This is a genomic window from Roseofilum sp. KMC-1 (assembly GCF_057802075.1).
This window is the reverse complement of the sequence record NZ_CM173605.1, coordinates 4,258,980-4,374,322: the sequence shown is the minus strand read 5'-3', so window position 1 is coordinate 4,374,322 and position 115,343 is coordinate 4,258,980. Positions and strand designations below refer to the sequence as shown.

The 115,343-nt window shown below is 44.9% G+C and carries 109 protein-coding genes and 1 tRNA gene (2 of these 110 cut by a window edge); 76 read left to right on the top strand and 34 right to left on the bottom strand.

Features of this window, described 5'->3' with window-relative positions; all coding sequences use genetic code 11:
* Positions 1-217 carry the 3' portion of a branched-chain amino acid ABC transporter substrate-binding protein gene (locus tag AC3FZD_RS20125; protein WP_488737727.1) on the top strand. The gene continues 1,040 nt to the left of window position 1, outside the view, so only the last 217 of its 1,257 coding nucleotides appear in the window; its start codon lies beyond the left edge, outside the window; its stop codon occupies positions 215-217.
* A gap of 49 nt (positions 218-266) precedes the next feature.
* Positions 267-3,296 (top strand): ATP-binding protein, encoded by a 3,030-nt coding sequence (locus AC3FZD_RS20120; RefSeq protein ID WP_488737726.1) that lies wholly within the window; start codon positions 267-269, stop codon positions 3,294-3,296.
* A 40-nt stretch (positions 3,297-3,336) separates the two neighbouring features.
* Here AC3FZD_RS20120 and tadA read toward each other — a convergent pair whose 3' ends face one another.
* Positions 3,337-3,819, bottom strand: a complete 483-nt coding sequence (tadA, locus tag AC3FZD_RS20115; protein ID WP_488737725.1) for a tRNA adenosine(34) deaminase TadA — start codon at positions 3,817-3,819, stop codon at positions 3,337-3,339.
* Positions 3,820-3,834: 15 nt separating this feature from the next.
* Positions 3,835-4,140, bottom strand: coding sequence for a glutaredoxin 3 (gene grxC / locus AC3FZD_RS20110; RefSeq protein ID WP_488740398.1), 306 nt, complete (start codon positions 4,138-4,140; stop codon positions 3,835-3,837).
* 118 nt (positions 4,141-4,258) lie between these two features.
* Here grxC and AC3FZD_RS20105 point away from each other — a divergent pair, with 118 nt between their 5' ends.
* Positions 4,259-5,725, top strand: coding sequence for a DASH family cryptochrome (locus AC3FZD_RS20105; RefSeq protein ID WP_488737724.1), 1,467 nt, complete (start codon positions 4,259-4,261; stop codon positions 5,723-5,725).
* 82 nt (positions 5,726-5,807) lie between these two features.
* Here the strand turns inward: AC3FZD_RS20105 and sppA are convergent, their stop codons facing one another.
* From sppA to AC3FZD_RS20080, 5 genes are all read right to left on the bottom strand, one after another.
* Positions 5,808-7,628 carry a signal peptide peptidase SppA gene (gene sppA, locus AC3FZD_RS20100; protein ID WP_488737723.1) on the bottom strand — a complete coding sequence of 607 codons (1,821 nt, stop codon included), beginning with the start codon at positions 7,626-7,628 and terminating at the stop codon, positions 5,808-5,810.
* Positions 7,629-7,676: 48 nt separating this feature from the next.
* A complete protein-coding gene (fni, locus tag AC3FZD_RS20095; RefSeq protein ID WP_488737722.1) occupies positions 7,677-8,726 on the bottom strand; it encodes a type 2 isopentenyl-diphosphate Delta-isomerase in 1,050 nt (349 codons plus the stop codon).
* A 131-nt stretch (positions 8,727-8,857) separates the two neighbouring features.
* Positions 8,858-9,400 carry a bifunctional pyr operon transcriptional regulator/uracil phosphoribosyltransferase PyrR gene (pyrR, locus tag AC3FZD_RS20090; protein ID WP_488737721.1) on the bottom strand — a complete coding sequence of 181 codons (543 nt, stop codon included), beginning with the start codon at positions 9,398-9,400 and terminating at the stop codon, positions 8,858-8,860.
* A 103-nt stretch (positions 9,401-9,503) separates the two neighbouring features.
* Positions 9,504-10,481, bottom strand: a complete 978-nt coding sequence (gene cbiB, locus AC3FZD_RS20085; RefSeq protein WP_488737720.1) for an adenosylcobinamide-phosphate synthase CbiB — start codon at positions 10,479-10,481, stop codon at positions 9,504-9,506.
* A gap of 11 nt (positions 10,482-10,492) precedes the next feature.
* Positions 10,493-10,936 carry an Rrf2 family transcriptional regulator gene (locus AC3FZD_RS20080; protein ID WP_488737719.1) on the bottom strand — a complete coding sequence of 148 codons (444 nt, stop codon included), beginning with the start codon at positions 10,934-10,936 and terminating at the stop codon, positions 10,493-10,495.
* A gap of 229 nt (positions 10,937-11,165) precedes the next feature.
* Between AC3FZD_RS20080 and AC3FZD_RS20075 the strand changes: the two genes are divergently transcribed.
* Both AC3FZD_RS20075 and AC3FZD_RS20070 read left to right on the top strand, forming a co-directional pair.
* Positions 11,166-11,558 carry an AbrB family transcriptional regulator gene (locus AC3FZD_RS20075; RefSeq protein ID WP_488737718.1) on the top strand — a complete coding sequence of 131 codons (393 nt, stop codon included), beginning with the start codon at positions 11,166-11,168 and terminating at the stop codon, positions 11,556-11,558.
* Between the two features lie 205 nt (positions 11,559-11,763).
* Positions 11,764-12,174 carry a hypothetical protein gene (locus tag AC3FZD_RS20070; protein ID WP_488737717.1) on the top strand — a complete coding sequence of 137 codons (411 nt, stop codon included), beginning with the start codon at positions 11,764-11,766 and terminating at the stop codon, positions 12,172-12,174.
* Positions 12,175-12,176: 2 nt separating this feature from the next.
* Here AC3FZD_RS20070 and AC3FZD_RS20065 read toward each other — a convergent pair whose 3' ends face one another.
* Positions 12,177-13,823: an ArnT family glycosyltransferase gene (locus AC3FZD_RS20065; protein WP_488737716.1), complete on the bottom strand. Its 1,647-nt coding sequence runs from the start codon at positions 13,821-13,823 to the stop codon at positions 12,177-12,179.
* Between the two features lie 127 nt (positions 13,824-13,950).
* On the opposite strand from AC3FZD_RS20065, the gene AC3FZD_RS20060 reads away from it, so the two are divergent.
* A complete protein-coding gene (locus AC3FZD_RS20060) occupies positions 13,951-14,325 on the top strand; it encodes a hypothetical protein (protein WP_488737715.1) in 375 nt (124 codons plus the stop codon).
* Here AC3FZD_RS20060 and AC3FZD_RS20055 read toward each other — a convergent pair.
* Together AC3FZD_RS20055 and AC3FZD_RS20050 are read right to left on the bottom strand one after the other, a co-directional pair.
* The gene (locus tag AC3FZD_RS20055) at positions 14,300-14,842 is read right to left on the bottom strand and encodes a hypothetical protein (protein ID WP_488737714.1); all 543 of its coding nucleotides are present in this window, start codon (positions 14,840-14,842) and stop codon (positions 14,300-14,302) included. The two genes, AC3FZD_RS20060 and AC3FZD_RS20055, sit on opposite strands and share 26 nt — an antisense overlap.
* Before the next feature lie 2 nt (positions 14,843-14,844).
* Positions 14,845-15,621, bottom strand: a complete 777-nt coding sequence (locus tag AC3FZD_RS20050; RefSeq protein WP_488737713.1) for a hypothetical protein — start codon at positions 15,619-15,621, stop codon at positions 14,845-14,847.
* A gap of 256 nt (positions 15,622-15,877) precedes the next feature.
* Here AC3FZD_RS20050 and AC3FZD_RS20045 point away from each other — a divergent pair, with 256 nt between their 5' ends.
* The 6 genes from AC3FZD_RS20045 to AC3FZD_RS20020 all read left to right on the top strand — a co-directional run bounded on the left by AC3FZD_RS20045 (position 15,878) and on the right by AC3FZD_RS20020 (position 25,625).
* Complete coding sequence (locus AC3FZD_RS20045) at positions 15,878-16,681, top strand: tetratricopeptide repeat protein (protein ID WP_488737712.1); 804 nt, start codon at positions 15,878-15,880, stop codon at positions 16,679-16,681.
* Between the two features lie 204 nt (positions 16,682-16,885).
* Positions 16,886-17,122, top strand: a complete 237-nt coding sequence (gene rpmB / locus AC3FZD_RS20040) for a 50S ribosomal protein L28 (RefSeq protein WP_488737711.1) — start codon at positions 16,886-16,888, stop codon at positions 17,120-17,122.
* 466 nt (positions 17,123-17,588) lie between these two features.
* Complete coding sequence (gene hpsA, locus AC3FZD_RS20035; protein ID WP_488737710.1) at positions 17,589-22,817, top strand: hormogonium polysaccharide biosynthesis protein HpsA; 5,229 nt, start codon at positions 17,589-17,591, stop codon at positions 22,815-22,817.
* 36 nt (positions 22,818-22,853) lie between these two features.
* The gene (hpsB, locus tag AC3FZD_RS20030) at positions 22,854-23,666 is read left to right on the top strand and encodes a hormogonium polysaccharide secretion pseudopilin HpsB (RefSeq protein ID WP_488737709.1); all 813 of its coding nucleotides are present in this window, start codon (positions 22,854-22,856) and stop codon (positions 23,664-23,666) included.
* A gap of 60 nt (positions 23,667-23,726) precedes the next feature.
* Positions 23,727-24,893 (top strand): hormogonium polysaccharide secretion pseudopilin HpsC, encoded by a 1,167-nt coding sequence (gene hpsC / locus AC3FZD_RS20025; protein WP_488737708.1) that lies wholly within the window; start codon positions 23,727-23,729, stop codon positions 24,891-24,893.
* 15 nt (positions 24,894-24,908) lie between these two features.
* Positions 24,909-25,625 carry a prepilin-type N-terminal cleavage/methylation domain-containing protein gene (locus AC3FZD_RS20020; RefSeq protein WP_488737707.1) on the top strand — a complete coding sequence of 239 codons (717 nt, stop codon included), beginning with the start codon at positions 24,909-24,911 and terminating at the stop codon, positions 25,623-25,625.
* 94 nt (positions 25,626-25,719) lie between these two features.
* Here the strand turns inward: AC3FZD_RS20020 and mdh are convergent, their stop codons facing one another.
* The 3 genes from mdh to AC3FZD_RS20005 all read right to left on the bottom strand — a co-directional run bounded on the left by mdh (position 25,720) and on the right by AC3FZD_RS20005 (position 27,975).
* The gene (gene mdh, locus AC3FZD_RS20015) at positions 25,720-26,682 is read right to left on the bottom strand and encodes a malate dehydrogenase (protein WP_488737706.1); all 963 of its coding nucleotides are present in this window, start codon (positions 26,680-26,682) and stop codon (positions 25,720-25,722) included.
* Between the two features lie 20 nt (positions 26,683-26,702).
* Positions 26,703-26,924, bottom strand: coding sequence for an NAD(P)H-quinone oxidoreductase subunit O (locus AC3FZD_RS20010; protein ID WP_488737705.1), 222 nt, complete (start codon positions 26,922-26,924; stop codon positions 26,703-26,705).
* Between the two features lie 268 nt (positions 26,925-27,192).
* Complete coding sequence (locus AC3FZD_RS20005; RefSeq protein WP_488737704.1) at positions 27,193-27,975, bottom strand: DALR anticodon-binding domain-containing protein; 783 nt, start codon at positions 27,973-27,975, stop codon at positions 27,193-27,195.
* 178 nt (positions 27,976-28,153) lie between these two features.
* Here AC3FZD_RS20005 and AC3FZD_RS20000 point away from each other — a divergent pair, with 178 nt between their 5' ends.
* From AC3FZD_RS20000 to AC3FZD_RS19970, 7 genes are read left to right on the top strand one after another with little or no spacing between them, the layout of a single operon-like run.
* Entirely contained in the window at positions 28,154-28,489 is a 336-nt protein-coding gene (locus AC3FZD_RS20000) for a cation:proton antiporter subunit C (RefSeq protein WP_488737703.1), read from the top strand.
* A complete protein-coding gene (locus tag AC3FZD_RS19995; RefSeq protein ID WP_488737702.1) occupies positions 28,486-29,925 on the top strand; it encodes a cation:proton antiporter in 1,440 nt (479 codons plus the stop codon). The genes AC3FZD_RS20000 and AC3FZD_RS19995 overlap by 4 nt, the downstream gene beginning before the upstream one ends.
* Positions 29,922-30,311: a cation:proton antiporter gene (locus AC3FZD_RS19990; protein WP_488737701.1), complete on the top strand. Its 390-nt coding sequence runs from the start codon at positions 29,922-29,924 to the stop codon at positions 30,309-30,311. Before AC3FZD_RS19995 ends, AC3FZD_RS19990 begins: the two co-directional genes overlap by 4 nt.
* A complete protein-coding gene (locus AC3FZD_RS19985; protein ID WP_488737700.1) occupies positions 30,308-30,559 on the top strand; it encodes a hypothetical protein in 252 nt (83 codons plus the stop codon). The genes AC3FZD_RS19990 and AC3FZD_RS19985 overlap by 4 nt, the downstream gene beginning before the upstream one ends.
* Positions 30,556-30,834 carry a monovalent cation/H(+) antiporter subunit G gene (locus AC3FZD_RS19980; protein WP_488737699.1) on the top strand — a complete coding sequence of 93 codons (279 nt, stop codon included), beginning with the start codon at positions 30,556-30,558 and terminating at the stop codon, positions 30,832-30,834. Before AC3FZD_RS19985 ends, AC3FZD_RS19980 begins: the two co-directional genes overlap by 4 nt.
* On the top strand, positions 30,821-31,381 hold the full coding sequence (locus AC3FZD_RS19975; RefSeq protein WP_488737698.1) for a DUF4040 domain-containing protein: 561 nt from the start codon (positions 30,821-30,823) through the stop codon (positions 31,379-31,381). The genes AC3FZD_RS19980 and AC3FZD_RS19975 overlap by 14 nt, the downstream gene beginning before the upstream one ends.
* Positions 31,378-32,040: a Na(+)/H(+) antiporter subunit B gene (locus AC3FZD_RS19970; protein WP_488737697.1), complete on the top strand. Its 663-nt coding sequence runs from the start codon at positions 31,378-31,380 to the stop codon at positions 32,038-32,040. The genes AC3FZD_RS19975 and AC3FZD_RS19970 overlap by 4 nt, the downstream gene beginning before the upstream one ends.
* Positions 32,041-32,051: 11 nt before the next feature.
* On the opposite strand, the gene AC3FZD_RS19965 is transcribed toward AC3FZD_RS19970, so the two are convergent.
* Positions 32,052-32,483 carry a hypothetical protein gene (locus AC3FZD_RS19965; RefSeq protein ID WP_488737696.1) on the bottom strand — a complete coding sequence of 144 codons (432 nt, stop codon included), beginning with the start codon at positions 32,481-32,483 and terminating at the stop codon, positions 32,052-32,054.
* Between the two features lie 197 nt (positions 32,484-32,680).
* Here AC3FZD_RS19965 and AC3FZD_RS19960 point away from each other — a divergent pair, with 197 nt between their 5' ends.
* The 14 genes from AC3FZD_RS19960 to AC3FZD_RS19895 all read left to right on the top strand — a co-directional run bounded on the left by AC3FZD_RS19960 (position 32,681) and on the right by AC3FZD_RS19895 (position 51,002).
* Positions 32,681-33,187 carry a DUF4112 domain-containing protein gene (locus AC3FZD_RS19960; RefSeq protein ID WP_488737695.1) on the top strand — a complete coding sequence of 169 codons (507 nt, stop codon included), beginning with the start codon at positions 32,681-32,683 and terminating at the stop codon, positions 33,185-33,187.
* Positions 33,188-33,234: 47 nt separating this feature from the next.
* Complete coding sequence (locus AC3FZD_RS19955; RefSeq protein WP_488737694.1) at positions 33,235-33,825, top strand: pseudouridine synthase; 591 nt, start codon at positions 33,235-33,237, stop codon at positions 33,823-33,825.
* A gap of 235 nt (positions 33,826-34,060) precedes the next feature.
* Positions 34,061-34,426, top strand: a complete 366-nt coding sequence (locus tag AC3FZD_RS19950; RefSeq protein ID WP_488737693.1) for a response regulator — start codon at positions 34,061-34,063, stop codon at positions 34,424-34,426.
* Positions 34,427-34,517: 91 nt separating this feature from the next.
* Positions 34,518-36,626: a chemotaxis protein CheA gene (locus AC3FZD_RS19945; RefSeq protein WP_488737692.1), complete on the top strand. Its 2,109-nt coding sequence runs from the start codon at positions 34,518-34,520 to the stop codon at positions 36,624-36,626.
* Positions 36,627-36,694: 68 nt separating this feature from the next.
* Positions 36,695-37,201 carry a chemotaxis protein CheW gene (locus AC3FZD_RS19940; RefSeq protein ID WP_488737691.1) on the top strand — a complete coding sequence of 169 codons (507 nt, stop codon included), beginning with the start codon at positions 36,695-36,697 and terminating at the stop codon, positions 37,199-37,201.
* A gap of 100 nt (positions 37,202-37,301) precedes the next feature.
* A complete protein-coding gene (locus AC3FZD_RS19935) occupies positions 37,302-39,296 on the top strand; it encodes a methyl-accepting chemotaxis protein (RefSeq protein WP_488737690.1) in 1,995 nt (664 codons plus the stop codon).
* Between the two features lie 3 nt (positions 39,297-39,299).
* Entirely contained in the window at positions 39,300-42,506 is a 3,207-nt protein-coding gene (locus tag AC3FZD_RS19930; RefSeq protein WP_488737689.1) for a HEAT repeat domain-containing protein, read from the top strand.
* 90 nt (positions 42,507-42,596) lie between these two features.
* Complete coding sequence (locus tag AC3FZD_RS19925) at positions 42,597-43,451, top strand: CheR family methyltransferase (RefSeq protein ID WP_488737688.1); 855 nt, start codon at positions 42,597-42,599, stop codon at positions 43,449-43,451.
* A 16-nt stretch (positions 43,452-43,467) separates the two neighbouring features.
* Positions 43,468-44,553: a protein-glutamate methylesterase/protein-glutamine glutaminase gene (locus AC3FZD_RS19920; RefSeq protein WP_488737687.1), complete on the top strand. Its 1,086-nt coding sequence runs from the start codon at positions 43,468-43,470 to the stop codon at positions 44,551-44,553.
* A gap of 68 nt (positions 44,554-44,621) precedes the next feature.
* Positions 44,622-45,248, top strand: coding sequence for a chemotaxis protein CheC (locus AC3FZD_RS19915; RefSeq protein WP_488737686.1), 627 nt, complete (start codon positions 44,622-44,624; stop codon positions 45,246-45,248).
* Between the two features lie 498 nt (positions 45,249-45,746).
* The gene (locus AC3FZD_RS19910; RefSeq protein ID WP_488737685.1) at positions 45,747-49,877 is read left to right on the top strand and encodes a magnesium chelatase subunit H; all 4,131 of its coding nucleotides are present in this window, start codon (positions 45,747-45,749) and stop codon (positions 49,875-49,877) included.
* Between the two features lie 144 nt (positions 49,878-50,021).
* Positions 50,022-50,231 carry a hypothetical protein gene (locus tag AC3FZD_RS19905; protein ID WP_488737684.1) on the top strand — a complete coding sequence of 70 codons (210 nt, stop codon included), beginning with the start codon at positions 50,022-50,024 and terminating at the stop codon, positions 50,229-50,231.
* Positions 50,232-50,301: 70 nt separating this feature from the next.
* Positions 50,302-50,520 (top strand): type II toxin-antitoxin system VapB family antitoxin, encoded by a 219-nt coding sequence (gene vapB, locus AC3FZD_RS19900; protein WP_488737683.1) that lies wholly within the window; start codon positions 50,302-50,304, stop codon positions 50,518-50,520.
* Complete coding sequence (locus AC3FZD_RS19895) at positions 50,520-51,002, top strand: type II toxin-antitoxin system VapC family toxin (RefSeq protein ID WP_488737682.1); 483 nt, start codon at positions 50,520-50,522, stop codon at positions 51,000-51,002. The genes vapB and AC3FZD_RS19895 overlap by 1 nt, the downstream gene beginning before the upstream one ends.
* Positions 51,003-51,169: 167 nt before the next feature.
* Here the strand turns inward: AC3FZD_RS19895 and AC3FZD_RS19890 are convergent, their stop codons facing one another.
* The 7 genes from AC3FZD_RS19890 to AC3FZD_RS19860 form a co-directional block, all read right to left on the bottom strand.
* Positions 51,170-51,640 carry a PIN domain-containing protein gene (locus tag AC3FZD_RS19890; RefSeq protein WP_488737681.1) on the bottom strand — a complete coding sequence of 157 codons (471 nt, stop codon included), beginning with the start codon at positions 51,638-51,640 and terminating at the stop codon, positions 51,170-51,172.
* On the bottom strand, positions 51,624-51,893 hold the full coding sequence (locus tag AC3FZD_RS19885) for a UPF0175 family protein (protein ID WP_488740397.1): 270 nt from the start codon (positions 51,891-51,893) through the stop codon (positions 51,624-51,626). Before AC3FZD_RS19885 ends, AC3FZD_RS19890 begins: the two co-directional genes overlap by 17 nt.
* A gap of 109 nt (positions 51,894-52,002) precedes the next feature.
* Positions 52,003-52,146, bottom strand: coding sequence for a high light inducible protein (locus tag AC3FZD_RS19880; protein WP_488737680.1), 144 nt, complete (start codon positions 52,144-52,146; stop codon positions 52,003-52,005).
* Between the two features lie 79 nt (positions 52,147-52,225).
* A complete protein-coding gene (locus AC3FZD_RS19875) occupies positions 52,226-53,131 on the bottom strand; it encodes an alpha/beta fold hydrolase (RefSeq protein ID WP_488737679.1) in 906 nt (301 codons plus the stop codon).
* Positions 53,132-53,231: 100 nt separating this feature from the next.
* Positions 53,232-54,374: a DUF819 family protein gene (locus AC3FZD_RS19870; protein WP_488737678.1), complete on the bottom strand. Its 1,143-nt coding sequence runs from the start codon at positions 54,372-54,374 to the stop codon at positions 53,232-53,234.
* A gap of 12 nt (positions 54,375-54,386) precedes the next feature.
* On the bottom strand, positions 54,387-55,439 hold the full coding sequence (locus AC3FZD_RS19865) for an N-acetyltransferase DgcN family protein (RefSeq protein WP_488737677.1): 1,053 nt from the start codon (positions 55,437-55,439) through the stop codon (positions 54,387-54,389).
* A complete protein-coding gene (locus tag AC3FZD_RS19860) occupies positions 55,429-56,484 on the bottom strand; it encodes a dipeptide epimerase (RefSeq protein ID WP_488737676.1) in 1,056 nt (351 codons plus the stop codon). The genes AC3FZD_RS19865 and AC3FZD_RS19860 overlap by 11 nt, the downstream gene beginning before the upstream one ends.
* A gap of 176 nt (positions 56,485-56,660) precedes the next feature.
* Here AC3FZD_RS19860 and AC3FZD_RS19855 point away from each other — a divergent pair, with 176 nt between their 5' ends.
* The 30 genes from AC3FZD_RS19855 to AC3FZD_RS19710 all read left to right on the top strand — a co-directional run bounded on the left by AC3FZD_RS19855 (position 56,661) and on the right by AC3FZD_RS19710 (position 86,738).
* On the top strand, positions 56,661-57,491 hold the full coding sequence (locus tag AC3FZD_RS19855; RefSeq protein ID WP_488737675.1) for an ABC transporter permease: 831 nt from the start codon (positions 56,661-56,663) through the stop codon (positions 57,489-57,491).
* Positions 57,492-57,512: 21 nt separating this feature from the next.
* On the top strand, positions 57,513-58,832 hold the full coding sequence (locus AC3FZD_RS19850; protein WP_488737674.1) for an ABC transporter ATP-binding protein: 1,320 nt from the start codon (positions 57,513-57,515) through the stop codon (positions 58,830-58,832).
* A 4-nt stretch (positions 58,833-58,836) separates the two neighbouring features.
* On the top strand, positions 58,837-59,604 hold the full coding sequence (rfbF, locus tag AC3FZD_RS19845) for a glucose-1-phosphate cytidylyltransferase (RefSeq protein ID WP_488737673.1): 768 nt from the start codon (positions 58,837-58,839) through the stop codon (positions 59,602-59,604).
* Positions 59,605-59,612: 8 nt separating this feature from the next.
* Positions 59,613-60,593 (top strand): GDP-mannose 4,6-dehydratase, encoded by a 981-nt coding sequence (locus AC3FZD_RS19840; protein WP_488740396.1) that lies wholly within the window; start codon positions 59,613-59,615, stop codon positions 60,591-60,593.
* Complete coding sequence (gene rfbH, locus AC3FZD_RS19835; RefSeq protein ID WP_488737672.1) at positions 60,590-61,921, top strand: lipopolysaccharide biosynthesis protein RfbH; 1,332 nt, start codon at positions 60,590-60,592, stop codon at positions 61,919-61,921. The genes AC3FZD_RS19840 and rfbH overlap by 4 nt, the downstream gene beginning before the upstream one ends.
* A gap of 6 nt (positions 61,922-61,927) precedes the next feature.
* Positions 61,928-62,494, top strand: a complete 567-nt coding sequence (gene rfbC / locus AC3FZD_RS19830; RefSeq protein ID WP_488737671.1) for a dTDP-4-dehydrorhamnose 3,5-epimerase — start codon at positions 61,928-61,930, stop codon at positions 62,492-62,494.
* Positions 62,487-63,395, top strand: coding sequence for an NAD-dependent epimerase/dehydratase family protein (locus AC3FZD_RS19825; protein WP_488737670.1), 909 nt, complete (start codon positions 62,487-62,489; stop codon positions 63,393-63,395). Before rfbC ends, AC3FZD_RS19825 begins: the two co-directional genes overlap by 8 nt.
* Positions 63,392-64,462 carry a glycosyltransferase family 2 protein gene (locus AC3FZD_RS19820; RefSeq protein ID WP_488737669.1) on the top strand — a complete coding sequence of 357 codons (1,071 nt, stop codon included), beginning with the start codon at positions 63,392-63,394 and terminating at the stop codon, positions 64,460-64,462. The genes AC3FZD_RS19825 and AC3FZD_RS19820 overlap by 4 nt, the downstream gene beginning before the upstream one ends.
* 7 nt (positions 64,463-64,469) lie before the next feature.
* Complete coding sequence (locus tag AC3FZD_RS19815) at positions 64,470-65,543, top strand: glycosyltransferase family protein (RefSeq protein ID WP_488737668.1); 1,074 nt, start codon at positions 64,470-64,472, stop codon at positions 65,541-65,543.
* A 70-nt stretch (positions 65,544-65,613) separates the two neighbouring features.
* Positions 65,614-66,672 carry a glycosyltransferase family 2 protein gene (locus AC3FZD_RS19810; RefSeq protein ID WP_488737667.1) on the top strand — a complete coding sequence of 353 codons (1,059 nt, stop codon included), beginning with the start codon at positions 65,614-65,616 and terminating at the stop codon, positions 66,670-66,672.
* A gap of 29 nt (positions 66,673-66,701) precedes the next feature.
* Positions 66,702-67,667: an FkbM family methyltransferase gene (locus tag AC3FZD_RS19805; protein WP_488737666.1), complete on the top strand. Its 966-nt coding sequence runs from the start codon at positions 66,702-66,704 to the stop codon at positions 67,665-67,667.
* The gene (locus tag AC3FZD_RS19800; protein ID WP_488737665.1) at positions 67,664-68,551 is read left to right on the top strand and encodes a hypothetical protein; all 888 of its coding nucleotides are present in this window, start codon (positions 67,664-67,666) and stop codon (positions 68,549-68,551) included. The genes AC3FZD_RS19805 and AC3FZD_RS19800 overlap by 4 nt, the downstream gene beginning before the upstream one ends.
* A gap of 29 nt (positions 68,552-68,580) precedes the next feature.
* On the top strand, positions 68,581-69,105 hold the full coding sequence (locus tag AC3FZD_RS19795; protein WP_488737664.1) for a class I SAM-dependent methyltransferase: 525 nt from the start codon (positions 68,581-68,583) through the stop codon (positions 69,103-69,105).
* A gap of 14 nt (positions 69,106-69,119) precedes the next feature.
* Complete coding sequence (locus AC3FZD_RS19790) at positions 69,120-70,229, top strand: glycosyltransferase family 4 protein (RefSeq protein WP_488737663.1); 1,110 nt, start codon at positions 69,120-69,122, stop codon at positions 70,227-70,229.
* A 195-nt stretch (positions 70,230-70,424) separates the two neighbouring features.
* A complete protein-coding gene (locus AC3FZD_RS19785; protein ID WP_488737662.1) occupies positions 70,425-71,237 on the top strand; it encodes a hypothetical protein in 813 nt (270 codons plus the stop codon).
* 3 nt (positions 71,238-71,240) lie between these two features.
* Complete coding sequence (locus tag AC3FZD_RS19780; protein ID WP_488737661.1) at positions 71,241-72,416, top strand: glycosyltransferase family 4 protein; 1,176 nt, start codon at positions 71,241-71,243, stop codon at positions 72,414-72,416.
* Between the two features lie 50 nt (positions 72,417-72,466).
* A complete protein-coding gene (locus AC3FZD_RS19775; RefSeq protein ID WP_488737660.1) occupies positions 72,467-73,111 on the top strand; it encodes a class I SAM-dependent methyltransferase in 645 nt (214 codons plus the stop codon).
* A gap of 13 nt (positions 73,112-73,124) precedes the next feature.
* Positions 73,125-74,081: a glycosyltransferase gene (locus AC3FZD_RS19770; protein WP_488737659.1), complete on the top strand. Its 957-nt coding sequence runs from the start codon at positions 73,125-73,127 to the stop codon at positions 74,079-74,081.
* 3 nt (positions 74,082-74,084) lie between these two features.
* Positions 74,085-75,083, top strand: a complete 999-nt coding sequence (locus AC3FZD_RS19765; protein ID WP_488737658.1) for a glycosyltransferase family 2 protein — start codon at positions 74,085-74,087, stop codon at positions 75,081-75,083.
* 65 nt (positions 75,084-75,148) lie between these two features.
* On the top strand, positions 75,149-76,057 hold the full coding sequence (locus tag AC3FZD_RS19760; protein ID WP_488737657.1) for a class I SAM-dependent methyltransferase: 909 nt from the start codon (positions 75,149-75,151) through the stop codon (positions 76,055-76,057).
* A 4-nt stretch (positions 76,058-76,061) separates the two neighbouring features.
* Positions 76,062-77,180 carry a glycosyltransferase family 4 protein gene (locus AC3FZD_RS19755; protein ID WP_488737656.1) on the top strand — a complete coding sequence of 373 codons (1,119 nt, stop codon included), beginning with the start codon at positions 76,062-76,064 and terminating at the stop codon, positions 77,178-77,180.
* A 13-nt stretch (positions 77,181-77,193) separates the two neighbouring features.
* Positions 77,194-78,081, top strand: a complete 888-nt coding sequence (locus AC3FZD_RS19750; RefSeq protein ID WP_488737655.1) for an FkbM family methyltransferase — start codon at positions 77,194-77,196, stop codon at positions 78,079-78,081.
* A gap of 47 nt (positions 78,082-78,128) precedes the next feature.
* Positions 78,129-79,337, top strand: a complete 1,209-nt coding sequence (locus tag AC3FZD_RS19745; RefSeq protein WP_488737654.1) for a glycosyltransferase — start codon at positions 78,129-78,131, stop codon at positions 79,335-79,337.
* Positions 79,338-79,401: 64 nt separating this feature from the next.
* Positions 79,402-79,839 carry a hypothetical protein gene (locus AC3FZD_RS19740; protein WP_488737653.1) on the top strand — a complete coding sequence of 146 codons (438 nt, stop codon included), beginning with the start codon at positions 79,402-79,404 and terminating at the stop codon, positions 79,837-79,839.
* Complete coding sequence (locus AC3FZD_RS19735; protein ID WP_488737652.1) at positions 79,833-81,494, top strand: hypothetical protein; 1,662 nt, start codon at positions 79,833-79,835, stop codon at positions 81,492-81,494. The genes AC3FZD_RS19740 and AC3FZD_RS19735 overlap by 7 nt, the downstream gene beginning before the upstream one ends.
* Complete coding sequence (locus AC3FZD_RS19730; RefSeq protein WP_488737651.1) at positions 81,454-82,743, top strand: glycosyltransferase family 4 protein; 1,290 nt, start codon at positions 81,454-81,456, stop codon at positions 82,741-82,743. The genes AC3FZD_RS19735 and AC3FZD_RS19730 overlap by 41 nt, the downstream gene beginning before the upstream one ends.
* A gap of 84 nt (positions 82,744-82,827) precedes the next feature.
* Positions 82,828-83,523: a class I SAM-dependent methyltransferase gene (locus tag AC3FZD_RS19725; RefSeq protein WP_488737650.1), complete on the top strand. Its 696-nt coding sequence runs from the start codon at positions 82,828-82,830 to the stop codon at positions 83,521-83,523.
* Between the two features lie 153 nt (positions 83,524-83,676).
* Positions 83,677-84,354: a class I SAM-dependent methyltransferase gene (locus AC3FZD_RS19720; protein ID WP_488737649.1), complete on the top strand. Its 678-nt coding sequence runs from the start codon at positions 83,677-83,679 to the stop codon at positions 84,352-84,354.
* The gene (locus AC3FZD_RS19715) at positions 84,355-85,518 is read left to right on the top strand and encodes a glycosyltransferase (RefSeq protein WP_488737648.1); all 1,164 of its coding nucleotides are present in this window, start codon (positions 84,355-84,357) and stop codon (positions 85,516-85,518) included.
* A complete protein-coding gene (locus tag AC3FZD_RS19710; RefSeq protein ID WP_488737647.1) occupies positions 85,515-86,738 on the top strand; it encodes a glycosyltransferase in 1,224 nt (407 codons plus the stop codon). The genes AC3FZD_RS19715 and AC3FZD_RS19710 overlap by 4 nt, the downstream gene beginning before the upstream one ends.
* 75 nt (positions 86,739-86,813) lie before the next feature.
* Here AC3FZD_RS19710 and AC3FZD_RS19705 read toward each other — a convergent pair.
* From AC3FZD_RS19705 to AC3FZD_RS19670, 8 genes are all read right to left on the bottom strand, one after another.
* Positions 86,814-86,895 (bottom strand) — tRNA-Leu (locus tag AC3FZD_RS19705).
* Positions 86,874-87,749, bottom strand: a complete 876-nt coding sequence (locus AC3FZD_RS19700; RefSeq protein ID WP_488737646.1) for a M48 family metallopeptidase — start codon at positions 87,747-87,749, stop codon at positions 86,874-86,876. The genes AC3FZD_RS19705 and AC3FZD_RS19700 overlap by 22 nt, the downstream gene beginning before the upstream one ends.
* A gap of 227 nt (positions 87,750-87,976) precedes the next feature.
* Entirely contained in the window at positions 87,977-88,168 is a 192-nt protein-coding gene (locus AC3FZD_RS19695; RefSeq protein ID WP_271937459.1) for a DUF2949 domain-containing protein, read from the bottom strand.
* A 463-nt stretch (positions 88,169-88,631) separates the two neighbouring features.
* Positions 88,632-89,123: a DUF192 domain-containing protein gene (locus tag AC3FZD_RS19690; protein ID WP_488737645.1), complete on the bottom strand. Its 492-nt coding sequence runs from the start codon at positions 89,121-89,123 to the stop codon at positions 88,632-88,634.
* 169 nt (positions 89,124-89,292) lie between these two features.
* The gene (gene nblR, locus AC3FZD_RS19685) at positions 89,293-89,988 is read right to left on the bottom strand and encodes a response regulator transcription factor NblR (RefSeq protein ID WP_488737644.1); all 696 of its coding nucleotides are present in this window, start codon (positions 89,986-89,988) and stop codon (positions 89,293-89,295) included.
* Between the two features lie 45 nt (positions 89,989-90,033).
* On the bottom strand, positions 90,034-90,855 hold the full coding sequence (locus AC3FZD_RS19680; protein ID WP_488737643.1) for a CPBP family intramembrane glutamic endopeptidase: 822 nt from the start codon (positions 90,853-90,855) through the stop codon (positions 90,034-90,036).
* Positions 90,856-90,868: 13 nt separating this feature from the next.
* Positions 90,869-91,150, bottom strand: a complete 282-nt coding sequence (clpS, locus tag AC3FZD_RS19675; protein ID WP_488737642.1) for an ATP-dependent Clp protease adapter ClpS — start codon at positions 91,148-91,150, stop codon at positions 90,869-90,871.
* A 258-nt stretch (positions 91,151-91,408) separates the two neighbouring features.
* Positions 91,409-91,972, bottom strand: coding sequence for a Uma2 family endonuclease (locus tag AC3FZD_RS19670; protein ID WP_488737641.1), 564 nt, complete (start codon positions 91,970-91,972; stop codon positions 91,409-91,411).
* Between the two features lie 171 nt (positions 91,973-92,143).
* On the opposite strand from AC3FZD_RS19670, the gene AC3FZD_RS19665 reads away from it, so the two are divergent.
* Entirely contained in the window at positions 92,144-92,524 is a 381-nt protein-coding gene (locus AC3FZD_RS19665; RefSeq protein WP_488737640.1) for a hypothetical protein, read from the top strand.
* Here AC3FZD_RS19665 and AC3FZD_RS19660 read toward each other — a convergent pair.
* Entirely contained in the window at positions 92,521-92,715 is a 195-nt protein-coding gene (locus AC3FZD_RS19660; protein ID WP_283762142.1) for a hypothetical protein, read from the bottom strand. The two genes, AC3FZD_RS19665 and AC3FZD_RS19660, sit on opposite strands and share 4 nt — an antisense overlap.
* 269 nt (positions 92,716-92,984) lie before the next feature.
* On the opposite strand from AC3FZD_RS19660, the gene AC3FZD_RS19655 reads away from it, so the two are divergent.
* Complete coding sequence (locus AC3FZD_RS19655) at positions 92,985-95,582, top strand: TIGR03960 family B12-binding radical SAM protein (protein ID WP_488737639.1); 2,598 nt, start codon at positions 92,985-92,987, stop codon at positions 95,580-95,582.
* 89 nt (positions 95,583-95,671) lie between these two features.
* On the opposite strand, the gene AC3FZD_RS19650 is transcribed toward AC3FZD_RS19655, so the two are convergent.
* Positions 95,672-95,830, bottom strand: coding sequence for a hypothetical protein (locus tag AC3FZD_RS19650; protein ID WP_488737638.1), 159 nt, complete (start codon positions 95,828-95,830; stop codon positions 95,672-95,674).
* Positions 95,831-96,128: 298 nt separating this feature from the next.
* On the opposite strand from AC3FZD_RS19650, the gene AC3FZD_RS19645 reads away from it, so the two are divergent.
* The 3 genes from AC3FZD_RS19645 (at position 96,129) to rne (ending at position 103,126) form a co-directional block, all read left to right on the top strand.
* Positions 96,129-97,010, top strand: a complete 882-nt coding sequence (locus tag AC3FZD_RS19645) for a hypothetical protein (protein ID WP_488737637.1) — start codon at positions 96,129-96,131, stop codon at positions 97,008-97,010.
* Positions 97,011-97,196: 186 nt separating this feature from the next.
* Positions 97,197-100,661, top strand: coding sequence for a CHAT domain-containing protein (locus tag AC3FZD_RS19640; RefSeq protein WP_488737636.1), 3,465 nt, complete (start codon positions 97,197-97,199; stop codon positions 100,659-100,661).
* A 374-nt stretch (positions 100,662-101,035) separates the two neighbouring features.
* Positions 101,036-103,126 (top strand): ribonuclease E, encoded by a 2,091-nt coding sequence (rne, locus tag AC3FZD_RS19635; RefSeq protein ID WP_488737635.1) that lies wholly within the window; start codon positions 101,036-101,038, stop codon positions 103,124-103,126.
* 93 nt (positions 103,127-103,219) lie between these two features.
* Here rne and AC3FZD_RS19630 read toward each other — a convergent pair whose 3' ends face one another.
* Positions 103,220-103,861 (bottom strand): tetratricopeptide repeat protein, encoded by a 642-nt coding sequence (locus AC3FZD_RS19630; RefSeq protein ID WP_488737634.1) that lies wholly within the window; start codon positions 103,859-103,861, stop codon positions 103,220-103,222.
* Between the two features lie 210 nt (positions 103,862-104,071).
* Here AC3FZD_RS19630 and hpsJ-B point away from each other — a divergent pair, with 210 nt between their 5' ends.
* The 8 genes from hpsJ-B to ftsY all read left to right on the top strand — a co-directional run bounded on the left by hpsJ-B (position 104,072) and on the right by ftsY (position 113,896).
* Positions 104,072-104,872 carry a hormogonium polysaccharide biosynthesis protein HpsJ gene (hpsJ-B, locus tag AC3FZD_RS19625; RefSeq protein WP_488737633.1) on the top strand — a complete coding sequence of 267 codons (801 nt, stop codon included), beginning with the start codon at positions 104,072-104,074 and terminating at the stop codon, positions 104,870-104,872.
* Positions 104,873-104,977: 105 nt separating this feature from the next.
* Positions 104,978-105,895, top strand: coding sequence for a glycosyltransferase family 2 protein (locus AC3FZD_RS19620; RefSeq protein ID WP_488737632.1), 918 nt, complete (start codon positions 104,978-104,980; stop codon positions 105,893-105,895).
* A gap of 222 nt (positions 105,896-106,117) precedes the next feature.
* Positions 106,118-106,882: a DUF502 domain-containing protein gene (locus AC3FZD_RS19615; protein WP_488737631.1), complete on the top strand. Its 765-nt coding sequence runs from the start codon at positions 106,118-106,120 to the stop codon at positions 106,880-106,882.
* A gap of 33 nt (positions 106,883-106,915) precedes the next feature.
* On the top strand, positions 106,916-107,548 hold the full coding sequence (gene nusB, locus AC3FZD_RS19610) for a transcription antitermination factor NusB (RefSeq protein WP_488737630.1): 633 nt from the start codon (positions 106,916-106,918) through the stop codon (positions 107,546-107,548).
* 162 nt (positions 107,549-107,710) lie between these two features.
* On the top strand, positions 107,711-108,466 hold the full coding sequence (locus AC3FZD_RS19605; RefSeq protein WP_488737629.1) for a biliverdin-producing heme oxygenase: 756 nt from the start codon (positions 107,711-107,713) through the stop codon (positions 108,464-108,466).
* Positions 108,467-108,634: 168 nt separating this feature from the next.
* Positions 108,635-110,029, top strand: coding sequence for an oxygen-independent coproporphyrinogen III oxidase (gene hemN, locus AC3FZD_RS19600; protein WP_488737628.1), 1,395 nt, complete (start codon positions 108,635-108,637; stop codon positions 110,027-110,029).
* 38 nt (positions 110,030-110,067) lie between these two features.
* Positions 110,068-112,341 (top strand): magnesium-protoporphyrin IX monomethyl ester anaerobic oxidative cyclase, encoded by a 2,274-nt coding sequence (gene bchE / locus AC3FZD_RS19595; protein ID WP_488737627.1) that lies wholly within the window; start codon positions 110,068-110,070, stop codon positions 112,339-112,341.
* 100 nt (positions 112,342-112,441) lie between these two features.
* Positions 112,442-113,896, top strand: a complete 1,455-nt coding sequence (gene ftsY, locus AC3FZD_RS19590) for a signal recognition particle-docking protein FtsY (protein ID WP_488737626.1) — start codon at positions 112,442-112,444, stop codon at positions 113,894-113,896.
* A 12-nt stretch (positions 113,897-113,908) separates the two neighbouring features.
* Here the strand turns inward: ftsY and AC3FZD_RS19585 are convergent, their stop codons facing one another.
* Positions 113,909-114,496, bottom strand: coding sequence for a Uma2 family endonuclease (locus AC3FZD_RS19585; protein WP_488737625.1), 588 nt, complete (start codon positions 114,494-114,496; stop codon positions 113,909-113,911).
* Positions 114,497-114,540: 44 nt separating this feature from the next.
* A protein-coding gene (locus AC3FZD_RS19580; protein ID WP_488737624.1) for a hypothetical protein crosses the window boundary here: on the bottom strand, positions 114,541-115,343 show its 3' portion. The gene runs 160 nt beyond the window's last position; the window shows 803 of its 963 coding nt (coding positions 161-963); the start codon falls outside the window, past its right edge; its stop codon occupies positions 114,541-114,543.

The following is a 115,343-nucleotide window of genomic DNA, read 5'->3' as shown; positions in this document are numbered from 1 at the left end:
GCGATCGCCCAATGGTACACTGCAAATTGGCCGTCAAGCCCTGCGAGATGCTTTGTACAATACCTCTAATTTCCCCGGAGTTACAGGATCTTTGAGTTGTAATCAATTTGGGGATTGTGCCTCTGGTCACTTTAGCATCCTGCAATTCAACGATCCGGCTGCTGGTTTAGAGGGGTTGAATGCCAATCGAGTCTATCTCCATCAACCAAATCCCTAAAATGCACTGTTGATTCTGTTACCATTCATCGTTTCCGTCCGAATATGATATGATACCGGCGATCGTCGCTCAACTTAGAAAACTCCAACACTGGTGGAATCGATTAAGTATTACCACTAAGTTCTCCACAGGCTTTGGGGGATTGTTTGGATTAATTATCTTTGTTTCTATCAATAGTTATATTGCCTTGAAAATTGTTCAAGGTCAAGCCGAAAAAGACATTTCTATCAGCGTAGAGCTTCAGCGATTAGTTCTAGAGATGGATCGAAATCTACAGGAAGCTCGTACCCATCAACGGGATTTTTTCTTGCGTTATCCAGAAATCGGCTTTAGCCAAGCTAAAGAAACTTATGCCCAAGAAGCGGTGGATAATATTAATGAAGTGGTTCGCTTAACCACTGAGTTTAAACAAATCATTGAACAACCCCAAGTCAGTGATTCCTTAAAAAAAACCAATGTAGATTTGAGTTTGTTTGTCTCTTCAGCCGAACGCTATGAAACGACCTTTATTGAAGCTGTTGAATTAGTGACACAACTAGCCCAAGAAAAGAATGGACTCAAAGACCAATTAGATAATTGGGGGAGTGAAGGAAAAAAAGCCATTCAATCCCTAGATCTCCAATGGCGGGAACAATATCAAGCCTTACGTCTGGCAGAAAAAGAGTATTTGATTACTCGCCAGCGTCCCCATATGCAGTCAGCCTTTAACATCTTACTTGAATTAGAGAAAAAAATAGTAGAAGACTCGACTTTTAAACCGGAAGAAAAGACAAAACTATTCAATATTCTAGAATCCTATAAAAAAACAGCCGAACAAATATTAATAGTCGATGCTTCAATTCAATCTCGATTCCGCGATTTTGACTTGCAGGCTAAAAACATCGATCGAATTTCTAATGACCTCATTGCCTTGAGTAATAAAGAAGTCATTAAGGCAGAAGAACGAGTAGAAAAAGCCAGCTACTTAATATATTTAATCTTAATTTTATCGGCCCTGTTTGGGTTATTGTTTATAGCCATCATTGCCCGATTATTTCAAAAAACAATTACGCAAAAAATAATCCAACTCACCCAAGGTGTTAATCAGATTAAACAAGGTTCTCTTGACCATCGTTTACCCATAGAATCGGAAGATGAATTAGGAGAATTAGCAGAAGGGTTTAATCAAATGGCGACTCAACTGCAAGCCTTAGTCCATAATTTAGAACAACAAGTCGCAGAACAAACAGTAGCGATTCGCAAAAGTGAATCCCTGCTTAACGAAACCCAAAAAATTGGTCAATTAGGAGGATGGGAATTTGATTCTCAGACTCAAGAGTTAGTTTGGACTCAAGAAGTGTATTATATTCATGAACTTGAAGCAGATTATGTCCCGACTTTGGAGGGCATGTTATCCTTTTTTGAGGGGGAGTATAGAGAACACTTACAAACAGCCATGAATGAGGCGACGCATAACTTAGCTGAATTTGATTTAGAACTGCCTTTAATGCGTCATTCGGGGGATTTAATTTGGGTTCGTTTAATTGGTCAACCCTTTCAAGAACCCGATCGAGGGGTTAAACTTAAAGGGACATTACAAAATATTAGTGACCGCAAAGAAATTGAAATTGCTCTGCAAAAAGCCAAACAAGCGGCTGATAGTGCCAACCAAGCCAAAACTGAATTTTTGTCTAGCATGAGTCATGAACTTCGCACACCCTTGAATGGTATCCTCGGCTATACTCAGATTTTAAAACGCTCTAAAACTTTGGAAGCAGAAGACCGCAAAGGGGTAGAAGTTATTCATGAGTGTGGTTCCCATTTACTCACTCTAATTAATGATATTCTCGATATGGCTAAAATTGAATCGAGAAAAATAGAGTTGTATGACGAACCTTTAAATTTGAGCTATTTTCTGGATGGGGTAAGTTCAATTTGTAAAATCAAAGCGCATCAAAAAGGGTTAGGATTTAGAAGTATTTACGATCCTCGGTTACCGAAAACGATTATTGTGGATCAAAAACGCTTACGGCAAGTTTTAATTAATTTGATTGGTAATGCGATTAAGTTCACAGATGCTGGAGAAATTACTTTTAAGGTTGATTTTGTAGATTGGATATCTAGATCTGATAAAACCTATACTAAAATTCATTTTGAGGTGAAAGATACAGGAATTGGAATTACCCCAGAACAACTAGAGAAAATATTTTCCCCCTTTGAGCAAGTTGGGGAGAAAGCACGCATGTCTGAAGGTACAGGTTTGGGATTAGCGATTAGTCAAAATATTGTTAAACTAATGGGAGGTGCGCTAAATGTTTCTAGTGTTCCTAATCAAGGGAGTTGCTTTTTCTTTGAAATTCAGTGTTTATTAGGTGAAGAAGCCCTATCTTCACCCTTGCCTGTTTTGGAAAATAGCATTGCTGGATATCTGGGAGAACAGCAAACAATTTTAGTGATTGATGACCGTTGGGAGCATCGCTCTTTAATCGTTAATTTGCTCAAGTCTTTAGGATTTCGGGTGATGGAAGCAACCGATGGTAAGGAAGGACTCAAGGAAGCGGAAAAAGTGACACCGGATTTAATTATTACTGATATGTTTATGCCGGTGATGGATGGCTTGGAATTGACTCAAGTTATCCGACATTTGGAGGATTTAAAACAAGTTCCGATTATTATCTCTAGTGCCAGTATTCCGGGTTTGGATTCGGAATATAGACCGCAGATTGATTGTGATGATTTTATTCCAAAACCGATTGATACAGAAGTTTTACTGGCTAGTTTGAAAAAACATTTGAATCTCACTTGGGTCTATGCAGACGATCGGGATTTAGATCATCTGGATTATCCTCTGGATCAATCGAAAAATAGTCATGTAGTGCCGATGAAGTTTCCGCCAAAATCAGAGCTACAAAATCTCTATCGATCGGCAAGAATCGGTGATATTGAAGATATGGAAAATGAGGTGAAGCGCTTAGGTCAACTCCATGCGGATTATTACTCTTTTGTAAGTTATACGTCTCAGCTATTAGATGAGTTTGCGATCGAAGAAATTAGGGTTTTGTTAGAAGATTTTTTCCAAAAGGTCGAAAATTCGGCTTAATCGAATGTCAGGAATATAGCCCCATTCCTCCATTCCCCCACTACAGCGATCTTCGTTGAGCAAACCAGGATTGTAACTGTTGGCGACAGGGGGATTCCAGAATTCCTGATAATACTTGAAGATGGTGGTTAGAAGCAGCGCTATCGGGCAGATTTAAAACGGTGCGAATGGCTCCGGTTTTGGGGTCATCGATTCCATAAACGAGCTGCTGTAAACGAGCATGGATAATGGCTCCGGCGCACATGGGGCAAGGTTCAAGGGTGACATAGAGAGTGCAGCCTTCTAAGTGCCAGGAGTTGAGGCGATCGCAGGCTGCACGAATTGCCCGGATCTCAGCATGGGCTGTGGGATCGCGATCTTTTTCTTTGTGGTTTGTGCCTTCTGCGAGTAATTGTCCTTGGCGATCGGTAATGACTGCCCCCACAGGGATTTCTCCTGCTTCCCCTGCGCTTTGGGCTAACTCAAGAGCGCGAGTCATCCAATGGCGATGATGTTGATAGAGGGGATGGGTTAAGGAGGACATGGGGTTTGAGTCGGGTTATTGGGTGAGTAGGGGATTGAGTTGTCCTTGTTGCTCTAGAGCATATAAATCATCACAACCTCCGATGTGGCGATCGTTAATAAAAATTTGGGGAACCGATCGCCGTCCTTTAGCCCGTTCTGCCATCTGGCTTCGAGCCACTTCATCACCATCAATTTTGTATTCGGTATAAGAAACCCCTTTGCGCCATAGTAATAATTTGGCTCGGATACAGAAGGGGCAAGTTTGCCAAGTGTAAATTTCAACTTTCGCCTTAATCTGTTCTGAAGGACGACCCAACCAGGAATTGAGAAAATCGAGCATAGGGTAGAAACATTCCATCACGATACTGCCTTTCATTTTAATCAAGCCTTGCTCCTTTTATGGCAAACTGAAGAAAAGCCTGCTCAATCAACCGATCCATCCCCTAGGCAGTAGACTGATGAGCCAAAAACCGATCCTTCTTTGGTATCGTAACGATCTGCGATCGCACGATCATGAACCCCTAAACCAAGCCCTGAAAACTGGCGCTGTAGTCATTCCAGTATATTGTTTTGACTCTCGTTGGTTAGATAACACCCATTTTGGCTTTCCCAAGATGGGTGTTTTTCGCGCTCAATTTCTCCTGGAAAGCGTCAGTAACCTGCGCCAAACCTTAAGAGATCTAGGCAGCGATTTGATGATCCGTCAGGGGTTACCGGAAAAAGTGATTGCTGAGTTAGCCATAACTCTAAACGCCAGTGCTGTCTACTATCATCAAGAAGTGACTGCTGAAGAAAAGTTAGTTGAAACCAAACTTCGCCAAGCCTTAAGCCAGCATCAGATTAGCATCCATGGTTTTTGGGGGTCTACATTGTATCATGTGGAAGATTTACCTTGGGCGATCGCCGACCTTCCCGAAGTATTTACCCCCTATCGTCAAGCCATCGAAAAACGCTCTCCAGTTCGCGCTACTTTTCCCACTCCCAATAGACTTCCCACCTTACCCAATCTCGATCCAGGACCATTACCCACCCTAAAAGAATGGGGACTCGAACACCCCCGATCCGATCCGCGAGCCGTTTTATTTTTCAGGGGTGGAGAAAAAGCAGGACTACAACGGATAGAAGATTATATTTGGCAGGGAAATCATTTACAACATTATAAACAAACTCGCAATCAAATGTTAGGGGCAGATGGTTCATCTAAGTTTTCACCTTGGTTAACTTTCGGTTGTCTCTCCCCCCGTTTCATTTATCAAGAAGTTCAAAAATATGAATCAGAACGGATCAAAAATGAGTCCACTTATTGGCTCATTTTTGAACTCCTCTGGCGCGATTATTTTCGCTTCATCTGTGCCAAACATGGAAATAAAATATTTGATGCTTCTGGACTGCAAGGATTGTCCTTTCCTTGGAAACAAGATTGGCAGCAATTTGAACGCTGGCAACAGGGAAATACGGGATTTCCTTTAGTCGATGCCAATATGAGAGAATTAGCGGCTACTGGATTTATGTCTAATCGAGGTCGGCAAAATGTGGCTAGTTTTCTGACGAAAAATTTAGGGATGGATTGGCGCATGGGGGCAGAATGGTTTGAATCTTGTTTAATTGATTACGATCCCTGTAGTAATTGGGGAAACTGGAATTATGTGGCGGGAGTAGGGAACGATCGCCGTGGCTTTCGCTACTTTAATATTGCTAAACAATCCCAAGATTATGACCCAAAAGGACAATATGTCAAGCATTGGTTACCGGAATTAGCTAAAGTTCCTCCGACTAAAATTCATCAACCTTGGAAGTTGTTAGCTGTGGAGCAAAAACGCTTTGGCGTTCAGATGGGTGTAGATTACCCTTTACCAATGGTGGATTTAAGCGAATCAGTACAAATGAATCGTCATATTTATAGCGCTTCAGGTGGTAATCCGTAAGTCAGTTTTTGTGTTCCTTGGTGGCTTTTGGGCTTGATGAGGTTAACTCAGATGGAGCGATACCACACGAAGTGCTGATGAATCACTCAATTTCCAAATAAAAGGGCATTCGAGTATACATCCCTAAAGGATCGTTCAGGGTTATTAAATCATCTACTTCAGCTTTAAATTTCTGCACTTCCTCCATCAGCCAATCTGAAGCTTCTGGAGTATGGCGAATGCCAATTAATTGCTCAATTAATCTCTCTTCTAAACTGCGGGTTTGGGGATATTCTTCTAGCTGCCAATCTTCTCCTAATTGGGCCTTTTCTGCGGCTTGGGCGATCGCCTGTTGCAACCCTCCCAATTCATCCACTAAGTTAATCCCTTTTGCATCTTTGCCTGACCAGACGCGACCTTGGGCGATTTGATTGACTTGTTCTACCGTTAAATTACGGGATTGGGCTACTTTTTGCAGAAATTGCTGATAAATTTGATTGACATTGCGTTGATATAAACTCAATTCAGCCGGAGAGCGAGGGCGGGCGCTGCTGCCCAAATCGGCATAGGCTCCGGTTTTCACCACATCCCAAGTAATGCCATTTTGATTGGCGATTTGTTGAAGATTGGGTAAAATTCCAAACACGCCGATGGAACCAGTAATGGTACTGGGTTCTGCTAAAATACGATCGCTGGCTGTGGCAATCCAATAGCCCCCAGAAGCGGCATAATTGCCCATGGAGATAATCACCGGCTTATTCGCGGCTCGGATTAACTCTAATTCCCGCCGAATCACTTCGGAAGCAGTGGCACTGCCTCCCGGACTATTAATCCGTAAAACGATCGCTTTCACCCGATCATCTAAACGCAAATCTCGCAAAATGGACGCATAGCGATCGCCTCCAATCTCATTTTCTCCCACCCGTCCTTGACCATCAACAATCGAGCCTTCCGCATACACCAAAGCCACTTTTTGCTCCGACGTGCGATCGACTGCCCCCTCAATTTCCCTGGGAACACTCGCATAGGTGGGGAAACTAATTTTCCGAAAACTTTCCGCGTCTTCCTTACTCTCCGTTAACGTTTTCAGATCCTCAATCACCTGATCCTCAAACCAAATCTCATCCACAAAACCATTCTCTTGGGCATCATTAGCAAATAATATCCCACTCCTATTGGAAAGGGCCTGAATTTGGGCCGCATCGATCGGGCGATCGCCACTAATCTGTTCTCGAAAATCCGCCCAAATCGTATCAAGCAGCGCCTGGATTTGCTGGCGATTTTCTGGGGATAACTGGGTTGAAATAAACGGTTCTACCGCCGATTTATATTTTCCTGCTCGGATCACCTGAACCCCAACCCCATACTTTTGCAGCGCTCCCCCTAAAAACATCACCTCCGAACTTAACCCATTTAACTCCAGATTCCCCATCGGATGAACGATCACCCGGTTAGCCACCGAAGCCAAATAATACTCCTTTTTAGTCCAACTCAAATCGTAGGCAATAATGGGTTTTCCTGCTTCCCGAAACCGTTTCAGCGCCGCCCGAATTTCCCGTAAATTGCTCCAACCAACTCCTACTTCTGTATCTGTCCCTTGCAAATATAAGCCCACAATCCGCTCATCGGCGATCGCACCCTCCACCGTATCCAGAAATTGCCGCAGCGTAATCGTCTGTTTCGTTGTCCCCGAAAGCGCCTCATTAATCGCCGTTGTCGTCGTTGAACTCGGTTCCGTATCATTAATTCGCAACCCCAAATCCAACACCAAAACCGATCGATCCTTCACCTGGGGAGTTGTATCTTTTGCCGCCAAGCTCGCCAGCAACACAATAAATCCCCCCATCCCCAGAACACCCAACAACACCACACCGATCAACGTTCCGAGGATACTGGCAAACGTATATTTGAGGAATTGACGCATAATTCGAGACTCAATAGAGGGCAAGACAACCACAAGCATATCGCTCGATCATGACATTTTTTGTAAACTCTGGGCGTATTTTAGGGAACTCAGATCGCCATGACCCGTACAGAATAGCACCGTTTTCAGTTCCGCAATCAACACCTCAGCCAATTCTCTTAACGCCTCTTCCCCTTGCTCGGCCGCTTGCAGAAAGGGCCAAGCCAAGCCAACCAGATCGGCTCCCAAGGCAATCGCCTTGGCCCCATCTAAACCCGTCCTCAAGCCACCCGAAGCAATCAAGGGTATGGAGCGATTCATCTGCCGAATCTGCACCAAACACTCAGCCGTCGGCATCCCCCAATCGCCAAACGTTTGCCCCAAACGGCGCTGTAGCGGATTTTCCGCCCGCTTGCTCTCCACCTTCGCCCAAGATGTTCCCCCCGCACCCGCCACATCAATCGCCTGTACCCCTGCATCAAGCAACCGTTGAGCGCAACGAGCAGAAATCCCATTGCCTACCTCTTTAGCAATCACCGGTACAGACAACTTCTCGCAAACCTGGGCAATTTTCGGCAGCAATCCCTTAAAATTCTTATCCCCACGAGTTTGAATACATTCTTGCAACGGATTCAAATGTAAAATCAGGGCATCCGCTTCTAAGAGATCTACCACCCGTTGACACTGCTCCACCCCATAGCCATAGTTAAATTGCACTGCCCCCAAGTTCGCCAATAACAGGATATCTGGGGCTACTTTCCGCACATTAAAGGTATCCGCCACATCCGGTTTTTCCACTGCCACCCGTTGCGACCCCACCCCCATCGCCAAACCATACTCCTGAGCCAAAGCAGCCAAGCGGAAATTCACCCGTTTTGCTTGCTCGGTTCCCCCCGTCATTGAAGAGATCAAAAAGGGAGACCCCAAAGATTTGCCCAGAAACGAGGTCTGCACCTGGAGTTGGTCATAATCCCAATCCGGTACACAATCATGGATGAACCGATACTGCTCGAATCCAGAAGTCGTGCGTCGGAATTGCACATCATCTTCCAGACAGATCCGCAGATGATCGGCTTTACGAGTTTCGATATCCGTAGGAGCAGAAGGAGAAGTAACCATAAAGTTCAATTGGGGGCATTATACAGAGTCAGTTTATCCTTTTTGTCGGCCCATGGAAACGCTATAGATCTCCTCTGCATAGTAGGATTGTGGCGATCGACATCGAAACCGGAGCTTTTTTCGCCCCTAGTTTACAGAACAAAGCGCTGCAACTCCACAGCATCCCGGCCATCCACCTCTTTTAAATAAACCTTCACCTGCTCCTCCCTAGAAGTCGGTAACTGTTTCCCCGTAAAATCCGGGTGAATCGGTAACTCTCGATGGCCCCTATCCACCAACACCACCAACCAAATTTCTGCCGGTCTCCCATAATCACTCACCGCATTCAGGGCTGCTCGAATCGTTCGCCCCTTATAGATCACATCATCCACTAAAACCACCGTTTTACCCGATAAATCTAGGGGAATTTCCGTTTTAGCTGGCGTTCTCACCCCAATTTGATCTAAGTCATCCCGATAAAACGTCACATCCAATGCACCTACCGCAATCGAGGTCTGTTCCAACAACAGGATTTGTTCAGCAATTAAATGGGCTAAAGGCACTCCGCGAGTGTGGATACCCAATAACACCAGTTGGGACAATTCCCCCGATTTTTCAATAATTTGGCAGGCTAACCGGGTTAAGGTTCGACGAATTTCGTCAGCATCCAGAATTTCAACAATTTGAGCTGTCATGATTGCACCGCCAGAGGAAAGAATGGGGGGAAGTTGGGTTAGAGGGATGTTTTGATTATCAAGGATCTGTCTGAAAAAAGCCAGGAGCATCAACGCCCTAATCCTAGAGTTGGAATAAGAGTAATCCTAAAGCAATCCCTAGTCCTAACCAGACTAAAAAACAGGAGCGGGTTAGGGTTAGGGCTTGGTGGATCGAACTGGAGCTAATGGGGTAGATTGGATCGCCTAAAGGGGGTTTAATTTTGATCGTTCCTCGATAGGTATTGACTCCCCCTAATTGAACCCCTAAAATGGCCGCATAGACACATTCACTCCATCCAGAATTGGGGCTAGGGTCATGCACTGCATCCCGTTGACATAGGGCCCAAACTTTTTTAAATTGACCGGATAATAGGCCCAGGGTGATAACAGTTAAGCGACAGGGCAGCCAGGTGAGCAAGTCTTCCAATTTGGCACTAAACCAACCTATATATAAGTAGGGGAGTTCTCGATAGCCAATCATGGAATCTAAGGTACTGGCGGCTTTATAGCCCATGGCCAGAGGAACAGCCCCTAAACCGGGAATTAAACTGCCTAAAATAGCATAGAATAGGGGCGCTGTCACACCATCAATGGCATTTTCAGCAATCGTTTCTAGGACGGCCCGGAGAATTTCTGCTTCATCAAGGGTTTGGGTATCTCGGCCCACATACAAACTCAGCTTTTGGCGAGCTGTGTCGAGATCTCCTGCTTGTAGAGGTTTGAGAACATCTAAGGCAGCATTGTGTAAGCTTCTTCCGGCAAAACAACTGGCTAAAAGTATGCTTTCGATCGCCATTCCTAGGAGCGGATGGACAGGGGTAGCTAGTCGGATGATTCTATCACTAACTAGGGCAGCCAGGCCTATAACTGTAAGACCTAAGATAACTCCTGCCCACCGTTGGCTCTGGGGAGAGTGGCAGCATTTGAGGATAAACCCTGTACCCAGGCCGATCGATTTTCCCATGAGTTGAACCGGATGGGGCCAATCCCAAGGATCGCCGATGATATAATCGAGAATTGAGGCGATTGCTAATGGGATCTGGGGCCAGAAGAAGAGCATAAGTTTTTGAACTAAACCACAAAATTACTGGCTTCTCCTTGGTTCGCTTGCCAACTGCGAGCATCAAAGTACAGATCTTGTAGGGAAATAGTATACAGGGATTCTTTAAGTTTTTGATGGAGGCGATTCCATAAACTATAGGTTACCCAGTCTTCTACTTGATTGCTATGGGGAGGAGAATCAGCTAGAGAGGGTAAGCTTTCACCGACAGCTTCCAGAATTTGCCCCAGAGAAATATGGGCCGGTTTATGGGCTAAACCATAGCCTCCTTGGGCCCCTCGAACGGAATAAACTAGACCGGCTTCTCGCAGTTGGATTAGGAGTTTTTCTAAATAGGCCGCGGAGATATCTTGACGAGTGGCGATCGCCTGCACAGATGATGGGCCATAGCCCGGTTGTAACGTTAAATCTAAGAGAGCCTTAACACTGTAATGGCCACGGGTTGTCAACTTCATCGTCAGGGCAATCTATCAGGGATATTAGGTGGCTTATGACCTTGATGGAATCACTTACTATCCCTCAGTTAGGATGGGGTGGCTAAAGGTCACGATTTTATTTTGACATGGGTTAACTTTGGTTCGGGGTGTTGTAATATATTGTTACTAGCCGGTGGAAAGAAAACCCGTTTTTTTTTCGGCAAATATCAGTTAAACTGAAAACAGTTCTAAGTTGAGTCGTTAAGTGATGAGTAAAAAAGAAAAAATGAAGCCTCTAGTCGGTCAAGAGTTAGTCACCAAGGTTAAAGAGCTAGAAAACCTGAGCAAAGAGGAGAAAGCAAAAGAATGTGGCTACTGTACCTTCACTAAGAGTGGGGTAGAGCGGGTGAATATGATGAAATTCCTGAATGCATTGATCGATGCAGAAGGGATTGAGCTGGATGGGAAAAACTCATCTAATGGGCGGGGTGGACGCAGTGCCAGCTATCGAATTAGTGTTCAATCCAATGGGAACTTACTCATTGGTGCAGCTTACACCAAGCAGATGTCCCTTAAACCGGGTGATGAGTTTGAAATTTCTTTAGGTCGTAAACATATTCATCTCAAGCAAATTGGAGGAGAAGATAGCGCCTCAGAATAGACCTTTGCGCCTCGTTCCGGATCGACCAATGGGCAATTACACATCCTGAATCCACGCCCGTGAATTCGGGTTCAAGGGAGAAATACAGGAAAAAGACTCCAGAACACAGCTAATCTGGAGACCGCTTCAAAAGAGTAAGGATTCTTAACCTGATTTCTCCCTAGGCCTGGGGTAGAATAAAAAGGGTTTTCAACGCATAAGTGCAATGAATGCAGATACATTTAATTTTGAGAGTCACTCCCCGACTTGTCCCGTCTGTCATCGAGTCCAGGTCTTACCTTTAGGACAGTTCAAGAGTGGATTGTATATCTGTCCCCATTGTCATCAACGATTAGTGGTGACCAAGAGTGGCCATTATGTGCGCGATCCATTTATATTGAAACCCTTTATTTCCAGTCAATTACTGCGCCGCCAAAGTCATCCCTTGGCTAGGGTAATCAGAGATTTTGGCAGCGCTACCCCTCCCTATTGGATGACGGTGATGGTTAGTATTGTTCTGTTTAGTTTTGCCCTAGCTGGTATGGAACGGCTGAAACCGCTAGAGAATCCCATACCCCATTGGATGGAAGAGGGAAGCGAGATAATGCGATCGCTACATCAGGAATTAGAACTTTAATTCTAAAGAGAAACTCCTGAAAGTTTGGTCACTAATGTCCAGCCTTCTGCCTCTCCTAACCGTTGCACTTGTTGGGGAAATCTGGCTTCGAGTGCTTCTAATCCTTGTTGATCCAACAGGAGATAGGGTTGGGGATATTGAGACCAAGCTTGCAGAATTTGGTCGAAGTGAGCCGGAATGAGGCGGCGATCGCTATAAAAATCCAGAGAAGGACGGCCATAGGGATAATTCGTCATAATGGGTTGTTGAATAGGAGTATGGGTAATGAGGATTGCAGCCACAGGTTTAACGGCAAATCCTTCCTGAAGCTCCCAAACCCAAACCGGGGAAGTCATCAAGAGCAGCAAAGAGACATAAGATCCCCATGCCAAAATACCAATAAACTGATAATCGCGCTGTTGGCATAAAAGGCTAACGACGGTGAAGGTAACGGCAATGGAAGCAAAAAGTGCTGGAATCATCCAACTGGAAAACCGTTGGGCAACCATAACATATAGGGTAGCGCCCCAAGCTCCTACTGCTAAAGTGTAAAAACTCCAGGTTAAGGTTTTAATGAACTGCTTTTTTAATCGGGGCATACCTTCAGAATAAGCTCGCCAAATTTCCGTTAGTTGCGCTCCACCGGCTAAAGCTAAGGCGGGATATAAAGGGAGAACATACCAAGGTAATTTGGTACTCATCATAGAGATGGCTGTAAAATAAACTCCTGCCCAGACTAAAACCAATTTTCCCCAACTTAAGCTGCGATGTTGCCAGGCTAATCTTAGACCGGGAATAAATATCAATAACCAGGGAAGGGATAGCTTGAGAATTTCCAGTAGATAATACCATGGGGGGCCAGAACGGTTTTCTACGGACTGCCAAATGCGACTCAAGGACTGATGAACTAATCCGGTTTCTAAAAAGGGATTGCCATAATGGATTAGTTGTAGGCTATACCAAAGGGTAACGGGAATTAGGCCAAAGATAATGCCTAGCCATAGATAAGTGGACTTGAGTAAACGGGGAGTATCCCAGGCTAAAAAAAGGAGGGCGATCGCCCCCAACAAGAGGGCTAAAATACTTTTAGTTAAAGCAATTAAACCTAACCCTAAGCCTAAACCCAGACTATAGCGGAGATTTCGCCGTCCCTTCAGCGTAAATAGCATCATCAGCAGCAAAAAACATAAAACCGGCCCATCTAGCATGGCTAATCGGCCATGGCGAACTACGGGTAATAAGGTTAAATAGATCAGGGTGGAAAAAAGGGCGGGGAGTCGTTGGCGAAATAATTCTAAACTGAGACTATAAAATAGGGGAACGGCGATCGCACTCAGCAGTGCCGAAGGTAAACGAGTGGCCCATTCACTGACTCCTACGGATTGATACATTAGGGCAATCAACCAATGGACTAGGGGCGGTTTATTAAAATAGGGTAATCCGGATAAGGTGGGAAATAACCAACCTTGCCAACTGGGAGAGCGGCTGATATTGCGGGCAACTTGGGCGATGGTTCCTTCATCCCAATCTCTTAAGGGTACTCCTCCTAAATTAATCATAAATAGTATGAGAGCAGCGACCAGGAATCCCAGAGCTACGAAGCGATCGATCCGGCGCTCAACTGTCAGTAAACGGTTGGGGGAGTGAAGAGAAGAAAAATCACGGGTCATGGAAGATAAAGTAGGGGGATCTCTTCGAGAGGAAACTGCTATAGTATACCCTTTGAGGAGAAAGATTTTCTGTTGTGCAAGCAAGTCGTTTACCTATTCCCTATTTCCTCAATTGGAGGTTGAGTCCATGGTTAAACAAGTGCATCGAGTGGAACGCCATTCTGGAGGTCGAGGGGCAAAAATTGCCGCTACTGCGATCATTTGGCCCTGTGCGGTGGCGATGTTAGCGATTTGTATTCCGATTGTAAAAGTGGTGAAAAGCGAGTTTGTTCCTCTAGTGGTTATTTTGGGGGCTAGTGGTAGTACGGCTTTAGTTTGGTTTAGTCCGGCGATCGCCTCTGGAAAGCAGGAAAATGAATGGGATGGCTCCTCTGAAATTATCGATCCTGAACAGATGACTTTGGTCAAAACCGTTGATTCTGAAGAGGTGCGTTCCGAAAGTTGGAGTAATGTATCGCCATCGAATCAGGAAAGTATTACCCCCATTTTGCCTCTTTGGTAGGTTTGGCGCAAAGGGCTATAAATTCACAGGCGGTCATTTTTTGCCATAAAGTCTGGCCGTAGATTTGACCATAACCGATGGCTCGATCTGGCGATCGCCATAATTCCCAGTGATCCACTGCTGGATCGGCATAAAATCCGCCATTACCTGTTCCCAAAAGACTAGAACTACAATGGGTGAAATAATCATGGCTGAGGCGATAAATGGGAAACGGCCCAGTTAATACTACTCCCCAGGCATCGAGAGCAATTAGGGCTTGAATCTGACCTCCGGCTTGATGCCAAAGCCAACTGGCGGCGATCGCCCCTACCCCTCCAGCACTGTAGCTAATTACTGTAATTTGATGACTGCATTCTCTGGGATTTCCCCAAGCTGCCACCCACTCCTGAAATACCCTGTAGCCGTCAATGGGAAAAGCGGTAGATCTGACCTTTGCTATGGGCAGATCCACCACTTCTAGAAACTCATCGGTTAAGGAAGGCGGATGAAATCCTGGACAAATGGCGATCGCTACCACCTTTAAGACTCTGGGGTAGACTGTCGCCGATCCATCGGATGGGGAAGCCTAATCTGGGGACGCGGCGATCCAGAACTGGGCAAAATCGGTTTAGGTGTGCCCACACTTCGGGGCTTAAAATAAGCTCCTCTTCGCGGACGGCCCATAGGCCGCGGCGATCGGGATCTGGGGTCTCTGGGCACGGGTGCGATACATAGAGCCTCTTGAATCACCAACTCCGATCCCTCTCTCACCACATGAAATTCCCAAAAATGGTGTAGTGCTTTACCGATTAAAGAGCCTTTCAGGGTGAGCTTAAACGATCGCGGTTTTTCCCCTTTTTTGCGCGGTGCTTGATTAATTCTAACTTTCACTTCTCCCGTTTCTGAAGCATGAAATATCACTTCCCCACGAATGGAAAAATAATTATCACCCATTAAGGGATGTAGATTGCGATCGGCAAATTCAGGTGAATCGAGGGTTTCCGGTTCCCAGACTCCCAAAATCTGGGTATGCAAATTTTCCTCTTTTTCACGGGTACGAGGATAAACCACCCAGAGATGTTCTACTTCTAAATCTAAGTGTTTTTTGAGCAAACTCATCATCCGGCCGAGTAAAACCGCATCAATTTCTGTACCATCTGAAGCCACTAGCGTCCCTTGGGTTAAATGATCTCCAGCATAATACCGGCCTCGAATTAAACCAATGGCTCGATATTGTAAGGGTTCAGAGGGAGCAGGAATCGGTTGAAATGCCTGCTCTGAGGATAAGGGAGAAGATGCAGAAGTAGGAGAAAACATGCTCGATCAAGGGGTGAGGGCTGGATAGGAGATAGATCTTTTCACTTAAGAAGCCCAGCATAAAGCTGAGGGAGATCTTTAGGAAAAGCCTATTATAGCAAGGGTTGGATTTCCCATTGCTCTATGCAAGCCCTGACCCACTAAATCCGCACTATTTCCATATTCCCCCATTCCCCCATTCCCCCACTCCCCCACTCCCCCACTCCCCTATTCCCCCATTCCCCTACAATGGCTAGAAGAGTTCGAGGGATTTGGTGTGACGATTAAGCGTAGTAGTTGGGTAATCAATGCCATTTTGATTTTAGCTGTGGTCGCCTTGTTGGGGGTTTCTACTATTCCTCCCCTAACCGAAGCCTTCCGCGCTTCCACTGCGGTCAATTCTAATGCTTCCCCTATGCCAGCAGTGGAGTCTCGACAGGCAAAATTAGAAGCTCAGGAACGAGGGTATCAGTTGGTTTTGGAGCGGGAACCGGATAATCAAAGTGTGTTGCGGGGATTGTTGGATGTGCGCTTAGAATTACGGGATATTAAAGGGGCGATCGCCCCTTTAGAAAAGTTAGTCCAACTTAACCCCCAAGATCTTCAGTATCGCATCCTCTTAGCAGAAGCCAAGAATTACACCGGAGAACCCGACAGTGCCGCACAGATCTATCGCCAAATCTTAACGGAAAAACCCGGAGAAATGAGCGCTCTGCAAGCATTGGTTGACCTACAACTCAGACAACAAAATCCCCAAGCGGCGATCGGGGTATTAGAAGAAACCCTCAAAAAAGCACCCCAAGCTAATCAACTCAAAGCCGGAACCATCGATACTGCCTCGGTTAAACTCCTGTTAGGGCGCGTGTATGCTGACTTAGAACGCTATGAAGAGGCGATCGCCGTCTACGATCAAGCCATAGAAGACAATAAAACTGACTTTCGTCCCCTGTTGGGAAAGGCGATCGTCCTCCAACGTCAAGGCAAACCCGACCAAGCCAAACCCCTCTTCGCCAGCGCCACCACCCTCGCGCCCCCCGAATACAAAGACGAAATCGATCGCCTCATGAACCAGGAAGAATAGGGGAATGGGGGAATAGGGGAATGGGGGAATAGGGGAATGGGGGAATAGGGGAATAGGGGAATAGGGGAATAGGGGAATGGGGGAATGGAGGGAGTGCGAGCATCTTGCTCGCTTGTTGACCAATTCCCCATCACCCATTACCCATTACCCATTACCAGCGCGTAGCGCTACAATAAGGGATTGCAGCAAAAAAAGAGGTAACCCATGTCCCGTATCTGTCAACTCACCCAGAAAAAAGCTAACAACGGCTTCGCCATCTCCCACTCCCACAGACGCACCAAAAAACGCCAAGAAGTTAACCTTCAGAGCAAGCGCGTCTGGTGGTCTGAAGGCAACCGTTGGGTTAGACTCAAACTCTCCACCAAAGCCATCAAAACCCTAGAGACCAAAGGACTCCAAGCCATGGCTAAAGAAGCCGGAATCGACCTCAACCAATATTAATTCAGTCGAACCTATAGGGGTTTGGTCTCCAAACCCCCCCAAATAACTCATCTTAACAACAGACCAAAAACCCTGTAGGGGCGGGTTTTCCCCAAATATAGGACACCCAACATCAACCCTGTATGTCGCGCAGCGAAACCCGCCCCCCACCGCTATTAATTTCTACCTATTAATTTCTCCTTCTCCCTTGGGTAAGCTAAACCTAGGGTAGTAGCTTGCCATTCCCAAGGCAAATCGGACATCAACGGTGAATTCACAGTTGATGGTTACCGCAAAAATTTGTTAAGACAGAGAGGAGAATCCCTAAATACCGATTCTCGATCCTTCTTAACCCAACCGAGTAGTCCGAGCATCTTGCTCTCTACCCCCTCGCGAGAATCTCCCATTCTTCTCAAATTTCAACCGCCCTAGTGGCGACCCAAATCGGGGCTTATATCGCATCTCTTCCACATCCAGGACAGCTTCTATGTCTATCCAACGCCTACTCAGACCCATCCGGAATAGTTTCCTCAACCTAGGACGAACCCTAAGTCGATTGCTCTCCCATTTCCTCCGACGAGGACTAGGGGGGCTTTTCCGAGTCGGACAGGGGCGACAAGCGGGGTTTGTCCTCCCCACCGTCACTATGGTGATGCTGGTGGTATCGTTGCTCACCCTTGCTATGTTGTTGCGCTCCACAGACCGAGGCAAAAATGCTCAAAATTTCCGGGTAAATGAAGCGACGTTAAATGCTGCTGTTCCTGCCTTAGAGCGGGCAAAGGCGAAGATAGATAAGCTCTTTAGTGACCCTGCTTTGGCAGGACGGGGTACGCCCTCTGATGATGCTCTTCTAGAGGTTTTTGCAGGTAGCATTGATACTACTTATACTTTTGGTGATGAAACTCCCTTAGTCCTCGTTTCTAATGCAGATAAGGATACTAAAATTGGGGTAGAAGACACAGAAGATCAGGATAAGAAAGATGGCAAAATCAGCAGAGAGAGGCCAGAATCTTTAGTGACGGCGTGGAAATTTCCTGTAGATACCAACAATAATGGGAAATTCGATACCTTTACCCTCTATGCTATTTACCTCGCCAACAGTCCTGGAGAAGAGGAGCGCCCCCGGTATCCCCTAGAAGCCCGTACTTCCCCCATGAGTGAAGGGCAGAAACCCTCGCGCTGTCAGACCAGCGTGGTGACTTCTGCTAGTAAGGTGGGAACGAGTGGCTGGCTGAAAATTGATAATAAACTGAAGAAAAGTATTAATGTTTATGCCGCTAACGTCCCCATTACTAGCCTTAACGATACTAGTGGAACGAAAGTTTTAGATGAGAAGCTCTACGAAGAATTCCAAGGAGCCGGTGGATTTTCTGCCATTGAATATCAGCAAGACAGGAGTCGCATTCCCCTCGCTAACAATGCTGTTGTCTATGAAGATGACTTAGAAATCCTCCCTGGTGCAGGATTACAACTCAATGGACGAGTTTTTAGTAATGGTAGTTTATTGATTGGAGATCGGGGAGAAACCGTGCGTCTCTGGCTAGTCAGTAGCCCTGATTCTTGTTTTTATGAAGAAGAAATCAGTAAGGTTTTAGTGGGAGGAAACTTGGCGAACGGACAAGTCAATGAGGATGATGATAATAAAAATGCTTTGATCGATCTCTTTAAAGGGAAAGGGGAAGACCCAGAAGAGAAAGAAGCCCTTGGGAAGAATGAGAAAAGTATTACGGCGAAAGGAGGTCAGGCTGTTGCCAGTAATACCTTTGCTTATCAGGAGCGGATTGATTACATGGTGAAGGCTGCCGTTCTCCTGGGAGACTGGGACGACAATGACAAAAAGGGAGAGGAGTTTAAAATTACTAAATTCCCTCCAGCTATTCCTCAAGGGGTAATTAATAGTATTGAAGGCAAAATGCAAGCCAATGCTGACCTGGTATTTGAGGAGGTTCGCGATCAAGAACTAGAGGTGTATTTCAGACAGCGGACTCGTCGTGTTCCCTATGGAGAAGTGGGTGCGGGTGGATTGGCTTGGTTTGTCAATACAACTAATCTTGATCCGATAAATACAATAGATAAAGCTAAAGCTGAAAAATTCTTTGAGATGGATCGGACAGGGGAACCAGATACTACTGGACTCAATCCCCTGCGTCCCCCCAACCGTTGGATGTATCCTGTCGATCCAGATGATAATGTAAGCACTTACATGAAACCGAAAAGTGGCACGGGGTTGGTGCTAGATGTGGGTAATCCGAAAGCCTCCGATCCTACCCTTCGCAATGGTAAGGAGCATTTAGTCGGAGATCGAGTTTTAATTGGGAACAACTTACCAGAATATGTCTATAACCGCCAGACTCAGGAGTTTACCAAAAACGGGGAACAAGATCTGCAAAAGAAAGATAATAAGTGGTTTACGCTGGATGGGAAGAAAACTACCAATAATATCCGCGCTCGGACTTCTCAGGTAACCACGCTCACGGAACTGGGCGCAACGGATAGAGATGGTTTCTGGGAACTTGCGGCCGCTAAAAAACCCCAAGATCCGAAAATTGATACGGTAGGGGGTTTGCGAGTCGTCACTGGGGTAGGGTTGTATTTGCCGCAAGACAAATCCACCCCAGCTCTTTCTTCACCAACTCCTGATCCTGAGAATTGGCCTCTCACTCACACCGCTTGGCCCGACTGGATGCCCATGCCCAAAGGGAATGAAAAAATCTACGACGAGGTAGGGCAACCAATAGGAGGAACCAGTGGCACAAGCAAACACCCCTACTTGCAGATGCGAGCAACGGCTGTTTATCACTATGACAAAGACCCTTCGAGTGATAAGGGTGACCCCTACGATCCCAATGACCCCATTGACCCCAGTGGAGAACATTATCAAGAACCCATTGCTTGTGTGAGCAGTTATTACGATCCCACCAATCCTGAAAGTGGTAATGCTGGTTCAGGCTCGGCAACCTCTAATGTTCCTGACAAAGCAGGAAAGAGTGACAATGGCGTAGTCTACGCCTGGCCAAAAGATAAGTGGAGTGAGTATGGTCTATACCTGGAATACCAAGCTAAACTCAGATTCCCCAATGGGAATTGGGTTAACCCCATTCTTCATGAACTAGATGGTGGAAAAATGCCGGGTACTACAGCTTGGACAACGGGAGGAGTACGATCAGGACAAAAATTAACCCTATCTGAGAAAACAGCCATTGATACTGCCTTTTGTGCTGTTAGTATACTTAAGGGAGCAACAGAAGATACTAGCAATGTAGTTCCGAAGGGCACTATCTATGAAACTGCTTTCTTAGATGCACGGGAAATCAAGGCGATTGAAGCTGATGATGATAAGAAATTTGAGAGCAATTATGATTTGCCCATTGAGCGGCGGCAACCTCTAGAAATCCGGGCAACTGTTCTGGATTTAGGCAAGATGGCTGATACTAAATTTGGGTCTGCTACGCCGACGCAAGAGTATCTGTTCCCCAATAGTGGCATTATCTATGCTACCCGCGAGGATGCTGTACCGGATAATAGCGTGCAGGGTAATAAGGCTTTGAGTTCTAAGGATAGCGTCCTCGATCCCTATCGCCGTCCCAATGCCATTATGCTGGTCAATGGTCAAGACTTGAGTCGGGAAACAGATTATCGGCTGGAGGAGCGCGGGTTGATTTTGGCGACGAATTTGCCGGTGTATATCAAAGGCAATTTCAACGAGCATAAGCAGGGTGAATTTACCACGGGAACTCATCTAGACTATAGCCGAACGGCAGATAAGCTTAACCCGAATTTTGCCTGTCGTAAAGGCCAGTTTCCTACCTGTACGGATGGTGAATCTTGGCGGCCCGCTACGGTGATTGCTGATGCGGTTACCCTGCTCTCTAGTAATTTCCAAGAGGGGTTCCGCTCGGATGGTGATTATGATTTACGGATGAACTGGGATGCTCCGGCGAAGTGGTGGAAAAATCCGTCAGATACAGCGTATGAGTTTAAGGTTGTTTCTCCTTCTCCAGTTGGATTTGATGCTAATCGTGATGGAAAAATTGATATCACAAAAGCGAGTGAAGCCTCACCCATGGATCTGAAAGCAACGCCTCCTAAGTATGCAATGGATCTGAATTTAGATGGCGATACTGCTGACGAAGTAGAAGAAACAAAAATCTCGCCAACAACGGTAGCTCGTGCCATACGGCGGTTGAATGGGTTCTTTGATAATAACTTTGTCACTAGCCGCGAATTCAAAGATGATGACTTTTCAAAAGAGTACAAGGACGATGACTACAAAAAGAGTTTCAAGAACAGAGAAGTAACATCAACAGTTCCCCTACCCCCATACCAAAGTTCCTACTTCAACAACTTCGTCACCCCCATTCAGCGCCGGGTAAACTTTCCAGAGTATGTGATGGAGATTTGCGAAAAACTCCCCGTCTCCGCCTGCGGCCCGGATGATTGGGAGATAGATCCTCCGCTACTGAACGTTGGGACAACTAAGAAAGGAGAACTTAAATACGGGACAACCGCTACTCCTGCTACTGATCAACGATTTCCTCGTCGGGTTGCTTTCCTTCGGAAGCAAGATGGCACGCTGATTTTAACGAACAACAACACTCCAATTGCCATAGGAATTAATAGTGATAAAGTAGCATTGTATTCTCATGCGTGTGTTAATGTTCCTGGAGAAGTTAAGGCTAAGTATTTTGGATCTATACAACTACAACCACAGAGTGGGAGTGGGTGTCCTTCACCAAGTCCTTCGCCAAGTCCTTCGCCAAGTCCTTCGCCAAGTCCTTCGCCAAGTCCTTCGCCAAGTCCTCCACCAACTTCTGTAACTGTATCCATTGGATTTCCCACATCAGTCCCCAACGCCCTGTGGTTCAAAACCACTAGCGGTACAACAAACCCACCTTCAGGTGATTACTATGGGTTCGGTAGTAGTGCGAAGGGGTTATTCTACCTCAACTCACTCACGGGAACTATCCCTGGGGAACAACCCCTCCTTGTGCCCGTGCTGCAACTGCAAGTGACGAGCCGTACTCCCCAAGATACAAGTGACTTCCCTAACAATATTGCTAAAGAGGGATTGCCTAACAACCGTAACGTTAGAATCTCTAACTGGATGCAACACGCCACAACTTCAGCCGACTTTAACTTGGTAATGACCGCCGGGGATACTCCGGGAAGACCTCAAGATCAAAATGGCGGTTTGGGTAACTATCCGCGCTTCCTGGAAAGTTGGCGGAAAGAGGGCGATAAGGATAATAACCCAACCAATATGCTGGGTTCCTTTATTCAGCTTGCTCGAAGTGCTTATGGGGATGCGCCTTTTGCGACTTTGATGGATGAGAAATATGGTGGGATTGCTCCGAATTCTAAACGTGATAATCCTGCTGGGGAGTTTGGTTATATCCAAGGCTATCAAACAACTAATGGCGAGGGTCTGGTTCCCTACTACGCTCCTCCTGCGCGTAACTGGGGATTCGATGTGGCGTTGCTCACTCAGCAACCTGACTTATTCTCCCAACAGTTCACCATGCCGCCCACAGCAGATCCCAATGAGTTCTTCCGGCAAGTAAACCGGGATGATGACTGGGTGCAAACCTTGCTCTGTGCGGCTCAAGCTAAGGATACGGTGGGAGGGTTTGACAATGCTACTTCTGCCTATGGCAAGGATTACAAATATGCCATTCCCAAGGATCAAATGCCGGGTACTTGTCCTTTTAGTCCTTAATATATGCCTCTGGAGTTTGCGCGAGGAAAACCTACTATGTCTACTCAAAAGCTGAAACCTACCCTATCTTCTGATGCCGGATTCACATTGATTGAATCTCTGGTAGCAATTGTAATTCTCAGTATCATGCTGGTGGGGGTTGCACCATTAATTGTCTTATCTACCGCGACTCGCGTCCAAGCGCGTCGGGTAGAGCAAGCAACGGAAGCCGCCAGAACCTATCTTGACGGGGTGCGCTCTGGGGTGATTTTTCCACCCAATGTAGTTTTCCAATTAGATGAAGTGGATGAGGCAAACAATAACAAGTTTGTTTCCAAACGTGATATTTTTTCCAGGGTGCAGCCCCCTGCGGGTAGCGCCCTCGCCAGCAGTTGCAAGCCCCCTACGACTGCCCCGACAGCTCTAAAAGCTGAAAACTATCCCTACTGCAATAATCCCAAAGAACCGGCTGATGCGCCCACGAGTTCGGCAGCCGGGAGTTCAGCCGTTAGCCTGTATTGTATAGATCGCGACGGCGATCCTGGGTGTACTCGCGGCAGTAATGCGGATTTAATTGTGCAGGCTTATCGCAGTTCAACAGTCAATGCGGCTGAGTTGACGAAGACAATCAAACTTAAAAATGATGTTTCTGAGGATGATGGCATGAGAAATGGCTATCTCTTAGGGATTCGGGTGTATCGGGCGGATGCGTTTAGCGATACTACAGCCCTGAAAGCCAACAGCGTCCAGAAAGCCTACGGAGCCACCTGGGATAAAAAAGCTCCCCTCGTGGAGATGGTAACGGAGATTTCCGGGACAGGGGATGGGACATTCGATTCTTTGTGTCAGCGTGTGGGGGGATGTCAGTAAATGGGTTTTGAAAGATAAATTGAAAAGACGATAGAAACGGCGAACATCAGGTGAATAGCCATGCGAGATTTTATTCAACGACTTTTATCTTATACCTGTAAATTAGGGCGTAATTCTTCTGGTCAATTAGGTTCTAAATTCGGTGCTGCCCGTGGGTTTACATTAATTGAATTGCTAGTCGCTCTGGTGGTAGCTTCGATTATGATTAGTAGCCTCTTGGGGTTTATGGTGGACATTCTGGGCAAAGACCGCAAGGAGCAGGCGAAAACTACGACAGAACAGGAGATTCAAGCCGCTCTCAGCTATATCGCCAGAGATTTGGAGCAAGCGGTCTATATTTATGATGCAGAAGGATTAGAAAAGATTACCAATAAATATAGTACGACAGAGGGTTCCGGTGGGAGTCAACTGCGTGCAAGTGCAAATCAAGTCCCTGTCTTGGTGTTTTGGAAACGGAAGATTTTAAGGGCAGACCAAGAATTGCCACTCAGTAATAACAAAACGGAATCAGTGGGCTGTCTGGTAAAAGTCAAAGACTTAAAAGGAAAAGAAGAATGTAATAACCAGGATTATCCTGTCTATTCGCTCGTTGCTTATTATCTGATGAAGGATGCCACTTGCGATCCTAATTCAACTTGGTCTTGTGCTGCCCAAATTGGTCGCTTTGAGATTCATGATGGCATTCGGGATACTGATGGTAAGGTAGCTGATGGGCAACGTAAAGAAGGAAGTGATGAGGTAGATTATGATTTGCTTCCTAGTGATGGATTTAATCCGTTTATCTTGGATAAGGCAGTTGAAGAGGCGATGAACAAATGGACTAAGCATACTGAAGGCTATGAAGATAATGTTCAAGTGCTAATGGACTATGTAGACCAAACAACAGTTGCCGATGGTGCAAAACCCACTCATAAAAAACAAGCAGATTGTCAGTCGAGTTTTGGCCCAACAGATACTAATGTTCAGCTTGTGCCCAATTACGACAGCACCGGAAATACTAATTTAACCACTACCGTTCCCGATGTCTTTAAGACGGGGAGCTTTTATGCTTGTGTTGATTCAAGTCGCACGGTTGCCCAAGTCTTTATCCGAGGAAATGCCTTAGCGCGAACGGTAGCGAATAGCCAAATAGCTACTCAAGCGAAATACCAGGATGAACGATCAGCATTTTTCCCAACTGGTACGATTCAAGTGAAAGGGCGAGGGTTGTTAAATGTGGAACAATAATTAAGGGGGGTTCTGATGAGAAGTTTATGGCTTAAACACTGGCTGAGTTTGTCGAAGGCTAGACAAGGCGGGTTTACCTTAATTGAGTTGATGGTGGTGATTGCTCTAGTTGGTATTCTCAGTACCATTGCGGCTCCGAGTTGGTTAAGTTTTGTCCGACAACAACGGGTGACATCGGTAAACGATGAGGTGTCTTTGGCCCTGCGGGAGGCGCAAGCAAAGGCGAGAAGTACGAAACTTGCCCAGAGTGTGACGGTGCGGGTGACGGCTGAAGGTGTTCCCCAAGTGGCGCTTCATCCGAAGACGATTACGGTGGACAAGCTAGGTAACGGTAATGGTTGGGAAAATTTGGGGTCAGAGAAGGGGATTTCTGGGAATCAAGTTCTATTTTTTACGAATCTCTTGGCTAACGATCCTGCAAATAATAAAGGAAATCAGAATAAGATAGATGAAACGATTGCCCAAAATGCTTATCCTCAACCCAAGGTTGGCACAAAGGGGCCAGTTACGATTACCTTCGATCAAGATGGGAATTTAGATCCTTTAACTGTTCCCGATTTAACTACTGGTAATCCTCCTAATGCGATAGATAAAGGCTTAATTATTGGTGTGGCTGCACCTCTTGGGAACGATCCAACGAAACCGGTGGAAAATACGCAGCGTTGTGTGATTATAAGGACGTTGTTGGGGGCGATGGAGTTGGAGTCTGAGAGTAATTGTAATCCTTGGTAGGGATAAAGGCAGCCCTCATCCCCCTACCCCCTTCTCCCACAGGAGAAGGGGGAAATCTCACTTTAACACCGAATAAAGGGTCTACCCTGTTGGACTAATCAAAGCCGACTAAGCTTTCCGCCATTTCTAAACCTTTACGCACAGATTTAGCGGACTCATGGAGGGCAGCAATTTCAGCCTCTTCTAGGGGTAATTCTAAGATACGCTGAATACCTTGGTATCCCAATTGACAGGGAACGCCCATATAAATATCATTCAAACCATATTCACCTTGGAGATATCCAGCAACGGGCATAAACCGGGACTGATTGTGTAGCATGGCTTCCACCATCAGACAGACAGAGGAAGCAGGAGCATAATAAGCCCCGCCGGTTTTCATGAGTTGTACGATTTCTGCCCCTCCTTGGCGGGTGCGATCCACGAGGCGATCGATAGTTTCTTTGTCCATCAGTTCAGTAATAGGAATGCCGCGAACGGTGGAGAAGCGAGGTAAGGGAACCATCAGATCCCCATGTCCTCCTAGCACCAGGGTTTGAATATCGGCAATGGAGCAGCCTAACTCAAAGGCAATAAAGGTCTCGAATCTAGCCGAATCCAGGACTCCCGCCATTCCCATCACCCGACTGGGATCGAGTCCACTGGCTTTCCAAGCTAAGTAGGTCATCACATCTAGGGGATTGGTGACTAAGATAAAGATGGCTTGGGGACAGTGGGCGATCGCCGATTTCACAGCAGATTTAACTATTTTGGCATTGATTTCGACTAAATCTTCGCGACTCATGCCGGGGGTGCGGGGTCTCCCAGCCGTTATCACCACAATATCGCAATCGACCAAATCAGCATAATCATTGCTGCCGATCAATTGGCGATCGTGGCGTTCTACTCCCCGTGCTTCCATCAGATCCAAGGCGATCGCCTGGGGCATTCCTTCGATCACATCCAATAGAACCACGTCAGCTAAGTCTTTCTCTGCAATGCGTTGCGCCAGAGTGCTGCCAACTTTTCCGGCTCCAATGATACCAACACGGGGAGCGATCGATTGATGTAGCTCTAACATGGGCAATTCTCTTTTTTTTGCTAGTTGAACAACTCAAGTTGATCTAAACGCAGCCAAATATTGGGGGTAGGAACCTGGCCAAACTTGACTAAAGCGTAGTCACCTTTGATGTCCATGATTTCGCCTTGGGTTTCAAAAATGTAGGGAGGAAACCGGGTATCGCTTGCACAAGCTTCTAGGGAATTATCCAATTTCTCTTGGATAGCCCGTACCATTGAACCTTTTTTAATTGCTGCTGCCATAATCAACTCAGGAATTACGTTTCAAAACTTCCCCTATGATACCAAGGAGCGATCTGGATTTATGGGTTAATTTTACCGGTTATTTCCTTGAAGCGATTTAATTTTAGATTTAAATCAGAAAGGACACCGACGACTGGCCGTGTTTCGTCTCGGTGTCCTTACTGGTTCGCTCCTCACACGATAGCTAATATAACTTACTCCATTGGGTTTGTCATCCCTTGAGAAGAATTTTTTTTATCGGACGAATAGGAACAGCTTCTCAAATCGATTACAATTCTGGAGGCGCACTCAAGCTTAATCCTTCTTCTAGTAAGGTTTTTAGGGTTTTTCGGCTCAAGGATACTAATCCTAAACGACTCAAAGCTAGGGGGCGATTTTCCTTTAAAGTCGATCCCCAGATGCGGCAATTTTGGTTAAATCTCAGGATCTCTTGACTTAAGGTTCGGGTTAAGGAGAGAAGGCGGGGGGGTGTAGGATCGTCAGGGAGGGTATCCCAACTGTGCAAGAGGGAGCGGATTAGGGTATGTTCCCTAGGGTGAGAAAGGCAAAAGCGGCGATCGCCCTCTAACCAAGGAATCGGATCGGGTTCTGTAATTCTGAAGGTAGATCGATCCAGACGGATTAAGCCCTGATTTTGTCCTAGACGCAAAAGGGAACAACAGCGAGCATGGGTAGCTTGCCAGGCGAATGCTTCTGGGCAATGAGGATCGAGGGAGTAGGGGGGATGCTTCAGAGTCAGGGAGTCTACCAGCAGAGCTTGTAGTTGTTCGGCTAAAGCCAGATCCCTGTAATGAAATTGAATCCAACCGGGAGAGCGCAAAGAGAGGGAAAACCCCGATAAGCTCTCTTGAGTTGAGAGCAATTCCAGCCATTGCTGTGCCCGATCCAGAGGGGAGCGATCGCCGTAGGTGGAGAATTTAAGGGCGATCGCCGATTGATAGCCCAAAGATTGGCATTCTGGCAACAGTTCCACCGGGATTTGCGCGATCCTTAAACTCCCTGATGAGGGTTCGATGACTCGATAAATCGCTTCTTGCAGACTCCTTTTCATCGATACAGGGGAGATGGCGCTTGAGGGAATCATTCAATACCCATACCTATTGATGATAATCAATGGTTTTTTTTATTGGTTGCTTAAAGGATTTATGGTTTTTAACCCCAGGAAATTGTGTATTCTTTATAAAAAGCTCATTCAAGCATAGCCCATCCCCATACCCTAAACCCTGTCGATGTTAGAAGCCTGTATCCTAACCACCCTATTACTGGGATTTTTCGGCACCATCCTGAAAAAAAACCTGGTCATGAAGATCATCTCCATGGACGTGATGAGTACCGGAGTCATTGCCTACTATATCTTAATCGCCTCACGAGAAGGGCTATTTACACCCATTCTCGATCCAGCCCAAACCGTTGATTATGCAGATCCCGTTCCCCAAGCCGTGATTTTAACTGCGATCGTCATTGGCTTTTCCATTCAAGCGCTAATGCTCGTGGGAGTGATGAAACTGGCAAAAGATAACCCCACATTAGAAACCAAGGAGATAGAAAAGAATTATACACCATGACCATCCTAACCATCACCTGGCTTGCTCTGCCCTTCATTATCGGATTCGCGATCGCCCTCTTACCGAGGCTTGATTGGTTTCTCGCCTTTGGAGTAACCCTAGTCTCCGTAGCCTATGCCACATTTGTCTTCAGGCAACCCGAACCCTTATCCCTAGAACTGCTCGATAACTTCGGAGTCACCCTACTCATCGATGAGCAAAGCGGCTTCTTTATTTTAACCAACGCCCTCGTCTGTGCAGCCGTGTTGCTCTACTGTTGGCGCAGCAATAAAACTCCCTTCTTTTATAGTCAGCTCATTATCTTACAGGGGAGCGTGAACTCCGTTTTCGTCTGTGCCGACTTTATGAGTGTCTATGTGGCATTAGAAGTGATTGGCATTGCCGCCTTTTTGCTAATTGCTTATCCGAGAAGCGATCGCGTAATCTGGGTAGGATTGCGCTATCTCTTTGTCAGTAATATAGCCATGCTCTTCTACTTAGTAGGAGTCGCCCTCGTCTATAAAGCCAACAACTCCTTCGCCTTTGCCGGACTAACCAATGCTCCCACAGAGGCGATCGCCCTAATCTTCCTCGGACTGCTGTCTAAAGGCGGTATCTTTATCTCCGGACTCTGGTTACCCCTAACCCACTCAGAATCCGAAACCCCCGTTTCCGCCCTCCTCTCAGGCGTAGTCGTCAAAACCGGAATCTTTCCCCTAGTACGCTGCGCCCTAATGTTAGAAGACATTGACCCCCTTGTGCGGATCTTTGGCGTAGGTACTGCCCTCTTAGGAGTCGGTTATGCCGTGTTTGAAAAAGACATCAAACGCATGTTAGCCTTTCACACCATTTCCCAATTGGGTTTTGTCCTCGCCGCCCCAGAAGTCGGAGGCTTCTACGCCCTCACCCATGGACTGGTGAAATCGGCTCTATTTCTGATTGGGGGAAACTTACCGAGTCGAAACCTAAAAGAATTACACCATAAACCCATTCCTAATTCCCTATGGATTGCCCTAACCATAGCCAGCTTCTCCATCTCCGGTTTCCCCCTACTCTCCGGGTTTGGCGCAAAAGTCCTGACGATGAAAAACCTGATGCCTTGGCAAGTGATCGCCATGAATATTGCCGCCTTGGGAACAGCAATTTCCTTTGCTAAATTGATCTTTCTCCCCCATGAACCGGCAAAAGAGGGAGATAAGAAACAATCGATTGGTTTCTGGTTAGCTGTCGTGGTTTTAATTGGTGGATTGGTGGGGGCAAACGTGGTTTATTATCAAGCCTATACCCTAAAAAATATTGTCAAACCCCTGGCAACAATCGCCCTGGGTTGGCTCGCCTACTTTTTGATCTTTCGTCAATCAACCGTCAAACTTCCCCGAATGCTAGAACAGTTTGACCACCTAATGGGCATGATGAGTGTAATGTTATTATTACTGTTCTGGATGGTCTGGCCATGATTGGATATCTCGATCTGATACTACGATTGACCATCTGGTTTTTGCTCACCTCTGATTTGAGCTTACCTAATATTATTATTGGCACAGCCGTAGCCTTTCTTCTCCCTCGCTCTGTCACTGCACCAGCCGTTTTAAAAGACTGGTTACATGCTCTCTGGGAGATTCTAATCGCCATTCCCATCGCCTACAAAGAGGCGATCGAGTTAATGGTGAGTCCCCATAATGAAGAAGAGACCACCCTGGAGCAAGTTAAACCCAACCGAACTCCCGGATTAATCTTTTTAGATATTTTCTTAATTACCTTTACCCCCAAAACTGTTGTGGTTAAATATCAGGCTAGGGGATGGTATGAAGTTCACTGGGTAAGACGGAGGAAAAGTAGATGACTGTAATTTTAGTATTGATGATTTTTGCGCTGTTAATCCCCTTATATGAGGCTTGCCAGGATGATGATATTTGGCAGAAAATGTTAGCCTTTGCTAGTATTTCCACCAAAACTTCGATGATGATCTTAATTGTCTCCGTGTTGCGAGATGATTGGATGATTGGCGTAGTCGGTGTGATTATCTTAAGTGTAGGAAATGCCGCCTTAATGTTATTGGCGCATGTAATTAAACGCATGGGGGAAGCATGATTAACACCTTGAGCTATATCTGTATGGGAGTAGGAATTGTATTCTGGTTTTGGGGAACTTGGCCTCTAGTGGGCGATCGCTCCGTTCTCTTTAAACTCCATAGTCTCTCCGTCGCCGATACCCTGGGTTCCATGAGTATGATTGTCGGCTTGCTGCTGAAAATTCCCAGAGAATGGCCCTTACTGGTATTGGGCATTATTTCTCTAGCCATTTGGAATACGGTTTTAGGATATGTCTTAGCCTATTGTTCCAGTGGGGGAAATGATGACAACTGATATCTCTGTGTTATTAATCATCGCTCTATTGCCCTTAGCCGCAGGTTTGGTTGTCCTTCAGAAAAACCCCTATCATGCTTTAGTCATTCGGGGCATCTTGGGTGCAGTCGCAGCCCTGGTTTATGCCGTTTTGGGAGGGGCAGATGTGGCCTTAACCGAGGCTTTAGTGGGCACAATGTTAGCCATTACCTTATATGCGGTAGCCGTGCGATCGTCTTTGGTGATGCGTTTGGGCATTCTTTCTGAAGGGGGCGATCGAGAACAGTTTGCTCCCTTAATGGAAGGGTTGCGCCAGGCGTTAGCTAAATATTATGTACGGCTAGATGTGGTTTCTTATGACGATCGCAACAGTCTAGATCGGGCGCTGATGGAAAAGGAAATTCACGCCACTTGTGTTCCCACTTCAGCCAGTCAAGAAGCCAAGCCTTATCATACGACCATTCGCGTCGAGCGACTTTATGAGATCATGCAGACTGAGTTACTCAGTGGCGTAACCAGTCTATCCATGCCCAAGGATGTTCAATGTGTGGGGGAGAAACAGGGATGAAATGGCTCTATTTGGGTGCTGGAATTGCCTTTTTAGTGAAAATGTTGGTGATCAAAAATCCCGCACTGGAGGGTTTAGAGGTTTCCATTGTCGAGTTGGTGGTTCAAGATAGTGGCGTACCCAATGCAGTGTCAGCCATTATTTTTAGAAATCGGCTCTATGACACCATATTTGAGGTGGTAGTGTTTACGATCGCCATTATGGGCGCAAAATTCCTATTAGCCAATGAGCAACCTTCCACCTTAGTGCGCCAATTTACCGATCAACCCTCCATCGTTTTAGCCCGTTTAGGCGCAACGATCTCCGCTTTAGTCTGTATCGAGTTAGCGATCAGAGGCCATTTGAGTCCAGGAGGAGGCTTTGCGGCTGGAGTCGCTGGGGGAACGGCGATCGGTTTGATTGCCATTACCTCCCCTTCCGAATGGATGGAGCAGATTTATGAACGTTGGAAAGCAGCCACCTGGGAAAAAGTTTCCGTTTTAGTCTTTATTGTCTTAGCAGCCATTACCTTAGTGGGTATAGAGCTACCTCTAGGAGAGTTAGGTACATTGGTGAGCGGGGGTATTATTCCCATTTTAAATATCTTAGTCGCCCTGAAAGTCGCTTTAGGCTCATGGGCAGCTATTTTAGTGTTTATCCGCTATCGAGGTCTATTGTAGTGCTATCGATCTTAGAGTCCCCAATCACTGAGAATGCGATCGATACTTTCTTCGATCGCACTCGGAGATTGGTTTTGTTCTGATTCAACCGAACTATAGAGATAGGAGAGTCCTAATAGAGCCGGAATCAAAATTAAAATAAATGTCACACAAGCTAATAAATTACTAATATAGTGGAAATTGGGAACACCCCATTCTCCTGAATTTAGATTTGACCGTTTAGGATGTCGGCGCTCCCGTCCCGCCAAAATCACCAAGTAAAACCAGCGATTCAAAACTGGAAAAGAGAGCCGTAAATCAACCGGATGCACCTCCCATTGGCGATCGCCCAATTGCTTCTTAATTTCCTCCAGTTGCTCCTCACTAAAAGTGACTGCAATATGGGTCGGTATTTTAGCTAAAAAACGACTTAAAACCGGATCGATAGGGGAGAATGGGTTCATAGCACTAGAGGTCAAACAACGATTAATCTATCCATAGGTATAAGGTAGATCCTCAAAATCCGTCGATGTCCCTGATCTTGTGATAATTATACAAGGTTTATGACCAGCGATCGCTCCTTGAGAACATCTCACCTATCGCACCCATACCCTATACTTTCTTGGGTTTAGACTAAAAAATTATGACTCATCATTAGATCATGGAAGACAAGAACCACAAACCCCAAAGAGAGCAAGGAAGCCAGCTTTATCGCCTTCAAAGACTGCGCCATTTAAGTCAACTCCTCGATAATGCTCTGACCATTCCTGGCTTAAATTACCGCATTGGACTCGATCCCATTATAGGTTTAATTCCTGGCGGTGGAGATGTACTAAGTGCTATTTTATCCGCTTATATTGTTCTAGAAGCAACCCGGTTTGGATTACCCAAAGAAACCCTAGGACGCATGGTGATTAATCTCCTCATTGATACCCTAGCGGGAATTGTCCCCATTTTAGGCGATATCTTTGACCTGACCTGGAAAGCCAACGCCATGAATATGCAATTACTAGAAGAACATTTACAAGCACCTCAAGGGAGTCAAGCAGCCGATCGCGGGTTTATCATCGTCATAATTATGATTTTAGCCCTGATTGTCTTTGGCATCACCAGTTTTGGCTTGTTTCTACTCTGGGGATTGACCGCCCTCATGGATTCCTTGTTTTAATCGTAATCGTACTACTTGGCGATCGTAGAACAGTAAAAGTATAAAAAATGTCTAATATTTATCTCCTGTTTTACAAACCCTATAACGTTCTCTGTCAATTCACTGACGATAATCCTCATACCCAGGGTAAATCACCCAGAGAAACCCTAAAAAATTATATCCCCATTCCTAGTGTTTATCCGGTGGGCAGATTAGACCGGGATAGTGAAGGCTTATTGCTCTTAACCAATGACGGTATTCTCCAGCATCGTCTCTCCGACCCCCGCTATCGTCATCCTCGTACCTACTCGGTGCAAGTCGAAGGAATTCCAGATGACCAAGATTTAACTCCCTTGCGCCAAGGCATCAAGCTTAAAGATGGTAAAACCCGACCGGCTCAAGTGCAAATTATCCCAGAACCCAACCTTCCAGAGCGTAATCCACCCATTCGCTACCGTAAAAACCTCCCCACAACTTGGTTAGAAATCATACTTACAGAAGGGCGAAACCGTCAAGTCCGGCGGATGACAGCAGCCGTAGGATATCCCACATTACGATTAGTGCGAGTATCGTTAGCAGGCTTAGGCTTAGGAGAGCTAAAACCGGGTCAATGGCGAGAGTTAACCCCCGAAGACATCAGCAATACTCTTGCTCTTTGAACGAGACTAATACTGTTTGTAAAACTTGAAAAATGTTTATAAAAATTAACAGCAAAAGGGTGCTGAATACTCCTCACAAAATCCTCACATTTTCATGACACAATGATTAGCATGTATGCTTTTAACCCTCTTACAATCGAGTATCCCTTAAGCCGAATGCTAGTGAAGTAAGAATAGAGCATAGTCCAGAGCATCCCTAGACTCATCCCTGAGATCAAACACAGGAGTTATGGTTATGAAACAGATCTTAATCGTTGATGATTCCCAAACCATGCGTAAAATGGTAAAAGCCTCTTTACGGGATTTACAGGATGTGAATTTTGATGAGGCAGGTAATGGCTACGAAGCCATTGAGAAAATGAAGATTAGTCCCTTTGACTTAATGATTTTAGATCTCAATATGCCCGATATGCATGGCTTAGATGTTCTAAAATTCGTTTTGGAAAATCATCAATATAAATCTACCCCTATTGTCATCTTAACCACGAAAGGAGATGATGAAAGCCGAAAAGAAGCCTTAGAAGCAGGTGCAAGATGCTATCTAACTAAACCCTTCCAGCCTAAACCCTTATCGGATCAAATCCAAGATTTATTACAATAAACCCTTTCTTTCTTGCCGAGTCGTTTGCTCCTCTGGAAGAAAAACACTCCCAAAAAGTAGAAACCAGTGTACACAAGGATATTAAGCGATTGTGTCTAATTCCCTTGATAATGACAATCTATTTAGTGAATTTCTAGAGGACTACTTTGCTGAATGTGAAGAGCATTTGACATCCGTTCGTCAAGGATTATTGTCCTTAGAATCCTATATTTCTTCAGAAAAATCTACCTCTAAAAAAGCAGTAGATATGGGACTCCTGAATCAATTATTTCGGAGTTTTCATACCCTAAAAGGGTTGTCGGGGATGGTGGGAGTAGAACGGGCGGAAGAATTAGCTCATCATTTAGAAAACTATTTGCGACTGCTTCGCGATCGGGAGAGCCACCTATCGGAATCTGGCTTTGATGCTTTAATGATCGGAACGAAAACTTTAGAAGAAGTGATTAACGCCTATCGCCAAAAGCAAGTCATTCCCGATATTACTTCAATTCTGGATCGGCTGAATGAATTGGAAAAGTCATCAGATCCTGGAGTGAAGAAAAATCAGGAAGCTATCTCACAACCTGGAGGCAATATCATTGGCTCTACTTTAGAGATTCCGCCAGAAAAGTCTCAAGAAGTCCAAGATTTGATCGACCAAGGATTTTCAGTGTGGCGCTTTGTTTTTTCCCCCGATGCTCATCTAGCCGCCCAAGGAATTAATGTGAATAGTATCCGTGGGCACTTAAATGATAAAGCACAAGTGATTTATTCTTCTCCCCGGATGATTGACGGACAAGATATTTGCTTTGATTTTTTGGTAGCGAGTCAAGACGATCCTCAAGCCTGGGTCGAAAAAACAGAGGGTTTAACTTGGGAGCTGTATTTATCACCCCCATCACCCCCATCGCCCCCATCGCCCCCATCGCCCCCATCCTCTCCTCCGTCAGTGGTGCGGGTAGAGTTATCGAAACTCGACGATCTGATCGCCAGAGTCGGCGATTTAGTCATTACCCGCGCTCGCTTGGAAGAGCTGATCAAATCGATCGCCACTGACTCTAAAGCAGAGACGGAAAACAGCAGATCGCCAATCGCGCGATCGCTCCAACACCTCAATCTCACCCTAGAGCGACAACTGCGGGACTTACGCGAAGACGTAATGCGAGTGCGTCTCGTCCCCATTGGTGAAATCTTCGCCCGAATGCAATTTGTTGTCCGGGATCTGGCAAGGGAAGGGGGTAAACCCACCACCCTAGAAATCATCGGCGCAGACACCGAAATCGACAAACTGGTAGTCGAGCGGATGATAGACCCCCTATTACATATGGTTCGCAACGCCATCAGCCATGGCATTGAACCCGAAGCCGAACGGATCGCCCAAGGCAAACCCCCCCAAGGTAAGATCACCTTACGAGCCAGAACCTCTGGGGAAATGGTCACCGTGATCATCGAAGATGATGGCCGGGGAATTGACTGGCAACAGATCAAGGAACGGGGAAAAGCCAAAGGACTCCTAACGATGGCTGAAGATGACCCCTTATACTTCGAGTCCACCCCCTCAAGTTACCGCAATCGCGTCCTACTCGATTTATTATGCGCTCCCGGCTTTTCCACAAAAGAAGAAGCCGACTTAACCAGTGGACGGGGAGTGGGGATGGCAGTCGTCAAAAGTGCCTTGCAAGAATTAGGGGGAGTCTTGGAAGTCAGTAGCGAACTGGGCAAAGGAACCCGGTTTATGATTCAACTGCCCCTAACCCTGGCGATCGCCAACGCCCTAATTATCCAAATTAGCGATCAAATCTTTGCCATTCCCCAAAATGCCGTCCGAGAAGCGATCGAAGTTAGCACCACCGACATCATTGACCACCATCAACTCCTCAATTATCGCCATCAAGCCATCCCCCTACTCAATCTCCACTCAACGTTTCATTTAACCCCACCTTCAGCGCCCTCAAAAACCCTAAAAGTCGTCATCGTCGGTCAGGGAGACACAGGAGACCCCTTAACCACCATGGGGAGCATTATCGCCCTCAAAGTCGATCGCCTGCTCGGATTACGAGAAATCGTCATTCGCCCCCTGACCGACCCCCTGGTGCGGGTTCGGGGCATTAGCGGAGCCACCGAACTCGGCGATGGTCGCATTGTCCTAATTCTCGATATCTTCGGATTAATTAGCGCTCTCGCTCAAGCCTTAGAAGACCCAAGCAGTCGGCCCCCCTGAGAACCCCTCCCCTCCTTCCCATGCAGTGAACCCAGTTATTCTTTCACCCATCCCCTGTTTCCGAACCTATGATTAGCGCATCCCCAACCCATGGCCAAACTACCCTACCCTTTATCCTGTTTGTACTGGCTGGAACCACCTATGGTATCCTTTCCCACCAAGTCCAACAGATCGAGATGATTGATAAAATCACTCCCGTTCCCAATGCTCCCCCCTTTGTCGAAGGCGTAGTCTTTTGTCGTTCCCAGGTCATTCCCGCCATCAATTTGCGTACCCGTTTAGGCTTTGAGAAGCAACCCTACGATCTGCTCACCCGGCTAATTGTGATCCAGATCCAAGCATCCCAGATAGAAGAGAAGGAACCCGCTCACCCAAGGGAACAAAGAATAAATAGCGATCGCCGTGTCGGTCTCATTGTCGATAGTGCCAGAGAATTCATCGCCATCCCCCAAGACTTAATGCAACCGCCTCCAGAAGGTCTATCCCACTCCAATAGCCAATATTTATCCAGCATTGTCACCTTAGATAATCGAGTAATTCTCATTTTAGACCTGGAAAAAATTATTCAAACTTAACAATATAGCGGGATGTTCAAAGAAGAGATAAAATGCCCTTTTCCCGACTCCCTATCTCCTAACACCCATTGCACAGCATTACAACTCACCGGAGGTTAACATGGCTAAGAACAAACCCAACAAGAAAAATAATTCCTCCTCTATCTCCCTTCAAGCTGCCACTCAAATCCAAAAAATAGCCAGAGAAATTGCTGGCGGAATGGAACACCATAACCAGCGATTTCTAGAAAGCACCGCTGGTATCGCCCAAATGGTGAAATCCCTAGAAGAAAGTGCTAAGGAAACTAACGAGGTCGCCCAATCTACAGAAGAAGTCGTGTCTGGGATTAACGAAATAGCCGCCTCCATCGAAGAGGTGACCGCCAGTAGTACCGAGGTAGCCACTGGATTAACTCAAATTACGACCTCGATCAAAGAAAGTAACCAATCTACCCAATCCGTAGCCGCTAATACCCAAGATATGGCTACATCTGCTACTCAGGTGAGCGCCTCCATCACTCAAGTTGTGGGTAACATCAAAGGATTAACCGCCGATACGGAAAGTCTAGCCGCTTCCGTCAATCAAACGGCTGCCTCCATTGAAGAAATGGGAGGTTCCATTCAAGGGGTAGCGGAAAACTCCGACGACTTAACGGCTGCTGCTGAACAAACCACAGCCTCCATTAATGAGATGGCCGCTTCTATTGAGCAAGTCTCCGCCACGACAGAGAATGTAAGCGCCACCGTTGAAGAAGTTTCTGGAGCCATTCAAGAGATGGCCGCTTCTATTGATGGGGTCGCCCAAAATAGCCAACGAATTACCCAAGCCGCGAATACAGCCCAGCGCAATTCTGAAGATTTGGAGCAGTCCATTCGTTCGGTGACGGACTTGAGCCAAAAAGCTGATGACATTACCCGGCGAGTCCGTCAAGATGCAGAGGAAGGCGGCGCAACGGTGGAAAAGGCGATTCAGGGGTTAACGCGGGTACGCGCGTCCATGGTAGAAACGGCGGGTGTGATTCGAGATATGGGCGATCGCACATCCGAAATTAGTTCGATTGTCGATACCATTAACTTAATTGCTGAACGCACCAACCTCCTATCCCTGAATGCCTCCATTGAAGCCGCCAGAGCTGGAGAAGCGGGGCGAGGGTTTGCCGTCGTCGCCGAAGAAATTCGCAATTTAGCCGATCGCGCCGCCACAGCCACCTCAGACATTGCCGCCATTATCAGGAGTCTACAGTCCGTCGTCCAAAATGCTGTCAACACCTCAGAAGAAGGCTTAAGAGTCACCGAAGACAGCAGCCGTTTAGCGGAAGAAGGGGTAGCCGCCTTGGGTAAAATCCTCTCCGGCATAGAAGAAACGACTCACTTAGTGAGTCAAATTGCTAACTCATCTCAACAGCAAACTCATCTAGGAAGACAAGTCGTAGATTCGATTAATACCACCGCCTTGCAAGCCAAAGAAGTCGCAGTTGCCACCAGCGACCAATCGAAAGCTGCTGCCGCCATTGTCCAATCCACCGAACATATGCGCCAAATCACCCAACAGGTCACCAAGGCGATGAATGAACAGGCTAAGGCAGCCAGAGATGTGATTAAAGCAGCTCAAAATACCAGCCATCTAGCGGGACAGGTGCGAAAAGCCACCTCAGAACAAGCCCGTGGTGCTTCCCAGGTGATGCAGGCTGTAGAAAGTATGCGGCGTGGCATGTCCAATACCTATAAAGTGTTAGCAGAACAATCCCAAGGAGCCGATCAAATTCAGAAAGAAATGGAGAGATTATCGCGTTTAATTAATAGCATTAGTGAATCCATGAAAGGACAATCGCAAAATGTCCAACAGATTACCAATGCCATTGACAGTATGCGATCGCAATCGGATCAGGTGGCCAAAGCCATGACCGAACAAGCCAGAGCCGTGCGTGATATGAGTCAGACCACAGAAAAGATTTCTAAGAAAGTCAACTTAATTGCCCAAGCTAATCAAGAACACTCCAATGTTTCCAAGCAATTAGCCCAAATCCTAGATACCATGGAAGACTCTGGCGATCGCACCTCAGATTCCCTCCAAGCCATTCAAACCCTAACCGCCCAACTCCTCAGTCAAGATTAACCTATGACTATTAGTATATTCACCACTGATGCCCAGTTAAACATTCGTTCCTGGGATAACCAATTAACGGATATGACCGGGTTGACTGCCAGTGAAGCCATGAACCGGCCTCTGGTAGAGATTATCCCGGACTTAGAAACCAGAGGGCTAGACAAACACTTCTTGAGGGTACTCAAACATGGGGTGATTGAAACCCTGGCTCCTGCCTTACATCATTATCTAATTCCTTGCGATTCCCCCATCCCTTCCCAGTATTTCGATCGAATGCAGCAGCGAGTGACCATTGTGCCCCTACGAGAAGGAGAGAAAATCGTGGGTACATTAGTGACGGTAGAAGATGTAACCGCCCGGCTGATAGAAGAAAAACAAATGAGCGCCGAATCTTCGGAACTGGTTGATCCCTTCTCTACCCTGCTGTCTCAGGATCGGGGAACCTCTTCATGGGAAGCGCTGGCCCAGCGAAGACAGGCGATCGCACAATGCCAAAGATCTCCAGAAATTACCCGTCAGGTGGTGGAAGTCTTGCGTCAGGAACACCGCAATCCCACCCTCTTAAACAGTGTACTATCCGTCTTAAGTAAGAGCCAGATCGATCCCTCTCCAGTCCTGTGGGAATGTTTACAAGACCCCGATCCCGAACTGCGAATTTATGCAGCTCTGGCTCTGGGCAATCGCTATCATCCGGGTTCCATTGCTTACCTGATTCAGGCCCTGGAAGATCCGGACACAAACGTAGTGTATCAAGCCATTGAATCCTTGGGCAAACTCAAAGCCAGCGCCGCCATAGATAAATTGGTGGAAATTGCCCAATCGGATGATTTTTTCCTAGCCTTTGGAGCCTTCGATGCTCTAATGCAAATGGACGATCAGTCGGTCACCCCCCGATTAATTCCCTTGCTGGTTCGCACCCTCAACTGGCGAGTCAGACGGGAAGCCGTGGATAAAATAGCCCTCCATGGCAACAGCGATCTCACCAGTTCCTTGCTCAATCTGCTCCGGCAACAACACCGGAATCCCAATGTTCTCAACAGCGTGCTTCAGGTCTTAATCCTGGGTGAAGTTGACCCCATTCCTCCCTTGGTAGAATGCCTAGAAGATCCCAATGATGCCGATTTGCGGACTTATGCGGCTGGCGCATTAGGCGATCGCGCCGACAATCGAGCGATCGCTCCCCTGATGGCAGCCTTGAAAGACCCCCATCCCAATGTCCAATATCATGCCATTGAAGCTTTGGGACGGCTTAAAGCCAATGAAGCTGTAGATCCGTTGCTAGAGATCGCCACCCAAGAGGACTTTTTTCTCGCCTTCCCGGCTCTGTGCAGCCTCACTCAAATTGGAGAGCGAGCAATCTCCTACCGTCTGGTTCCCCTACTCGATGACCCCCTCCTGGCTCCCCAGGCGGCCGAAACCTTGGGCGTTCTTGGAGATGTGGATGTGGTGACTCCCCTAGTCAAACACCTCTGCCAACCGGGAGCCAGTGTATCGAGTTTAGCTACGGCGATCGCCTCTATTGCCCATCGGTATGACCAAACCCACCAAATCACCACCATCACCGACGAAATCCGACAAACCCTAAATGAAGAAGGGGCCCAGGCGTTGATGAAAGAGGCTCTTGCAGCAGACCCGGAGAACTTACCCGCCCTGCTCCTCTGTTTAGGAGCTGTCCCTCTCGCCTATCGCGCCCTCGTTGCTCCAGCCTTCACCTCCCTACTCTCCAATGAACAGGTGCGCGATACCTGCATTCAAACCCTGGTCGGGTATGGTTCCCTAGGGAGTGAACTGCTGTTAGAAACCTTGCCCAAACTGGATTTAGAAGGACAAAAAGCGGCTGTGGTAGCCCTGGGTCGCATTGGTGACCCCTTAGCTACGGCTAAACTACGGCAACTTCTAGAGGAAGCCGATGTGGAGTTGGTACGAGCAGCTACGGCTGCCCTAGCCCAGATTGGCGATCGAGGGGCGACGGAATCCTTGTTATCTCTACTGGGTCACGAGGATGGAACGGTGCGCCTAGGGGCGATCGCCGCCCTCAACTCCTGTCGTCCTCCCTATCTGGCCGAGCAGATCCAAATCCGGCTCACCGATCCCAATCCCACGGTTCGCGAATGTGCGGTAAAAATTGCGGGTTATTTTGCCTTTCCTGAAGCCATTGATCTGCTAATCGAGCGACTCCAAGACCCAGAGGAAAAGGTCAGACGCTCGGCGATCGAACATTTGCCCTATCTGGATCATCCCCAAGCTACCGAATACCTGATTCAAGCCTTAGCCGAAGAAACGCCAGCTTGTCGTGCTGCCGCAGCTCGCGCTTTAGGAGAGGTGGAGATCTCCAGCGACTCCAATGGACATCAAGGTAGAGATAGAGAAAAAGACCCCCTAGTGGCTCTGCAAAAGTCTCTTGTAGACCCAGAAGAATGGGTTCGTTATAGCGCCCTGCGATCGATGGGCAAGTTAGCCAGGGATGGAGACCGGCTAGATCTGGGCACACTTTTGGTTGATTTAGCCCGAAACGATCCCTGTGTTAGTGTCCGCGCAGCCGCCACAGAATGCTTGGGTCAGGTTTCCCCATCGAGTATTGGAGCGTTAACGGAGTTGGCCCAATCGGAACATGCAGATGTGTCGCGAGCGGCTCTGATTGCTTTAGGGCGTTTGGATAGTAGTGAGGCCATTACTCCTTTACTTAATGCCCTCAATTCTCCCGATCCCGAACGTCGCTTAGATGCCCTGCAAGCCTTTCGGGAGCGAGGGGGACAAGAAGCTGGGGTGGCCCTGCAATGGATGGCTGCCGCCGATCCGGAAGAGCGGGTAACGGTGGCAGCGATTGAGACTTTGGGCCGTTTGGGGGGCCAAGAGGCGATCGCCTCCTTGCTGGAACTCACCCTCGATCCGGGCAACCGTCACTTCTGTATCCAAGTCCTCAGTCGCCAGGGCACACTTAAGGAAGATTATATTAATGCGATCGCTGCTGGCCTTCATCATGCCCATAGTCAAGTCCGGTGTAGTGCTGTGGAAGTCCTCAAACGTCTTCAACATCCCTATGCCTCAGAATTTTTGATTGTGGCTTTGGGTGACTCCGATGAGTCAGTACGTTTGGCAGCCGTAGAAGCCTTAAGCTATTTGGGTAATCAGACTTGTCAGCCCCAGTTCTTCGTGTTGGCTCGTACCGATCCCTCTGTGGCGGTTCGTCGGGCAGCTCAAAAAGCCATTCATCAGTAAAGGAGAACACCCAATTTCTACCCTGTTATAGATGGGAAAAATTTGGCTTTGTGATTGGAAACCATGATCTTTTCAACCCATACTTTTGGAATGTCTGACAGTACCTTTGTGATTTTAAGAAATTTAATTCACGAACGTACCGGCATTTATTACGATCAGTCTAAACAAGATTTGTTAGCAGATAAGTTATCCCCTAGACTTTTAGAACAAGGTCTTCATTCATTTCTGGATTACTATTACCTCTTAAAATATGACACAAGTGCTAATCAAGAATGGCAAGAGCTGGTCAATACGATTACTGTACCCGAAACATTTTTTTGGCGGGAATTCGATCAAATAGAGCTGTTGATCGAACAGCTCATTCATCAGTATTTAGAGCAACAAAAAAGGACTGGATTATCTTGTGGGTATGGTTATCCCCTGAAAATCTGGAGTGCCGCCTGCTCCACAGGTGAAGAGCCATTAACGATCGCTATGGCGTTAGAGGAGGCACGATGGTTTGATCGGCTACCGATTGAAATTTATGCTACGGATATCTCATCACGGGCGATCGCTAAAGCGAAGAAGGGATTATATCGCGAGCATTCTTTTCGGACATTATCTCCAACCTTGAAAAAAAAATATTTTATACCCGAAGCTCAACAATGGCGTATCAACCCCGATCTTCACAGTAGAATTCGCTGGAAAACAGCCAACTTATTAAATTCTGATGAGTTTGTGTTATTTAGCAATATTCCCTTTATTTTTTGCCGCAATGTGTTTATTTATTTTTCCCCAGAATCCATCAAAAAAACTGTGATGATGTTTTTTGATAAAATGCCTGAAAATGGATATTTATTCCTGGGGTCTTCAGAATCTATTCTTAAACTCAATACTCAATTTGAAATTTGTGAAGTCAATAAATCATTTATTTATGTGAAACCTCAAAAACAAGAAAACGATTAAAAAACCAGCGATCTTCATGAAAATCATGCCAGAACAAAACACAAATTTAATTAAAGTCCTAGTAGTCGATGATTCAGCCTATGTGCGTAAGGTCATCAAAAAAATGCTATTGAGTAGCCCATTTATTGAGGTCGTCGGTATTGCCCATGATGGCGAAGATGCTTTAGAACAAGTGGCTAAACACGATCCCGATGTCATCACCTTGGACTTAATTATGCCCGGCATCGATGGAATTGATTTTATTCGCCAACAAATGCTGCGTAAAGTGATTCCGATTGTGATTGTCAGTATTGCTGATGAAGGAGGACAAAAGGTTTTAGACGCTTTGGATGCTGGAGCGGTAGACTTTATTCATAAACCCACAGCCTTAGCCACTGATAAAATATATGAAATTCAAGACGATCTGATTCAGAAGGTTAAAAAAGCGGCTAAATTACCCTTAAATCCCTATCCACCAGCCCTGAGTCAGGCGACTCCAAAGTTACCCCCTTCTAGAGAACTCATTCCTTCAACAATTCCCCGATTTGATATCGTTTTAATTGGCATTTCTACCGGTGGCCCCCAAGCCCTAACCTATCTCATTCCCCAGTTTCCCGCCGATTTTCCCGTGCCAATCGCCGTTGTTTTGCATATGCCCAAAGGCTATACCAAACTCTATGCTGAACGCTTGAATAATTACTCCTCTCTAGAGGTCATCGAAGCCCATAATGGGGATGCGGTTGTACCCGGCCGGGTTCTGATTGCCACTGCTGGATATCATTTAGGCTTTGAACGTAACCGGGAAGGAGTAGTAGTAGCCAAACTGCAATCTAAGCCCTTTGATTTACCCCATCGTCCTTCCGTTGATGTGTTGTTTCAGTCGGGCGCACAAGTGTATGGCGATCGCACTTTGGGCGTAGTGATGACGGGTATGGGATCGGACGGTAAACAAGGTGCAGCTCAAATCAAATCCCATGGGGGGATGATTATCACCGAATCCGAATCAAGCTGTGTGGTATATGGAATGCCTCGTTCTGTGGTCGAAGCGGGCCTGAGCGATCGTAGCATTTCTCTAAAATCTATCCCAGAGACCATCTATCAACTGCTCTTTAGTCGTCCCTAAAATGATAAAATTTTTACTAAATCTTCGGTAACTCTCTTACAACTAATCAACATTAACAGGGGAATCATATGTTATTAACTGAACATCAAAAATATGCCTTAATGGAGTTTATGACTCTGGCTCTCTCGGAAAAAAGTGCTTTTTTGCTGTCAGATTTGATGAATTTTCCGGTCAGTTTGGATGTTTCTGATGTTTGCTTGAATTCCTTAGTCCTGCTTTCTCAGGAGTGGTCTACCCATTTTACCGATCCAATCGTCTGTGTACATCAAAAGTTTGAAAATTCTATGGCTGGAGATGCACTGTTTGTTCTCGATTATGCCTCAGCTATCGAGTTAGCTGATTTAGGAAACTCCAATAGGGCATCGTTGACCCCTAACTTAACAGTTTCCGGTTGTGAAGTGTTAACGGAAATTGGCAATGTCATGCTCAACACTTATTTGGCGATGTTAAGCCATCTGCGAGGAGGACAACTTTGTTTTTCGATTCCTTCCTTTAACATTGAAGAAGTGTCGCAGTTACTGAATACCTTAATTGCCAGCCGCAATGAATTGAGGTATGCATTGGTTCTCAAAGCCAACTTTACGGTGGCCAACCAATCTGTCTTTAGTTATCTGATTTTAGTGACTGGTGTAACCTCTTTAGTCTGCCTAATTAAAGGGATTGAGGCATCCTATGAAATGCTCGTGCCCAAATAGTGAATCATCGATCGTTCACTGGTTCTAATTAGCCGTTTATCACGACCAATCCTGTTTGTCAATAGATTAACGGCAGAGTCCCCTAGATTTGGGGTAAGATATATCAATAAATATTAAGAAATTGTCAAATTGCTTATAAAATTAGGTTAGATAGACGCAAAAATACTTATTAAATTCCAGTTTTTCGCCAGGGGGCAAGGGTAACACCCCATCCTATGCGTCAGAATCCTGTATATGGAAAAAGCCAGATTTTGCGGCCTTCCAGACGGGTTAAAATTGCTGAAAGCGTCTTATCCACGTTACCCTGACAGGTTGTGGGCAAAAAAGACGACCCAGACCCCAGAACATGGGGTAAAGAGTAGGGGTATCTTAACTATTGATTTGCTGTTTCGAGTTCCTATAGTGGCTCGGAACCCCCCCTAGTCGGAATCATACTCAATATCGGCAGCGAGCCGAAATACATACAAAGGGAATAAGGATCATAGAGGAACCTCCAATATGTACACCCAAGTTAAATCCAACATTCGTCGGGTAACCGTACCAGAAACAGAGTCAGCTCATGGACTCGATGGGGAAACCCTAAAGGCGATCGCCGCAGAACTGATCGCCCAAGAGACTCGAGAAGGCGCACCTGACCAAGAGTCTGCCCCCGTAGGGGCGGGTTTGAAACCCACCCCTACCGCCAATGGGCGAAAAATTATCAAAATTGTGTACATCGTCATGGAGGCGCAATACCAAAGTGCCCTCACCCAAGCAGCTCAAACCATTAACCGCAGCACGGGCACACCTCAAAATCAAGTGGGCATCGAGTTAAGTGGGTACTTGATTGAGGAGCTACGCAATCCTGAAAACTATGCCGAATTTGAGCGGGATATGGAGACGGCCAATATTTTTATTGGCTCGTTGATTTTCATTGAAGACTTAGCCGATCGCATTGTCGCCACGGTTGCCCCCCATCGCGATCGCCTGGAGGCGGCGGTCATCTTCCCCTCCATGCCCCAAGTGATGCGCTTGAATAAGTTGGGAAGCTTTAGCATGGCGCAGTTGGGACAGTCTAAGAGCGCGATCGCCTCATTCATGAAAAAACGCAAAGAGTCTAGCGGTTCCTCCTTCCAAGACGGAATGCTCAAACTCCTGCGTACCCTGCCCAAAGTCCTGAAATATATGCCCATCGAAAAGGCCCAGGACGCTCGCAACTTCATGCTCTCGTTCCAATATTGGCTCGGTGGATCTCCGGAAAACCTGACCAACTTCCTGCTGATGTTGGCGGATAAATATGTTCTCGATAGTGGGGCAAAGGATTATTCGCCCCTACGGTATGACGACCCGGTGGTTTATCCAGACCTGGGTCTCTGGCATCCCATGGCCCCGAAAATGTTTGAAGACCAACAGGAATATTTTGACTGGTATAACAGCCGGGATGACATCAATGATGACCTAAAAGATCCTCTCGCTCCCTGTGTAGGTCTGGTGCTACAACGGAGCCACCTGGTAACCGGTGACGATGCCCATTATGTGGCTATTGTCCAAGAACTGGAATCTAGAGGAGCCAGGGTGATCGGGACATTTGCGGGGGGACTGGACTTCTCTAAACCAGTAGATGCCTATTTCTGGAATCAGCGCACCCAAAAACCGATTGTAGATACGGTCATTTCCCTGACCGGGTTTGCCCTGGTGGGTGGCCCTGCTCGTCAAGACCATCCCAAAGCGATAGAGAGTCTCAAGCGCCTCAATCGGCCCTACATGGTAGCTCTGCCCCTGGTATTCCAAACGACGGAAGAGTGGGAAGCTTCGGAACTGGGACTGCACCCGGTACAGGTGGCGCTTCAGATCGCCATTCCCGAATTGGATGGAGCCATTGAGCCGATTATCCTCTCTGGAAGGGATGGAGCCACTGGCAAGGCGATCGCCCTCCAAGATCGGATCGAGTCGGTTGCCTCTCGTGCGATCAAATGGGCTAACCTGCGGCGCAAACCGAAGCTAGAGAAGAAAGTGGCCATCACGGTCTTTAGTTTCCCCCCTGATAAGGGAAATGTGGGAACGGCTGCTTATTTAGATGTATTTGGCAGCATCTACGAAGTTGTTCGCGCCCTGCGGGATAATGGTTACGATCTTGGGGAATTGCCTGCATCCCCCCAAGCGCTAATGGAAGCGGTGATCCATGATGCCAGCGCTCAGTATGCTTCCCCAGAGTTAAATATTGCCTATCGGATGTCGGTGGCTGAATATGAGAAACTCACCCCCTACAGCGATCGCCTAGAGGAAAACTGGGGCCCCCCTCCAGGACATCTCAACAGCGATGGTCAAAATCTGTTGGTCTATGGGAAGCACTTCGGTAACCTGTTTATTGGGGTACAGCCTACGTTTGGCTACGAAGGCGACCCCATGCGGCTGCTGTTTTCGCGATCGGCTTCTCCCCACCATGGTTTTGCCGCTTACTACACCTATCTAGAGAAAGTCTGGGGTGCGGATGCGGTGCTGCACTTCGGAACCCATGGCTCCCTAGAATTTATGCCAGGGAAACAGATGGGGATGTCGGGTTCGTGTTACCCGGATAATCTGATTGGTTCGATTCCAAATTTGTACTACTACGCAGCGAATAATCCCTCAGAGGCCACAATTGCCAAACGCAGAGGTTATGCAGCCACCATTTCTTATCTGACTCCCCCAGCCGAAAATGCGGGCTTGTATAGAGGGTTAGCTGAACTGAGCGAGTTGATTAGCTCCTATCAACAGCTCAAGCATACCCCTAGGGGCGAGCAAATTGTGCTGACGATTGTGGAGAAATGTCGCCAGGTGAATCTGGATCGGGATATTGCGCTACCCGATGATGGGGCCACCTTATCGGCTCAAGAGCGGGATAATCTCATCGGTCAGGTGTACAACAAGCTGATGGAGATTGAGTCGCGGTTGTTACCCTGTGGGTTGCATGTGGTGGGGAAACCGCCGACAGCGACGGAGGCGATCGCCACCTTGGTCAATATCTCCAACATCGATCGCCCGGAAGAGGGCATCGAAAGCCTGCCCCGGATCATCGCTCGCAGTATTAACCGCGACATCGACCAAATCTATCAAAGTAGCGACAAAGGCTCCCTCGAAGACGTAGAACTCTATAACCAAATCGTCCAAGCCACCCGCGCTGCCGTCACTGCTCTGGTAGAAGAACAAACCAATGCGGAAGGTCGGGTATCCCTCGTCTCCAAGTTGAACTTCTTCAACATGGGTAAAAAAGCGCCTTGGGTCGCCAAACTCCATGAGTTAGGTTATACCAACGTCGATGAAGCGGCCCTCAAAACCCTGATGGAATATCTAGAATTCTGTCTCGAACAGGTCTGTGCCGATAATGAGTTGGGCGCTCTGCTCGCTGCTCTGGAAGGCCAGTATATTCTCCCCGGGCCCGGGGGTGACCCCATCCGCAACCCGGACGTATTGCCCACAGGTAAAAACATCCACGCCCTCGATCCCCAATCGATTCCCACAGAAGCAGCCATCAAATCGGCCAAACGGGTAGTAGACCAACTCCTAGAGCGCCATAAAGCCAGCAATAACGGCCAACTACCGGAAACCATTGCCACGGTTCTCTGGGGAACGGACAACATTAAAACCTTTGGGGAATCTTTAGCTCAGATCCTCTGGTTTGTAGGAGTCAAACCGGTTCCCGATGCCCTGGGACGGGTGAATAAACTGGAGCTGATTTCCCTAGAAGAGTTGGGACGGCCCCGGATTGATGTGGTGGTCAACTGTTCCGGAGTCTTCCGAGATCTGTTCGTCAATCAGATGGCGCTGATGGATAGGGCGGTGAAAATGGCGGCTGAAGCGGATGAACACCCAGAAATGAACTTTATTCGCAAACATGCCATGCAGCAAGCGGAAGAGTTGGGGATTAACCTGCGGCAAGCGGCGAGTCGGATTTATTCTAATGCCAGTGGTTCCTACTCCTCCAACGTTAATCTGGCGGTGGAAAATTCCTCCTGGGAAGAAGAGTCGGAACTGCAAGAGATGTATCTCAACCGCAAATCCTTTGCCTTTGATGCCGATAATCCGGGCATCATGAAAGAAAGCCGTCAGATTTTCGAGTCTTCCCTGAAGAGCGCCGAGGTCACTTTCCAGAACTTAGACTCTTCTGAGATTAGCTTGACGGATGTTTCCCACTATTTCGACAGCGACCCCACCAAAGTCGTGAGTTCCCTGCGGAAAGATGGTAAACAACCGGCTGCCTATATTGCCGATACCACCACCGCTAAAGGGCAGGTACGCTCCTTGTCGGAAACTGTGCGCCTGGATGCACGGACAAAACTGCTCAATCCCAAATGGTACGAGGGGATGCTTTCCCATGGTTATGAAGGGGTGCGGGAGTTGTCCAAGCGTCTGGTGAATACTTCGGGATGGAGTGCCACTGCGGGAGCGGTGGATAACTGGGTGTATGAGGAAACCAACGACACTTTTATTAAGGATGAGGCCATGTGTCAACGGTTGCTCAACCTCAATCCCCATTCCTTCCGCAAGGTCGTTAGTACCCTGCTCGAAGTGAATGGGCGCGGATACTGGGAAACCAGCGAGGAAAACCTTGAGCGTCTGCGCCAGTTGTATCAGGAGGCAGAAGACCGCATTGAAGGGATTGATGATTAGATTTTGATCCCCCCTATCCCCCCTTAAAAAGAGGGGAAATCAAGACTCGTCCCCCTTGAAAAGGGGGATTTTCCGCAAGCGGACATGAAAGGGGGATCGAGCCAATCATCGTAGAGTGGGCAGGAGGACAGTTGTAGAATTTGAATGATATGGCTTATGCTCCTGCCCACCTTACCCTCTAGTTCAGCGATATATTTATTTTCTACAGAAGCCAATAAAAAACAATTATTAGAAGCAATGGAAAGAGTAGAAAAGGAAGAGGGTTTAGTTGTCATTACTGAACAAGAATGGCATGAGAAATATAGTATAGCGCTTCTCTCTTCTATGGAGTACAGCTTGAGGGCTAGACCCTAAGCAATACAAGCTATTGCCTATTGCCTAGCGCGAAGCGCTATAGTTGTAGCATAATTTTGGAGCGGTAATAATGATTCAACCGGTAATTTTAGAGAAATTAGAGACATTACCAGAGTCTCTACAAATCGAGGTATTGCACTATATTGAATTCTTATCAGAACGGTATATAGAGAAAAGAGTCGAGCTAGAAGTGCAACAAAAAAAGCGACGAGCGGGATTGTTAAAGGGAAAAATTTGGATGGCAGAAGATTTTGATGCCCCTCTGGAAGATATGAAGGATTATATGTAATGCTACTCGATACTCATACGTTGTTGTGGTTTCTAGCTGATGACCCTAAGTTGCCATCAAGGGTCAAAAGTAGCATAGAAAATGCCGACCGGGTTAGGGTCAGCATGGCAACTGTGTGGGAAATTGCTATCAAAATTTCAATTAAAAAGTTGAAATTAGATTTTGAGTTTATGGAATTAGCTGATTTTCTTGCACAGACTGGGATTGAAACTTTAGATATTTCCTTTGCCGATCTTGAGCATTATAGAACTCTACCCCTTCATCATCGCGATCCATTCGATCGCATTTTAATTGCTCAAGCAATCACCAATTCTTTAATGATTGTCAGTGCTGACACGGCTTTTGATGCCTATCCAATTCAGAGGATGTGGACATACAGCGCTTCGCGCTGTAGTGGAGGAATGGGGGAATGGGGGAATGGGGGAGTGGGGGGAGTGAACAACAGACTCAATTTAGCTTTGGGCTATTCTGGCTATCGTTAAAAACCGCTATTTATGTACCGCATAGCAGAGGAAATTGCTATAAGTTAAGATAAAGATTTATTACTTTAATTTGGCAGCGATCGCACAGTTAATTGAGTTGAGTGCGATCGATGTGGAGGTCAGGGCGCAGGGGAAGGGGGTTAGAGACAAAAGTAGACACGATCGCTTTATCCTCTATTTTCTAGCAATGTCTGAATGATGCGTCGGGATATACGGAAGTTCGTTTGTTGCAATAGCGCGATCGCCTCTGAAATCTCAACTAAACCTTGATGTGCAGCCTCATCCAAGATTCCCAGAGTGCCGATAACAGGAATTGAGCGATCGCTCGCTATGCGTCTCCCCAAGCGTTCATCGATAATCAGTAGGTCTGCTGGTAAGGCTTGGGCTATGCTAATGGCGGCCTGTTCGCCGCGATCGAGAAAATTGAGGGTTTCATCAAGCCTGGAAACAACTTGAATAGTAAGCCAGGAAGGAGGATTAGCGCTCCATTGACGTATAACTGCTGGTGCGGAGGAATCCTGCATTTCATCCCGAACCCCATCAGGAATGATAATTTGCTCAAATAAGCTGGGGAGCAGGTCAATCTGGCCAATCAGGAGTAAATAGTTGATCGGCGAAGTATCAGAAACGACGATCATAACGGAGTTGGCGAAGGGTTTCCCTATCCTGCTGCAAATCTGCCTCGTCATAATGCAAATCAGCCTTATGCTGCTTCAAAAAGGCATCAACATCCCAACGAGAAGGTAAACCCAAAATGCGACGGACTTCCGCACTGGTAATTTTTTCGGTCTGATAAGCTTGTACGACTAAAGCTTCCAAAATCTCGCGAGCTAGATGGTTTGGGTTGAAATGGTCAATGAGTTCATCAGGAATGTCAAGTGTAATTTGCACCATTTAATCTCCTTAGAATCTTGGGGTTATTGTATTAGCTCAAGTAGGGGTGGGTTTGAAACCCACCCCTACAAGGGATTATGGCATTAACGGATGAATGCTAATGCGATTACATTAAGCCAAGTTGAGAAAGGATACCATGGCCGGTCATGAATTCCGTAGCTAAACCGATGATAATGCCTAACATGGCGAGGCGGCCATTCCAAGTTTCCGCAAAGGCGGTAAAACCGAATTTATTGTCTTGCTTTTCCATCTTCAGAACTCCGGTTAGATTTCAAGTATCTGTAATTAAAGTTAACACAATAAATTACAGTTCGCAACATTTGTTAACGTTATCTGACAGAAGTGCTGTATACCCAATTGCGGATTAGCTCGTTAACCTGAGTGGGCACTTCATCATGGGGACAATGGCCCGCTTCGAGGAAATATTCTGTCAGATCGGGATAATGTTGATGGAATTTGGGACTTCTGTCTCTAGCATTCATCCAGGGGTCTGCTTCTCCCCAAAGGACTAAGAGGGGGCAGGTGAGCTGTTGTAAGAGATGATCCACTTTTGCGCCGGGAGGGGTTTTGAAGACGGCGGCAAAAACATCAGGGGCCCCAATATCGCAGGAGGGACGATAAATGTCTTCTACGAGTTGGTCAGTGACGGCGGTTTTATCGAGATAGACTTTGAGGAGGGTTTTGCGGATGGTGGCGCGACGACGAGCATATTGGAAGAGCCAAAAGTTAATCCCTGGTTGCAGAAATAGCGAGCGCGTGATTTTGCCCAGAGTGGCTTTGATGGGGTTGGGTGGAGTTTTGGGTTCAGTGTCCGAAAAGGGGCCGGCACTATTAATAAGGATTAAACCCACGGCTGACTGGGGGTATTGAGCGGCGACGCAGAGGGAGGCATAACCGCCGAGGGAATTTCCGGCTAAGACGGTGGGTTGACCGATGACTTGGGTGATAAAGTCCTGGAGTTGGTCGCGCCAGAGGTCTCCACTGTAGGTTAGTTTGGGTTTACTAGAACGCCCAAATCCTAGTAAATCAATGGCCCACACCTGAAAATCTTTTTGGAGTTCGGCAACATTTTTACGCCAGTGATCTGTAGATGCCCCAAACCCGTGAACCAGGAGTAAGGGGGGTCGTTGGGGATGGGGTTGTCCGGCTTGGGTGTAGTAAATGCTGTGGCCACGCCAATTCCAGTATTGGCCGGTTGGGTGAGGTTGGGTCTGAGATGAAACGGTGACTTGCATGGATTGAGTGGGGAAATGATGAAGAAGTGTTAATTATTGTAACGTAACATTATTTTTATTCCCCGTTCTCCCGTCTCTCCATTTTTGTTAGGAGAGTTCTTTACAGTAAATTTCCCAAAATCAGGCTAATGGGATTAGCGATCATGGAGCCAACTGTGCCACAAATGATGGCGGGAATGATGAGGGTTTCCCAGCGTTGAGCGACAGCCATGGCGACTCCTAGGGTGGCGCTGCCGATACTAGAGTTGGAGGCAATGAGGATGTCGGCCCATTCAATGTTGAGAAGTTTACCGGCAATGAGGATCGCCGCTACGTGAGCGAGGAGGATAATAGCTGCGAATTGCAGCAGTAGGGGGTTGAGGGCTAGAAGTTCGGGGATGCTGGTGGTGGCTCCGAGGGTGGAGAAGAAGAGGAGGATCAGGAGTGCGCCAAATTCTTCGATTCCGGCGAGGCGATCGCTGGTAGTGGCAAAAACTTGAGTCAGAATAATTACAATAATGGTGGTGAAGAAGAGTTCGCTACCGGGTAAGCGGATAGCAGCCGCGATCGCATAGCCCAGTAAAACGGAAATCCCACTAGCAGCGAGGGCAAGGGCTAAATCAAAGCGGGTGGGAGCGGTTTGTTTGAGGATGGTGGGGACGGGAGCGCTGCCAAAGCGAATGCCCCAATCTTCTTGATGGGGGCTAAAGAAACTGCGGATACTGGGAATAATGGAGATCAGGAGCCAAAAGAGAATAAAGAGACTGGTGAGGAGGCGATCGACAGCGTTGAGGGTTTCTAGGGGAATAGACCCTTGAAAGTCTAGGAGGGAGGCGACATCGGCAGCATTGAGGGAGTTACCGATATATTGAGCAACAAAAATAGCAGCGATTTTTCCTCCTTCTGCTCCCAAGGGTAGGAGGATGAAGCCGAGAATCGATCCTAAGATTGTGCCACCCATGCCACAGGCAAACATCAGGAGGGTGGCTTTGGCATGGGTGGATAGTTCCCGTAAGTCTATCTGGGAGAGAATGAGGGGAATGGCGAGGGTGATGCCGTAGGTGGCGATCGCTGGATAGATGGGGGTAGCGCTAGGAATGAGTCCCAGATGGCTACAGAGACTGGCGAGAGCGAGAACGAGGAGGGCGGCTAGGGGGGGAGTTCCTCGGCGGGTTTGTTCTGCCCAATAGCCGAATGCACAGAGACTGAGCAGGATAGCTCCTAGAATGAGATTGGCGTTGGGAACGATAAAGGTATCAATCATCCAGAGGTTGGGTTAGAGAACGGCATCTAGGAGGCGATTGGCATTATAGCGGATGGGGTCGGTGCAGGGAAGTCCGGTTAGGTCTTGGATCTCGGCGATCGCACGATCTGCTTCTTCTTTGCTAAATTTATGGGTATTGAGGGCGATCGCCTTCACCCGTACCGGTTCAGTAGCACCCGCTACACTCGCCACTTGCTCGTAAAGCTCAATCACCTCCGGAAGCGGCGGAATAGCCACTTGAGGAACATGACGGATATGGGTTTGTCCCCAACGATGTACCAAAATTAAAGCCGTGGGTTGAGAGCCACGAATCAACGGTAAGGTAGCCGTAGAACCCGGATGGAGTAAGGAGCCTTGACCCTCAATATGAACAATATCAGCCTCCGCGCCATAGGTTAATACCTGCTGTTCTATGGCTCCCGCAGCAAAATCCACCCGTACCGCGTCCAGGGGAACTCCTTTACCGGAAATCATAATTCCCGCTTGTCCCGTGCCGATAAAATGGGATTTCAAGCCGCGCTCTTGGGACGCTCGATGAAGTTCTAAGCTGGTGGACATCTTACCAATGGACATATCTGTACCCACCGTCAGCACGCGGATATTGGTTAACTCTCGCGCTTTAGCACTGCCAATGGTTAAATGTTTCGGTTCTTGGCGAATATCCCAAATCATTTGCCCCGGTTTCAGAAAGGATTGAAATTGAGGCGCAAGGGGGGTATGGAGTCCGTTAACGACAGAAAGTCCGGCTTCAACTGCTTGCTGAATGTCGTTCACCCAAGGTTCCGGTAGAGCGCCACCGGATGGAGCGATACCGATCGCTAATACTTCTGGCTGATAGGTTAAGGCTTCGCTTATGTTGGCCACGATGGGGAGATTACGACTTATTCCCGTTAATTGTTGTAGGGATAATCCCCCACTCTCTTCATCGATTAAAACCACAATCTCCGCCTCACTGTAGCGAATTAGGGACAGTCCCGTTTTTCCAGTCCCTCCCTGAAGTCCCCCATGGAGCAAAATCGCCACCCGACGGTTACGAGTCAGTAAAGGGGAAAAATCAACCGTCATGTCGCGTTACTCCTAAACCAGGTTGAGTATTGAGCATCAGCCGAGAGTTTTCTAGGGTAGCTCCCCTAAAGGGATCATCGATCAAGTTGAGATGGCTATCTAAGTCCAAATAATCCACTAGGGGGGCTAAATGAGCGGCTGCTGTATTGGCTAGACTGCTATCTGAGTAACACCCTAACATCACTTGTAAACCACAAGCGCGGGCTGTGTGGATCATGGCCATGGCTTCACTAAGTCCCCCAGCTTTCATCAGTTTGATGTTAATGCCATGAATGCGATCGGCCAAGGGGGGAATATCCGCGCGGGTATAGCAGCTTTCGTCTACGAAAATGGGTAGGGGCGATTTTTCGTAGAGTTGAGCTAAGTCTTTTTCTTCACCAGGAGGTAGGGGTTGTTCGATGTACTCAATCCCCCATTCTTTGAGGGTCTGAGCCATGGTAATCGCTTGGTTTAAGTTCCATCCCCCATTCGCGTCTACATAGACCTTACAGCCTTCAGGAGCTACCTGTAGAAGGGCATTGAGCATGGCGAGATCGGCTTCTATCCCTTCTGGACTCCCCAGTTTGACCTTGAGATAGCGAACCGGGGTCAGATCTAGCCAATGACGGAGCCGTTCTTGAGCTGCTTCTGGGGTACTAATGCCGATGGTAACAGAGGTTGGCGGGGTTTGCTGGCGATCGAATCCCCACAGTTGCCATAAAGGAAGACTAACCGATTTTCCCAACCAATCATAAAGCGCCATATCTAGTGCCGCTTGAGCCGCAGAAGGCATAGAAATCCCGGATTTAGCGAGAGTTGCTTGGATATTTTGCCGCTCTAGGGGACTGAAGGGTTGGAGAATCGGTACAATTTGCTCTAAAGCTGCTACAATCTCTCCAGTCGTTTGACTCTGGCCTCCTGTGGAAAAGGGTGTGGCTTCTCCCCATCCCGTAATTCCAGCATGTTCGACGCTCACCCAGATATTGGTGTTGTGGGTATTGCTGCCCCGGCTAATGTTCAGGGCAAAGCGCTTGTGGACAGTAAAAGGGGTAATCTGGATCTGCATCAGTGGGTACACTCAAGTTTTTTTGAGGGTAATCTGGAAATGGAGATTCGACTACTGTATACAGAGGGGACAGGATGACATAGTTTGGAAATTTTTACCAAGTTGTGCTACTGTCTACGGTGGATTAGTGTTTTATCTTCCAAGGTTGATTTTTTCTAGAGCCATAGGCGATCGTAATGAGTTATTCCAGTCAAACGGAAATTGTAATAGAAGCAGGAAGGACGGAGCGGGAATATTGGAAAGACCTGTGGCGCTACCGCGAGTTGTTCTACTTCTTGGCATGGCGAGATATATTGGTTCGGTACAAACAAACGGCGATCGGCATTGCCTGGGCATTAATCCGACCTTTTTTAACTATGGTTGTCTTTACCATAGTCTTTGGTAAATTAGCAGGACTCCCTTCAGATGGAGCGCCTTATCCCATCCTCGTCTTTTCAGCCATGCTCCCCTGGCAATTCTTCGCCAGCGCCTTGTCTGAATGTAGTAACAGCCTCATTGGAAACGCCAATTTAATCTCAAAAATATATTTTCCTCGCCTTATTGTTCCCACCAGTGCAGTTATTGTCAGCTTTGTAGATTTTATGATTTCTGGAATAATTTTGCTGGGACTAATGGCTTGGTACAATTTCATTCCTACCTGGAAAATATTATTATTACCACTGTTTATATTGATTGCCTTCGCTGCGGCTATGGGTACAGGCTTATGGTTAGCCTCTTTAAACGTTCAGTATAGAGATTTTCGCTATATAGTGCCCTTTCTTGTCCAATTCGGGTTATATATTTCTCCTGTAGGTTTTAGTAGTAACGTTGTACCTGACCAATGGCGTTTAATCTATTCATTAAATCCAATGGTGGGAGTTATTGATGGGTTTCGCTGGGCTATTTTAGGCAATGCCCAACTTTATCTCCCTGGTTTCGTCGTGTCCGTGATTCTAGTGGGATACCTTTGTATCGGCGGTGTCTGGTATTTCCGCAAGATGGAACGTACTTTTGCTGATGTTATTTAATGAGGGAGAGGAGTTTGAATCGTGTCTGAACCCATAATCCGAGTTGAGAACTTAGGTAAGAAATATTTAATCCGCCATCAGCAACAAGAACCCTATACTGCTCTTAGAGACGTGATTACCAATGGGGTGAAATCTTTGGGACGTACTCTAGTGAAGGGAACAGGGGAAAAGCGGGAAAACCCCTCACGGGAAGAGTTCTGGGCTTTGAAAGATGTGTCATTTGAGATTAATAGAGGCGATCGAGTTGGTATAATCGGTCGCAATGGTGCAGGAAAATCTACTTTACTAAAGATTTTGAGCCGTATCACTGAACCGACAACAGGTAAAGTTCACATTAAGGGTAGAGTTGCTAGTTTATTGGAAGTTGGCACTGGATTTCATCCAGAACTTACGGGTAGAGAAAATGTCTATCTCAATGGCGCTATCTTAGGGATGGGTAAGGTAGAAATTAAGAAAAAGTTTGATGAAATCGTAGCATTTGCAGAAGTAGAGAAGTTTTTAGATACACCTGTAAAAAGATATTCATCTGGGATGTATGTTCGTCTTGCTTTTGGAGTGGCAGCACATTTAGATCCAGAAATTTTAGTTGTCGATGAGGTATTGGCAGTAGGAGATATCCAATTTCAGAAAAAATGTTTGGGGAAGATGGAAAATATTGCAAAACAAGAAGGTCGTACAGTTATATTTGTAAGTCACAATATGGGAGCCATAAGTTCTCTGTGTAATCAAGCCATTTATTTGTCAAGTAGTAAGATAAAAATACTTGGTGAAGTGGAGAGGGTTGTCACTGATTACTTATCCGATGTGTATTATAATCCAAGTAGTGAATTAGAAACAAGTCGGCTGCCTGGAATGGGACATAATATTAAATTCACCAATATTAAGATTTGCTCAAAAGACGGAGACAATACTATCTATTTCAGTCAAAAAATCGAGTATGAGGTGACCATATATTCCAGTAAATACTTTCAAGATTTAAGTATTGCATCTAGTGTGTACGATATTTATGGTACATGTATAGGGACAATGTTTTCAAACAAAGTGTTTTCTATAAAAGCTGATAAGATCTTGAAATTTAGTTTAGTTCTTGAGCATTTACAGATTGCACCAGGATATTACTATGCAGGGTTTAGTATTGGAACAGGTGGATTAAATAGTTGTAGAAAAGACTTAGACATAGTAGTTGGTATTCCTGCTTTTCAAGTTTTACATTGGTCAGAAAATGGAGATTATATTTATAATTGGGACAATCGTGCCTGGGGAAACTTAATTCTATCAGAAGCAGAATTAAATTTAAAAACAACTCAAAAAATGATTGATCCCGTAAAACATGAGGAGTAATTGAATGAAAGTAGTGATTTTGTGCGGTGGCTTAGGGACACGACTTCAAGAAGAGACAACAGTTAAACCGAAGCCTATGGTGGAAATAGGTGGAAATCCAATAATTTGGCATATAATGAAGATGTATAGCTATCAAGGATATAATGAATTTTTGCTAACCTTGGGTTATAAAGGGGAGATAATTAAGGATTACTTTGTAAACTATCGTTACCGAACCAGTAGTGTTAGTGTTAATCTAAAGACTGGAGAAGTTAGTATCCGAAATAGTGTTAGTGAAAACTGGATAGTCCATCTTTTAGATACTGGACTGAATACACAGACAGGAGGACGAGTGAAGCAAGCAGCAAACTTTATTGGGAAAGAGACTTTTATGCTAACTTATGGTGATGGAGTGGCAAATATCAATATTCAAAAACTCCTGGAATTCCATCATGCTCATGGTCGTTTAGCAACAGTGACAGCAGTTCGTCCCCCAGCGCGCTTTGGAGAAATTTGTTTTGAGAGTGATTTAGCCTCCGGTTTTCAAGAAAAACCTCAGACAGCAGAAGGTTGGATAAATGGGGGATTTTTTGTCTTAGAACCTGCTGTTGCTAATTACATACAAGGAGACGAAGTGGTATTTGAGAAAGAACCCTTAGAGAGATTAGCAAAGGATCGTGAGTTAGCAGTATATCGCCATGGTGATTTTTGGCAGTGTATGGATACTCTAAGAGATGTAAAGTTGTTAGAAAAGCTGTGGCAACAGGAAGAAGCTCCTTGGAAACTATGGTAAGTATAAACATTAAGACATGGGATAGTTGTAGAGTTTTAGTGACAGGTGCAACAGGAATAGTAGGCTCTTGGCTAGTAAAAGAACTTTTGAAAAAAGGTGCTTATGTTGTAGCTCTAGTAAGAGATGCCGACCCCCAATCAGAAGTTTACAGGAGTAAAGATATAGAACATATTTCCCTAATTAATGGTAAACTTGAAGATTTTTGGACTTTAGAACGTGCTATTAACGAGTATGAGGTCGATACAGTTTTCCATCTAGGGGCGCAGACAATTGTAGGGACAGCTTACAGAAACCCTCTACCTACTTTTGAAGCTAATATTCGGGGCACTTACAACTTACTAGAGGCATGTCGCATCCATTCTTCTATAGTTCAACGGATAGTGATAGCCTCCTCTGATAAAGCTTATGGTGATAGTAAAGTGTTACCCTATACTGAAGATATGCCACCACTAGGTCAGCATCCCTATGACGTATCTAAATCCTGTACGGACTTAATAGCCCAAGCTTATTACTGTACATACAATTTACCCATCGTGGTAGCACGGTGTGGTAATATATATGGAGGAGGTGATTTAAATTGGAGTCGGATTGTTCCAGGTACAGTCAGGAGTCTATTGCGCGGAGTCCCCCCAATTATTCGTAGTGATGGTACTTTTAAGAGAGATTATATCTATATAAAAGATGCAGTTAACGCTTATGTTCTTATGGCTGAAGCTTTAGATAAGCAAAAAGTGAAAGGAGAAACATTCAACTTTGGACCTCAACAACCCCTAACTGTTTTAGAGATAGTACATTTGATTAGTAGCATTCTCAGACGGGAAGATCTAGAACCCATCATTCTAAATCAGGCTAATGCAGAAATTAGGGATCAGTATTTGTCTTCAAAAAAAGCGGAAAAGGTGTTGGGCTGGTTACCCTTGTATACGTTAGAAAAAGGATTATCTGAAACAATAGCTTGGTACGAACAATTCTTTAAACTAAAAAAATGAATGCAGAAAAACTACGTCAGCAAATTCTTGAATTAACTCGCAAGTATTACCAGGTTAATTGGCCAAGGAAATCATTTCAGCCAAATATAGATTCTGTGCCTGTAACTGGAAAAGTCTTTGATGAAGAAGAGATCGTTAATCTTGTTGATGCATCTTTAGATTTCTGGCTAACAACAGGGCGCTATGCAGAGCAATTTGAGCGAGAATTTGCTGAATTTATGGGAATTCGCTTTGTTTTGCTAGTGAACTCTGGGTCAAGTGCTAACCTTCTAGCAATTTCAGCTTTGACTTCGCCAAGTTTGGGTGAGCGCCGTCTCCAACCGGGAGATGAAGTGATTACGGTAGCTGCTGGTTTTCCAACAACAGTTAATCCAATTATCCAAAACGGTTTAGTTCCTGTATTTCTGGATGTAGAAATCCCTACATACAATATAGATACTACTCACTTAGAGGATGCGATATCTTCTCGCACTCGAGCTATTATCCTCGCGCATACTCTAGGAAATCCTTTTAATATAGATGCTGTAAAGGCGATTGCTGACAAGTATAACCTCTGGTTGATTGAAGATGCTTGTGATGCTCTGGGTTCAGAGTATGGAGGTCAAAAAGTCGGTACTTTTGGAAATCTAGCCACAGTAAGTTTTTATCCCGCACACCATATAACAATGGGAGAAGGAGGTGCAATTCTTACTAGCGATGCTAAATTGCAAAAAATCATCGAATCATTTCGTGACTGGGGACGATCGTGTTGGTGTCCTCCCGGTGTAGATAATACTTGTGGCAAGCGCTATTCTTGGCAGTTAGGAGAGTTACCTTTTGGGTATGACCATAAATATACTTATAGTCATATTGGGTATAATCTAAAGCTAACGGATATGCAAGCTGCTGTAGGAGTAGCTCAACTTAAGAAACTGCCAGATTTTATTGAGCAAAGACGGAGAAACTTTTCCTATCTGCATACAGCCCTTAAGCCTTTAGAGGAGTTCGCGATCCTACCCGAAGCTACAGCAAATAGTAATCCAAGTTGGTTTGGCTTTCCGATTACATTAAGAAACTCACAACCAATAAACCGTAATGCTGTAATTAGACAATTGGAAAATCATAAAATTGCCACGAGATTGCTATTTGGTGGCAATTTGCTCCGGCAACCAGCCTACAAGGAGATAAAATGTAGGGTAGTAGGGGAAATGAGTCAAGCAGACAAAATAATGAATAATACTTTCTGGGTAGGAGTATATCCTGGTCTAGACAAAGTAAGATTAGACTATATCGTGAATTGCCTCAAAGAAAGCTTTAATACTCAGATAAACATTGATCCTGTTATCTAAAAAGTAATGAAGATTAAACCAACTATTATACAAGGTTGTTACGAAATTTTTCCAAATGTCTTTAGCGATAGTCGAGGGACGTTCGTTAAAACATTCCATCAAGACATTTTTATCGAACACCAACTCAATACTAACTTTGTAGAAGAATATTATTCAGATTCGCGCCAACGAGTTCTGAGGGGAATGCATTTTCAAGTTCCACCCTATGAACATGTCAAACTCGTTTATTGTGTCTTAGGTAAAGTCATGGATGTGTTAGTAGACTTGCGTGTTGGATCTCCAACCTACAACCATTTTTCTGTCTTTGAGTTAAGTGCTGAAAAAGCAAATGGACTATATATTCCTCCAGGGTTAGCACATGGATTTTATGTTGTCAGTGATTGTGCTATCCTAATGTACAAAGTAACAACTTTATATTCTCCAGAACATGATAGCGGTATACTATGGAATTCCGTAAAAGGAGTACCTTGGCCTGAATCGAAGCCAATCATTTCTCAGCGAGATAGCCAGTTTGTCAAATTGGCTGATTTTAAGAGTCCTTTTCGTTATCAAGAGGAGGCTGTTTGTGATTAAGAAATACAAGGCTTTGGTAACTGGTGCAACAGGGTTTGTTGGTTCACATTTGGTTAAGCGTCTGGTTATGGATGGTTGGAATGTTCATATAATTGTTCGTCCCAATTCTTCTCTAAACCATCTTTATTCTATACTAGAACGTATTAAAGTTCATACTTATGATAGTACAACAGAAGGAATGTTGGATCTTATGGGATCTATTCAACCAAACATTGTATTTCATCTAGCTTCATTGTTTCTATCACAACACACTCCTCAAGACATTATGTCATTGTTACAGAGCAATATTGTATTTGCTAATCAACTCATTGAGGCGATGGCAAATAGTAAAGTTTACAAACTGGTAAATACAGGAACTTCATGGCAGCATTATCAAAATAAGAATTACAGTCCAGTTTGCTTATATGCTGCTACTAAACAAGCATTTGAAAGTATCCTCCAATTTTATGTAGAAACGATGCCCTTTCAAGTAATTACGTTAAAACTATTTGACACTTATGGAGAAAACGATACGAGAAAAAAGTTGTTTTATTTACTAAGAAAGACAGCCAAGGCACAAAACAAGTTAGCCATGTCTCCTGGCGAGCAATTATTGGATCTTGTATACATCGACGATGTTGTTGATGCTTACACTGGCGCGGCTGAAAGATTACAAAGTGGAGTAGTCAAAGGCCATGATATTTATGCTGTATCGACGGGTAATCTGCTAACTCTGAAAGATGTCATCAGGATATATGAAGATGAAATAGGTATGAAGTTACCTATAGAGTGGGGAGGCAGACCCTATCGGCTTCGTGAGGTAATGGTGCCTTGGAAGGGAGAACAGTTGCCAGGATGGGAAGCAAAGGTTGATATTCAAGAAGGAATTAAACGACTAATAGAAAATGAAGGTAAAAAATGAAAAGAAAACCACTCGCATTTCAAGCTATAAAATATCCTGAGATTCCCCCTGTTAGCCAAGGAATAGATAGACCTTTTTGGTCTGTAATGATCCCAACATACAATCGAATAGATCACTTAGAAAAAGCCATTAAAAGTGTCTTGGAACAAGATCCGGGTTCTGCGGAAATGCAAATTGAGGTGGTAGATAATTGCTCTGAAAATCAAAATGTAAAAAAAATGGTTCAAGACATAGGTAAAGGGAGAGTAGATTTTTATCAGCAGCCTGAGAATGTAGGCATGATTAATAACTGGAATACTTGCTTACAGCGATCTCTGGGGCATTGGGTACATATATTACATGATGATGATAGTGTACTGCCTGGATTTTACAGTCAGTTGCGATTGGCTATTGAGCAAAATTCAACGCTTGGGTTGGCCTTCTGTCGCCAGATTTTTACAGATGAGCATGGTGACTGGAAGAGTTTTTCACCCATTGAAAGAGAAACACCAGGAATAATTAGTAACTTAGTTGAATGCCTTGCTGTAAGGAGCATACAATTTGTCTCTATTGTAACTAGACGTACTGTTTATGAAACATTAGGGGGGTTTTGCTTAGAATCAGGTTCTACTGCTGATTGGGAAATGTGGAAAAGAATTGCGGCGCAATATCCTGTTTGGTACGAACCTCAACCTTTAGCTTGTTATCTCGTTCACTCTGGATCGGCATCATCAGAACTAATAAAATCAGGTCAAAACATTCGTGATATCCGCAAGACAATAGCTATTTCAGAACGTTACTTGATTTCTCAACAGTTATTATCAGAATTGATAGTTCTTAAGTTATCAAAGAAATCTTTAGAAGCTTACGCTATTTATTCCATCAACCAGGCTTGGCAACTAACCTTAAAAACCAACAATATTATTGCTGGTTTTGTACAAATAAAAGAGGCTCTAAAATGCTCCCAATCTCTTCAAATACTAAAATTATCAATGGAGTTTATACTTTGGGCTACAGGACGCTGGCTTTGGAAAAAATCAGGAATAAAAACTTTACTAATCAAGATAGGGTCTAAAGCCAATGCATAACAAGATTTTGCACGAAACTTATTTTCAGGTGGATTCCAATGGACATGGTGGAAATCATCGTACTGCACAAATCGTTGAACTAGTAAAATCTGCAAATTTTGAGATAGCTAACCCAGAAAAAGAAAGATTTAAAACAAGCCGTTATGGCAGATATGTAGAGGGTATCAATTTTATAATTAAATATAGATTTCCAGTCTCAACTTCTTACAAAAAAATCGGAATCTGCGGACATCATTATAAACTTTACAAAATGGTATTAAGTCAACATAAAGAGAGTAAAATATTACTTTGGGAGGCAACAGATAATTTTTTATTACCTTATGTAGCAAAAGAATTAGGGTTTAAGATAATTGCTATACCTCATAATTTAGAGTCGTTAGTTAAACCTAATTTAGACCCATACTCTGGCCAAGGTTTACCTGACAGTTTTGAGAATGAAATCAAACATCTTGCTAAAGCAGATGCTGTTTTTTGTATTTCGAGGGAGGAGCAATGGCTGTTAAAACTACGAGGAATCAACGCAGATTATTTGTCCTATTATCCTCCTGAACCTATTTTAAATAACCTACTCAATTTACGAGAAGCCAGAACTCATTCTAAAAAACAACGATTCTTGATATTAGGGTCAGCAATAAATCCACCTACATTAGAAGGAATGATTGAACAGCTTCGGTGGCTAGAGCAAATCATAACAAAAATAGATATTAAACTTGATATTGCTGGTTATGGTACAGAAAAACTAAAATCTTCTAGTAAACTATCTAATGTTACTTTACATGGCAGTGTGACACCCGATTACCTCAATCAACTACTCACTGAAACTAAAGTAATTTTAGTGCATCAGAAAGCAGGTGCAGGAGCTTTAATGCGAATTCCAGAAATGATAATTGCTGGAATTCCGATTATTGCTAACAGCAACGCTTGCCGCAGTGCATTCAATTACCCAGGAGTATACTGTTACGATAATATAGAGGAACTAGAACAATTAATATGTAAAGATTTAGAAACACCAAGTATTTTGCAGCGTCCGCTAGAAGCTGAGAAGCGTTTCATTGATTGTCTTAAGCAACTTGCTCAGTAAAAGTGATGGAATTTCCCTATTGTTGATAAAATCAAAAGCAGTAAGCCCTAATTATTCATAATTGTCAATCATGCCTATTATAAGCACCACTTTAACCCTCAAAGACTTACCTTCTCCACCACCTGGCAAAACTGGATGGCCTTGGACAGAACAAACGCAGCCATTACCAGAGCTAATGCAAGATGGTTCCCCATGGCCGCGCATCAGTGTAGTAACACCCAGCTATAACCAAGGTGAATTTATAGAAGAAACTATCCGCTCAGTAATGCTCCAAGGTTATCCTAACTTAGAATATATTATTATTGATGGTGGCAGTACAGATAATACTATTGATATTATCAAAAAATACGAGCAGTATATAGCCTATTGGATTAGCGAACCTGATGAAGGTCAATCCAATGCCCTTAACAAGGGATTTCACAAAGCAACTGGTGATCTAGTTGGGTGGCAAAATTCAGACGATTACTACAGAGTAGACGCATTTAAACTAGTTGCTGAGGCTTCTGTTCAATTCAAGACTGCTAATATATTTTACGGTGAAATTGATGTAATAGAAAAAGGTAAGGTAATAGAAATCATCTGCGCTCCTGAATTTAATCTAGAACAGACATTGCCTTGGTTTCGTCTAGGCAATCAAGCTATGTTTTTCAGAGGCAAAGTTTTCCAAGAAGGTTATAGCATCAATGAGAAATTTCACCATTTTATGGACTTTGAATTTTTCTGGCAGTTAATTGTTGCTGGTTATGAATTTAAGTTTATCCCCGGATTATTGGGATATATTAGAGTTCAGCCAAATAGCAAGGCACTTCGCCAAGCTGACATTGCAGCAAAAGAGTTATTTGAGACTTATAAAGTACCCTATCTCTGTAAAAATGATACGATTATACCAAGAAGCTTTAAGCAGAAGTTGCTGTCCGCAATGAAAGGTGCTTGTCTAGATAACTTCACAAAGTTAAGGCTGTCACTTTTCCGCTATCAAGTTTTGGAAATTATTTCTCTGTCAGAATTAGAGGGAATGAATATAGAATTATCTTTTAAGTATTTCTTGTCATTTTTAGGGAATAAACCAATTGTTTACTTAAAAAGTATTAAAGACTTTCTGAATCTCCCAGTACGTACTCCCCAATAAATTAACATTGTAAATGTGAGGATAATAAAATGATTCAAAATCAGGTCATCAATTTAAAACAGAAGATTAGTAAAACTATTCTTTCAATCTTGTATTGGATTTGTAGTAAAAATTCACAACTTGGCAAGGCGATTCTAGAAATTTGGGTAAAAATACATTTAATGTTTCAATGGTCACCTCATCCAGGATTAGTGTGGCTTGCAGACAGATTGAATTATCGCTTTCCTATCCAATCCAAATTGTTCAACGGTATGAGTATAAAGGTGGACTGGAATGATTTAGGAGTTGGCTTTAAGATTTATCAAAATGGTGTATATGAGCAAAACACAGTACAGATAATTAGCCAACTTCTAAAACCTGGTGATATTTTTATGGATGCAGGTGCTCACTGTGGACAATATACTTTAATTGCCAGTAGATCTGTAGGTGAAACGGGTCAAGTTCATAGCTTTGAACCAGATCCTGAAACTTTTAAGTTACTTTCGGAAAGTGTTAAACTTAACAATCTTGACAATGTTCATCTTAATCAACTTGCCTTATCTAGCCAGGAGGGAATCAGACGTTTGTATTTTGCATCAAGCCATTGTACTGGTGCTAGTTCTCTGTCAACCCCTTATACTTACTCAGAGGTGAGTTGTGAAGTGAAATGCACTACTATTGACTCCTATATACATAAAAGTGATTTTGAAGAAATTGATTTATTAAAAATTGATATTGAAGGTCATGAAATAGAGGCATTGAAGGGTGGTAGTTGTCTATTTTCTAGTGAAAAAAAACCGATAATAGTTACAGAGTTTAACGAAGAATCACAGAACTACTTTGGATCGACTTGTAAAGATCTAGCTGATTTTTTGATTCAGAAAAATTATGAACTTTATATTATTGGTGAGGAATTACCTTTAAATGTTTTAGCTATACCTCATAATAAAAAATATCTGATAGATGAGTTGACTATTGAGCATTTTGTACTAAAACCCTATCCTTGGGAAGCATGAGAAAAGCAATTGTCACGTTAGCGATCGGTAGATCGTATCAAAAACGGTGGTCAAAACTATGCCTTTCAAATTGGGGAAGGTATGCTGAGTTGCAAGGCTACGATGTGATATGTATCGATCGCCCCCTAGATGAATCTTCCCGTGCCAAGTCACGCTCTCTTTGCTGGCAAAAATGTCTGATATTGAGTGAGGAGCGAGTGAAGAAGTACGATCGCGTAGTTTGGATTGACTCAGATATTTTGATCAATCCTAATTCCCCTTGTATTGTAGATGGAGTTCCAGAAGACAAAGTGGGTGCTGTGGAGATGTTTGCTTGTCTGGGTGAATCTTTACCAGGAACTAAACCAGGGAGCCAACAAATTTTGCAAGATAGAGCAATACAATTTTGGAGATGGACTAACTCCTTTCGCTCCAGTAAGGAGTTCTACTTGATCTCTGGGCTACCAGAGGCATTGGATAGTATGATCCAAACAGGTGTAATGGTATTATCTCCTCGTTACCACTGTTCTTTGTTGGAACAGGCTTATTATGATCGCGATGATTCAGTCGAGCATGGAGGTGAGATGCAGCATTTATCTTATGAAATTGTCAAAGCCAACTGCGTACATTGGCTAGACTATCGATTCAATCGATTGTGGATTGAATGTTTGTTAAGAGATTATCCTTTTTTGCTCCCTCGCCCCACTCTCGACAATAAAGTCATTAGAGGCTGGAAGCGTCTCACAAGAGGACATCCTTTTTTACCACCACAAAAGGTGGCTAGAGCTTGCTTAAAAACAGCATTGATCAATAACTATTTCTTGCATTTTGCTGGGACTACTGAATATATGCCGTGGGCTAATAATCCGATTTGTTCTTGGCGCGATCTCAGTGTTGATATTTGATTGGTTAGCGATGGAGCTAAATATTTTTAATGATGAAAAAATTATCAGTAGGATGTGGACATAAAGAGGCTGAAGCTAATCTAGTTAGGTTAGACTTATCTGCTGAAGTCAATCCAGATGTGGTTTGGAATTTAGACGAAATTCCATATCCGTTTACCAATAGTGAATTCGATGAAATAGAATGCTTAGATGTAATAGAGCATCTAGATGATATTACTAAAACATTAGAAGAGTTCAACAGAATAATTAAACCCGGTGGAATATTGAAAATAACAACTCCTCATTTCTCCTGTGCCAACTCATATATCGATCCAACCCATAAATGGCACTTAAGTTACTTTTCATTTGATTTCTTTTGTGAAGGACACCAATTTTCTTATTATTCAAATGCTAGATATCGCATTCGTAATCGGTGTATTCTATTTCAAGGAGGTTGGTTGAATCAGCGTATTATGGGGAAGTTAGCGAATAGATTTCCAAACAGCTACGAACAGAGATGGGCTTGGATTATTCCAGCTTGGTTTCTCTATTTTGAGTTAGAAGCACTCAAGTAAGTTAGAGGTTAAACATGAAAGTCGTTTATATTACGCCAACTTATTTCGATGATGTCTCATTAATTGGTGGTGGGGAACGATACGCAACAGCCTTAGCCTCTTGTATGGCAGAAATAGTAGATACTACCCTAGTCAGCTTTTCGCCAGAACGTAAACGTTACAGTCAGGGGAATCTTAAAGTTGAGATTTATCCAGTCAAACACTTGATTCGTGGGAGTATAATGAATCCTCTAAGCTTCCAGTACATCAGCTCACTTTTGGGCGCTAATATTATTCACCTACACCATATCTATACATTGATTTCAGATGTGAGTTGCCTGACTTCATTTTTTCTAGGAAAGCGTGCCTTTGTGACCGATCATGGAGGGGGAGCTTCTTTTGTTCTAAACCAAAAGTTGCCCGTATTTCATGGCTATACGAATTTAATTGCTCAATCTGAATATACAATAAATCATATTCCATCAGTACTGCAAAAAAAAGCAGTCCCAATTAAAGGAGGTGTTGATACTAACCAATTTTATCCAGACAGTTCTCAAAAACGAGAAAAGAAGATTCTGTACGTCGGTCGAATTTTACCCCATAAAGGGATAAATTATTTGATTGAGGGATTTAGAGCATTAGAACGCCCAGATTACAAACTAACTATAGTGGGGAGAGTGGAGGGCGACCATAGCGAGCGGTTTTACCAGGATATTAAACAGTTAGCAGAGGGTTTAGCAGTAGAGTTTATTCATGATGCGGACGATCGCCGCCTATTACACGAATATCGTACCGCAGTCGTAACAGTATTGCCGTCAGTCCATACTACATGCTATGGTGACTACACACCGGTTCCTGAACTGATGGGATTTACTTTACTGGAATCTCAGGCTTGTGGTACGCCTGTTATCTGTACGGATGCAGGCGCTATGTATGAATTTGTAGATAATGGTCGCACTGGGTTGGTGGTGAAGCAAAATTCTGGGGAGGTGATCGCGGCAGGTTTGCGTAAGTTTCTTGACTTATCAGACATAGAGAGTCTAGCTTATCAGGAACGCTGTACTAACTGGATACAGCAATTTAGCTGGTCAACCGTGGTGCAAAAGCATTTAGAGTTGTACAAGGGTTCGAGTAAGATGAAGTGAAATTAATTATTAGTTTTATTTTAAGCGTAAACAACTCTTATGACTATCTCGAAACCAGATATAGTAACAAGGAACTTAGCTCGCATTCCCAGGTTTTTTACATTTCTCTTAGTATTCGTTGTGGAAATCTATCGCATTTTTAGACAGAAGTTACTATGGCTTCGTTTACACAGAAGAGCGAGAGTGATCCAAATCTTGTCAGAACGAGGAGAAATTGAGAAGAAGTCTCCAAAGTTGCTGATAGTATTAACCCATATTGCCTCAGCAGAAGAAGCTCAAGATCTGGAGAAAGGTAGCAGCAAAATTGATAAGTTGAAGAATACGATAGAAGGTTTGTTAACTAGCTTTTCTCATTGTCAGCTTCAGATTATTATCAATACGATGGCAGAACGTCATGTTACAGCTTCTCTTCCAGATTATCAAAAGTCTCTAATTCAAATCAAAGAACAGGTAGACTGCGATCCGATGTTTGTTGGATTTAAAGCGCAGGATGAAATGATTAATAGAATTGATGAATTTGAGTGGTTTATGTCAATAGAAGATGACATAGTGATTCGGGATAGTAGCTTTCTAGATAAGATAGAATGCTTTAATAAATATAGTGGAGAAGTGAAAGCGTTACTACTTCCCCACCGCTACGAAATGCTGGAGGGAGTAAAAACTTATATTGACTTAACTTTTTCAGAAGATTTAAGTGAGAGTTTTTTAAGATGGAATGCTGCATCAGCGATCGCGATTGGAGATACGAAATTTTGTGAATTTGTTAACCCTCATGCAGGCATTTATTGTTTATCGAGAGCGCAACTCAAAATCTGGATGGAATCGGGGCGATCGTGGTACAATAAAGTAGTAATGGTAGGCCCGCTAGAAAGCGCGATTACCGGTTGTCTATTGGAATGCTTTTTACTATATAAACCTCACCCATCTCAACAGCACTTTTTAGAAGTCCAGCATTGGGATATCAAGTATTCATTAGCCTTCAAAAGTCACTCAAATAAGCAAACATGAAATATGCGTATTTTAATGGTAAATCATACCCCATGGTCTAGAAACTTGGGAGCGCCAAGAGTACAAATAGAACTGGCTGAAGAGTTTATAAAAATGGGCCATGTCGTCGATAAATTTAGTTATGAGGACGCTTTTCCATACAAACAATCTAAATTTGAACAATTAACTTGTGACTTTAGCAAAAAAGCAAGAGCATTTATTCAAATTCATGGTAGTAAATACGACATAATAGAAGCAAATCAAAAGGATTTACCTTTTTCTAAACAAGAGTTGAGGATTAATGGGCTGCTAGTCGTTCGTTCTGTGGGATTAATTCCTCTATATCAGCAGTTTTTTGAATACGAAAAGGTCAGGTGGCCAGAAAAGACAAAACAAAGCTGGAAAAGTTTGGCCGTTAAACTAATTAGCTACCCTTCAGTAAAACGGACGTATGCTAGAGTAGTTCCTAGTATGCAAGTCTGCGACCTGGTTAATGTAGCCAATAGAGACGAACTGGCTTATGTCAGCGATACTCTGGGATTAGGCGAAAAATGTGTATGGTTTCCCTTTGGGCTGTCGAAGCAGCGTCAGTTAGCCTTTGAAAGCGCGGTACAGCCTGCTAAGATCCGTTTGGAAAACAAGGAGGTGGCATTTATTGGGGTATGGAATACACGCAAGGGGTCTAAGGACTGGCCTGAGATCATAAAAAGGGTGCGATCGCAAGTCCCAGAGGCGCGGTTTTTATTTTTGGGAACTAGTTTTAGTCCCGAATATGTCTTGCAGGATCTTAATTTACGGGATGAGAAGGGGATTAAAATCATCCCCAACTTTGACAGTGACGAGTTACCAAAACTACTGAGTGCAACAACAGTAGGAGCTTTTCCCAGCTATATTGAAGGATTTGGCTTTGCGGTGTTGGAGAAACTAGCCTGTGGTTTGCCAACAGTCACTTATGACGTGCCAGGCCCCAGAGAAATGATGCGTCACCTAGATCCTAGCTGGATGGTTCCTGCTGGAGATGTGGCAAAGTTTAGCGATAAATTGGTAGAATTAATCCGTAGTAAGGAAGAAGAATATGCACATGATTCAAGACGCTGTGTAGAAGTAGCCAAAATGTTTGATTGGAGTGAAATTGCAGCTCGTACAATAGCTACATACTCCGAATCGCTAGAGGGAGTCAAATTGAGGGGTAAAAATTAAGCTGATTGATGTCCCCCGTTCAATACAATAGATAAATGAGGGCTATGAATATGTACACAACTAAACAAAAAGGATATTTTACGGCAGCACGAACCGATATCATACAACTTCTGCCTCAACGTCCTAACAATAGAATATTAGAGGTAGGTGCGGGAACCGGAGAGACTTTAAAAGAAGCAAAAAGGTTAGGATTAGCTCAAGAAGTTGTGGGGATAGAGCTAGTTAAAATTGACGATCAGATTAGCCCGGAGATAGATGAATTTATAGTGGGCAATATTGAAACTCTAGAATTAGATTTTGAACGAGAGTATTTTAATGCCATTCTCTGTGCAGATGTTTTAGAGCATTTAGTAAACCCTTGGGAAGCTATACGGAAATTATCACATTACTTAAAACCAGGGGGAGTTTTCATTTCTAGCATTCCAAATATTAGAAATTACAGAGTCATGCGCTCAATACTTTTGTCTGGAGATTTTGAGTATCAGGATGCTGGGATTTTAGATAGAACCCATTTGAGGTTTTTTTGTAGAAAAAATATTATTGAAATGTTTGAAGAATTGGGATATGAGATTGTTAAAGTAAATCTGAATATGGGGGGATATGGAATTAAACATAAAATAATTGATCATATGACGATGGGCTTGTTAAAAGATTTATTCGTATTTCAATATTGTACAGTAGCGAGAAAAAAATAGGAGATGGGATAAAATGTCAGATGAGATACCTCTAGTCTCAGTAGCGATCGCCTCTTACAACGGAGATAAATTTCTGCGAGAACAGTTAGACTCTATCTACAACCAAACCTACAAAAATTTAGAAGTAGTAGTTACAGATGACTGCTCTAGTGATAAAACTGTAGAAATTTTGAAAGAATATCATGAAATGCATGGGTTAAGATACTATATAAATGACAAAAACTTGGGATTAATAAAAAATTTTGAGAAAGCTATGTCCTTATGTAAAGGAAAATACATTGCTCTTGCCGATCAAGATGATATATGGAAGCCAAAAAAAATAGAGACATTAATTAACGAAATAGGAGATTATACCCTAGCTTATTCCCATGCTATAGAAGTGATAGACGATAAAGGTGTTGTCGTTCATAGATTTAAGGATACTCATCTAATTTTAAAGTTTGGAACAGGCAAACCCATTCGCAGACTAATTTCTTTTAATTGGATAGTCAGCCATCAAATCTTATTTAAACGAGAATTAATGGAGTTAGCATTACCAATTCCTTCGAGTCAGCATTATCATGATGCTTGGTTAGCGGTGGTTGCAGCTAAAATGAACGGTGTTAAATTTGTCAATAAAGATTTGATGAACTACAGGCAACATCAAAGCAGTCTCACCTATTCCAATCCCACAAGGGTAAACTCATTGGCAACTCGGTTGAGGAAATTTATATTTGATCCCCAAAGGAAAGTATTGAAGCATCAAGAACTCAGAGCAGAAATTCGCAGGTTGACTGAAATGCGAGATTTTTCATTATTTGATCGGGAAGATAAAGACTTTATCAGTAATTTAATCCAATATTATCAGGATCGTCTTAAAGATGGGATACATTGGAAAGCCCTAAAATTTGCCATCGATAACATCGATTTATTTAGTTACAAACAGCTTGGTGTGAAGTTAAAATTTTTATTAGATTCGTCTATAAATTAGAAGATGATTAATCCATTAATAACTGTTATAATTCCTACCTACAACTATGGTAGATATATTTGTGAGGCAATTAATAGTGTCTTAAACTCAGATGATATTGGTACTGAAACTGAAATAATTATTATTGATGATGGTTCCACAGATGATACTTCAGAAAGGATAAAAGTCTATCAAGATCGCGTCAAATATCTGAGGCAGGAAAATCAGGGTAAAGCGTCGGCAACAAAGTTAGGTATTGATTCTGCTACTGGGAAATATTTGTTTAATCTTGATGCCGATGATATATTTTTACCGTCAAAAATAAAAAAAGTAGTCGATATCTTTGAGTCCGATCGCGATATCGTTCACGTCTCTCATCCAGCCATCTACTGGAATGTTAATGATAATACAAAAACAGTTGAAGCGATACCTGAAGAGATAATAGAAACTAAACTTTTGGGTAACGAATTGCTATCTTACTTTTATCAACAACGGATGCTATTTGGTGGAGGATCGACGTTTGCAACTCGCACTGAAGTGGCAAAAAAATTCAAGATTCCTCAAGCTGTGGATATGTATATTGATGAATATTTGGTTTTGTTAAGTCTCAAACAAGGGTATTCATATTTTATCAAAGATCCATTATCAGTTTGGAGAATACATGGGAAAAATTTTTCTGATGTTTCGTTTAATCCAGAAGAGTATCAACGGAAAAGTAAAAGAAGTATTGGCAGTATGGAGGCAGTTTTACAAAGCCTGATCGATCAAGAGTTTGACCCAGAAATCATCAGACTTTATACCTTGAAGAATAAGGTAGCGATCGCCGGAATTAAAGAAAGTTTAGGGGAAAAATCTATCTCTGATGTGATTGATATTTGGAGTTATCTCTTGAGAAACTTCAGGGTTACACCTAAACATTTTGTGAGGATAGTCAAACATTATACAATTTTAAACAGAAGCTTGCCTACCCCTATACTTAAATTGCTAAAAGAGGTAAAGAAAACAATTGCCAATCGTCCATAGACAAGATTTTGAATTGGGGAAGCGAGATGTTAAACTGTAGTTAATTGGGGAGAGTAATCGTTAAAATGAATGAAGCAAGTACACCGAAAAGACAACCAGTGTTGAGTAAGATTATTCGTCAGCTTCTCATGGTTGTCACCTCTGGAGTTAAGGCACAAAACTTTCTGGGAGCATCTTGGATTCCCGGATTATTGAAAATAGTTCCCAAAAAATATAAGAGCAGCGTAGCTTTGAATTTAATAGGGATTAGTCCCCATTATTTTATCTATCAATGGTCTTCTCTCTATGACTCGATGTCCCATGAAGCAATTCTAGTGGCTGAAGATCGAAGAAATAGAGAATCCCGTAGAAAAATATGCGATCGCCTATTACAACCCTATCTCAATGCGGAAATGACCGTTTTAGACTTTGGCTGTGGTGTTGGCTATCTAGCTAAAGCAGCCAGTGAATATACTAAAAAAGTATTGGCGGTAGATATTTCCCGTGGGGTGATTGCCTGCGCTAGAGAAATTAATAATGCTGAAAACCTGCACTATTATACCCTAGATAGACAGGGACTCTTAAGATTTCATCCGGGTAGTGTAGATTTAGTCTATTCCTTTGCTGTAGTTCAACATATTAAAGATGAAGTATTTGAAAAGAGTCTACAAGAAATTTATCAAATCCTAAAGCCTCAAGGCAAATGTATTTTGCATATAGTGACTCACGAAGAAGCTGGAGAAACGATACGGTTGCAGCAGGAAAGTGGCGAACAGCAACAAAGTGGAAGTTCCTGGGGATTTCAATCGATCAAAGATAAATTCTCCCTGGAGACATTTGCTAGGAAAACTACAACCGTAAAGCAATTAATGGAAAATCAGGGATTTGCAGATATTGAAATCAGGAAAATCAAAATCAGTGATGGGGAAACAATAGAAGACGATATGGAAAAAGATAGTCTGGTGGTAGCCATTAAACCCAGAAATGATGTATAAATAGGTGAGTTCCAACTTATGGCGATCGCAAGAGATCATGAAAGAGGAGTGGATTGCGCTACTCGGCCAACAACAAGCCTTAGCAGATGGAGTAGTAGACTACTGCACTCAGCTCGAACGGGCAATGGCAAAGCGAGATATCAATTTGAAGAAGGTATGGATGCCTTGGCAAGAAAAGGGGTGGGCGCGATCGCTCCAGTGGTTGTGGCAAGAGAGCAAGCAGTGGCAGAACCAATGGGTTATCGTTCAATATACTGCATCTGCTTGGTCTGAGCGGGCATTACCTATCCCCTTCTTACTCGTGCTTCGCCTACTCAAGCAGCGCAGAGTCCGTTTAGCAGTCATGTTTCATGAAGTCCAAGGCTTTCCTGGGCAGCGACTCAACCAACGGTTGCGGCGCTCGGTACAATTATGGGTACTGAGAAATGCTATTCCCCTGGCAGATAAGTCAATCCTAAATGTATCCCTCGAAACCCTGAACTGGCTGCCCGTTCAAGATCCGAAGGTGACCTTCATTCCTGTAGGCTCAAACATTCCGGAACCAGACCTGGACAACTTGAAGCCAAACCTAAGCCAAGAACGACCGAAAACTATTACTGTATTTGGTATGACTAGCGTAGAGATTACTTCAAGTGAAATTATAGATATTGCCCATGCGGTCAAACAAGCAGCCCAGAAGGTTCCCAAACTCCATTTGGTGACCGTTGGTAGAGGTTCTAAAGAAACAGAAATACCACTCAGGCAAGCCCTCAAGGGGGTTAATGTAGAATTTGAAGCGTTGGGACTGCTTTCGACGGAGGAAATCTCCCAAGTTTTGGCAGCATCAGACGTGCAACTCCATGTTAGGGGGGATATTTCTACTCGTAGAACCACAGTAATTGCCGGAATGGGATGCGGATTGCCCATCGTAGCTTATGCTGGGAGGGAAACCGGACACCCCATTCCCGAAGCTGGGGTTTTGTTAGTGTCTGAAGGCGATCGCGCGGCTGTAGGAGAAGCTTTGACACAAGTGCTAACTGATGAAAAACTACGATTACAACTGCGCCAACGAAGTCTTAATACTTATCATCAATATTTTTCCTGGGATGCTATAGCCCAACGCTTTTGTCAGGAGTTAACTTAGGATTAAACAAGTTATGATTGAACAAAAAAGTGTTTCAGAAAACAATCCTTCAAAAGATTGGCTTGGAGAATTGATAAAAATAACTCCTTGGTTTCGTGGAAAAAATAGACTGATTCAGTATTGGATAGAAACAAGAGATAAAAACACGAAGAAAATCAGGCGGATGATAGGTGGGTATCAAATAATTTGCGATCTATCAATTGCTTATGAAGCAATGGTTTGGCTAGAACAAGAGGAAAGGGTAGATCTCAAAATATTGAGATCCTTGCTGAAGAAAAATCAAAAATTTGTCGATTGTGGTGCCAATATAGGTCTTTGGACTATTACAGCAGCTTCTTTAGTAGGCCCAGGGGGAAGAGTATACAGTTTTGAGCCTAATAAGTATACGTTTCAAAAACTTGAACGGGGTGTTTTATCAGGCAAAGATATAGATATAGTTCAGTTATTTTGTGCAGCAGTTGGAAGCAAAAAAGAAAACTCACCTATGAGGATAATTCAGGAAGAACATAACATCAGCCACATGACAGATACATTGGATAGTGAATCAATGATAGTCCCAGTCGTAAGCTTAGACTATATTCTCCAAGCTGAAGACCGAATTGATGGTATCAAAATAGATGTAGAAGGTTTTGAGTTAGAGGTACTGAAGGGTGCTAGAAATCTTCTCAAAAAAAGTCAGCCTTGGCTCTTTGTAGAATTCAATACTTGGCTGGCTAAGGTTAATATTTTGCAGCAGTGGGAAGTTCATAAGTATTTGCGTGAAATAGGTTATGTATGTTGCGAATCTAAAAATTCTCTAAAACGCTCTCCTCACGATATTTTGCCAGATAATTGGCAGTCTCCCTATGGCTACTGTAATTTGTTTTATTGGTTCCCTCAGCAATCATCTACCAGTTTATAGTCTTCTGATCCAACTGTTATCTAAGGCTTTATAGAAAAAAGCAACTTATGAGCAAACACAAATACCGAGTCCTATTAATTTCTGCTCTCCCCATTCAAAATTATGCGTCCTTACGCTTGATGGCAAACCATCCCAAACTAGATATCCTGGTTGCCTATTGCAGTTTACCTGAATCCAAAGAATCAACCCAGATTTCTACTTCCCAGAGTCCAGAGTTGCTCACCCAGCGACTTTTTGATATTCCCTTACTGGAAGGATATCCTTGGCGTTACATCCCTAACCGTTCTCCTTTACCCAGCCTGACAACATCCTCTGGTTTAATTAACCCAGGTTTGGTGAGGCTAGTTTCCCAATTTGACTGTTGTGTTGTCTATGGTCATAACTACGTTAGCTTTTGGCTGGCGATCGCTGCTGCAAAAATTGCTAAAAAACCTCTGATTCTGTCCACAGATGCCACCTATATTGAACCCATTTCTGGCGGTAATTGGAAGATTCCCCTCAAGAAAAAAATTCTCCCCTTTCTCTATAACCATATCGCCGATGCCGTACTGGTACTTTCCACTACCTCAAAGAGATTTATTCATTCATTAGGTGTTCCTGAAGACCGAATTTTTATTACTCCCTATGTGGTGAACAATAACATCATTGCTGAAACAGCAAGGAACTGCGATCGTCAGAAAATGCGATCGCAATGGAATATTCCAGAAGATGCTACTGTAGTCGTCTTCTGCGCTAAATTTATTCCTCGAAAGCGACCTCAAGATGTCATTCAAGCCTTTGCTGGTGCTAATATTTCTAATAGCTATTTAGTCATGGTTGGAGATGGCCCCTTAGGAGATGACTTGAAAACTCAAGCCGAACAACTAGGAGTTAAAGACAAAGTACGCTTTCTGGGTTTAGTCAAATATTCTCACCTCCCTGAAGTCTATGCTTCCAGTGATGTGCTTGCCTTTTCCTCAGAATACGAACCGTATGGTTTACCAGTTAATGAAGCGATGATTTGTGGTATACCCGTAGTTGTCAGCGATCGCATCGGCGCAGGCTACGATCTCGTTGAAGAAGGAAAAACAGGCTTCACCTACCCCTGTGGTAACATTGATGCCTTAACCACCATCTTTAAGCAAACCTTAAGCCAACCTGAACAACTGAGAGAGATGGGTGTAGCCGCGAAAACTAGAATGGAAACCTGGTCACCGCATGAAAATGTTGAAGGTTTAGTTGCAGCAGTCCAGAAAGTTATTCAACCGAGGATCTAAGGCTTAACTGAAATCAGTGCCAAAAGTCGTAAATAACACAATTAACCCCAAAAACTATTGATTTATGAATTCTGAAAGGATATACCAACAGTTGTTTTCCCAAATCTTAAAAAATACAGCGGAATATCATGGTTCTGTTAGTTGTGGCAGTCCTTCTGCCAACTATTTTTGGTATCGAAAACGCAAACAAGTCCTGAAACTGTTGAAAAATAATCTCAAACAAATCCAACAACTCAGTCACAATAGCCAGGAAAACCAACTTCTGGTTGAACTCGGCTCTGGAGAAGGTACTGATCTATTTTTAATTCATAAAACTCTCAACAAAGAGTCGGATAATTGGAAACTCATTGGATTAGAAGGAGACTCCCTAAATTCAGAAATTTGCGAGTATAAAAAGAATAGCTATCAAGTGGGTGATGCAGTTGAGTTTCAAAGCACTGACTTAACAGAGTCTCTACCTTTTGCTAATCAAGCAGTTGATCTAAATGGGATAGCGTGTTGAAGAATATTGGCTTTAATTTGGTAGACTATGAGCGAGGAGCATTGTTTTATGGTGGGCCCCCTTTTTACGATCAAGAATTAATTTTGGGAGTTTCATTTATAACACAAGCTATCCTGGATATATTGCCTAAAAAATTAGTTCGGAATATTTCCGATCAACATTATAGCCCTGTACAAGAAAGATGTATAGAAAAAAACAAATCTGTAACACTCGATTTTTCTAAAAACCACATGAAACTTCTGATTGCCCTAATTATTGTTAGCGCTATTTTTTATTGGTCTTGCCTTGACTGGCGAAGATCCGTAAAAGCTTTACTTTTGCTGGTTGTTCTAGAAGGAGTCCTGAGAAAATGGATCTTACCCCAAGCCAGTGAACTGATTTACTTCCTTAAAGATATTGTTCTATTTGGAGCCTATTTTCAATATTATGGTCTTTCCAAACGAAAACTACCTAAGCTGAAAATAAATTCTTTTAGTATATTATTATTATTATCTTTTACTTGGGGACTATTTCAAGTCTTTAATCCTAGTTTGGGATCTATAGTAGTTGGAGTTTGGGGGATGAAAAATTACTTTTATTACGTTCCCATAATTTGGATGTTCCCCGATCTGTTTCAGTCCGAAGAAGAATTTAAACAGTATCTTAAAAATCAGCTTGCCTTATTCATCCCAGTCGGGATTTTAGGTATTGTGCAATTCTTTAGTCCAGCCTCTAGTCCAATTAACTCCTATGCTCCTGGATTAGACCAAGTAGAAGGAACGACTACTGCCCTATTTAGGGGAGGAGGAAACGTTAGAATTACAGGTGCATTTTCTTATGTTAACACTTATATTCCTTACCTATTATTTAACATAAGTGTAGTCCTGATTTTTTTGGAAGAAAAATTGCAACAAAAAGAACTACAAATTGTTATAGTGAGTGGCATATTACTCATCCTAAACTCTTTCATGACTGGTTCTCGAACCATAATATTTGCAGCAGGATTACTGTTAATCGGATATTTTGCCATAAAAAGCATCGGACAGTTCAATCGTGTTTGGCGTATTCTTCAATGGACTCTACCTCCGGCTCTAATTCTGATCGGAATAACTCCTATTATATTTTCATCAGCAGTAGCAACTGTGCTAGACCGTATTCTCTTAACTTCTGACTTAAACATTCGCCTATTGTTATTTGTTATTGAACCCATTAATAACTTACAACTGAAGCACTTCGATAGTTTTGGGATTGGGTCTACTCACCAGGCCACCCCCATGTTGAGAAATATCCTAAATTTGCCAATGGGGGAAATTATTCCAGTTGGCTATGAATCGGAAATGGGAAGAATTGTCTTAGAAATTGGGCCGATTGGTTTTATATTGTGGTATGGACTCAAAATAGCAGTTATGGCTGGACTGTTTGCCTTATACTGGAAACTCAAGCGACCCTTTTTGCGAAATCTAGCCTTGATTGCCTTTCTGATTCAAGCAATTTGGTTACCCAATCAGCATGTTTTCCACATTACATATAACGTTTACTACTGGTGGATGACCGGCTTTCTCTATCTCCTACCTCATTTAGAAAAAATGGAAAATTGGCGGCAACAATGTTATATAATTCAGTCTTATGAACCTTATGAACAGCTACCGTATTTCCCTGAGTCACCCTACCGGTAATCCTAATTCCCGTGAAGCTGCGTTGGCTCTAGCAGAAAGTGGTTTTTTGCATGAAATTATTACCACGATCGCCTATAATCCTAATTCCAACATTACTAATCTACTCCACCAATTACCAACAACTCTCAGAGAAGGTATCTCTCAAGAACTCAGACGACGTACCTGGATACCCCCAGAAGATATTACAATCTGCTCCTACCCTTGGCAGGAAATTCTTCGAGTCGCCTTAGTTCGTAGCGGTTTACCCCGTCGCTTTGGTATCAATAACCAGCGATTGACAGACTGGATTTATTCCTCGATTGATTGGCAAGTCGCCCAATCTCATCTCGATGGTATCCATGGTGTTTACGCCTATGAAGATGGAGCAGCGACTACATTTCAAGAAGCGAAAAAACGAGGGATGATATGCTTTTATGATCTTCCCATTCTCTTCTATCAAATGAGTCGAGATATTCAAGCAGAAGAGGCTCAACGATTCCCCGATCTAGCTCCAGCCCTACAAGCCGCTAAAGAACCTGAATGGAAACTCAAGCGCAAACAACAAGAAATTCAGTTAGCCGATCACATTTTCGTCGCTTCCTCTATCACTTGTCAATCCTTACTCAACTTTGGTGTAGATCAAGATAAAATTAGTGTTATTCCCTATGGTGCGCCCCTAGACTATTTTCATCCCCAACCTAAAATCGACGACTGCTTTCGCGCTCTCTATGTTGGTCGCGTTGAACCCCGTAAAGGTATTCACTATCTGTTAGAAGCCTGGAAAAAAATTAAATGCTTGGATGCAGAATTATGCTTAATCGGTATCAATGAATTTCCCTCTGGATGGCTGGGTAAATATCAAGATTTTTTTCGATATATCCCTCCGATTCCTCACTATAGTCTTAATGAATATTATAGCAGTGCTAGTGTCTTTGTTTTTCCTTCTTTAGTTGACGGATTTGGTTTAGTTCTTCTAGAAGCTATGGCTTGTGGTATCCCAGTAATTACCACGCCGAATACAGCCGGCCCTGATATCATTACTGATGGAGTTGAAGGATTTATTATCCCCATTCGCAATAGTGAAGTGTTGCAAGAAAAAATAGAATGGTGTATTAACAATCCTCTGGAATTAAAAGCCATGGGACAAGCGGCCAGGAAAAAAGCTGAGACATTAACATGGACTCAATATCGAACAAAACTAAAAAATAAAGTAGATTCCTGTATCCAAGATTTTTATCAAATCAAACAAAATAAAAATTCATTGCCATAATTGTTTGTTTTTGCTATACTATTTAAAGAGGGCATACCTAATGATAATCAAGAAACATAAGGACTGAGTGAGGAAAAAGTAAAAATGTGTGACCAATCTTGTATCGACTTTGCGAAAAAAAGTTTAAAGGCCGAAGATGTTCAAGGAAAGTCAGTAATTGAAGTCGGTGCGTATGACATTAATGGTTCTTTAAGATCTATGGTCGAAGCTTTAAAGCCTTTGAGCTATAAAGGAGTAGATATTGCCATGGGGCCGGGAGTTGATGAAGTATGTAATGCTGAAGATTTGGTAAAACGTTACGGTTCTGAACAATTTGATCTATTGATTTGTACAGAAGTCGTTGAGCATGTGCAAAATTGGCGTTCAGTATTCAGCAATCTCAAAAATGTTTTAAAAGCTGGAGGAATTTTACTTCTGACTACAAGATCAAAAGGGTTTCCTTATCACAGTGCCCCAACAGATTATTGGCGCTATCAGGTTTCAGATATGGAGATTATATTTTCTGATTTGACTATAGAAATTTTGGAAAAAGATCCAGATCAGTCTGGTGTTTTCATTAAAGCGAGAAAACCAAACAACTTCCAGGAGAAAGACTTAAGCGATCACCTTCTATATTCCATTGTTAAGCATAAACGATTGATGAATATCAATGATGAAGATATGAATCAGATTGATCGATATTGGAATGAAATAGAACTGGCTGTTAGGCAAAAATTGTCAGTATTATTACCTGAATCCGTGAAGAAGTTTGTTAAAAAGAATATATTGAGGATTCTGTAACAACAGCCAAGGTGGTTATGAAACTAACTGCTGTAGTATGGGTATTCCCATATTGGTAGGAATTGATTTCCTAAGTAGTGTATCTAGTGCGATGAAATTATAATAATCTTATATTTAAGCATTGGTCAAACTTAACTCTATCAGTTCAGTCAAATGAATCTCAACCCAAGTATTCCCCAAACAGGAATTTGTTTGCATATAGGCTGTGGACTCAGAGTCGTGGAAGGATGGAGAAATATAGATAGTTCTCCTAGTTTGCGGTTTTCTAAAGTCCCCCTTGTTGGCCGTAGTATTTGTCAATTAATAGGCGCTCCAGATTGGCCAAGGTCAGCCCAGTGTGGAGATATTCTTAAAGGACTGAATATTCCGAATGATAGCTGTGATCTGATTTATGCTGCTCATGTTTTTGAACACTTGAGTTATCCTGACTTTTTTTTTAAGGCTTTAGAGAATGCCTATAAATATTTAAAACCTGGAGGAACTCTCCGCATCATTGTTCCCGATCTACAAATATATATAGAAAAATATGTGGAAAATCGATCGGATAGCGAACGGGAAGACCTGGCAGCTTATGAATTCATGTATCATTCCTTTGTTGGTCATCAGGGAAGTCGCAGTCGATTTGACAAGCGAATTAGGGAAATGTTCTCTAATTACAGACATCAGTGGATGTGGGATGTGCCCTCATTAAAAAAAGCTTTTTGTAATCAAGGTTTGACTGAGGTGCGTGATTGCCAGTATGGAGATTGGTTAGATCCAAGACTTGCATTAGTTGAAGTGGAAGAAGTCCATGTAGGTTCAATCTGTGTTGAAGGAATTAAACCAATCTGAATGCTGAAGAAGAAAGGAATCAATCATTTTCACTTGTGGTTTCCCAATATGTTTGGGTTTAAGGGAGGGATTCAAGTTTATTCTGCCTTTTTACTACAAGCGCTACAAAATTTGTATCCCGATCGCCAGTATCAGGTATACCTTAAACATGATACTCAATCTTCCCCCGATCTAGGTCATTGGCATCAAACGGATTTCCATTTTACAGGTAAGATTCCTCTCTCCTGGCGAACCCCTGCTTTTGCCACTCAGATTTTACTCTCTGGACTCTGGCAGTCTCCAGAGTGGGTGATGATAACTCATTTGAATTTTACACCTGTCGCCTACTGGCTAAAACGCTTCAGAGGTATTCCCTATTGGACGATCGCCCACGGAGTAGAAGCCTGGAACATCGATCGCCCCAACCTCAAGATCGCCCTCCAAAACGCCGATCGCATCCTCGCTGTCAGTAACTATACCCGCGATCGCCTCCTCAAAGAACAAGACTTGAATCCAGAGCGGGTTTTACTCCTTCCCAATACCTTTGATAGCGATCGCTTTACCATTGCCCCCAAACCTCCTTACCTGCTCCAACGCTATGGTTTTTCTCCAGAAACCAAAATCCTATTAACCGTTTGTCGCCTAGATAGTCAAGAACAATATAAAGGCTACGATCGCATTCTAGAAGCGCTGCCCATCATCCTCCCACAGGTTCCCAAACTCCATTATCTGATTGTCGGCAAAGGAGATGACCGTCCCCGTGTCGAAACCCTGATTCAAAACCTGAAGTTAGAAGAGTATGTCACCCTAGCCGGTTTTATTCCCGATGAAGAATTGTGCGACCATTATAATCTCTGCGATCTCTTTGCCATGCCCAGTAAAGGTGAAGGATTTGGCATCGTTTATCTAGAAGCATTAGCCTGCGGTAAACCGACGTTGGGAGGGAACCAAGACGGGGCCCTAGATGCCCTCTGTAACGGTAAACTAGGAGCATTAGTCAATCCCGATCAGGTCGAAGACATTGCCCAAACCCTCATCCAGATTTTGCAAAGACAATACCCCAATCCACTGATGTATGAACCGGAAGCCCTACGACAACAAGTGATTGAAACCTTTGGATTTGAACAGTTTCAGCAAACCCTACAAGCGCTGATGGAAGATTTTTCCCTAGGAGGTCATCCGTGAAAGTTCTCCATGTCATCCCCTCTTTATCCCCTAGTCGAGGAGGCCCCACTGAAGTCGCTCTAAACTTGGTTAAGTATCTCAGGCAATCTGGAGTTGATGCCGAAATTGCCACAACCAATGACAATGGAGCAGAAAACTCCCAACTACTGGATGTCCCCCTAAACCAAAGAGTCGAGTACCGTGGCGTTCCGGTCTGGTTTTTGCCTCTAGCTTCTGCGCCTAGTCAAGGCGTTTCTTTAGGGCGCGATCGCGGATTTCTCTTTTCTCCGGCAATTACCCGATGGCTATGGCACAATGTCCCTAACTATGACATTCTCGATAACCATTATCTTTTCTCTTATGCTTCTACTTGTGCTGGGGCGATCGCCCGTTGGCACAAAATCCCCTACACCCTCCGTACCATGGGACAACTCTCTCCCTGGGCCCTAGCCCAAAGCCATCGCAAAAAACAACTCTATAGCCTGCTCATCGAACGACGCAACCTCAATCAAGCTGCCGCCATCCACTGTACCTCCGACGGAGAAGCCTTAGATGTTCGCAATTACGGCATTACTGCTCCTACCGTCACCATTCCCCTAGGCGTGGACATGCCAGAAATCCAACCCGATGCTAAAGCGAAACTCCGGGCAAAATATGATATCCCTTTAGACGTGCCGATTATTTTATTTCTCTCCCGTCTACATTATAAAAAACGCCCAGATCTATTAATCGAAGCACTCCATCGAGTTAAATCTGAGCATCCTAACATTTATCTCCTCCTTGCCGGTTCTGGAGATTCTCAATATATTGAGGAATTAAAACAGTTAATCCATCAGTTAGACTTACATCATTGCACCCGATTTACGGGATTTGTGACTGGCGAAGACAAAGATTTAGTCCTGCAAGGCTCAGATCTTTTTGTCCTTCCTTCCTTTTCCGAAAACTTCGGGATTGCCGTTGTAGAAGCCATGGCTGCTGGTTTACCTGTGATTATCACCCCAGAAGTCCAAATTGCCCCAGAGATTGTCCAGGCACAAGCTGGGTTAATTGTAGAGGGTAATAGAGAATCTGTAGCCAGTGGAATTGCTCAGTTACTGACATCAGAGAAGCAAAAACTGAGTCAAAATGCTCAAACTTTAGTTAAACAGTGCTATTCTTGGCCAGCCATTGCAGAACGGCTGGCTGATGTCGATCGTTCTGTAATTCAGAACCAACTTAACGACTATAGTCGATTAGATTAAGGTTAAGACATCAGGATTTATCTACAACCAGATATCATCGTTAATCAAATTAACAATATATTCTGATTTGGGTTATGGGCGGGGAGAGACTCGAACTCTCATACCCGAAGGTGCCACATTTTGAGTGTGGTGCGTCTACCAATTTCGCCATCCGCCCTGGGAGATAACTTTGTCATTATAACCTATTTTCAGATTTTGTAAAAGGTTTTGATAATCTTGAGTTCTGGCCCATCGATCAACTTCCCTGGCGCGGAGAACGGGGACGGGATGGGTGAGTTCAGCACTTTGTGCTTGTTTGAGCAGTTGACCGAGTTCGCTATCATCAATGCGATCGTAGGCACGAGCTTGATCGATAAAGGCATCTAGGTTGAGTTGGGGAGCCAGAGAAGGCGATCCACCAGTGAGTTTCATGAGGACAGACATGACGACTCTGGGATTTTGACTGACTAATAGAGCGGATCGATCGCAGGAAAACTCAGCACATCTTACCCATTCCATTAACTGGCTTTGCAGTTGTTGAGCCACCAGCGTTCCCCAATTGGGGACTAAACTAGCTCCGAGTACCATCAGGTTGGCTAAAGTGAGGTATACCCCATGATCGCATTTGAGATGGCCTAATTCATGGGCAATAACGGCTTGAATTTCTTCGGGGGTAAGCAGTTCGATCAGGGAGGTATGCACCACCATAAAGGGTTGCTTTCCTCGCATGGCAAAGGTATAGGCGTTGGGAACTGGATGCTGCTTGATATACAGTTGGGGCGGTTCTAGGTCTAAGATCTGACTGGCTTCTAGGAGCAACTGGTGTAAATGGGGCAGTTGGCGATCGCTCACTAAAATACTAGAAGCAATATTCTCTAAATAGAAATATTTTTCACCCACTGGAGCCAGTAAATTACGAATGACCAGATCCAGTCCGGGCAACTGCTTGAGCGCTTGCGTCGCCTCTCGATCCAGGGGATGACGGAAATGATCGGCTTTAAGCCCCCTTAAAATCAGTTTTGATAACTCCATACAACACTTCAAAGGAAACGATTAGAATAATGAACTGAATCCACATAGTCAATTCCCAACTGATTGTAGCAACAATTGCCAGAAGCGGGTTAAAAATTCAACCCGCTTCTGGATGTTTAAGTTATTAACGATCGCCGGATCGAGCGTCATCCAGGCACTAATTAGAATCCGTTTCCGAGAAATGATAAACTCTAGCCTCCATAGTCTGATTACACCTGGATCGATCTCTAGGCCGTTTCCAGCCAATCAAAAATTTGATCGAGCTGCTCTAACGTCACTAAGCCATATTGCCACAAAACCATGGGTAACGGGCCGGGATCGTGTTCGCACTGTCTCATCGCTAAAGAGATTGAAGAAGAAGAGATAGATAACTCATCTTGTAAAAACCGAATTAATTTGGCGTAGCTTCCGGGGGACATAATCAAATTTTTCACCTCATTGTCTTAAAAGCTTATTTTGAAATCAGGGTTTGTTAAGTGGGTGGTGGGGGAGTCAGTTTATATTCTGTCCCCGTTGTACAAGCATAAATCAAGAGATTTAATACCTGATGTGATCTTCTCCCGTCTTAAAAGAGGATCTCGATCACAAGTAGACCCCGAATAAGGGTCTGATGAACAGGATGTAAAGTTCCAGAAGATCTTAAGGCTCTCTGAATCGCAGGTTAACCTGTTTTACTCGATCTTGAGGAGATTAGCAATAACTTTATTATGCTTCAAGTTTTTTAGCCTATCAAATCTTTAAGGTTTTGTAAAGGCTTGTACAGATTTTAAACCCGTTGTGTTGGTAGGGATCAACTCTCTGCCCTAGAGATTGGAGGCTAAAATAGCGAAACCCCTTAAGCAGCAAGGGATCTGGAAAGAGCATCCAGGGTTTGAGTTCTCCCTAATCCAAAAAACGAATCTCCAGTTTATCGCCCACTTGTAGCCCTAACTCGGCTGCACGTCCAGAACGCAATTCTATCACTTGATTCACCGGTTTATCTGGGCCATAAACGGGACAAGAAGAGGTGGTACAAGGGGGAACAGAAGGGGCGATCGCCTTTACTTCTCCATCGAGCAAAAAGATCATATCTAAGGGAACCGGCACATTTTTCATCCAAAAAGTGACTACCCTCGGATTAGGAAAAGGAAATAACATCCCCCGATTATCCGGTAATTGGGGTCGATACATCAATCCTAAAGCCTGTTGATCCGGAGTCCGAGCCACTTCTAATTCAATCATTTCTCCAGAAATTGCCACTCGTGCCGACACTTCTAATTGCTGTCCCTTGGCACTCTCCTGAGCGATGAGATCAGCAGCATCAGGAGGAGGGGGAGATCCAGCACATCCCATCATTCCCAGACTCAAGAATAAACCCAATCCTAAGAGAGCCAAATTACCCCTCTTTTGAGATGGGTTTTGATCTCCCCAACCCCCCTTAGAAAAGGGGGGCAATAAAAGTCCCCTTTTCCAAGGGGGATTTTCCGCAAGCGGACATGAAAGGGGGATGGAAATATACCGCATAGTAGAGGAAAATTTTATCATTTCTTTCTTCTTTACCATCTCAAGGTTCCCGCAAAACATAGCCAACTCCTCGCACCGTCTGAATCAGACGCTTTTCACCCTCATGTTCAATCTTCAGTCGTAAGTAGCGGATATAAACCTCAATCACATTGGATTCCCCCATAAAGTCATATCCCCAAACTTGCTCTAAAATTTGTTCGCGGGTTAAGACATCACGGGGATGTTCCATCAAACACTTGAGCAGTTCAAACTCCTTCATCGTTAACTCGATCGCTCGTCCATCCCGAAAGGCTTTACGAGTACCGAGATCCAAAATTAAGTCACTAAAGCGCAACTGTTCATGATTCTCCGGATCGGCTTTGAGATAGAGTCGTAATCGTTCTAAAAATTCCTCTGTCCGATAGGGTTTAATAAAATAATCATCAGCTCCCGACTCTAAACAAGCTACCCGGTCTTCCACCGTATCTTTAGCCATTAACATTAAAATTGGGGCAACAATTCCCTGACCCCTAATTTTCTCACAAATACTTAATCCAGAATCCCCCACCAACATGCGATCAATAATAATTAAATCCGGTTTAATCCGATCCACTTGAGCTACAGAGAGTTTTGGATCGCTCGCCACCACTGGATCGTAACCCGACTCTTGTAAGTCTAGACTCATTTTTTCCGCTAAATTAGTATCACTCTCAATCACCAGGATACAAGGGTGAGACTCAAGGAGAAGGGTGTTCATAATATTCGAGTTTACCCGGTAAGGATGCCTAGTTTATCAAGGATTTTAGGGGTTTAGAACTGTCAGCGATCGCCTTCTGAGCCAAAAGCCAATCCCACTGAGAAATAATATCCCCATCATACCCGCTAGGGGATTTTGATCAATGCCAGTGACCCAAGGAGGAACACTTTGCGTATACTCAACCAGTTGACCCACATTGAGGACATAAAATGTGGCCACTAACCCCGTATGCAGACCAATGGATAACCCCAAGCGTCCATAGGTTGCGTACTTTGCCCAAACCAGAGTTAAACCTAAAAGCACTAAACCCGGAAACTGAACCCAGGTTCGCAGAATTTCCCCTAGGGGTTTAATAAAGTGGAGAACAGCAAAAGTGAGGCTATTGATCCAAGCTGAGGATTGAGGGGAATAGTCCCGTTGCAGCTCACTGAGGAGCCATCCACGAAAAAACAGCTCTTCTGCACAACCGACTCCAAAACCCACTAGAGAGGCTTCTAGAATCACTTGAGGTAGGAATAGGGGCGATTGCCTCCAAGTCACCCAACCCAGCCCTTCTTCTATCGTAAATAAGCCCAAAAGTCCCGCCACCGCAATACACAAACCCGCTAAACACTCTAAGCGGTTTACTTGGGTTAACCTTACCCCATAATATTTGAAGAGATGGGGAATGGGGTCAACCCAGTGAGACCAGACATAAACCAGTAACAGGAACTCTATGTATAAGATGCCCATGGCTAAAATACTTTGCCAATTGGGGTCTGCCACCCAGAGATAAATGGGCAAAGCGATGGGTAACCAAACACAGAGCAGCACCACCAAAAATAGGATAATCCTTTGAACTGCTTGTGCTTGCTGTACCTTCCTCATTCGGTTAGAGGTCTTATTCCTCTGGTTCAATGGTACTGATCAGCCCGTGATTATTCAGAGTTTCACTGTAAAACTCAGCATGTTCCTGAGCGCAGGTAATCACCAAGGCTATGCCACTATTATGAGCTTCCATCATAATACTGACCGCCTGGGGCTGAGTTAAGCTCGATACTGTTTTTAGCAAAGTTTCGACGACATATTCCATGCTGTTGAAGTCGTCATTATGGAGTAGCACCCGATAACGAGGGGCTATTTTACGGGTTGTTGACCGTTTTTCAATGGTTTCCACAGACATAGCTTTACACCTCTGGTAAGGGATCAAAGGAAAGCAGTTTCGTTCTATAGGTTATATGTCAAGAAGCCTGATTTGCTTGATACAGCACTCTCTTGTCTACCCAAAGTGAAATTATAGCATTCTCTGTTCCGATCTGTGATTTTTGGCTCAATGGCTTAGTAAACAGTATAAAATTAAACCTTAAATAAGGCAATGGGTATGGGGATTTACACCAATCTTATCGTATTAGATGTCATGTTGCTACAGGCGATCGCTGTTCTATTCATCGGTAAACACAGGGGGCCAGATTTCGTTAATTTTTATAGACCAACCGGGTAAGAGTTCGGGAATCGTTAGTTCTTGTTCACCGCGTAAAACAATGGGTTCAGCATTGGGTCGATAAAGAGTTACCGTTTGTAAGTCAGGATCGATCAGCAGGCCGATGGTACTTCCCAGACTGAGGAAAAGTTGCAGTTTCTCTTCTAGGGATTTTATGCGATCGCTCTGAGATTTAATTTCCACGACCAAATCGGGAACCAAATCGCCGAAATAACGAGGGGTGGTTTTCAGTCGTGCAGCCCGCACAAAGGAAACATCGGGTGCTTTCAGGTCGTGATTGGGTAGAATAAAACCGCCAGAGGAATCAAAGACTCGCCCTAAACGCCGAGGATAAGCCCAAGTTGCGAGTAAGCTAGAAAATAGAATCGTTATTTCACTAGAAACAATATCTGAAGGCCCCATAACAATGATTTTTCCATCTTCAAGTTCTATCCGGTAATCTTCACCCGATTGTTCGAGAGTGGCTTGTACTTTTTCTAAGTCTTTTACTGTCATATAAGGCATGATTGGATCTCCTGGATAGGCGACCAGAGCTGTGTTAATGATAGCTTGGTTGAGGGAGCGATCGCCAGAAGAGATGGGATGAGGAGTAATTTTGGTTAAATCGATCGACGACGACTATACTAAGAATCTAGATCAAATAACTGGTGATTGATGATTCGGTAATCTTCGACCATGGAGAACCTGAGCAACATCCAGCCTTGTCAAATTGTGTACTTAGAGGTTAACGGCGATCGCCTCTATAGTGAAGTGATTCAAATTGTTACCGCTAGAAGCTTGGCTTGGGTACGTCCCTTAATGCTGGTGGAGTTGGCCAATCAACACCCCTCACTCTCACCGGACTTGCCCGTTTATTATGATTTACGTCAGGGCCCAGATCTCTTATGGCCTCTCAATGCCTTTCATCCGGCCTTAGACACCGATGTAATTCCTATCATCGCCCAATTCGGGCCAATGCACCCCGCTAACTCTAAGGGGAGCGAACAGAATCAACAGTTACGATCCTTTATCGATCGCCTCTGGAACCTTAATCAAAACCCAGAATCAGAACCCTAGGGGTTAGAAACCAATTGAATACGCCCTTCATCCATTTCGGTCATCAACAATTCTAGGGCCTCATAGTCCACATCAGAAATATGGCCTAAGCGCGTTAACTCTGCATTAATGGCATTTTCCAATTCCGGGGTAAGCCGTTTTAAGTAGAGGATCTGCTCTACCAACCGACGGATTAAACTGGTGGGCATCATAATTGAACCTCACTTTCTGGGTATACTTCTAGTTAACTGTCAATAGCTAGGCTCAGATGTGATCGAATTAGCGAAAATCAAGTGACATCGATCACCCAATCCTGGGGATCACGTCAGGATAGATGGTTGGGACAATGTATGTGATCGATTGGTTAAAGTAATGATACTTATAAGAAAGGGAATGGGGGGAGGCAAAAGGCAAGAGGCAAGAGGGAAAACCGATAGGGTATCCTAGAGATTTGTACCCTGGCTAGACGAGAGGTGACCTTATGGTTATTGCACTTGACCCATTATTGACCCCCGATATCCATAAACCCGCTCGCTATATCGGTAAGGAATTAGGGGCAGCTTATAAATCTTGGTCAGAGACTCAAGTCCATTGGGTGTTGAGTTATCCAGAACTATATGAATTAGGCTCATCCAATTTGGGGCATCAGATTCTATACAATATTATTAATGCCCAGCCGCGTCAACTGTGCGATCGCACCTATTTACCCGGCCCAGATATGAGCGCTAAACTGCGGGAAACCCAAACTCCCCTATTTGCCCTTGAATCCCGCCGCCCTCTGCAAGACTTTGATATCATTGGCTTTAGTCTCAGCTACGAACTTGGCGCTACCAATATCCTAGAAATGCTCGATCTCGCCGGTATTCCCCTCACCTGGGAAGAGCGCCAAGAGGGCAACTTTCCCCTCATTTTTGCCGGTGGACAAACGGCTACCTCCAACCCCGAACCCTACGCCCAATTTTTTGATTTTATGGCTCTTGGAGATGGGGAGGAATTGCTGCCAGAAATTGGCTTAATTGTGGAAGAAGGCTTAAATCATAACTTAAGTCGTGGGGATTTACTCTTGGATTTGGCCCAAATTCCCGGAGTCTATGTACCTCAATTTTATCAACCCACAGCAGATGGCTCTATCGTTCCCCTGCGTGACGATGTGCCCGATCGCATTTTACGACGAACAGCGCCCCCCATGCTCGCCTATTCCGTCGCCCTTGTGCCCTATATTGAAACCATCCACGACCGTTTAACCCTAGAAATTCGGCGCGGATGCACCAGAGGATGCCGGTTTTGCCAGCCAGGAATGCTCACCCGTCCAGCGCGGGATGTTGACCCAGAGGAGGTGATCGAGGCGATCGCCGACAACATTCAAGCCACCGGTTATAATGAAATTTCCCTGCTCTCCCTCAGTTGCTCCGACTATCTCGCCCTCCCTGCCGTCGGTTTAGAACTCAGAAACCGACTTCAAGACCAAAAAATCGCCCTCTCCCTCCCCAGTCAACGGGTAGACCGGTTTGATGAAAACATTGGTAACATTGTCGGGGGCACGCGCAAAAGCTCCCTCACCTTTGCCCCCGAAGCCGGAACCCAACGGATGCGCGACATTATTAACAAAGGCTTAACCAATGAAGAACTCCTGCGCGGCGTAAAAAGTGCCTATGACCAAGGATGGGATCGAGTCAAACTTTACTTTATGATTGGCTTACCCGGAGAAACCGATGCAGATGTATTAGGCATTGCCGAAACCGTCCATTGGCTCCAGCAAGAATGTTATACTCGCGGTCGAAAGCGCCTAGGCGTTACCCTCACCATCTCCAACTTTACCCCCAAACCCCATACCCCCTTTCAATGGCATAGCGTATCTACAGCAGAATTTGAGCGCAAGCAGAAACTGCTTCAGGAACAGTTTCGGCAAATGCGGGGAGTCAAGGCCAACTTTACCGATATTCGATTATCCGCCATGGAAGACTTCCTTTCAAGAGGCGATCGCCAACTCGGCCCCGTTATCCTAGCAGCCTGGAAGCGCGGCGCAGGCATGGATGCTTGGTGGGAAAGCCTCCATACCGCCTATAATGCTTGGGAACAAGCCATTGACGAAGCCGGACTCACCTGGAAATACCGGCAAATTACCGAAGGAACCTGGCACGCCCTCCCTAACCATCTTTCATCCTCCGAGTCCCTTATAGATCAACCCCTCCCCTGGGATCACATCGACACCGGAATCAGCAAAACCTGGCTCAAAGAAGACCTTAAACGCGCCCTCCAAGAAACCACTGTCCCCGACTGCTCCTTTGACACTTGTTCCCACTGCGGAGTCTGTGGAACCGACTTCGGCCATAACATCATCATCACCCCGCCCCCCATTCCCAAACTAGAAACTCACGACAACACCAAAGTCCAACCCGTCCAACGCCTGCGAGTCAAATGGGGCAAACAAGAAGAAATGGGGCAAATTAGTCACCTAGACTGGCTGCGACTCCTCGACCGGGCAGTCCGTCGCGCTGCCTTACCCGTTGCCTATAGTGGAGGATATCATCCCAGCCCCCGGATCATGGTTGCCAGCGCCCTCTCATTAGGCATCACCAGCAGTGGCGAATTAGTCGATTTTGAACTCACCCAGCCCGTCCCACCAGAAGAATTTTTACAACGTCTTCGCGCCCAACTGCCCGCCGAATGTCCCCTTTACGAAGCCCAAGAAGTCCCCTTAAAAGGGAAAAGCAGCGCCCAACGATTAGAAAAAGCCGAATATCAGATCGCCCTAGACTCTTCCATAGCCGTCATTTCTGAACAATGGCAAGACTGGATTCAGGCCATTTTAGACCGCCAAGAAATCATTAAAGAAGGCAGAACCAAATCGGGCAAACCCAAAAAAATCAACCTGCGAGAGCAACTATTTGAACTAGAATTAGAATCCATTTCTGCTGACGGTTTAGCCCATATTCGTTATCTCGGCAGTTGTCGCAACGACGGAACCCTACTCCGTCCCATGGATGTAGTTTATCTGTTTGAGTTTATTAGTTCTGCTTCTGGAGAGTTTTCTGTGCGTCATACTCACCGCAAACAGTTGATTTTATTGGATGAGTAATATAGAGGTTGCCCCTCATCCCCCTACCCCCTTCTCCCGCAGGAGAAGGGGGTTTTTAAGTCCCCCTTAAAAAGGGGGATTTAGGGGGATCAGTCATCCCAGGTTTTCCAAATATGATACAACACAACGATCGCGCTCATGATAAACCCCAAAGAAGGATTTAGGATGAACCCAACCATATTCGGCAGCACAAACTCCGAAATCAGAATCAAAACTTGTCGTTGTCGTTGTCGTTCTTGAGAACTCATAATCCTTAATCTCCCAAGTTCATACTCCCGTTTTAGCCCCCTATTTCTCCTCTGAAAATGGCGATAAAATATGGAAAAAATAAATCGATATAAATCCCGTAAACAAACCTCGTAGGGTGCGTTTCCGCAAGCGGACATGAAAAGCGACAGCGTAATGCACCGCCCAAGACCCGCATAAATCAACAAAAATAAACCAAAATATAGGCAAATAAAACAAAATAAAATTCAAAAAAATCTGTCACTTACTAACAACATATGCTAGAGTAGAAGAATCAGTAAAGCATGGTAGGGAAAAACCATGGTCAATTCTCAACCGCAGCCCCTGCAAGACCAATTCATTTTGCACATGAGGCAGCAGATTTTCAACCATAATCGCAATAGCGAAGTACAGAAACTTTGCTTCTGGTATCGGTGGCATCCGGATAATGTGAACGAGCAACATCTAGCCATTAAAGTTAAGATCGAAAAGGACTTAAACAGCAGTTCTGCTCTGAGTAACATCAACAAGACTATTCAGGAAGTGGTCGAAAAAATCAAAACCACATTTGGCCAACAAATGGAACTTGATGGGGTTAACCTTGACGATTTGAAGCACAAAAAAACTGGTGCGCCGAGTGAGTCCGATGTTGGCCCCTGGAAAGTCTGTTATGATTGGCTGTGGGATAAAGCCTTTCCTCGGTGGGCGTTTGGGAAGTTGCAGCAACAGAAGCAAGTGGCCGCAAAACCTGGATGGTTGGAGATAGTTCCCAACCAGGAAGATCGTTGTATTGCTGTGGGTAGAGCGAATAATTCGCCCCAAGAATTACAAGTGAATCAGGGATATCAATTGCAATTGCAAGTCCCGGTTCCGGGGTATTTGCTGTTGTTATTCCGGGAAAAAGATGGCAGTTATTCCCTCTGTCCTTCTGGGGCATTTTCCAAGCAGTATGACGTCTCGAAGTCGGTGGAGTGGATACCCAGAGTTAATGCTGACTATCAGGATATGACATTTAATGTGGGAGAGGCGGAATTTTTGGCGATCGTGTTACGCGAAGGTTGGCCGTTTTCGGGTTTTGGAGAGGAGGAGATACCCGAATTAACCGGAGCGCAAATGGTGGAGGTTTGGGAGACCTTGCAAACGGTGGAATGGCAAGGATTTTATCGCCGCTATACGGTGGTGGGGGCAGGTTCACAGAGTTGAGGGTTGGGTGTCCAAAATCTGGGTGAAACCTGCCCCTACGGGATCGTGGGATGAAAATGTTTTGATCCCCCCCAACCCCCCCTTAAAAAAGGGGGGGCAGCAGAAGTCCCCCTTATTTAAGGGGGATTTAGGGGGATCTCACCCCTAGGGGGATGGATATAATGGTTGAAATGGGAGGGTGGAACAATGGATGAACAACGGATTAGAGAGTATGTGAACCTGCTGAACCAACTGTTGCAGTGCGAGCAGGGAGACGAGGGGCGGATTTTGCGCGAGAATGCAGCGCTGGTGGATGAGGGGTTGTTGCAGGTGGGGATGAGTGCGGCGCAGCAGTTGATGGAGAAGGGACAGGAACAGACGGCGCGGTGGTTGGTGCAGTTTTTGGAGCAGGTGTTTGGGGGAGAGAGTAGGGAACAGCGCCACACTCCAGAAGAGTATCGTCAGTTTATCGCGGGATTAGTACAAGCAGAAGGGACAGGCAACTCGGAACAGACGCAAGCACTGCTGGCAACCCATCAGCATCTGCTGGATGGAGCGTTTGCGGGGATGTTGCAGGGGGTGGCGAACCAATTTATTGCAGCACAGCCAGAGGCAGAACAGCCAGAAGCAGAAACGACTATGGTAGGGCTGGTGGGGAATATCAGTATTGAGATTAGTGATTTTCCTTTGGGAGATCTGCAAACGAATAAGGAGATTGCCATTGCTGGGTATCAGTGGATGTTGGATCGCTTGGAGGATAACCCGGAACTGTGGGCGCAAACGCAAAATAATCTGGGGACTGCCTACCGAGAGCTTGCCTCAATTCGGGAGAAGGGGGAGAATTTAGAGAGGGCGATCGCGGCTTACGACAACGCCCTCCAGTTCTTCACACCGGACAAATATCCCCAACAGTACGCCACCACGCAAAATAATCTGGGGACTGCCTACCAAGATCTTGCCTCAATTCGGGAGAAGGGGGAGAATTTAGACAAGGCGATCGCCGCTTACCACAACGCCCTCCAGTTCCGCACACGGGACAAATTTCCCCAACAGTACGCCACCACGCAAAATAATCTGGGGGCTGCCTACCAAGAGCTTGCCTCAATTCGGGAGAAGGGGGAGAATTTAGACAAGGCGATCGCAGCTTACCACAACGCCCTGAAGTTCCGCACACCGGACAAATTTCCCCAACAGTACGCCACCACGCAAAATAATCTGGGGATTGCCTACCAAGATCTTGCCTCAATTCGGGAGAAGGGGGAGAATTTAGAGAGGGCGATCGCAGCTTACGACAACGCCCTCCAGTTCCGCACACCTGATAAATATCCCCAACAGTACGCCACCACGCAAAATAATCTGGGGAATGCCTACCAAGATCTTGCCTCAATTCGGGAGAAAGGGGAGAATTTAGACAGGGCGATCGCAGCTTACCACAACGCCCTCCAGTTCTACACACCTGATAAATATCCCCAACAGTACGCCACCACGCAAAATAATCTGGGGACTGCCTACCAAGAGCTTGCCTCAATTCGGGAGAAGGGGGAGAATTTAGACAAGGCGATCGCGGCTTACGACAACGCCCTCCAGTTCCGCACACGGGACAAATATCCCCAACAGTACGCCACCACGCAAAATAATCTGGGGGTTGCCTACCAAGAGCTTGCCTCAATTCGGGAGAAAGGGGAGAATTTAGACAAGGCGATCGCAGCTTACGACAACGCCCTCCAGTTCTACACACCGGACAAATTTCCCCAAGATTACGCCATGACGCAAGAAAATCTCGCTTATGTTTATCTTGAGCAAGAGAATCTTCAAAAAGCAGTGGCATGTCTGCGCTCTTGTTTAACCGTTTTCCTGCCGAACTCCTTGCCCTTAGATTGTCTAAAACCTGCAAAAAATTTAGGCAATCTTGGCTTCAAAGAAGGCAATTGGAACCTTGCTATTGAAGGCTATGCAACTGCCATCGAAGCCGTCGAACAAAGTCGCGCTTGGACAACCACAGACGATCGCCGCCAAGAAATCATGGCAAACTCTAGGGAAGTCTACGCCAATATTATCCAAGCCCATGTCAACCTGAAGCAATACGGCCAAGCCTTGGAGTATGCAGACCGCAGCCGCTCCAAACATCTGGTAGACTTAATGCATAGTAACGACCTCTATCAAGGGGGCAATATTCCCCAAGAGGTGCAAGACTTACTGGAGCGCTACGAAGCCTTGCAACGGGAAATCAACGAGAAACGCCAACGTCCGCAAAACCCCAACGATAACAAAACCGTTGCCACCACTCGCAAAACCTTCGAGACATTTGTCCAGGATATCGAAGCCTTAGAAGTGGAAAAACAACAGGTTTGGCAAGCACTGCGCCGTAAAGATCCCGTCTTAGCCGACTCTAAGGAAGTCGCTCCCCTGAGCTTAACCGAGATGCAGAAGTTGCTCCCGGATGCTACTACCGCTCTGCTCAGTTTCTACACCACCAATGAGGATACGTTTATCTTTATCCTCTACAAGGATAAACCCACCCAATGCCACCGTTGCCCAGAACAAGGATTTCAGAACTTGCAGCGTTGGTTAATCGAAAACTGGACAATTCCTTACCGTAACTATATCTATAACAACAACTCCCAATGGCGCGATAACATGGTTGAACTCCTCCATGAACTCAGCCAGCGCCTCAACTTCCAGGACTTAATCCAAACCCATCTCCAAGATATCCAAGAACTAATTATCGTTCCTCAATATGTGCTGCATCAAATTCCTTTCGCAGCGCTTCCCCTATCTGCACCTACCTCCCACCTGCAACCCCAGGCACTCCCAGAAGAGAGCAGAAAACCCGGAGGAACGCCCAAAACTGCCACCCACAGCCAAACCGCGACACGCTACCTCGGCGATCAATTCCGCATTCGCCTGATTCCCTCTTGCCGCATTTTACAATATTGCCAAGAGCGCCCACCCCTGAAAGAGCCAGCCCTAGGCATTGTCGCCGATGCCACCGAAGATTTGCCCTTTACCCCCTTCGAGTGCGAAACCATTGCCCAAACCTACAACGTGCCTGCCTCTCGCTACCTGCGGGGCAAACAAGCGACGGTGGAGGAGTATAAAACCTTGCTGCAAACCGTGGGTCGCCTGCACAGCAGCCACCACGCCGCCTACGACTGGCAAAACCCCCTCAACTCCCGGCTCGTCCTCGCTGGTGGCGATCTCACCCTCGGCTTGCTGCTCACTCCCGGCTGGCGGATGCCCAATGTAGACGATATTTTCACCTCCTGCTGTGAAGTCAATTTTACCATGCCCAACTTCTCCGATGACCCCCTGACCCTAGGGGCGGGTTTCCTCTGTGCTGGAGCCAGGGCAGTAATCACCACTCAGTGGGCAGTATCTGACCTGGGAAGCGCCTTGTTAGCGATTTTATATTACGAAAAGCGAAATTCCGGTTTACCTCGCTCTACCGCCCTCCAGGATGCGCAATGGGAATTACGCAGTTTAACGGGTAAGGAGTTAGAGAATCGGTACAAAAAACAACTATTAGACTATCTGCAAGAGCGCTATGGGGACAATGAAACCCGGTTGAACGAGCTGAAGCATCGTTTATCCCAGTCCTATGCTCTTGCTCTGGATACTCCGTTTGACGATCCCTATTATTGGGCGGGGTTTGTGGTACAGGGGATGAATTAACAATTAACAATTAACAATTAACAATTCCCCCACTCCCCCATCCCCCCACTCCCCCATTCCCCCACTCCCCCATTCACCATGACCCAAAGTTTGGTACAATAGCTATTTATGACCTCATGATCGGGTCACAGTTTTTGGAGATCGAACATAAGGGGCGGAGAATCCCTAAAGCAATGGGGTATTGTGTTTCAGTCCCATGACCGATTGTTCAGGCTAAATTAGAAGAAACATGCTCGTCGGTTGTGCAGTAAACCGGGGTAATGCTCTTTTCCCCTGAGATCGGCTGGCGGTGAGGAACCCAGAACACCAACGAGACAAGTTTAATGCGTAAGCTGCTTACTTATTTACTGACATGGATAATTTGAGGAAATTGGATGCCAAAGCAAATTATTATCGCCGAGCAGCATAGATTAGCTGCTGTTTTTGAGGAAGACCAAATCCAAGAACTCGTAGTCGCCACAGGAAGTCATCAAGTTGGAGACATTTACCTCGGTAGCGTAGAGAACGTCTTACCCGGTATTGATGCGGCCTTTGTGAATATTGGCGATGCTCAAAGAAATGGATTTATTCATGTAACGGATCTGGGCCCTCTCAGGCTTAAACGAGGTTCGGGAACGATTACGGAGCTACTGGTTCCCCAACAAAAGGTGCTGGTACAGGTCATGAAAGAGCCTACGGGTTCTAAGGGGCCCCGGTTAACGGGGAATATTACCCTACCCGGTCGCTATCTGGTGCTGATGCCCTATGGCAGAGGGGTGAATCTATCTCGGCGAATTACCGGTTCTCAGGAGCGATCGCGCCTGCGTGCCCTAGCTATTTTAGTTAAACCGGCTGGCATGGGTTTACTGGTGCGTACCGAAGCCCAAGCCATGGCAGAAGAAGCGATCATGGAAGATCTCGAAGAATTGCTCACCCGTTGGGAATCCATTTTAGCCGAAGCCAGTTCGGCCGCGCCCCCCGCCCTATTGGGTCGAGATGATGATTTTATTGTCCGCGTTCTCCGGGATATGTATACCAATGATGTGAATCGCATTGTGGTAGACTCCCATACCGGTCTCAAGCGGGTAAAACAACAAATCATTAACTGGAATGGCGGCAAGACTCCGCCGGGTATCCTCATAGACCATCACCGGGAAAAAACCTCAATTTTGGAATATTTTCGGGTGAATGCGGCCATTCGAGAAGCCCTGAAACCGAGGGTAGATTTGCCTTCTGGAGGCTATGTCATTATTGAGCCAACGGAAGCCCTAACGGTGATCGATGTGAACTCTGGCTCCTTTACCAGTTCGGCAACTGCCCGTGAAACGGTGCTGTGGACAAACTGCGAAGCAGCTACAGAAATCGCCCGCCAATTGCGTCTACGCAATATTGCCGGAGTGATTATTGTCGATTTTATTGACATGGACTCCCGCAAAGACCAGTTAAGGGTACTACAACATTTTGAAGAAGCCCTTTTATCGGATAAGGCTCGCCCCCAAGTGGCTCAACTGTCAGAGTTGGGTTTGGTGGAGTTAACCCGTAAACGCCAGGGACAAAATATCTATGAGCTGTTTGGCCATACCTGTAAAACCTGTAATGGTTTAGGCCATTTGGCCGCCCTGCCAGGGGAAACAGAAGACCCGCCTACAGCTCTACAGGATCGCTCCTATCCGGTAGTGGGGCGGGAAATACCCACCCCAGAAGTGCGACTCCCAGAAAATCCGATGGTTAAGCCAGAGTTGGTTAACGATTTCGCTCCGAGTGTCGATCCCAGTCCTAGTTATACTGAACCCTCGTCCCTGCGTAGCGCTGCGGGTATGGATGACTTGCCAGAAAGCTTTGGAGTGGATGAGGATGCGACGCTCCGGCGTACCCGCCGCCGTCGCCCTGATGCCAAAGATCAGGGGGGATATGGCTATCCTGAGCCGGCCTATCGCAGTGGGGCGGATTTTTCGGGAACAGCTCTCCAAGAAGGAACGCGCCCCGTCCGCTCGGATACGGGCTTTTCTACTCGCAAAGACTATTGGGAGAAACCGAGCGGCCCGCGTAAACGTTTAGGGACTCGCTCCTTAGATGTCCCTCCAGAGGTAGTCACGGTTTCCATGACCTCGGAAGAGCAAGATATCTATGCTTTGATGGGTATTTCTCCCCTGGTTTTGTTACCGGATGGAGAGAGCAAAAATCCCAAATCTACGATTGTTCAGGTTAATTCAGTTGATGCCCATGATCCTGAGAATTTAAGCGTAATGGAGGAGGATAATCTGGAAGATCGGGAGGAGGTCACCCCAAATTTGGATAAGGATGAGGTGGCTAAAGTGGAAGGAAATTGGGGATGGATGGCTCCGAGTGGGGAGCAAGAGCTGAGTTCCCAGGCTTCCGAGGAAGAAGAAAATGATCTGATGGATGCTGAGGATCATGATATGGGTGAGGGAATTCTAGAAACCCGTCGCCGTCGCCGCCGTCGCTCTTCTGCTGATTTAGATTAGTCTTCCTGGCTTGAGTGGTGTATGCCCCTCTCCCTCAACCCTCTCTCCTACGGGAGAGAGGCATAGGGTTTTGCCCTCCCCATAGCGGATTTTTTAATTGGATGAAGGTTCAATTTTCTCGCGCAAATCGGATAAAACCCGATCGATTAACTCAACAACCTCAGTTTGGCCTAAGTTAGCATAGCGCTCTTGGGCAGCTTCTAGGAAAGTAATCGCCTCTTGCCATTGCTCTTGTTTGATATAGGCTACGGCTGAATTATGGTAGGACATGGGAGCGTCGGGATTAAGATTAATGGCCTCTTGAAAAGCTGCCAGGGCTTGATCGTACTTCTCCTGGCTTCCTAGGGCAATGCCCAAATTATTATAGGTCTCCCAATTCTGGGGATTAATCTTCAAAGCCTCCTCAAAGGCACTGGCGGCTTCCTCAAATCGGCTATCATGGCCCAAGGCAATACCCAGATTAGAATAAATTTTCTCCGAATTGGGATAAATCTCTAACGCCTGTTGAAATGCCTCTACTGCTTCAGCATAGTCGCCTAATCTCATCAGCTCAATTCCTTGCTGATTATACTTTTGCGCCTCTTCAAGAGACTCATTAGGGCTGTCTTCTTGAGCCATCCACAAGGGAGAAAAGGTGCGAGCGAGGGTGGGTTGTCCCCAGAAACCGAGTCCAAATATTAAGAGAGCGATCGCATAATAGACGTTTGTCAAAATTGGAGTAAAACTAGAAATCATGAGATACCTGAACCCTGTGAGGATAATTAATACAATAACGCTCAATTAAACTGTAATATAACTAGCACGCTAATCTAGACCCTAGACTGCACCCATTTTTGCCAGTTCATCGGTTTTCGATGCTATCCTGGTTCTGGTCATCCTAGTCCAATGACTTCAGGGCATCTTCAAGGGTCTCTCAACTCCGATCGCAAAACATAACCATTTAATATGAAAGCAAGTAGCAACCCTATCTCTCCCCTAGCCTCCCGGTCACTGCAACTGGTAGGCTTAGTGATGATTGTCTCGTTTATTATTGATATTCTGATTATTGCTATTCCGCCCAACCTTCTGAGTCCTCAATGGAGACTGAACTTTACCAGTCAGCTTATTGACCGAGGTGTGATTCCTTTGGTTGGAGTCGCTCTCCTGTTGGGTGGAATTTGGATCAAAGACTCAGAGGGGACAAGCGGTTCTAAACAAGGGATGTTACGGTCAATTGCTGTGTTAGTCTCTCTGATTTTAGGGATCGTGTATCTTTTGGTGGTTCCTCTCCATAGTGTCGATACGGTTCGCAGTCGTAATCGCGCCCTGCGAAATTTGGAAGCCCAAGCGCAACAGGCGGAAGAACAATTAGACGCGCAATTGACTAATCCTCAATTTCAAGCCGGTTTGGAGCAGCGTCGCGCAGAGTTTAAAACTCAGATTAATACCTTAATTAGCAATGAGGAGCAGTTCCAACAAGCTCTCTCAGAAGCACCAGAGGAACAAGCTAAATTACTTGAACAGTTTAAGAGTAATCCCGGTGAGATCGATAGCTTCATCGAGCAACAAGTGAGCGCTCTACCCCAACGGGCCAGAAGTCAAATTGAGCAAGAAAAAGCCCAACGGGAAGACATGGCCCAAGTGACCACGGTAAAATCTATGTCTCAATCAATTAACGGAGCGTTGTTAGCTGTTGGCTATCTAGGCGTGGGTTTAACCGGTATGCAACTCGGAGGTGGTGGAAAAAGGAAAAAACGCCGCCAGTAAAAAGCTTCTGTTTTGACCGATCGCCGATACCTAGAAATGTATAGGAGGGAGCGATCGGTTTTTTACGCCCCATGCCCCTGAAGTTGTCACTGTGATGGACTGCAAATGTTCTCTATTTATATTCTCACCTATAACGAAGAACTCGATATTGGCCCTTGTATTGAGTCCGCCCTCCTCTGTGATGATGTGATTGTGGTAGACTCTCTCAGTAGCGATCGCACCGTCGAAATTGCCCAACGTTATCCTGTCCGCGTCGTTGGCCATAAATTTGAAAGTCACGGCCGTCAACGCACTTGGATGCTCCAAGAAGTCCCCGCTAAACATCCTTGGATTTACATCCTCGAAGCCGACGAGCGCATGACCCCAGAGCTATTTAACGAGTGCTTAGAAACGATTAAATCAGCCGAAAAAGTAGGCTATTATGTGGCCGAGCGAGTCATGTTCATGAATCGTTGGATTCGTCACAGTACCCAGTATCCTCGGTATCAATTGCGTTTACTTCGCCCAGATCGAGTGTGGTTTAGCGATTATGGCCATACGGAACGAGAAGTCTGTGATGGCCCCACAGGATTTCTCAAAGAAACCTATCCCCACTATACCTGTAGTAAAGGGCTGAGTCGTTGGATCGAAAAACATAACCGCTATTCCACCGATGAAGCGGCCGAAACCATCCGTCAACTGGAAAAGGGCAAGGTCAATTGGGCCGAGTTAGTCTTTGGCAAAACTGAAGTCGCCAGAAGACGAGCGCTCAAAGATTTGTCCTTGCGTCTGCCCTTTCGACCCATTGTAAGATTCTTCTATATGTATTTTGTTTTAGGCGGATGTTGGGACGGTTCACCGGGTTTAGCTTGGTGTACCCTCCAGGCCTTTTATGAATATCTGATTTTATTGAAAACCTGGGAAATGCAGTATTTACCAGTTCCTGAGTTAGACCCTCAGACTCTAAAACCAGTAGAGAATTCTGCTCATCCTCCAGTCGAAAAGGTCACCCTAGAACCCGAAGAAGTCAAAGTCAATGAATAATTCTTCCTTGCTTCCCCTAAGTGGCTCCCCATGTCAATAGCCATCAATTCCTTAGCTCTGGCCCAGATTACCCGCAAAGTGTTTTAAGATAGCCAATAGTGGGGATCATCTCTGAGTTTGAAATCTTAGAGGAAGAAGCGAGGAAACAATTTATTCTCTAGAATAGGGAAATATGCAATCTTCTTGCCCCATAACCCGTTTAACCAAGAGTAGAGAATCTTTGTGTTCCAACGCTTGAAGCAAGATTTGAAGAATGATTTGATTGCTGGGTTGCTGGTGGTGATTCCATTGGCAACCACAATCTGGCTAACGATTACTATTGCCAGTTGGGTCGTCAATGTCTTAACTCGGATTCCCAAACAGGTGAATCCCTTTGATGGACTGCATCCGATTTTGGTCAATCTTCTCAACCTGCTGGTGGGCCTAGCTGTGCCCTTACTGAGTATTCTCATTATTGGTCTGATGGCTCGGAATATTGTTGGCCGCTGGTTGTTGGATGTGGGAGAGCGCATTGTACAAGCGATTCCCTTGGCCGGTTCCGTTTATAAGACCTTAAAGCAATTGTTAGAAACCCTCCTCAAAGATTCTAAGGATAAGTTTCGGCGAGTGGTGTTAGTGGAATATCCCCGTGAGGGGTTATGGTCGATGGGGTTTGTAACCGGGCCGGTGAGTCCAGAGTTACGCTCTAAGTTTTCCGAGCCGATGATTAATGTGTTTATTCCCACAACGCCGAACCCTACTACAGGATGGTATGCGATCGTGCGGGAAAAAGATGTAATCAATTTAGCGATTTCCATTGAGGATGCCTTTAAGGTCGTGGTCTCGGCTGGTATTGTTAACCCTACGGCGGGATTACTTGCTCCTGCGAATGGCCAATCAGGATATACACTAGAGGATCGGAAGAATTCTCAGTCAATAGAGAATCCAGGTGAAAAACTCGGCCTAGCGGTTTCTTTGACCCTTGAGGAATCTTCTGAAGTTGAGTAGTGTTAGAAGGCCAATCTTTGGCTATTAAGGATTATGCAACCCCGCCAAATCGCTCGTGAGCTTGCTTTGCTCAGTCTTTCCCAGGTTTCTCATTATCGGGGAAAAGATACCCAAAATCTTGAAGGTATGATGTTAGCTGCGGTGAAGACGTTGCAAGCTGAGGCGGTCGAGTCTTTAGAGATGGCATCGGCCCAGTTGCAACGGGGAAACGATCGCCTTTTGGATAGTGAAACGGTAGCGCCTAATATTGCCAGCTCTAGGGCGATGGTCAAAGAGGCGATCGAATTGACCCAGACGGCGATTAATCGTTTAGGAAGTGCCCTGGAATTCCCGGAAATTCTCCATCAATGTCGGGATCAAAAGTCGGTTCAAGATTATGCCCTAGAGTTGCTCTCTCGCGTGAGTCAAAACCGTCAGGAGTTGGATTCCCTGCTCTCGAAGGCGATGGTGAATTGGCAGTTGGAGCGAATTGCGCGTATCGATCAGGATATTCTTCGCATTGCAGTGGCAGAAATTTTGTACATTAACCTGAATGAACGGATTGCGATTAATGAAGCGGTGGAGTTAGCTAAACGCTACAGTGGCGAACAGGAATATCGGTTTATTAATGGGGTGTTGCGTCGGGTGGTGACCCTACTTAAGGAAGAGGCTTCTAAGCCAGGATAATTAGGGGTTATTTGAGTACATCGCTTGGCCCTCGTCATTCTACCGGGTAGCTATTTGTTAAGTTTTAATACGCTTGTCTTGCTGAAAGAGATCTATCGCTATACAGTAATTGAATTATCAAAACTCAGCAAAAAAGTAGTTTACTTTTAAGAGATACGAACCATGAGTAGTAATCTAGCCAGTCAACTGCGGGAAGGAACGAAAGAATCCCATACTATGGCTGAAAATACGGCCTTTATGAAGTGTTTTCTCAAAGGGATTGTGGAACGGGAGCCTTTCCGCCTGTTAACCGCAGATTTGTATTTCCTCTACAGTGCCCTCGAAGAAGAAATGCAGCGCCACAAAGATCATCCGGCGATCGCCCCGATTTATTTCCCCGAACTAGAGCGCCAAGCCAAATTAGAGGAAGATCTGGAATTCTACTATGGGGAAAACTGGAAAGCCCTGATCTCCCCTTCGCCGGAAGGTCAAAATTACGTTAACCGTATCCATGAAGTCGCCAACACTGAACCCGCCCTCCTCGTTGCCCATTGTTATGTTCGCTACATGGGAGATCTTTCGGGCGGTCAAGCGCTGAGAAATATTGTCCGTTCAGCCTTGAATTTGCCCCCAGATAAGGGGACTGGACTCCATGAATTCGATCAAATTGCAACTGTTGAAGCCAGAAGGGAATTTAAGGCTAAGTACCGCGATGCTCTGAATGAACTACCGGTTAATGATACCTTGGCTCAACAAATTGTTGATGAAGCTAACTTAGCTTTTCGACTCAACCGCAATGTTTTCCACGAACTCGAACCAGCCGTGAAAGAGGCGATTGGTGACCATGTATTCGATTTGATCACCCGACAGGATAAACCCGGCAGTACCGAAAGGACACCCGGCAACAGTTCCGTTGAGTTAGTCGCATCCGCCGAATAAGCATTTTTGTTAGGCATTGATGTCAGCCAGATAGGTAAGGGACTTGCCCTTGTATAAGCTGCTCTATTTTGCTTCAAGTCCCTTAACTATCCCTGTATTTGATGCCTAGATCCTGACAGTAACCTCATGTAAATCCCCAAAGACAAGATTATTAAGGTCATAAAAATTATGCCACAAACAGCAACCGTAAAATTCGACTCAAATTTACTCAAAAAATACGATAAACCCCTACCCCGATATACCAGTTATCCTCCCGCTACAGAACTCAAAGCTGATTTTAGCGATCTAGATTTTAGAACGAGTGTCGCCGTTGGTAACCACAAAAAAACACCCATTTCTCTCTACTGTCATATCCCCTTTTGCGAAAGTGCATGTTATTTTTGTGGTTGCAATACTCTAATCACCAAAAACCGAAAAATTGCCGATCCTTATTTGAACCGCGTTGCCCAGAATATTGCTCAGGTATCTTCCCTGATTTCACCCAAAAGAACAGTCAATCAGCTCCACTGGGGAGGAGGAACACCTAACTATTTGAATTTCAATCAGCTTGAGTTTTTGTGGGAGCAATTCCAGCAGCATTTTAATTTCGATAAAGAGGCTGAAATTTCCATAGAAATCAATCCTCGATATATCGATAGGAATGGGATCTTCTTTTTAAGAAGCTTAGGCTTCAACCGGATCAGTTTTGGCATCCAGGATTTTAACCCTCAAGTTCAAGAAGCTATCAATCGGGTGCAACCCGAATCCATGCTCTTTGATGTCATGAGTTGGATTCGAGAAGCAGAATTTGAAAGTGTGAATGTCGATCTGATTTATGGACTGCCTTTTCAAAATCTAGAAACGTTTAAGAATACTGTTGATAAAACCATAAAACTCGATCCCGATCGGATTGCCATCTTCAACTTTGCCTATGTTCCTTGGATGAAACCGATTCAGAAAAAAATCCCCTTGGATGCTCTGCCTGAGCCATCGGAAAAGCTGGATATTTTTCAAATGACTATTGAAGAATTGACGGAGGGAGGCTATGTATTCATTGGCATGGATCATTTTGCCAAGCCTAATGATGAATTAACCCAAGCTCAGAAAGCCGGACAACTGCACAGAAATTTTCAGGGATACACAACTAAACCAGAATCAGATTTATTTGCTTTTGGCATGACTTCCATTAGTATGCTTGAAGATGTCTATATTCAGAATCATAAGAAGTTAAAAGATTACTATCGAGCAATTGATGGGGGGATCTTGCCTATTGAAAAAGGAGTTCGCCTTTCTCAAGATGACATCATCCGCAGGGCAGTGATTATGGAGTTGATGTGCCAATTTGAGCTTTGCAAAAATACGATCGAAGAAAAATATCACTTGCATTTCGATCTAGAGTTGGATGAATATTTTGCCAGGGAAATTGAGGAGCTGCGTTCACTAGAAGCGGATGGATTGGTTCGGTTGAATGGGCATAAAATTGAGGTTACCCCAACCGGTAGATTGCTGATCAGAAATATTGCTTCTATCTTTGATGCTCGTACCCGAAAACGCAAAATAGCTGGATTTTCCAGGACAGTTTAAACGGATTTTAGTGATATTTAGTAACCAGGAGGTAGATCGTGAAAATTATGATGATTCAGCCCAACTATCATTCCGGTGGCGCAGAAATTGCGGGAAATTGGCCGCCGAGTTGGGTTCCTTATGTGGGTGGAGCATTGAAAAAAGCTGGGTTTGAGAACATCCGCTTTGTTGATGCGATGACGGATTATATCCCTGATGATGTCTTAGCCCAAATCATTGCAAAAAATCAGCCGGATGTGGTGCTGGCAACAGCAATTACACCGATGATCTATCAATCGCAGAGAACCTTACAAATGGTGAAGGAAGTTTGCCCCAATGCCACGACTGTGATGGGGGGAGTTCACCCAACATTTATGTACAGTGAGGTTCTGAATGAAGCGCCTTGGGTGGATTATATTATCCGAGGAGAAGGGGAAGAAATTACGGTGAATTTGCTGCGGGCGATCGCCAACGGGACAGATAAACGCGATCGCCGCGATATCCTCGGTTTGGCTTTCCTCGAAGACGGCAAAGTTGTGGCAACCCCAGCCCATCCTCCCCTGAAAAACCTAGATGACTTAAGCCCAGACTGGAGTCTACTTAACTGGGAAAAATATATCTACACCCCTCTCAATGTTCGCGTTGCCGTTCCTAACTTTGCGCGGGGTTGTCCCTTTCGCTGTCGTTTCTGCTCTCAGTGGAAGTTCTGGCGTAAATATCGCGCTCGCAGTCCCAAATTATTTGTGGATGAAATTGAACACTTGGTCAAAGAATACAAGGTGGGCTTTTTTATTCTCGCAGATGAAGAACCAACTATTACCAAACCTCGTTTTTTAGCCTTGTGTAACGAACTCATTGAGCGCAATTTGCCCGTTCATTGGGGAATCAATACGCGGGTAACCGATATTCTGCGAGACGAGAAAGAATTGCCCCTCTACCGCAAAGCCGGATTAGTTCATGTCTCCTTGGGAACTGAAGCCGCCGCCCAATTGAATTTGAATATTTTCCGCAAGGAAACAACCATTGAGGATAATAAAAAGGCGGTGCGCCTGTTAAGAGAAAATGGCATAGTCGCTGAAGTCCAGTACATCATGGGACTGGAAAATGAAACCCTAGAGACAATTGAAGAAACCTATCGCATGGCTCGCGACTGGAAAGCGGACATGACGAACTGGAATATGTTTACCCCTTGGCCATTTTCTGAGTTGTTTGAAGATTTGGGAGATAAAGTGGAAGTGCGGGACTATTCCCACTACAATTTTGTCACCCCGATTATGAAGCCGAACAACATCAGTCGGGAAGAATTACTCAAGGGAGTGTTACGCAATTATGCTCGCTTTTATCTGAGGAAAAGCTGGGAATATTGGTGGGAGAAAGATCCATTTAAGCGTCGCTATCTCCTAGGCTGTCTCTGGGCTTTCGCGAAAACCACGCTTAACAAACGGTTCTATAATCTCAAGCGGGTGAAACAAAAGGGATTGCATACTGAAATTGATTTCGGTTTTGATGAATCCAAGATTCTCAGCCGCGAACAGATTGCCCATGCTCATAAAGCTGATGTGAAGTTTACGGGGACACTGACTGAAGTGCCAACAGCGTTTATCGAAGGGGAAATCACGGCGATTTCGGCCTGCGGTGCGCCGAATGATCTGCCAGAATATCAGGAGGAAAAAGAAGGCGTTTCTTTAGTAGAACATAATGGTATTCAGGTATTTCTGATTGAGGATGAAGAGCAAACGCGAGTTAGTCTACGGACAGCTTTACGTTCTCAAGATGGCCTTGATATTTATAGTGAAGCGACGAATGCAGAAACCGGGCTGGTTTTACTGCAATCGGTTGCTGGGGGAGATGTTGCCCTAGTGGATATGAGTTTGCCGGATAAGGATGGGGTGGAGTTGGTTAAGGATTTTCGAGAAATTCAGGAAAGCTCGGAAAATTCAAATCTCAAAATTTGTATGTTGATTGATCCCAATGTTGAAGAGGAAATTTTTGCTGCTTTAGCTTCAGGGGCTGAGTCTTATTGCTTTAAAAATGCTCCTTTGGCGCAGTTAACGGAAGCGATAAAACTCACCCATCAGGGTTGGTTTTATCTCGATCCGAAGATTGCCCAGAAGATCTTGATTAAAGTTAAAGCGCCTCCGGTTGAGGCGATCTTGACTGAGGGAGAATTGCAGGTTTTGGCGTTAATTGCAGAAGAAGTGAGTTATGAGGAGATCGCCTCATCTTTGGGAATTACGGTTGAGCGGGTGAAAACCCAGATTGGTAATATTTTCAATCGGCTTTACCTGAGCGATCTGATTCAGAACTCGGTGAAGGCTTTGTACTTGGTGTAAGTCTAAAGTCGTGATGAGAAGGGCGATCGCCGAGTCAAGTCCTGATGATACACTGTAGATTACGCTCGCGCTGTTCGTCCTACCACCCGCATGTGATCCTATGGTTTTTAATTGGTTTCGCCGCCAGTTTAATCGCTCTGAATCCCCTTCTGAAACCCCTGCCCCTGCCCCGGAACCGGAAACGGAGCAACCGGAGCAGGCTGAACCCCAGAAACCTCAAGAGGCTGTAGATTATCTGGCTTGGGCTAAGGCGGCTTATCAAAATATCCAACAACAAGAAGCCGAAAAGTCTTCTGAAGTCAAGGAAGAATCAGAGCAACTCGAACCAGAAATTACCCCTGAACAACCTGAAGCAACGGAAACGGTTGAACCCTCAGAACCCGTTCTTGAGAGGGTGACGGAGACTGAACCGGAACCTACTTCTGCGCCCCTCTCTTTCCTGGAGCGAGCTAAAGCAGAGCGAGGAGCTAGGCTAGAAGAGCTGAAAGAAAAGGCAGTTGAAGCGCCTGAACCGGAAGAAAAACCGCGCCGTTCCCCAGCGCCTCAAGAATTGGATGAAGATTTCCTTTGGTCTGCTGAGGTACTCGCGAAACAAGGCAGGCGACCGGATGAGGTGTCCCTAGAAGAGATTAATTGGTTACAACAGTTACGTCAGGGATTGGGGAAAACTCGGCGCGGATTGATTAATCAATTAAAGGCGGTTGTCGGTCAAGGGCCTCTGAACGATCGCGCCGTTTTAGAAGTTGAATCCTTGTTATTGCAGGCAGATGTTGGCGTTGAGGCAACGGATCGCATTATTGAACAATTACAAACCAAACTGCGGGAAGAAAGTTTACCCCCAGAACAGGCGATCGCCTACTTAAAACAACTTCTACGCGATATCCTGGACTATCCTGGTGGCAAAGCTTACGATACCACCTTTGCCCCAGAACAAGATGTCCTCAATATCTGGATGTTAACCGGAGTCAACGGCGTAGGCAAAACCACAACCATTGGTAAATTAGCGCACCTAGCCAAAAAATCTGACTATCAATGTTTAATTGGGGCAGCCGACACCTTCCGCGCCGCCGCCGTAGAACAAGTCAAAGTTTGGGGAGAGCGCACCGGAACTGATGTCATTGCCAATCCTAGCAAAAACACAGACCCCGCAGCAGTTGTTTATGATGCCATTACCGCCGCACAATCAAGAAAAGTAGATTTACTCCTGATTGACACGGCTGGGCGACTACAAAACAAGAAAAACCTCATGGAAGAACTGAGCAAAATTCGCCGCATCATTGACAAAAAAGCCCCCGATGCCAAAGTAGAATCGCTCTTAGTTTTAGATGCCACCCTCGGTCAAAATGGCTTACGTCAAGCCCAAGTTTTTGCCGAAGTTGCCCAACTCAGTGGAGTCGTTTTAACCAAATTAGATGGCACAGCTAAAGGAGGTGTTGCCCTAGCAGTTTCCCAACAATTGGGCTTACCCATTCGCTTTATTGGCGCAGGAGAAGGAATTGAAGATTTACGTCCCTTTTCCAGCTATGAATTTGTAGAAGCTTTGATTAGTGGATAGGATGAGTAAGGATTACCAAATCGTCAATAAATCTAAGACAAAACCGGGTAAAACACTCTCTCCAGATACCATCTGGGGATTATCTAAAATTTCGACTTCCTGCTGAGGGCGATACACTTCCACCTGTCGCCGTTTGCGATTAATTAACCAACCTAACCGCGCTCCATTGTCCATATATTCGGTCATTTTAGCTTGAGTTAGCGATAAACTGTCGCTAGGAGACATCAATTCAACCACAAAATCGGGGCATAAGGGCGCAAATCTTTCTTGTTCTTTCTCTGTTAAAGCATTCCAGCGCTCTAGTTGTACCCAAGAAGAATCAGGGGCGCGATTAGCTCCGTTGGGGAGTTGAAAACAGCCGCTAGAATCAAAGACTTTACCTAGTTTAGTTTGCCGATTCCAAGCACATAATTGAAAGTTTAAATCAGAGTTCCGTTCGCTGGTATTTCCTCCAGTTGGTGGCATCACAATCAATTCTCCCTGAGCCGTTCTCTCAAATTGTAAAGCATCGTTTTTGTGGCACAGTTGCCAAAATTGTTCATCTGTCAAGTCGATTTTGAGCGCCAGTTGGGGAGGTAAAGAAATCACGGGTGTTTCCATAAGGTTTGCCTAAAGTCCAAGGTTTAATCCTTACTCATTACTCATTACTCATTACTTAAGGAAGTCGTCGGCTCAATTAAACCATATCCCCTAGGACGAATAGAGCCGGAGGGAGCCGTAAATTGAGGTTGAGGCTTGAACGGATCAGGTGGTATTGATTCGCTATTGCTATTGACAAAAGGAGATAGACGACTATAGCCAAAACTTCGAGGCTCTGAGGTGGAAGTAGAGATTTGTGGAGGAGAATAGCGCGACAGGCTGGTTTGTGGCAGTTGAGGATTAGAGGTGACTTTAGAGGTGACGTTGGCGGTTAAGTTAGGCGTGAAGAGATTGGAAGTATAGGTAGGTAAGTTAGAATTAACCGACTCTATCTCCTCATCCTTGTCTGGATTGAGGATAGATGTCACTGTTGGATAGGGAGCAATCGTTGCTTCGGGTTCAGGTTGAGTGGGTTTTTGGCTCCAGTAAGGAACAGAAGAAACCAGGGGATGGGAAGCGGATAAAGGGCTTTTTTTCTCGGTTTTACCTTTTTTTCCAGATGGGGAAAGATCGAAAGAAACGGAGAGGGGAGTGGATAGGGAAGGAGAGGATAAACTGTCAATTTCTTTGCCAATTTCTTCTAAGGATAAGGTGGCAATCACTTCCTGAAGTTCTGAGTCGCTTAAAATATCCGATCCCGTGGATAAGGTAGAGTCAGATTGCTGGGATTCTTCCGATCTCGCCAGAAAAGGTTGCACGGGATCTACGGCTTTTGCTCTTTCGAGGGTATCTTTTAGGGTATTGACATAGGGAGTAATTGGACTCAGGAGAGTCTGAATATTGGTAGAAATATTCATTCCCATCTGAT

What these genes read in the sequence shown, in the direction of transcription:
- AC3FZD_RS20120 (WP_488737726.1), top strand. Translation starts at nt 267, where the DNA reads ATGATACCGGCGATCGTCGCTCAACTTAGAAAACTCCAACACTGGTGG.
- tadA (WP_488737725.1), bottom strand. Translation starts at nt 3,819, where the DNA reads ATGTCCTCCTTAACCCATCCCCTCTATCAACATCATCGCCATTGGATG.
- grxC (WP_488740398.1), bottom strand. Translation starts at nt 4,140, where the DNA reads ATGCTCGATTTTCTCAATTCCTGGTTGGGTCGTCCTTCAGAACAGATT.
- AC3FZD_RS20105 (WP_488737724.1), top strand. Translation starts at nt 4,259, where the DNA reads ATGAGCCAAAAACCGATCCTTCTTTGGTATCGTAACGATCTGCGATCG.
- sppA (WP_488737723.1), bottom strand. Translation starts at nt 7,628, where the DNA reads ATGCGTCAATTCCTCAAATATACGTTTGCCAGTATCCTCGGAACGTTG.
- fni (WP_488737722.1), bottom strand. Translation starts at nt 8,726, where the DNA reads ATGGTTACTTCTCCTTCTGCTCCTACGGATATCGAAACTCGTAAAGCC.
- pyrR (WP_488737721.1), bottom strand. Translation starts at nt 9,400, where the DNA reads ATGACAGCTCAAATTGTTGAAATTCTGGATGCTGACGAAATTCGTCGA.
- cbiB (WP_488737720.1), bottom strand. Translation starts at nt 10,481, where the DNA reads ATGCTCTTCTTCTGGCCCCAGATCCCATTAGCAATCGCCTCAATTCTC.
- AC3FZD_RS20080 (WP_488737719.1), bottom strand. Translation starts at nt 10,936, where the DNA reads ATGAAGTTGACAACCCGTGGCCATTACAGTGTTAAGGCTCTCTTAGAT.
- AC3FZD_RS20075 (WP_488737718.1), top strand. Translation starts at nt 11,166, where the DNA reads ATGAGTAAAAAAGAAAAAATGAAGCCTCTAGTCGGTCAAGAGTTAGTC.
- AC3FZD_RS20070 (WP_488737717.1), top strand. Translation starts at nt 11,764, where the DNA reads ATGAATGCAGATACATTTAATTTTGAGAGTCACTCCCCGACTTGTCCC.
- AC3FZD_RS20065 (WP_488737716.1), bottom strand. Translation starts at nt 13,823, where the DNA reads ATGACCCGTGATTTTTCTTCTCTTCACTCCCCCAACCGTTTACTGACA.
- AC3FZD_RS20060 (WP_488737715.1), top strand. Translation starts at nt 13,951, where the DNA reads ATGGTTAAACAAGTGCATCGAGTGGAACGCCATTCTGGAGGTCGAGGG.
- AC3FZD_RS20050 (WP_488737713.1), bottom strand. Translation starts at nt 15,621, where the DNA reads ATGTTTTCTCCTACTTCTGCATCTTCTCCCTTATCCTCAGAGCAGGCA.
- rpmB (WP_488737711.1), top strand. Translation starts at nt 16,886, where the DNA reads ATGTCCCGTATCTGTCAACTCACCCAGAAAAAAGCTAACAACGGCTTC.
- hpsA (WP_488737710.1), top strand. Translation starts at nt 17,589, where the DNA reads ATGTCTATCCAACGCCTACTCAGACCCATCCGGAATAGTTTCCTCAAC.
- hpsB (WP_488737709.1), top strand. Translation starts at nt 22,854, where the DNA reads ATGTCTACTCAAAAGCTGAAACCTACCCTATCTTCTGATGCCGGATTC.
- hpsC (WP_488737708.1), top strand. Translation starts at nt 23,727, where the DNA reads ATGCGAGATTTTATTCAACGACTTTTATCTTATACCTGTAAATTAGGG.
- AC3FZD_RS20020 (WP_488737707.1), top strand. Translation starts at nt 24,909, where the DNA reads ATGAGAAGTTTATGGCTTAAACACTGGCTGAGTTTGTCGAAGGCTAGA.
- mdh (WP_488737706.1), bottom strand. Translation starts at nt 26,682, where the DNA reads ATGTTAGAGCTACATCAATCGATCGCTCCCCGTGTTGGTATCATTGGA.
- AC3FZD_RS20010 (WP_488737705.1), bottom strand. Translation starts at nt 26,924, where the DNA reads ATGGCAGCAGCAATTAAAAAAGGTTCAATGGTACGGGCTATCCAAGAG.
- AC3FZD_RS20005 (WP_488737704.1), bottom strand. Translation starts at nt 27,975, where the DNA reads ATGAAAAGGAGTCTGCAAGAAGCGATTTATCGAGTCATCGAACCCTCA.
- AC3FZD_RS20000 (WP_488737703.1), top strand. Translation starts at nt 28,154, where the DNA reads ATGTTAGAAGCCTGTATCCTAACCACCCTATTACTGGGATTTTTCGGC.
- AC3FZD_RS19995 (WP_488737702.1), top strand. Translation starts at nt 28,486, where the DNA reads ATGACCATCCTAACCATCACCTGGCTTGCTCTGCCCTTCATTATCGGA.
- AC3FZD_RS19990 (WP_488737701.1), top strand. Translation starts at nt 29,922, where the DNA reads ATGATTGGATATCTCGATCTGATACTACGATTGACCATCTGGTTTTTG.
- AC3FZD_RS19985 (WP_488737700.1), top strand. Translation starts at nt 30,308, where the DNA reads ATGACTGTAATTTTAGTATTGATGATTTTTGCGCTGTTAATCCCCTTA.
- AC3FZD_RS19980 (WP_488737699.1), top strand. Translation starts at nt 30,556, where the DNA reads ATGATTAACACCTTGAGCTATATCTGTATGGGAGTAGGAATTGTATTC.
- AC3FZD_RS19975 (WP_488737698.1), top strand. Translation starts at nt 30,821, where the DNA reads ATGATGACAACTGATATCTCTGTGTTATTAATCATCGCTCTATTGCCC.
- AC3FZD_RS19970 (WP_488737697.1), top strand. Translation starts at nt 31,378, where the DNA reads ATGAAATGGCTCTATTTGGGTGCTGGAATTGCCTTTTTAGTGAAAATG.
- AC3FZD_RS19965 (WP_488737696.1), bottom strand. Translation starts at nt 32,483, where the DNA reads ATGAACCCATTCTCCCCTATCGATCCGGTTTTAAGTCGTTTTTTAGCT.
- AC3FZD_RS19960 (WP_488737695.1), top strand. Translation starts at nt 32,681, where the DNA reads ATGGAAGACAAGAACCACAAACCCCAAAGAGAGCAAGGAAGCCAGCTT.
- AC3FZD_RS19955 (WP_488737694.1), top strand. Translation starts at nt 33,235, where the DNA reads ATGTCTAATATTTATCTCCTGTTTTACAAACCCTATAACGTTCTCTGT.
- AC3FZD_RS19950 (WP_488737693.1), top strand. Translation starts at nt 34,061, where the DNA reads ATGAAACAGATCTTAATCGTTGATGATTCCCAAACCATGCGTAAAATG.
- AC3FZD_RS19940 (WP_488737691.1), top strand. Translation starts at nt 36,695, where the DNA reads ATGATTAGCGCATCCCCAACCCATGGCCAAACTACCCTACCCTTTATC.
- AC3FZD_RS19935 (WP_488737690.1), top strand. Translation starts at nt 37,302, where the DNA reads ATGGCTAAGAACAAACCCAACAAGAAAAATAATTCCTCCTCTATCTCC.
- AC3FZD_RS19930 (WP_488737689.1), top strand. Translation starts at nt 39,300, where the DNA reads ATGACTATTAGTATATTCACCACTGATGCCCAGTTAAACATTCGTTCC.
- AC3FZD_RS19925 (WP_488737688.1), top strand. Translation starts at nt 42,597, where the DNA reads ATGTCTGACAGTACCTTTGTGATTTTAAGAAATTTAATTCACGAACGT.
- AC3FZD_RS19920 (WP_488737687.1), top strand. Translation starts at nt 43,468, where the DNA reads ATGAAAATCATGCCAGAACAAAACACAAATTTAATTAAAGTCCTAGTA.
- AC3FZD_RS19915 (WP_488737686.1), top strand. Translation starts at nt 44,622, where the DNA reads ATGTTATTAACTGAACATCAAAAATATGCCTTAATGGAGTTTATGACT.
- AC3FZD_RS19910 (WP_488737685.1), top strand. Translation starts at nt 45,747, where the DNA reads ATGTACACCCAAGTTAAATCCAACATTCGTCGGGTAACCGTACCAGAA.
- AC3FZD_RS19905 (WP_488737684.1), top strand. Translation starts at nt 50,022, where the DNA reads ATGATATGGCTTATGCTCCTGCCCACCTTACCCTCTAGTTCAGCGATA.
- vapB (WP_488737683.1), top strand. Translation starts at nt 50,302, where the DNA reads ATGATTCAACCGGTAATTTTAGAGAAATTAGAGACATTACCAGAGTCT.
- AC3FZD_RS19895 (WP_488737682.1), top strand. Translation starts at nt 50,520, where the DNA reads ATGCTACTCGATACTCATACGTTGTTGTGGTTTCTAGCTGATGACCCT.
- AC3FZD_RS19890 (WP_488737681.1), bottom strand. Translation starts at nt 51,640, where the DNA reads ATGATCGTCGTTTCTGATACTTCGCCGATCAACTATTTACTCCTGATT.
- AC3FZD_RS19880 (WP_488737680.1), bottom strand. Translation starts at nt 52,146, where the DNA reads ATGGAAAAGCAAGACAATAAATTCGGTTTTACCGCCTTTGCGGAAACT.
- AC3FZD_RS19875 (WP_488737679.1), bottom strand. Translation starts at nt 53,131, where the DNA reads ATGCAAGTCACCGTTTCATCTCAGACCCAACCTCACCCAACCGGCCAA.
- AC3FZD_RS19870 (WP_488737678.1), bottom strand. Translation starts at nt 54,374, where the DNA reads ATGATTGATACCTTTATCGTTCCCAACGCCAATCTCATTCTAGGAGCT.
- AC3FZD_RS19865 (WP_488737677.1), bottom strand. Translation starts at nt 55,439, where the DNA reads ATGACGGTTGATTTTTCCCCTTTACTGACTCGTAACCGTCGGGTGGCG.
- AC3FZD_RS19860 (WP_488737676.1), bottom strand. Translation starts at nt 56,484, where the DNA reads ATGCAGATCCAGATTACCCCTTTTACTGTCCACAAGCGCTTTGCCCTG.
- AC3FZD_RS19855 (WP_488737675.1), top strand. Translation starts at nt 56,661, where the DNA reads ATGAGTTATTCCAGTCAAACGGAAATTGTAATAGAAGCAGGAAGGACG.
- rfbF (WP_488737673.1), top strand. Translation starts at nt 58,837, where the DNA reads ATGAAAGTAGTGATTTTGTGCGGTGGCTTAGGGACACGACTTCAAGAA.
- rfbH (WP_488737672.1), top strand. Translation starts at nt 60,590, where the DNA reads ATGAATGCAGAAAAACTACGTCAGCAAATTCTTGAATTAACTCGCAAG.
- rfbC (WP_488737671.1), top strand. Translation starts at nt 61,928, where the DNA reads ATGAAGATTAAACCAACTATTATACAAGGTTGTTACGAAATTTTTCCA.
- AC3FZD_RS19820 (WP_488737669.1), top strand. Translation starts at nt 63,392, where the DNA reads ATGAAAAGAAAACCACTCGCATTTCAAGCTATAAAATATCCTGAGATT.
- AC3FZD_RS19810 (WP_488737667.1), top strand. Translation starts at nt 65,614, where the DNA reads ATGCCTATTATAAGCACCACTTTAACCCTCAAAGACTTACCTTCTCCA.
- AC3FZD_RS19805 (WP_488737666.1), top strand. Translation starts at nt 66,702, where the DNA reads ATGATTCAAAATCAGGTCATCAATTTAAAACAGAAGATTAGTAAAACT.
- AC3FZD_RS19800 (WP_488737665.1), top strand. Translation starts at nt 67,664, where the DNA reads ATGAGAAAAGCAATTGTCACGTTAGCGATCGGTAGATCGTATCAAAAA.
- AC3FZD_RS19795 (WP_488737664.1), top strand. Translation starts at nt 68,581, where the DNA reads ATGATGAAAAAATTATCAGTAGGATGTGGACATAAAGAGGCTGAAGCT.
- AC3FZD_RS19790 (WP_488737663.1), top strand. Translation starts at nt 69,120, where the DNA reads ATGAAAGTCGTTTATATTACGCCAACTTATTTCGATGATGTCTCATTA.
- AC3FZD_RS19780 (WP_488737661.1), top strand. Translation starts at nt 71,241, where the DNA reads ATGCGTATTTTAATGGTAAATCATACCCCATGGTCTAGAAACTTGGGA.
- AC3FZD_RS19775 (WP_488737660.1), top strand. Translation starts at nt 72,467, where the DNA reads ATGTACACAACTAAACAAAAAGGATATTTTACGGCAGCACGAACCGAT.
- AC3FZD_RS19770 (WP_488737659.1), top strand. Translation starts at nt 73,125, where the DNA reads ATGTCAGATGAGATACCTCTAGTCTCAGTAGCGATCGCCTCTTACAAC.
- AC3FZD_RS19765 (WP_488737658.1), top strand. Translation starts at nt 74,085, where the DNA reads ATGATTAATCCATTAATAACTGTTATAATTCCTACCTACAACTATGGT.
- AC3FZD_RS19760 (WP_488737657.1), top strand. Translation starts at nt 75,149, where the DNA reads ATGAATGAAGCAAGTACACCGAAAAGACAACCAGTGTTGAGTAAGATT.
- AC3FZD_RS19750 (WP_488737655.1), top strand. Translation starts at nt 77,194, where the DNA reads ATGATTGAACAAAAAAGTGTTTCAGAAAACAATCCTTCAAAAGATTGG.
- AC3FZD_RS19745 (WP_488737654.1), top strand. Translation starts at nt 78,129, where the DNA reads ATGAGCAAACACAAATACCGAGTCCTATTAATTTCTGCTCTCCCCATT.
- AC3FZD_RS19740 (WP_488737653.1), top strand. Translation starts at nt 79,402, where the DNA reads ATGAATTCTGAAAGGATATACCAACAGTTGTTTTCCCAAATCTTAAAA.
- AC3FZD_RS19730 (WP_488737651.1), top strand. Translation starts at nt 81,454, where the DNA reads ATGAACAGCTACCGTATTTCCCTGAGTCACCCTACCGGTAATCCTAAT.
- AC3FZD_RS19725 (WP_488737650.1), top strand. Translation starts at nt 82,828, where the DNA reads ATGTGTGACCAATCTTGTATCGACTTTGCGAAAAAAAGTTTAAAGGCC.
- AC3FZD_RS19720 (WP_488737649.1), top strand. Translation starts at nt 83,677, where the DNA reads ATGAATCTCAACCCAAGTATTCCCCAAACAGGAATTTGTTTGCATATA.
- AC3FZD_RS19715 (WP_488737648.1), top strand. Translation starts at nt 84,355, where the DNA reads ATGCTGAAGAAGAAAGGAATCAATCATTTTCACTTGTGGTTTCCCAAT.
- AC3FZD_RS19700 (WP_488737646.1), bottom strand. Translation starts at nt 87,749, where the DNA reads ATGGAGTTATCAAAACTGATTTTAAGGGGGCTTAAAGCCGATCATTTC.
- AC3FZD_RS19695 (WP_271937459.1), bottom strand. Translation starts at nt 88,168, where the DNA reads ATGTCCCCCGGAAGCTACGCCAAATTAATTCGGTTTTTACAAGATGAG.
- nblR (WP_488737644.1), bottom strand. Translation starts at nt 89,988, where the DNA reads ATGAACACCCTTCTCCTTGAGTCTCACCCTTGTATCCTGGTGATTGAG.
- AC3FZD_RS19680 (WP_488737643.1), bottom strand. Translation starts at nt 90,855, where the DNA reads ATGAGGAAGGTACAGCAAGCACAAGCAGTTCAAAGGATTATCCTATTT.
- clpS (WP_488737642.1), bottom strand. Translation starts at nt 91,150, where the DNA reads ATGTCTGTGGAAACCATTGAAAAACGGTCAACAACCCGTAAAATAGCC.
- AC3FZD_RS19670 (WP_488737641.1), bottom strand. Translation starts at nt 91,972, where the DNA reads ATGCCTTATATGACAGTAAAAGACTTAGAAAAAGTACAAGCCACTCTC.
- AC3FZD_RS19665 (WP_488737640.1), top strand. Translation starts at nt 92,144, where the DNA reads ATGGAGAACCTGAGCAACATCCAGCCTTGTCAAATTGTGTACTTAGAG.
- AC3FZD_RS19660 (WP_283762142.1), bottom strand. Translation starts at nt 92,715, where the DNA reads ATGATGCCCACCAGTTTAATCCGTCGGTTGGTAGAGCAGATCCTCTAC.
- AC3FZD_RS19655 (WP_488737639.1), top strand. Translation starts at nt 92,985, where the DNA reads ATGGTTATTGCACTTGACCCATTATTGACCCCCGATATCCATAAACCC.
- AC3FZD_RS19650 (WP_488737638.1), bottom strand. Translation starts at nt 95,830, where the DNA reads ATGAGTTCTCAAGAACGACAACGACAACGACAAGTTTTGATTCTGATT.
- AC3FZD_RS19645 (WP_488737637.1), top strand. Translation starts at nt 96,129, where the DNA reads ATGGTCAATTCTCAACCGCAGCCCCTGCAAGACCAATTCATTTTGCAC.
- AC3FZD_RS19640 (WP_488737636.1), top strand. Translation starts at nt 97,197, where the DNA reads ATGGATGAACAACGGATTAGAGAGTATGTGAACCTGCTGAACCAACTG.
- rne (WP_488737635.1), top strand. Translation starts at nt 101,036, where the DNA reads ATGCCAAAGCAAATTATTATCGCCGAGCAGCATAGATTAGCTGCTGTT.
- AC3FZD_RS19630 (WP_488737634.1), bottom strand. Translation starts at nt 103,861, where the DNA reads ATGATTTCTAGTTTTACTCCAATTTTGACAAACGTCTATTATGCGATC.
- hpsJ-B (WP_488737633.1), top strand. Translation starts at nt 104,072, where the DNA reads ATGAAAGCAAGTAGCAACCCTATCTCTCCCCTAGCCTCCCGGTCACTG.
- AC3FZD_RS19620 (WP_488737632.1), top strand. Translation starts at nt 104,978, where the DNA reads ATGTTCTCTATTTATATTCTCACCTATAACGAAGAACTCGATATTGGC.
- nusB (WP_488737630.1), top strand. Translation starts at nt 106,916, where the DNA reads ATGCAACCCCGCCAAATCGCTCGTGAGCTTGCTTTGCTCAGTCTTTCC.
- AC3FZD_RS19605 (WP_488737629.1), top strand. Translation starts at nt 107,711, where the DNA reads ATGAGTAGTAATCTAGCCAGTCAACTGCGGGAAGGAACGAAAGAATCC.
- hemN (WP_488737628.1), top strand. Translation starts at nt 108,635, where the DNA reads ATGCCACAAACAGCAACCGTAAAATTCGACTCAAATTTACTCAAAAAA.
- ftsY (WP_488737626.1), top strand. Translation starts at nt 112,442, where the DNA reads ATGGTTTTTAATTGGTTTCGCCGCCAGTTTAATCGCTCTGAATCCCCT.
- AC3FZD_RS19585 (WP_488737625.1), bottom strand. Translation starts at nt 114,496, where the DNA reads ATGGAAACACCCGTGATTTCTTTACCTCCCCAACTGGCGCTCAAAATC.